Source organism: Marinomonas ostreistagni (genome assembly GCF_016461785.1).
GTDB classification, from domain to species: Bacteria; Pseudomonadota; Gammaproteobacteria; order Pseudomonadales; family Marinomonadaceae; genus Marinomonas; species Marinomonas ostreistagni_A.
This window is the reverse complement of sequence record NZ_JAEMUH010000015.1, coordinates 1-115,343: the sequence shown is the minus strand read 5'-3', so window position 1 is coordinate 115,343 and position 115,343 is coordinate 1. Positions and strand designations below refer to the sequence as shown.

Here is a 115,343-nt window from a genome sequence, read left to right as displayed (position 1 = left end):
ACAAGGTCAATGGCAAGCCTGCCGGAGTTTTGGATGTTTTCGATAAAGTCCATTCTGTTCTTCTTATCAAGGTAGAAACAAACGTTTTGTTTACACCTTATGTATCCAAAATACAACATAGCAAAATAGCCCAACAAACTTAAAGATCTATCGAATTGACCTTGTAAGCTAATATGCCCTCAATAACCTATTGATTTTATTATAGATAAAATAGGTTTATTAAAAATAACATAACCTATTGTTATTAAAACCCACATAAAAGATTTATAACTAAAGTTGCTGTTAAAGGATCATACGATCGGCTTTTACAAGGCAAAGAGAACCTCCTATAAAGATATACACGGGTACTCAAAAGCCGAATGAAATATAAAGAAATTCAAAAATGATGGTTCGCTAATCCGCGGCAAAATTCTGTTTACCAAGTTTTGTTAAATCCTCCCACTGGAAGCGATCCTGCCACGAGGCTTCATAATGCTCTTCAGGGAAGTCATCCGGTGAACGACCGGCTTTGAAAGCCTCAGCACACTGTTTGGCATACTGGAGGTTTTTCTCACACCCAGGTGCCGCCGGAATGTACATCACATTGCCCCATCCTTGTTGATTTTCGACGGGGTCCACACCATGAATCAAATCACAGTGCCACCATACAGAGTCTCCTGCGTTAAGATCTGGAATCAAGGCTTTGGCCCTTAATAATAGACTGTGCCATTGTTCATCAATCGGTAGGACTTTACGAGGTGACACGCCACACAGCGCCTCGTCAGCAACATCATCAAGCAAAGGGCGAATCAATAGGTAGGCCATGGCCGCTGGCAAAGGAATCGTGAACAATACTCCTTGATCACGTTTTATATCGCACAGCGCCGTCCAACCTTGAAAGGTTCTAAACGCCGAGCATTTGGTCGTGCCTCCCACATATTCATCCACATCAGGACGATATGCAGCATCCCAAGGATCATAATGCTGGAAATCGCCACTCAAGATATGACGAAAGACTTTCTGATAGGCGGGTAATAACCATCGCTCCAATGCTCCAGAGTCTGTATGAGGACCTAAGCCATTCGAGCTCGTACCCGGTGGGCGTCGGCGCACTCGATCGGGGTAAATGTAATTGATGTTTGGATCAAACCACTGTTTGCCTTCGGACTCTACTTTCCAAAAGCTGTTGAGAAAGCACTGCACATGATGCATCCGCTCGCTTTGACGCGCTTCCATCTGTGGTTTTGACCAATAGAGAGGAAAAATTTCAGGTCGTGATGCGCTTAACGTGCCAAAGAAATCGTCCCCTGGGCCGCGGTACTGGTTGTCAAAGTCGTTACGTTCCACATATTCCACCAGCTCCCTATCCCATTGCTTTGCTTGCTCTGAAGGAAAGTGTTCCCTGACCACCACACAGCCACGGCGCTTAATCAACGTCATCGTATCAGCTGGGACAACTCCATTAGCGATGTCATGATAAGACACTTCAGGCCAAGCACTTTTGCCCGTCTCTTGTGTGGCTTCGATATCTTGTATGTCTTTTTCTAACGCCGAAACAATCTGCGCCATCAGTGCAGGCACATCACCGATCGATGCACGCCATTGTGCTTTCATCTCAATGACGGAATGAGCGATATCGTCAGGTAAATGAGGCGACAAGGTCTTTTTTATTGTTGTCATATGGCACTCCAAATTAAATAAGTAAAGTTTCCTAACTTGTTAATTCAGATTAATCTCAGAACCTGTTGTTGTAAAGCCATTTGTCAAAAGGAAGTCCTCTGTGCCAAAACACTCAGCCCATAAACCCAGTAGTCTGGCGGTCAATACGGATCGTGCATTTGTGGCATGTTTGCGTGAACACAGGGTTTTATCTAGAGCGGCGATAGCCACACAAACAGGCATCTCGAAACCCACCATTTCTGAATCGGCCCAGCGTCTATTAGCTCGAGAATTGATTACTGAATGTGCTGTGAAAGATACACAGACCTCAAAACGTCCCGCTGTTCTTTATGAGGTCAATAAAGATCAAGGCATTTCCATTGCCATCGTTCTAGAGGAAAACCGCAGCCAAATCTGTGCAAAAGACTTACAAGGCAATATTCGCTTGCTTGAGAGCAAAGCCTTTCCTAAAGGACGGTCCGTGGCACAGTTTTCTGATGACTTAGTCGACTTCATTCACTCCACAATTGAACAAACAGGTTTATCGTTGCTAGCGATCGGGCTGTCCATTGCTGACCCTGTACATCCTCGTTCCGGCCGTGTTGTACCAATGCCCCACTCGCCTTTTCCTACTGCGCAACATATTGATTTTATTGAGCTGCTGACATCAGAATTTCAATGTTCATTAACCATCGATAACGATGTGAATTGGGCGACATTACACGAGCAACAAACGACCGGGTTAAATAACTTTCTCTACGTCTTTTTAGGCCGAGGCATCGGCTGTGGTTTGTATTTTGATCAAACATTGATACGTGGCCACAACGGTATGGCCGGTGAGATCGGCTATCTAACCCTTCACAACGATCAGAATTTGCTCGAAAGTGTCTACACTGAAGCCTTTTACGAATTGACAAAAAACCAGCCCGAGCAAGTTCATCAAAGTGACCTCGCGGACATTGTTAAAGCGCTGCGCTCAACCAGTGAAGTTTGTGCTCCAGAGACGATAATTCTAGGGGGGGAATTGTCGGCACTAGAAGCCTTTATGCAGCCATTAACCATTGAGCTACAAGCCCAGCTTGACCAACTATCGGTGTTACAGAGTGAAGTGCCCGAATATGCCCCCTTGCTGGGGGCCGCTCAAGCCGCCTATGAACTCGCTTTGGTTTCCCTAGATTTAGTTGATGAACAAATGGCAGCTTTACGATTAGGTTTTTATACCCTCAAGCGACCATTAGAAGGGTAACGGTATGTTTATCCTATATAGTCAACTCAAATAATCGCCCTAACTATGCCCTTTAGCAGGCGAGGTTAACTCTCATTACTTATCTAATCACTCATTTCTGCTAGATGAATACACCTGGCTGCATTGTTAGCTATTAATTTTTGAGTATACCGATCCTATCGCTTTTCTATAAGCGACCTCCACTTTCAGTTAAAAATTAATACCTTTATAAATCAATTATTTAGGATTTTAAAAATTCATTTTTGACAGTTTTCTGTCACTATTGAAGCAATGACAGAAAGAAATTAAATTCAAATTAAGCAAAAAGTGAGGCCGTCATGAGTCAGACATTGATACAACGTTTGGAACAAAGTTTAGAAACCGCTTCGGCGTCAGGTCGCGTGATTGCGACGTACATGCTTTCTAATCTTCAAGACCTACCCTTTCAAACAGCAGCCAGTATTGCTCAGAAATTAGACCTCAGTGAATCCAGCGTTGGTCGCTTCTGCCGCTCATTAGGCTATCACCACTTAAAAGACTTGAAGCATGATTTAAAGAAAATTCTTGGGGATGAACCTTGGCTGGTTGGCGACCGCTTACAAGAGTTTCGACAATCCCATGGGGATGGTCCAAATGGCTTATCGCGAAGCTTGGAGTTAGAAGTTTCATCTTTGATGCGGGTATACGAGTACGCGGTGACGAATGATTGGCACCAAGTTGCGCAAAGACTCGCAGATACACCACAAGTATTCATCGCAGGGTTTCAAACGGAGCGCGGTGTGGCGGTCTGTATGACTCACCTTTTGCAATACATTCGCCCAGGCGTTCACCTTGTCGATGGTGCTGCTGGCCACTTCAGCGACGTGTTGCTCAGCCGTCCAGAAGAAACCGCATTGATCGTTTTTGAAGCCCGTCGATATTCAAAACATGCTTTGGCATTGTGCGCCAAAGCTAAAGAGCTCGGCATCCCAACCACCTTAGTGACAGACACTTATTGTGACTGGGCAGCGGGCAATGCCGATGAAGTTTTCCGCATCCCCACAGGGTTTAACTTATTTTGGGAATCCACGGCGTCAATGCTGTCTTGGGTTCACCTAATGGTCAACGAGGTCTGTAAGAAACTGGGGCCTGATGTTGAAAAACGACTTGAAGCGACGGCTTCTCTACATAATGAGTTTGTTGGATATACGTCCAAATCCAATAAAAAATAATCGTAAAACAAAAGGAACAAATCAATGAAAAAAACAATTCTAAGCGCTCTTCTAATGGGTTCAATCAGCATTACCCCATCACTGCATGCTGACACCATTAAAATTGCCACCGAAGGGGCTTATCCTCCATTTAACTATGTGGATTCGAACAATAATCTTCATGGTTTTGATGTAGAGATCACCAATGCTTTATGTGCAAAAATGAACGCCGAATGCACCATCGTCGCACAAGATTGGGATGGCATTATTCCAGGGTTAATTGCCAAGAAATACGATGCGGTCGTCGCATCCATGATCAATACTCCCGAAAGAAGACTGAAGGTTTCTTTTACCAATCACTACTACAACACGCCTCTGTCTCTAGCCGTTAAGAAAGGCAGCAACACCACCATGGATAACTTCGATGCAAGTGGCCTTGTTATTGGTGCTCAATCTGCTTCCACACAAGCGTTTTATGCTGAAGACGTACTGGCCGCAAAAGGCGCTACGGTCAAACTCTACCCAACTCAAGATGAAGCCAATGCGGACTTAGCCAACGGGCGCTTAGACGCAGTGATTGCCGATATGATCCCATTAATGGAGTGGGTTAATAATCATGGTGACGGATGTTGTGAATATGTCGGCGACTTCGAAGGTACAAATGCAGAAGCGGCCATTGCGGTAAGAAAAGAAGACGACCAGCTGAGAGAACGCTTCAATCAGGCCATCGACGCCATCGTTGCTGATGGCACTTATCTAGAGATCTCTAACCGTTATTTCGGTACGAACATCTATTAAGCCTAGTCACAACTTATCCTATGGCACTGTGAGATAGCCTGCCACTGAGAAGGGGCTATCTCTCCTTCATATAAAGAGAGACACCGATGGAATACTTATCGTTACTGTCATTTTCGGATGACGGGTGGGGCAGCGCCTTGCTCAAAGGTGCACTGATCACCCTCTCCCTATCACTTGCTTGTTTACCGATTGGCCTCCCCCTAGGCATGTGGATCGCTATTAACGCTCGTTCTAAGAATAAACTCGCGAAAACGTTTGCGGCCCTTTTTTCAACGGTGTTTAGGGGACTACCAGAGTTATTAACGCTGTTAATTATCTATTATGGTTGCCAAATTCTCATTCAAAACATCATGGAATCCCTCGGTTACAGTGGCGAATTTATCATTCACACTTTTGTCGCCGCGATGATTGCCTTTAGCTTTGTATTTGCTGCGTTTTCTAGCGAAGTGTGGCTGGGTGCCTTTAAGACACTCCCAAAAGGACAATATGAAGCCGCGTTTGCCTTGGGAATCAGTAAACCCACCACGTTTTTTAAAATAATTTTACCTCAGCTGATCCGAATCGCCATTCCGGGGCTCTCTAATAACTGGCTGTCTCTTTTAAAAGACACCTCTCTTGTTTCTACCATCTCGCTGATTGATTTGATGCGACAAACCAGTCTTGCGGTGAGTATTACCAAAGAACCCATGTTCTTTTATACCGTCGCCTGTCTAATTTATTTACTTTTCTCCGCCCTATCCGGTCGAATCTTTACATTTATGGAGACCCATTACAGCAAGCATTTACGGAGTATTAAATAATGAACTACGAATCTATTTTAGGTTTATTTATTAATATCGACCTATTTAATATTTATGGTGAAAAGCTATTTAACGGCCTTATCGTCACTGGAAAGTTAGTGGTTATCTCCTTCAGTTTAGGCGCTGTCTTAGGCTTAATCCTTGCGACGGCTCAACTTTCCCAAAATATGTTTATTCGACGTTTTAGTAAGGGCTACATTTATTTCTTTCGTGGCTCTCCTCTGCTCGCTCAGCTCTTCATGCTCTATTACGGCCTTGGTGCGTTTATGGAGTTTTGGCAAGACGTTGGACTTTGGTGGTTCTTTAGAGATGCATGGTATTGCTCTTTATTAGCCTTCACGTTGAACACGGCCGCTTATCAAGCAGAAATTTTCAGAGGCAGCCTACTTTCCATTCCCAAAGGGCAATATGAAGCAGCTCATGCTCTCTCCCTAAAACGCTCAACGACCTTTTTAAAGATTGTCTTACCGCAGTCACTTGTTGTGGCCATCGGGCCGCTTGGAAATGAGCTGATTCTTATGATTAAAGCCAGCGCCATTTCCTCTCTCGTCACCATTTACGACCTAATGGGAGTATCTAAACAAGCGTTCTCTAGAACCTTCGATTTTGAAATCTACTTATGGGCCGCTGTTTTATACCTAGTGGTTGTGGAGCTGGTACGTCGAAGCATCGTTTATTTTGAAGGCCGACTTGGCCGTCATATGCATTAATACTTTTATAAGGAATACGGCTGCATGCAATTTCAAATCATCGTACTTGGAGCGGGCATCATTGGCGTCAGCAGTGCGCTTCATTTGCAGGCCAAGGGCTACCGAGTGGCGCTAATCGATAAAGCCAGTCCTGGTAAAGGGACCAGTTATGGCAATGCCGGTCTAATCGAGCGTTCTAGCGTCATTCCCTACTCATTTCCAAGGGAGTTCAGGTCTTTGTTACGTTATGGCCTGAATCGACAAGCAGACGTCAGATACAGCTTATCTTTTTTACCCAAAGCGGCCCCATGGTTATTAAGCTACTGGAACCACTCTGCGCCTGCGGCACTCGATAACGCCGCGGCCGCCATGCTACCGCTTATAGAACGTTGTGTGGCAGAACATGATCAGTTTATCGACGCGGCAAAGTTAGAGCGTTTTGTCAAAGACCAAGGCTGGATTGAAATTTTTCGTTCAGATAAAGCCTTTTCTAAAGCCAAAGAAGATGCCTTGGCACTGACCAAATATGGGCTCGCATTCGATCTCTTAGACGGGCCATCACTGCGTGAACGTGAACCCCATCTCAGCTATAAAGTAGTCGGGGGTATTCACTGGCTGGATCCCAAAACCGTCAGCAATCCTGGTGCTTTGGTGGAAGGCTATTGCGCTCTGTTCAAACAACGAGGCGGTCAGGTTCTGCATGGCGATGCCAGAACCCTAAAACAAACCTCAGATCAATGGCAGGTCGACTCTCATAACGGAATCATCACGGCTCCGGAAGTGGTGGTGGCGCTGGGACCTCAGTCGCCCGATGTGTACAACCCACTCGGCTATCGTTTCCCAATGGGTATCAAACGCGGCTATCACCAGCATTATCGCAAGTTGGACAATGTTAATTTGGAACATCCTGTGTGTGATACCAAGGGTGGCTTTGTTTTATCGCAAATGGATATGGGCATTCGTCTCACCACAGGGGTCGAACTGGCGAACTCAGAGGAAGCAGTGAACGCCATTCAGCTAGAGCGCTGCGAGAAAATTGCGCGCTCTTTGTTCCCCCTTGGCGAGCCAGTCGACGTGGAGCCTTGGTTAGGGCTACGCCCCTGCTTTCCGGACATGAAGCCCATCATCGGCCCAGCTCCCAACCACAAAGGTTTGTGGTTCAACTTTGGCCATGCCCATCATGGCTTAACCCTAGGCCCTGTCTGCGGACGTTTATTATCCGAAATGATCGCGGGCGATGTCCCTTTTACCTCTCCAACGCCCTACAGTGCAACTCGATTCAAATATTAGGAAGCCTTATGAATACATCTAATGCCTCAACTCATCAAAGCCAAATATCCATCAACGATTCTCGAAATGTTGCCATTAATATCTCTGGACTTAACAAATCCTATGGCGACTATCAGGTTCTGAAAAACATCGATTTACAAGTTAAGGAAGGTGAGCGCATCGTCTTGTGTGGCCCCTCTGGCTCAGGTAAATCCACCCTAATCCGTTGCATCAACCAACTAGAAGTTGCCCAGGGCGGTCATATTTTTGTTCATGACACAGATTTAGCCCTGTCGTCAAAGGCCGCTGATAATGTCAGAAGAGAAATTGGCATGGTGTTTCAGCACTTCAACTTGTTTCCGCACATGTCCGTATTGGACAACTGCACACTGGCGCCTATGAGTGTCAAAGGCGTAAGTCGAAAGGAAGCGGAAGAGCTCGCCCGCCATTATTTAAAGAAAGTAGGCATTGAAAGTCAGGCCAATAAATACCCGATTCAATTATCTGGTGGACAGCAGCAACGTGTCGCCATTGCTCGTGCGCTGTGCATGAAACCTAAGATTATGCTGTTTGATGAACCAACATCCGCGCTTGACCCAGAAATGGTCGCCGAGGTGCTAGACGTGCTTGTTAAACTGGCTGACACAGGCATGACGATGTTATGTGTCACCCATGAAATGGGCTTTGCTCGTCAAGTCGCTGAAAGAGTGCTGTTCTTAGATGGCGGACAGATCATTGAAGATTGCCCTCCCGAGACTTTCTTTAATTCTCCTAAAAGCGATCGCGCGAAAAACTTCCTCGCGCAGATTCTTCAGCATTAACATCCTAAGCGGCATCGCACGAATGCCTTGAAGGATGACTAATATCAGGAGAAGCGAAGCATGGATGGCTTCCCTTCTCCTTCACTATTCCAATCAAAGGAACCGTTCAGATAAAAAAACGCCCGATTTCTCGGGCGCTTGCTTAACGAAGGAGCGGAATAACTTCGTTAGAAAATCATTAAACCTAGACCGATGATGACACCTGAACCTAGTAGAGCAAGTAGGCAGTAACCCATTACATCTTTTGCTCCAAGCCCTGCGATGGCCAAGGCAGGCAGTGCCCAGAAAGGCTGGATCATGTTGGTCCAAGCATCCCCCCATGCTATTGCCATGGCGGTTTTCGCAGCATCCACACCTAGCTCAGCGCCAGCTGGCATCATGACCGGAGCTTGCACCGCCCATTGACCGCCACCAGATGGTACAAAGAAGTTCACTATGCCAGCACTTAGGAAGGTAAATAGTGGGAAAGTGGTTTCATTGGAAATCGCCACAAAGCCTTGAGAAATAAGACTCGCCAAGCTGTCGCCAGAGCTACCCACTGCCGTCATCATCCCCATAATCCCTGCATAGAATGGGAATTGCAGTAGGATGCCAGAGCAGTTTTTCGCGCCATCGGATACAGCATTCAGTAAGCTTTTTGGTGTGCCATGTAACAAGATGGCGGTGAACAAAAAGGTAAAGTTCACGATATTTAGGTTCAGTGCAAAGCCGTTCTGAACAAAGTAGTAAACGACAAACACGTAGCCCATTAGACCGATTAAACCAGAAAGCACACGACTATTTTCCATGCGTTCTGCAGGTGTCATAGACGCTTTATCGATTGACTTAGAGGCATTCAACTCTAATAGTTCCGAAGTATCGAATTCAATCGTATCCTGCGGCGCTGGATGCATTAAGCGATTTAATAACGGAATGGTCACCAACATCACCAGCAATATAGTGATGTTCATCAGTGAAAAAATCGTCTCAGACGTTGGGATCGCTGCGGTCACTGCACCATTCGTTACTGTCTCAATGTTCGCACCACCTGCGATTGCCAATGGAATCGAGCCAGACAGACCCGCGTGCCAAAACAAGAAACCACTGTAAGCAGAGGCAATTAACAGACGGTAATCCACACCGCGTATTTTAGCGGCCAGCTCACGAGCAAAAATAGCGCCGACAACTAAGCCAAAACCCCAGTTAACCCAGCAAGCAATGGCACTGACTACTGTCACCAATACGATGGCTTGGCCTGGTGTTTTGGCAATACTAGCCATAATCGCCAATTTGCGTTTAAACGCAGGCGCACTGGCCATGGCATGACCTGTCACCACAACCATGGCCATTTGCATGGAGAAACTTAGCAGCTTCCAAAAGCCACCTGCCCAAGCTTCAACCACTTGAACAGGGCCTTGCCCAGTACTGGGCATCACCAATGCGAACACCACCAGTGTTAGGACAATCGCAAAAATGAATGGATCCGGTAAGTAACGTTGTAATAGCGTTACGAAGAAGTAGCTTATCCGTTGTAAAGCGGTTTTCTGAGTCATTGAATGAGACATATGTTTTCCCGATTTTATAGTTATTTTAGGTAGGACTTGTGGCCCTATTTTTACCACTTGCTTTTACTGGACGAACTCAGTGTGTTTGACTGATCAACATGGCAACGCCCATACCGCCGCCAATACACAAAGTGGCTAAGCCTTTTTCAGCTTTTTGTTTTTGCATTTCATGAATAAGTGACACCAACACACGACATCCAGAGGCACCGATCGGGTGACCTAAGGCAATCGAACCGCCATTGACGTTAACTCGTTCAGGATTAAGCCCTAGCTCTTGACCCACGCACAGTGCTTGTACAGCGAAGGCTTCATTAGCTTCAACCAAATCTAAATCAGCAACTTGCCACTGGGCTTTTTGCATCGCTTTTTGGGTGGCAGTAATGGGGCCTGTGCCCATAATTTTCGGATCAACACCAGAGGTGGCAGAGGATTCAATGGTGGCTAGCACAGGCAGACCTAGGCGCTTTGCTTCTTCATCTGTGGTCACCACAACCATGGCAGCGCCATCGTTTAAAGTGGAGGCATTGCCCGCAGTAACACTGCCTTCTTTAGTAAAAGCTGGACGCAATTTCGCGAGAGACTCAGCCGTGGTATAAGGACGAATCTGCTCATCTTCCGCCACGACAAGAGGTGAGCTCTTACGCTGTGGAATGGTGATAGGAATGATTTCATCCTGAAAACGACCTGCTTCTTGTGCCTTGGCCGCTTTTTGCTGTGAACTTGCTGCGAAGTCATCTTGTTGAGCACGGCTGATTTGCCATTGATCCGCAATGTTTTCCGCAGTTTGTCCCATATGGTAATCGTGGAAAGCATCCCATAGTCCATCAGTGATCATGGTGTCCAGCATTGACCAATGGCCCATTTTTTTGCCCGTGCGACTTTGTGGCAATACATGAGGCGCTTGGCTCATGCTTTCTTGTCCACCTGCTACCACTACTTTGGCATCACCATTCAGAACGGCTTGAGCCGCGAGCTGAACGGCTTTCAAGCCTGAACCACAGACCATATTGATGGTCATCGCTGAAACATGATTCCCAAGTCCAGCGTTTAAAGTCGTTTGACGTGCAGGGTTTTGGCCACAACCCGCAGTTAACACTTGACCAAGTATCACCTCATCAATGTGTTCCACTAACAAAGGCTGCTTGTCTAATAAGCCTTGTAACACTTGAGTGCCAATGTCTACCGCACTGAGTGGTGATAGCGCCCCTTGGTATGCCCCGATTGCACTTCGCCCTGCTGCCACGATTACCGCTTTCATAATGTATTCCTCTTGTCTTAAACCATGATCATAAGAAAAATAAAGCCGTGAATGTCTCCCGTACCAAACGAGATTTCAAGCCTTATGCGAACGTCATTTCCGGAACATGATCAGGAATGATCAACTCACCGGCCGTTTTCTCTTTGATCTCTTCAATAGAAACCCCTGGCGCACGTTCTTTTAGAACGAAGCAACCATTTTCGATTTCTAACCAAGCCAGATCGGTTAAGACTTTCTTGATGCAGCCTTTACCCGTCAATGGTAAAGAACAGTTAGATAGCAGCTTTGATTCGCCACTTTTAGAAGCATGTGTCATGGTGACAATGATGTTGTCTGCGCCAGCCACGAGATCCATGGCACCGCCCATTCCTTTTACCAGTTTATTAGGGATCATCCACGAAGCGATGTTTCCATTGACATCCACTTCAAAAGCCCCCAACACGGTTAAGTCCACGTGACCACCGCGAATCATGGCAAAGGATTCTGCGGATGAGAAAATGGATGCGCCAGCGACTGCGGTAACCGTTTGTTTGCCTGCATTGATCATGTCAGCGTCTAAGGTCTCTTCCGTCGGGAACGCCCCCATACCTAGCAAACCATTTTCTGACTGCAACATAACATCCATGCCTTCAGGGACGTAATTCGCCACTAAGGTTGGAATACCGATACCCAAATTTACGTAAAAACCGTCGCGCAGTTCTTGTGCCACGCGCTGTGCCATTTGTTCTCGTGAAAGAGCCATAGCAACCTCTTATTATTGTTGGATTAGGAGAAACCGTTAAGAACGAACGGTGACTTTTTCAATGCGTTTCTCAAATGAGCCTTGGATGACACGATCCACATAAATACCTGGTGTGTGGATTTGAGACGGCTCAAGTTCGCCTACTTCGACGATCTCTTCAACTTCAACCACGGTAATTTTGCCTGCTGTTGCCGCCAGTGGATTAAAGTTTTGAGCTGTATGACGGTAGATCACGTTGCCAAAGCGGTCGGCTTTCCAGCCCTTCACGATGGCAAAGTCTCCGGTAATAGACTCTTCTAAAAGGTATTCTCTATCATGAAAGCTGCGTGTTTCCTTGCCTTCGGCGACGGGGGTACCAACACCAGTTGCCGTGTAGAAAGCAGGGATACCAGCCCCACCTGCACGCATCTTTTCTGCTAAGGTCCCTTGAGGGGTCAGATCAACTTCCAACTCACCGTTCAGCAGTTGCTGCTCGAACAATGCGTTCTCGCCCACATAAGAAGCGATCATTTTCTTGATCTGCTTATCTTCTAATAAAATGCCTAAGCCGAAACCGTCGACACCACAGTTGTTCGACACAACGGTGAGGCCCTTGGTTTGGCGGCGCTTGATTTCTGCGATGAGATTTTCTGGAATGCCACAGAGGCCAAAGCCCCCGGCAATAATGGTCATGCCATCTTCTAGACCTGACATGGCCTCTTCGTAGGATACGACTACTTTGTCAAAACCCGCCATCACGCCACTCCTAATTATTATTGTGTGATTAATGCTGTCTGGGATGTATGGCAAACAGTTTGACTTATTGGTAAAGATTAATTAATTTTATTTTTCATATTTATTAATAAGAAAAACAAATGAATATCAAACAAGTGAAGGCCTTTTTGTCCGTCGCAGAGTCGTTAAGTTTTGCTCAAGCAGCCAATCAACTACACTTATCTCAACCAGCCCTAAGCCTTGCTATCAAAGGGCTTGAGGAAGCATTGGGAGGAAAATTGCTGACCCGTACAACTCGAACCATTGCGCTAACACCCGAAGGAGATGCCCTCGTTCCGATTGCCAAACGCTTATTAGCACAATGGCAAGATGCGGAAGACGAAATGAAGCAACGCTTCGCTCTGCAACTGGGGAAAACCTCCATTGCAGCCATGCCTTCATTCGCCGGATCATTGCTCCCTAAAGCGATTCAGCAATACCATCAGCGCTTTCCAAATATTCAAGTTGCCATAGACGATGTGCTCTCGGATATCGTGGTGGAGCGAGTTGCCAACAACAGTGTTGAACTGGGTGTCACCTTTGAGCCTCAGCATTCGGAAGGCCTGACGTTTTATCCTCTGTATAACGATGAATTTATTGCCATTCTTCCGAATCAACATCCACTAGCATCCCAACAAGAAGTCACTTGGGCGACTTTGTTACAACACAATTTCATTACTCTACAGCGCCCCTCTAGTGTCCGAAAGATGATCGAAAATACGCTCAAGGACGCCAATATTGATTTGACCGTTGCCTTTGATGCTCACCAATTAACCACTGTGATTCGCATGGTCAGTGAAGGCATGGGAGTGGCGGTGGTTCCTGCCACCTGCCGACAACAAATTCGCGAACAGAATGTGATTGAACGAACCATTACCTCCCCTTCAATAGAAAGGACGGTCGGCGTCATTTGTAAGCCACGATCCATGTTATCTATTGCCGCAGCCGCTATGCTCGACACCTTAATGGATGCCTTTGCCCAACCGATTAGTCAAAGTGAGTCAGACTCATGAAAACATCATCAACATCGAAACTACGCCAAGCGGCGGATACCTATCGCACCATTTTAGATGCCCTGGAAGAATGGGTGGTCGTGGTGGATCACAACGCGCGGATCTTCTTCTTGAACCGTCCATACGCACGCTTTTTAGGGGTAAATGCGGATGATGTCAAAGGCAAGAAAGTCACTGATGTCATCGAAAACACACGAATGCATATCACCATTGAAAAAGGTGTAGCAGAGCGCTTATCCATCCAGAAAATTCGCGGTAGTAATATGATCGCCAGCCGCTTTCCGATTACGGACCAAGGCAAAGTCATCGGAGCTGTGGGCACGGTTATTTTCCACGATACCTATGAGTGGAAACGGATTAACAGCCATATTAAAGCCCTACTTGCGGAGTATGAATTCCGTGCACAAGACAAGAGCACCCCAGAATTACCTACCAGCAGTCATTATCGCTTAGCCGATATCGTTGGCGACAGTAAAGCCATTAAAGAGCTGAATCAAACCATTACGCAAGTCGCATCGGGCGATGTCACAGTACTGTTAAGAGGTGAGTCTGGAACAGGAAAAGAGCTTTATGCTCATGCCATTCATCAACTTTCAGAGCGAGCCGATGCACCGTTTATTAAAGTAAACTGCGCTGCTATTCCTGAGAATCTTTTAGAAAGTGAACTGTTCGGCTATGAGGAAGGCGCGTTTACTGGGGCCAAAAAAGGCGGTAAAGCGGGTAAGTTTCAGTTAGCCCATGGTGGCACCTTGTTCTTGGACGAGATTGGCGACTTGCCCTTATCTATGCAAGCGAAGTTACTGCGCGTTCTTCAAGAGCGAGAAGTTGAGGCTGTGGGCAGCACATCACCCAGTCCCGTCAATATCCGCTTGATTACCGCTACGCATCGCCCATTAGAAACGCTGATCAAAGAAGGAACATTTCGCGAAGACCTTTATTATCGCATTAATGTCGTTAATGTTTCACTGCCACCACTTCGTGAAAGACAAGAAGACATTGCTAAGTTGGCTGAGCACTTCTTACAAGCCTTGTCACGTCGAACTGGCCGTCGCGCCCCTAAGCTAACAGCACAGGCCATGACCGCACTTTTGGAATACCATTGGCCTGGTAATATACGTGAGCTAGAAAATATCATGGAAGCAGCATTTTTCACGGCACAAGATCGTAAGATCCCCTTGTCACTGTTACCTTCAAATGTGCGTAATCATGCCCAGTTAGAATCGTCCGTTGAACAAAGTAACGATAGCGCGACAACATCAGTCTACACAGCAACAGGCACTCTCAAAGAACAAATGGATCGTGCTGAAAAAACAGCTATCAAACAAGCACTTAGTCAAGCTTTTGGTAACAGGACACTGGCAGCTAAACAATTAGGCATTAGCAAATCCACCCTCTATGAAAAGCTGAGCAAGCATCAGTTAGCCTAAAATATTAGACATTTTGTCCGAATAATCGAACGCCGTCCGATTATTCGGACACCTCAATCATCATTTTTGATTAACAAACCATCACAAAGCGTTCGATTTCTCGGACTATATCTGTCAAAAAAATCTAAACCAAACACCATAAAATCCATAAGCAATTGTTTTTAAATGTTTTTTACTAATTGGCATCTTTATTGATATAGAAACTTCCGCTAGATAATTGCCTCTGCATTGGAATGCACTTAGGCACTAAAACAACAATAACTATAGGATCTCATTATGAAGAAAACTCTTGTCGCACTGTCATGCGCGTCAGCGCTTGCCCTATCTGCTCCAACTTATGCAGACTTCGATAAGATTCGCTGGCAAGTACCGATGTCCTTCTCTTCTACTCTCACGGCTCTTGGCGACACCATGCCAGAAGTCTCTAAAATGCTAAGTGAAGCCAGTGACGGTCGAGTCAAACTGCAAGTCTTTGAGCCCAATACCGTCATTCCAGCCTTGGGCGTATTTGAAAACGTCAGTAGCGGTACCATTGACGCTGGCTATTCTTGGATGGGCTATGAGTGGGGACAAGTACCAGCCTCAGCTCTATTTGGCGCAACACCATTTGGCTTAGAGTCTAGCGAATTCACCGCATGGATGTATTTCCATGGCGGCAATGAAATGCTTAAAGACCTTTTCAAACCACATAATGTTTACCCTATTCTATGTGGCACTATCAGCCCTGAAGCAGCAGGCTGGTACCGAAATGAAATCAACACACCCGATGACATGAAAGGGCTTAAGTTCCGCGCCGCTGGTGTGGGTGGTGAAATCATGTCAGAGCTAGGTATGTCAGTAACGGTTCTACCTGGCGGTGAACTGTATCAAGCGCTTGAAACAGGCGTCCTAGATGGTACTGAGTTCTCGATCCCTACCGTGGATCAGCAACTTGGATTCTATCAAGTGGCTAAACACTACTACCTGCCAGGCTGGCATCAACCTAGTACGAACCAATTTTTATACATCAACCTAGATAGCTGGAATGGTCTAAACAAGCAGACTCAATCACTGATTGAGAATACCTGTATGGCCGCAAACACTTTGTCTATCGCCAAAGCAGAAGCCATGCAAGGCGCTGTGTTATCTGACTTTGAGGAAAAAGGTGTTCAACTGCACCAATACTCACCAGAAATCCTAATGGCGTTTGAAGAAGCGACGCAAAAGGTAATGGCTCGCCGATCAGCAAGTGATAAAGCTTTTGGTGATATTTACGCTTCCATGAAAGCATTTCAAAAAGAGCACAGCTCATGGAAAAAATTCGGCTACTTACCACGTGATTGGGGCAATAACTAAGCCACACAACACTGTGTAACGTCGTTGTAAGAGGCCAGCCTACGCTGGCCTTGTTCGCTCATTTCTGATTTGGAATTCTAGTATGTCGAATCATGATAACCGCCTTGATCTGGAAGAGATCGAAGCAAAATTATCAGACACTACTTGGTCTGCCCTACCGCACACAACGTTAAGCCGACGCATTGAACAGGTTATCGAAACTATTGGACGTAACATTTCGTTTGTTTGGATTCTATTAATGTTGTTAATCGTGGCTAACGCTCTGATGCGCTATTTTTTCAGCGTCAACTTCATCGCATTAGAAGAATTGCAATGGCACCTATACGCTGTGGGGTTCATGATTGGCCTGTCTTATTGTTTGATCCACGACGGTCATGTGCGTGTAGATGCCTTAGTTGAGCACAGTCAGTTGCGCACACGGGCCATCATCGAACTGATTGGCTTAACTCTACTGCTATTCCCGTTTTGCTTTATCGTCATTGATTACGCTATCCCTTTTATTTCTCGGGCATATCAACTAAATGAAGTGTCCTCTGCCCCCGGTGGATTACCCATGCGCTGGTTGATCAAATCGACCATTGTCGTGGCCTTTGTACTGCTGGCATTAGCGGCATTTTCTCGTTGGCTGCGCTGTCTTGCCTTCCTACGTCAATCTCACTCGCGAACGTCTGCGTAGGAGCCAAACATGTTTGAAACGTATGAAATTCTTGTTATGGCAATGCTAGGAAGCTTCATTGCCCTAATCTTTACCGGTTTTCCTGTTGCTTGGATTTTGGCAGGGTTAGCCGTAGTCTTTAGTTGTGTAGGCATTATTGGCTATGAATACCTTGATTGGGACACTTACTACATGACCAATTGGCGTATATACGGCACCTTTGTTCAACGTATCTACGCACAAATGAGTAATTGGGTGCTAGTGGCACTCCCCATGTTTATCTTTATGGGACTGATGCTGGAACGCTCCGGTGTTGCCGAAAAGTTAATGGTCAACTTTGTTCGACTGTTTGGTCGTTTTCGTGGTGGTTTAGGCGTTTCCGTTATCTTGATTGGCATTCTTTTCGCCGCTTCCACAGGCATCGTAGGTGCATCTGTGGTGCTGCTTGCGATGCTGTCTATGCCGGTCATGCTGCAACAGAACTATTCTAAATCCTTTGCCAGTGGCATTGTCGCCTCTTCTGGCACATTGGGGATTTTGATCCCCCCTAGCATTATGTTGATCATAATGGCGGATCAACTGTCGCTTTCCGTTGGCAACCTTTTTATGGGAGCCTTGATGCCAGGGTTGATGCTGGGCTTTTTGTACATTGCTTACGTCATCTCTAGCGCATTTCTGAACCCTAAATCTTGTGAGTTGCCCACGGATTTACCGCCTGTTACTTGGGGACTTATAAAAGAAACCTTGCTTGCGGTAATACCACCCTTAGGCTTGATCTTAGCGGTGCTTGGCTCTATTTTCCTAGGTATTGTTTCTCCTACTGAAGCGGCTGGCGTTGGTGCTTTGGGAGCCACCCTGCTCGCGATCGTGAATAAGCGCTTTTCGTTTGAGATGCTGGCCGATGTTTGTCGTCGAACCACAGTTACCACGGCGTTTGTATTCGGCATCTTTCTAGGGGCAACTGCCTTCGCAGTGGTGTTGCGTACCCTAGGTGGTGATGAGTTCATCAGTGAAATGCTGCAAAGCATCCCGTTATCAGCGGCGGGCATTGTGATCGTAATTTTACTAATTACGTTCGTGGCAGGCTTCTTCTTAGATTGGTTAGAAATAAGCTTAATTTTACTGCCATTAGTCGGCCCTGTTGTGGTCGAGTTGGGCTTTGACTTGGTGTGGTTTGTAATTTTGTTTGCGCTGGCATTACAAACCTCTTTCTTAACGCCTCCGGTCGGTTTCTCACTGTTTTATCTAAAAGGTGTCGCACCGCCAAATGTCACCACCCTTGATATCTATAAAGGCGTCATCCCATTTATTTTAATCCAGCTTTTAGCGGTCAGTTTGGTGTTTTACTTCCCAGATATTGTGCTGTGGCTGCCTCAATCGATGTATGGGAATTAATTTAAGAGAATCGTTATGAAACATAAAACCGTTTTAATCACTGGCGCAGCCAGCGGAATTGGCCTTGAAATCGCACTAGCGTTTCTTAAACAAGGCGCCAATGTTGCCATTATCGACTTTAACCAAACTGCTTTGGATCAAGTCGCTAAAGACCTGACCCGTTTCTCCACACAGCTTTGTTTATTGCAGAGTGACGTCACGGATGAAGTGCATTTTGAAAATGTGATGGATCGAGCCATTGAGCATTTTGGCAAAGTAGATATTTTGATCAATAACGCAGGCATTCAACATGTGGCACCGATCGAAGAGTTCGCTACTGAGCGCTATCGCCAGTTAATCGATATCATGTTAATCGCGCCTTTTGTGGCCATTAAGAAACTGATGCCATTAATGAAGGAACAAGGCTTTGGCCGCATTATCAATATGGCGTCAATCAATGGTCTAATCGGTTTCGCTGGAAAAGCGGGCTACAACTCGGCAAAACATGGGGTCATTGGTTTGACTAAAGTTGCGGCGTTGGAAGCAGCTCCTTACGGTGTCACCGTCAATGCTCTGTGTCCAGGGTACGTAGACACCCCTTTGGTTCGTAATCAGCTCAAAGACTTAGCCAGTACCCGTGGTGTTGCTCTAGAGGAAGTATTAGAGGAGGTTATCTGGCCTTTAGTACCGCAAAAGCGATTACTGGAAGTGGAAGAAATCTCGGACTACTGCTTGTACTTGACCAGTGCCTCCGCGAAAGGCATCACCGGTCAAGCTGTTGTTATTGATGGTGGCTATACTTGCCAATAATAAACCCTAACAAACGCCTCTTAGCTTTGATTGGCTAAGGGGCGCTACATCATTACTTAATGTAAGAATCCAATACTTTTAGGATGACTTGCATATCCTGTTCGCGTTTTTGAGCGTCTTCTTGCTCAGCGATGTGCTCCACCAAATGTCCTTTGATCAGCTCACGCATCACGCCATTCACCGCTCCTTTTACTGCGGCCACTTGTTGTAATACGGCTTCACATTCGCCGTCTTCCTCTAGCATTTTTTTCAAACCATTCATTTGACCCTGAATCTTACTAACACGTGCAAGCAACTTCTTTTTGTCTTTTATCGTATGCGACATAGCCAAACCTATTGATGAATGAATAGTGCCTATTGTACTGGCAAAGATAGCAGGACAATTATACTCCCCCATAGTATTTTATACTAAGGGGGAGTATAGTTTTCTCAACATTTACTTTAAAAGACTTTTCTATGGACTTTGTTTCACTTCTACAAAATGGCAATGCATGGCTGTATATACCTAGCGCGATCCTGTTGGGGGCTTTGCATGGCTTAGAGCCTGGTCACTCAAAAACTATGATGGCGGCTTTTATTGTGGCGATTCACGGCACTGTCAAACAAGCGATTATGCTGGGATTGGCGGCAACGATTTCACATACACTGGTGGTTTGGTTGATTGCCTTGGGCGGTTTGTATGTCAGCAATCAACTCACCGCCACCCATGTTGAACCATGGATTCAGTTACTCTCAGGAGGAATTGTTTTGATCATGGGTAGCTGGATGGTTTGGCGGACTCAGCGTAGTCATGCAAATCATCACAATCACTCACATCACCATGACCACCACGATCATAGCCATGAGTCAGAGGAAATCTACTTTGATGACCATGAGCGTGCCCATGCAATGGAAATCAAACAGTGCTTTGAGAATAAACCTGCCACTAACTTGCAGATCCTTATTTTTGGCCTAACGGGTGGACTTATTCCATGCCCTGCCGCGGTAACAGTGCTTTTGATCTGTCTTCAATTAAAAGAAGTAGCCCTTGGTTCAACCATGGTTTTGTCCTTCAGTATAGGGCTGGCTCTGACATTAGTATCGGTCGGTGTTATTGCGGCAATTGGCGCTCGTAAAGCCCAACAACGCTGGTCAGGGCTTAATAGCATTGCGACCCGTGCGCCCTATCTATCAGGCGCACTGATCTGTTTTGTCGGCGTTTACATGTGCTGGCATGGTGCCAGCGTACTATTTTTCTAATGCGTCATTGACTTGCTCTGCTGGGGTTTCGATCAAGGCTTTTTTACGCTTTGGTCGAAGCTCGCTAAGCAGCAGTCCAATCACTACCAATACACCGCCTAGTAATGCCATCGCAGGTAATCGCTCCCCCGCTATCCGCCCGATGATACCGGCCCAAACTGGCTCACCAGCATAAATAATGGCAGCAGTAGAAGAATCCACACTGCGTTGTGCCCAGTTCATGGTGAGCTGAATACAAGCACTGGCCAAACTCAACCCACCAATGATGCCCACCAACGCCCAAGAAAACTCAGGAAGCTCTGTTTCTCCAACGATTGGCATGCTGATAAACGCAAACACCGCAGCAAAGAATAATTGTAAAATCGTGACGTTTTTTAGGTTCACGTTCGGTGCAAAGTGACTAATCAAAATAATTTCAATCGCCAGTGCGATGGTGCTTAGAGCGGTAATAATGTGGCCAAAGTTCATGGATTGCGAACTGGAACCACCACCAGAAAGTACTACCAACCCCATAAAGGCGACCAAGGCACCGATACAAGTCATGTAATGGGGCACCTTTTTGAAAACCAAAAACAAGATAAATGGCACCAAAGGAACATAGAGAGCCGTAATGAAAGCGGACTCGCTACTGGTAATGTATTGCATTCCCACGGTTTGAGAACCATAGCCCGCTGTGATGGAAAGCCCAATGGCTATTGCAGCAATTAAGTCGGCTTTTGTCGTACGTCTTAACGATTCAAATGACAGAACCCCAATGACCAACGATGCCATTAAAAAGCGACAAGCAACAAAAAACATGGGAGAACTTAAGGTCAGGCCAAATTTCACCACCACAAAGGTCCCGCCCCAGACCACTGTCACCATAAGCAACGCGGTTTTAGGGCCTATCCAACGTGCGAGCCATGGCAATACTGTGTTTTGAAACATCGCTGTTCACTCTTATTGATTTGTGTAATATAGTGCACAAATTAACACTCACTCGCACATTGTGCAATATACTGCACAAAAGAATTCTGGAGTTTGCTTTGTCCGACCACCCTGCCGAAGCCCCCGCTGTCTTGGAGTTCGTGGCTGAAAATGTAAAGCGCCTACGTAACGAGCGCCAATTGACCCAGCAACAACTGGCCGACCAATCTGAGGTTAGCCGCAGAATGGTGGCTTCCATTGAAAATGGTCAAGCCAACATCAGCCTCGCAAAATTAAACCAACTGGCCATGGTGCTTGGCGTGACATTCTCTGAAATTGTTCGTCCTGCTATCGACAACACAACTCAGTCAGAGCAGATTTTGACTTGGAAAGGTGCGAAAGCTGGCAGTGAAGCCTATTTAGGCTGTTCAGTCATCTCGCAAAATGAAGTGGAATTGTGGTCATGGAAACTCGCTGCAGGCGACTTTTACCAAGCAGAGCCAGACCCACAAGGCTTCTATGAAATGCTCTACATCATCGAAGGTGTTTTACATCTAGAGCTTAGCGATCAAACCCATGTCCTCCAGGTCGGCCAATCCATCAGCTACCCGAGTGATCAACGCTATCGCTATGTTAATCAACAAACCTCCCCTGCTCGCTTTATTCGTAATGCAGTCGTGTTGAGGTCAAATTAAAAAGCCACTAATCAACTAGATCAGTGGCTTTGATGATGAACGCGTGTTCGTCAACGTTACTGTTTCGGCTTTAATGCCTTGTAGATAAAAGGCCCTGTCGCAGCCACAAGTGTCGCCACGGCAAGTGAAATAGAGATCGGCCCATTAAACAGAATACCCCATTCACCGCCACTGATTGATAACGCTCGACGAAGGTTTTCTTCTAACACCCCACCCAGTACCAGACCTAAAATCACGGGAGCTAAAGAAAAACCTAGCTTGCGCAAGATGAATGCAAATACGCCTAACAGAACCATGAAGTACAAATCAAAGCTATCACCGTGGATCGAATAGATACCGATGAACGTCAGCATGACGATAATAGGCACTAGATAAGACTGCTTAATCGAAAGCAATCGCACAAACATACCGATCAAAGGCAAGTTCATGACTAGTAAAGCAATGTTGCCGACAAACATAGACGCTATCAGCCCCCACGCAATTTCTGGTTGCTGTTCAAACAAAAGCGGACCAGGTGTGATGTTAAACATCAGCAACGCACCCAATAAAATCGCAGTAGTGCCGCTACCAGGAATACCCAGAGTTAACATAGGCAACATGGAGCCTGCGGCCGATGCATTGTTGGCCGCTTCAGGAGCCGCTAAACCACGGATATCTCCTTTACCAAATTGATCATCGTTGCCTTCAGCAAAACGCTTTTCCGTACCGTACGCCACCGCACTACCAATTGATGCCCCAGTACCTGGTAAAACACCGATGACGAACCCAATCAAAGTAGAGCGCAGCACAACCCATTTCACCGCAATTAAGTCGCTCATTGAAACAAAGCTTTTGCCAACTGGCGTGAGCTTCATATCATTTTTCAGCCAGTTTTCCAGCAAGATCAGTACTTCACTGATGGCAAACATACCGATAACAACCACCAAGAAATCCACCCCATCGAAGAAGTTTGGAATATCCATGGTGAAGCGCAGTACTCCGGTACCAGAATCCACTCCAACAGTAGCCAGCAAGAGTCCAATGATTACACCCACAGTGGTTTTTAAAGGGCGACTGCCAACCATGGTGGCAAGACAGGTAAAGGCAAAGGCCATCAACCAAACAAACTCACTGGGGCCAAACTTAAGAGCCAGCTCACTTAGCAGGGGAGCAAACAACACAATCAAAATCAATGCGCCTATGCTACCTGCAAAAGAGGCCACGGCAGAGAGTGCCAACGCTCTTCCACCTTCCCCTTTTTGGGACATAGGATAACCATCTAGAGTAGTCATAATCGCCCCGGCATCGCCCGGTACATTGAGCAAGATACTGGAGATACGACCACCATATTCTGCGCCGTAATAGACCCCCGCTAGTAAAATGAGGGCCGATTCTGGCGGAAAGCCCATGGCATAAGCAAGCGGTAATAGAATGGCCACACCATTAATGGGGCCAATACCAGGCAACGAACCAATCAGAGTGCCAACAAAACAGCCGATCAGCACCAGGGCAAGGTTCATGGGAGCGAGAGCCACAGAAAAACCCGTCGCTAAAAAGTCGAGTGTTTCCATACTAACCTCCGAATAACATACCGGTCGGTACGTTCAACTGTAAAACATGCTTCAGAATAAAATAGCTCACAACACTTAACGTCACTGAGTACAACACCGCGCGTTTGGTTTGCTCACCGAACAGCACGCAAAAAACCGTACCCACAATGGCTGTCGAGATAATGAATCCGGCTTTCTCAAACAAAAAGGCGTAACCAGTCATCAACAAAACGCCGCTGATTAACTTGATCAGTACAGCACCTGTTGGTGCCCACTTGTTGGCACTCGGCTTAATGATTAACCAAACAGAACATACCGCTAAGACGGCAGATAAAATGAGAGGGAAGGCCTTTGGCCCAAGGGGTTCATACTGAAACGCTACCTCAAAGTGATAAGCAGTCCAGGCAATAAGCCCGGACAAACCTAACAGAGCGCCAGCAAATAGGCGGTCAAACATAAAAAGCCTCATTACTTGATCAAACCAGCAGCTTTAGCGAGCTCACGCATGTCCTGAACTCGAACTTTTACGTATTCATCTAACGCCGCACCGTGCATGTAAAATGGCATTAGCCCTTTTTCCGCCACGGTTTGTTTGAATGCATCAGTTTTGTAGGCTTCTGCAAACTTGTTTGACCAGTATTGATACGCTTCATCGGACACTTTTGGCCCTAGGTAGTAACCACGCATGATGGTCCATTCCGCATCAAAGCCTTGCTCATGGGCAGTTGGGATCGAGGCAAATTCGCCTTCTAAACGCTTTGGCGACATCACCGCTAGCACACGAACTTTGCCGGCGTCCAATTGACCTTTCATTTCACCGATATCGCCTGGGTAAACCTTGATATGTCCCCCCATCAGCGCGGCTACCGCCTCACCGCCACCTTCGTACGCTACATAGCGCATTTTCTTCGGATCAATAGAAGAGGCTTTCATCAAAATCGCTGCTTTCATCCAATCCTGACTACCAACACCGCCGCCTGCACCCAATACGAAAGCGGATGGGTCTTTGCGCATGTCTTCCACCAACTCACCTAAAGTCTGCCAAGGAGCATCGGATTTGACCATAATGGCGCCGTAATCAACACCAGCTGTGCCCACCCAGCGGGCATCGTTTTCGTCTAGACCTTTGCCAAATTTACCTTGCGCTAGGTTAAGCAGTGAGCCAGAACTAAAAGCAACCAACGCATCGCCATCATCTGGATTAACTTTGTTGATATGGTTGTAGGCAACTGCGCCAACACCACCTGGCATAAATGTTACCGCCATTGGTTTTTGCAACAATTCAGCACGTTCGAACCCCGTCGATACCACACGACAAGTTAAGTCAAAACCGCCGCCCGGTTTCGCTGGGGCAATACACGTTGGTTTGGAAGGTTCGTAGGCGAAAGCCGTTGACGTTAGACCAATGAATGAAATAGCAAGTAAGGATTTTTTGAAAGTCTTCATTAACAAAGCTCCACTTTTGTTGTTATTGTTCTGCGCCCAAAAACGCAGTAGCGTAAAAGTAAGCGTTGAAACTGACATCAAACTGACACCGAATAAAAAAACAAAAAAGAGTAGTGTATATGCGAGTGTTGCTCACAGAAGATAACCAAGGACTAGCACAATCCATCGTCCAGTATTTTTCTGAAATGGGACATGCCATTGATTGGGTAGACAGTGCTGAAAAAGCGGAATCCATCTTGGCTCATGACACCATCGAAGTATTGATTCTTGACGTGAACTTGCCAGGAAAAAGCGGCTTTGAGCTGCTAACGTCGCTTAGATCAAGAAAAAACTCTATTCCTGTGTTAATTCTAACCGCCCGTGCCGAAGTCGATGATCGGGTCAGTGCGCTCGACTTAGGCGCCGATGATTATTTGGTCAAACCGTTTGATTTAAGGGAGCTGGCGGCCCGCTGTCGAGCACTGGTTCGTCGGGAGCGAGGCAAGTCCGATAATGAAATTCATTGCGGTAATTTAAGCTTTAATAGTGCGACCAAAGTCGTCAAGGTCAATCAAGAGACCATTGAACTGCGCCCTAGAGAAGTGCAAATGCTTGAGCTTTTTTTAACCCATCTAGATCGAATGCTGACCAAAGATGACATCGCAAACCGGCTCTACAATTTCGATGAAGCCTACACCCCTAACGCAGTTGAGCAGACACTGACGAGGTTACGAAAACAACTTCAAGGCTCCACATTAATAATTAAGACTGTCCGTGGTTTGGGGTATCTAGCGCATGTCCATGATTGAAAAGCTGCTCGCCTTGTTTTCGTCTTCTGAGGAGTATTCCTTACGTCAGCGAATGTTGACAAGAACGGCACTGTTTATGTGTACCGTGCTGGCCATACTGAGTGTTGGCGTTTGGCATTACGCGAACACCAGCGCCGACTATTCCTATGATCGCCTATTATCCAGCGCAAGTGTCACCATGCTGGACGGCATTAATGTGGCCAAAAATCAGGTACATATCGACTTACCCTATTCCGGATTCGAAATCTTACAGCTAGCCCCAGACGATAAGATCTACTACGCCATCTATGGACCTAACGCTGATTTTCTCAGCGGCTACTCTGATCTACCCGTAAAGCTAACCGACCAAAAAACGGATCTAATGGAGCCTCATTACGTTCTGCACACCTACAAAGGGAAGAAAGTGCGCTTCATTGTTCGCCAAAAACGCCTGAGTGAGCGCTCAGTGGCAGGCAATGTCACCATTATTTTGGGGCAGACAACCCTAGCAAGAGACACACAGATGCGCGACACACTTTATGCGGCTCTCACAACGCTAATGGTGGTGATGGGTACAGCTTTGTTAGTGATGTGGATCGCCATCAATCGCGCATTATCCCCTTTAAATTGGCTGTCTTCCCAGCTCAATACCCAATCAGCAATGGATAAGCAAAACCTGCCAACAACCAAGATGCTAGAAGTCGCGCCCTTAACTCAAGCCATCAACGACTATCGTCAACAATGGCTGAGCGCATTGGCGGCTATGCGTGATTTTATTGCCGATGCCTCTCATCAAATTCGTACAGCACAAGCCACCACGAAAGCACAGCTAGAAATTGCTCTCACCTCAGACAACGAGCAAATTGATAAAAATACCATCAATGAGATATATAAAGACCATACCAAGCTTACCCGATTAACCAATCAGCTGTTGGCCCATGCCACCATCGTTCATCGTGGTGATCGCCAAACATTTTCTGTATTAGCCATGCAAAAGATCCTGCAAGACGTCATAACTCAGGCCGTAAGGGACTACGCCCATATGGACATAGAGTTTGAATACGTCCCACCGCTTCAGGAAGTGGAGATATTAGGTGATGAGTTAGTGTTAAAAGAAGCCTTGCGCAACGTCATTGATAACGCTGTCCAGCATGGCTCCCATACTTTAAACACTTCAGCGATCATCCGCATCAGCCTCCATCATAGGCAGGAAAATCATCAAGTATGGGTGGAAGACAATGGCCCAGGTATACCGGAAAACATGATGAATAAAGCGTTAGAGCGTTTTGTTAAAGTAGGCAGTAACACTCAGGGATCTGGCCTTGGGCTTGCTATCGCACAAAGTGCCGCCTTAACCCATCGAGGTCAGCTCTCGCTATCTAAAAGCGAACTAGGTGGACTAGCCGTGTGTTTTTCATTCCCTCACATAACGGACGCTAACGATGTTTAGAATCGCCTTTGCATGCTATTTAATTTTCTCCACGTTGCCATTGATAGCGCAAGAATCCGTGCTTCGTCTCTACAGTGCCACGGACATCAGTGCGATTCGCCCATTGTTGCATGAGTTTGAAACCTTAAACCCTGAGGTCACCATTCTGTATCGGGAGTTTAATACCCAAGAACTTTATGATGAGTTGCTCGATCCGACCTTGCCGCCCCCTGATGTGGTGATCAGCTCGGCCTCTGACCTGCAAGTAAAATTAGTCAATGATGGCTTTGCACAACCTATTGAAGACGTGCCGGATGTTTCCAGCCACCAACCTTGGGCACAATGGAGCAACGAACTGTTTGGCTTCACCTATGAACCGATTGTATTCGTTTACAATAAAGAAGCGTTTCATAACAGGTCTATTCCCCATACCCATGAAGCATTAGCCGAGCAGCTACGGGAACAGGCGAAATTTTACCAAGGTCGCATTGGTACTTATGACGCCGCCAGTTCAGGACTAGGCTATTTGGTTGCTTCTCAAGATGAGGTCACCTTCAGCCTAACAGGGCGTCTACAAGAAAGCTTAGGTCGAGCACGGGCGGATATTCATTGTTGTACGTCTTTGTTATTAACCCGACTGACAACCGGTGATTTGGTGTTTGGCTACAACTTGCTGGGCTCTTATGCCATGGCAAAAGCCATGAACAATGAACATATTGGCGTAATCGTTCCTGAAGACTACGCATTGGTGATTGTGCGCTCCGCCTTTGTACATCGTGACGCTATGGAAGCAGAACTGGCGGCGGATTTTATTGCTTACTTAAGATCCTCTGCGGGCCAGAAAACCATTGCCAACAACACGGCTTTAATGCCATTAGATCGGACGCTAGGTTCTCATAACGATCCCGAGAATCAGCTCAACAGTAGCACCAACTTTCACCCTATTCGCCTAGGCCCAGAACTTTTGTTGTATTTAGATCAGCATAAGCAAACGCAGTTTTTAAACAGCTGGTCTCAGGCTTTAGGTGATTAGTATTTAATTAAGCATCCGACACTTTTAAAGTTCTTGCAGTCACCGCTGCGATAATCAGCCCGCCGCCAATCAAAACACTCACGGTTGGCACTGTACCTAGTAGCGCCGCGAAAAGAATCGCCCAAACCGGCTCTAGGGTAATCACTACAGCGGCTTTGGAGGATGGCACAGATTGAAGGGCTTTAGTGAGTAATGTGTAAGCAACGCCCGTACAGAGAAAGCCGATAACGATTAGTGAAATCACATCATCAATACTTATTGCTGGCAAGCTGCTGATTCCAAATGGCAGCGCGAATAATCCGCAGCTGACAAATTGTATCCATGATGACTGTATCGCCGACCCCTTTACGGACACGCGTTGGTTGTAAACCAGTATGACCGCATAGGAAGCTCCTGAAGCGATTGCCCAAGCCAATGCCAGCAGGCTGTCGGAATCTAAAAAGCTATCGAGGGATAAAATGGATAAGCCGACAATAATCACGCTGATACAGAGCCATTCGAATTTAGAAATGATGGTCCCGTAGAGTGTTTTATTGATAAGTGCGACAAACACTGGGAAACAAGCAAAGCCCAATGTCCCCACGGCGATCCCTGCTTCAATAACGCCGACGAAAAAACACAGCCAGTGCAAAGCCAAAAGCCCACCGAGTGTAATTAAATGCCCCCACTCCTTTATACTCAGCCTGCGCCACTGATTCTTCTTGAAGAAAGCCAACACCAGACCCAACGCTAACGCCGCCAGCAACGCCCTCATGGCAACAATATTGGTCACAGAGACCTCCATGTTTTTCGCAAACACGGCCGATAACGCAAATAAAGCCGTACTAAAATGAACCAGTAAAACTGCGTGATTTTTCGTTGCTTTCATTTAGTACTCCCTAAAAAAGGGACAATAACAGCGTTTTTTCATCCCGTAAAATGCATAATAAAGCCATGCTCTACCCGAAAATCAAATAGCTAAATGGACCTTAATTGTGAGCGTTGAACGAGACTTAGAAATCCAGTGGTTACGAACCTTTAATTCGGTGGCCCAAACGTGCTCCATGACCAAGTCCAGTACCTTGCTGAATCGGTCCCAGTCTGCCATCAGCATGCACATTAAGAACTTAGAATCCGTTCTAGAAGGTGAGTTATTTCATCGAGAAATCAGACGTCTCACATTGACTACATTGGGACAAGAGTTTCTGATCCATGCTGACAATATTCTAAAAGCCCATCGCTCTGCCATTGTCATGGCGAAAGAACAAGACCTAACTGGGAAAATCAGCTTGGGCATTCCTGACGACTATGCGGTGAGTTTCTTTCCGGCCATATTAAGAGCTATAAATGAGGCCTATCCCCAAGTCGAAATTAGTTTTGTCTGCGAACCCTCCACCACTCTTGTCCCACGGATCGAAAAAGGTGAAATAGACATAGGCATTATCACCCAAGACAGAACTGACAGAGGCGAAAAATAGCGACCGTACCACTTGTCTGGGCTGGCTATATTCCTTACCAATGGGATGAATCCAAGCCCCTTCCTGTCGCTATGTATGAATTTGGCAGCGAAGCGCGCAAGAAAATCACTGGAGTTCTCGATCAATTAAAAGGCGGCTATAAAATCATTTACAGCAGTGCCTACATTGCAGGGCAGATCGCCGTATTCAAAAGCCCTTCAGAAGATAAACGCAATGGCGTTTTTAGTCTAAAACGCCATTTCATTTTCTAGCCTTCTCGGCAATAAGGCTTGCATCCATTCCATCCCGCTATAAAAGCAACCCCAGATCAAGGCAAAATTAAGCCACTTCAGTAGCTTACGAAGGTTTTGACCACAGGCACTTAAGATTACGTTCATCGCATCGCCTATATTCCTTTGAGGTAGCATCGTCTGAGTTTTCCATCTGATTTGAGGTGCCCGATGATGGGTTCCACGCTATTTCGTCTCCCCATCCAGTTCTTCTCTTTCTTAGGGACTCCGCGTTTTTGGCCTGCAATCAAGACTTTAATGTCTTCCACGCCTGATCCTTTATATCCTCGGTCAACAAAACACGTTTCTGGTTTTCGCCCTATCAAGGTTTCCACTTGTTGCAGTTGATCTTTCAGGGTGTGCTCATCATACGGATTACCTGGATAGCTTCTTGCACCCACAATGAAGGATTCTTTAGCGGTCACGGCTATGCTGGCTTTCACTCCAAACTCATAACGTTTATGAGCTTTACCTTTGGAGATGCAGTCCACATTGGGTTCATGCAAGCTGTAAAGTTTGTTTTTGCTCTGGCGAGTTTGTTTCAGCAATCGATAGGCTTGGTTAAGTGTGTCTTCCTGTTTTTGGGTGAGCGCTAACCCTTGACGTTTTACTTGCCGATCAATATCCCGCAGTACTCGCCCTAAAAAGCCTTTGACTTGTTTAATGGCTTTTCTCATGCGCTTGTATTGCTTGGCATGGCCATAGCATTCAATTTTTGGCATGGGCTCATGACAGGCTTTGTCGTAGGTTTGCCTTAACGTGATGTTTTGTTCTTTGGCAATTTGAGTGAGCTGCTGTCGAGCCTTGTTGTAGAGCTTGGCATCCGTTGGGAAGGTAATATTCTTTTCTTGTACCGTGGTGTCGACCACTACACGCTTTAGACTCGCTGGCTTGATAACTTTTAGTTTGAGTCCTGCTTGTATCGTCTGGGTTAGCAGCCATTCACAGCCTTCTTCTCCTAACAGTTTTCGCCATTTTACAAGACTGGTCGGATGACACGGAAAGTCGTGTTGGAAAAAGGTTTCGCCACAAAAGTATTGGTTGTAAGGCGACTCAAGCCATTGCTCTAATACCATTTAGTCAGACAAATTATGCAAGTGTTGCAAATACAGCAATCCCACCATAAGGCGAGTAGGTAACGCGGCTGCGTCCACCGTTGAGAAGTGTCCTGCCAATTCGTTATCCAACTGGTTTCAATCAATGACCTTAGCCAGCCGAACTAAAGGATGGTTGGGGTTAATGATGTCAACGAGCTGTGGTTGGAATAAATCCTTTTGCGGTACGGTCTTTGTCTGACGAGGCTTCATAAAACTCCCCCATTCTGCAACTTTTTGGGCCTTATGGCGTATTTATAGCAAGATTTAGGCATTAACTATCGTATAAAAACACTTTGCATTCAATGGGTTGAGAGTTATTCAGGGACGACGAGATAATTGAGCCTATGAGCAGTACAGATTCTTCAGCCCACGAAATGCAGGAAAAACTGCAGCAACTGACCAATGACTACATCGAAAGTGAAGATCTTGGTGACGGTCATACCTTGCTCGTCGCAGCATGCTTTGACAATGATCTAGAAGCGCTGAAGATCTTTCATAAGAAAGGCGTAGATTTCACGGTACGCAACCACATTGGTGCCAGCACTTTAGACGCTTGCGCCATTAATGGCTCAATTGAGTGCTTAAATTACATCTTGGAAAACCACATCGCCGACGGGCTGATCAATGATGAAGACCCGATGTCAGGCTTTTATCCAGCCTTGTATGCGGCGTCACAGAATTTTGAAGATTGTTACAAATTGCTGGAGCAATATGGCGCTGATGTAAATATGCAAGGTCCATATGAAAAGACAGAACAAGAAATACTGCAATTAATCAAAGCACAAGCCCAATAACCAGCCACTCAAAAAAAGCCGTAAGGCAAGCTTACGGCAAAAAAGGGTGAGCAGAAGAAGTAATATTTATACAGCTTTATCTACCTGAAGATGCGGATGACTCTCCACAAAACGTCGATACTTATGCTCTCCGCAGGTGTATGCCTTGTATTTAGCAGGATTACTGTCTGATACGCAGGTTGGCACCGGCGCTACTACCGCATCAAAGTCCATATCCATAAAAAATGGAAATGAATATCTTTCCTTACCACTTGTATTAATAACACGATGATAAGTAGAGATGTATTTATCATTACTATATGTCTGAACTAGGTCGCCGATATTAACAATAAAGCTCCCTTCAATTGGCGGAGCACTGATCCAATCACCAGAACGATTCTTAACTTGTAGTCCACCAACTTCATCTTGTGAAAGAATCGTCAGAAAACCATAATCCGTATGCTCGCCAATACCAATTTCTTCTCGTGAAATTTTACCTGTTTGTGGTGGGTAATGTAGAAGACGCTGAATAGAAATAGGATGTTGCTGCAACTTATAAAAGTAGTCAAACGGTAAGCCTAGACTTACTGAAATAGCGCCAATAAGCTTATTTGCCAACTTTAGCATCTCGGCATGATATGTTTCCATTACTTCTTTAAAATCGGGAATAAAGTCCGGCATAATATTAGGGCCAAAGAATGGTGATACCTTCTCTTCATGAAGAGCATAATCAAAGCATTCTTTAAAATCTTTGGTGTATTCTGGGTCAACATTTTCACCATACATGGGAATATAGCCACGAAACGACTCGCCACTTTGCTCAAGATTTAATTTTTCTTTCTCTCCCAAAGGCAAATCAAAGAAAAGTTTCGTATAGCTTTTAACCTTATCCATTAGTTCCTTACTAACGCCATGGTTAACAACATATAGGAAACCTAGGTTCTCACATACATAACCTATTTTTTCCGCGACGGATTGAACATTAGTGCCATCAATTAGCGTGCTAACATCAATAACCGGAATGGAGTTCACATCTGTTTCTTTTGCTTGTAGGTAGCTATGAATCTCAATGCTCATGGCCATCTCCTTTTGTGTTTGTGGTTGTGAATTTCAACATGGAAATTATTATGGAGGGTTTAATATCCATGCAGTTATTACAAACACGAACAAAAGTGGTAATTTTTAGAAGAGTGAATAAGCTTAACTTGATAGATATTACTTTCTCAACACTGATGGATAAAAGCCAAACTCCTTTTTGAAACATTTCCCCATGTAACTATGAGAGGAAAAACCACAAGCACTGGCTATGTCCAACATGGGCAAATGAGTTTCCTCAACCAGCTTCAAAGCTTTAGCAAGTCGAACCTTTAAATAATATTTATTCGGCGATATGTCAAAATGCTTTTTAAACAATTGTTCAATATTCCTATTAGACACACCAACAATTTCACTTATATATTCGATAGAATAAGGCTCCTCAATATTTGACTCCATAATTTCAACCACCGTTGCTAGAACAGGAGATTTTAAATTCAACTTCAAATATCTATTGCTTTTGTTAATTTCGTCAAAAGTACGAATTTTAGCCGTCTGAAACCGTTGTGAAATGCGTTCTGTCAGATCTGTACCGTAATCATTACCAATAATATACATCATCATATCTAACGCCGTTGCACCACCACGACAAGTATATATTCTATGATTAACGGTATATAAGCTCTCTACTAGACTTATACTAGGATACAGTTCCCGAAACACATCTTCCTGCTCAGAAGTTACTGTACAAGTTCTATTTTTAAGAATTCCTATTCGAGCGAATGTAAAACTCCCACTAGAAAGAGACGCTAAATACCCACCTTCTGAATAATATTTCTTTAATAGTTTATCAAGGAACTCATTTCTAAATTTTGACGCATTATAATAAGCACACAAACAGATAAAATCCGCACTTTGGAACTCAGAAATATGCTTATCCGCTTTAACTTTTATACCATTAGAACTCGTTACCATTTTTTCAGAGTGATCATCGGATGCACTGTAAACTGTGTATTCGTATAGATCACCGCGCTCAAGCAAATTAGCCACACTAAATGCTTCTACCGTGAGGGAAAATGATGTCAGTGCAAATCCTGGAAGAATGATGATTGCGATTTTCTTCGTCAATTAAAAATACTCTAATACAACCCTTCTAAAAATAATGGCCATTAATATATGGCCATTATACACCTCTCAAAAAAGAGCGCTTTATATCCTTAAGTGTAAAAAACTACATATTCGGATAAACAGGGCCTTCAGCACCTTGTGGTGGCACCCAAGTGATATTCTGATTGGGATCTTTGATATCGCAGGTTTTACAATGAATACAGTTTTGCGCATTCACTACATATTCCGTCCCGCTTTCTCTTTCGACCCACTCATACACGCCAGCCGGACAGAATCTCGTAGAAGGTCCTGCATATAAGCCCAATTCAGAGCTTTTCTGCAGTGACATATCCATGACTTTAAGGTGACATGGCTGTTCTTCCGCGTGGTTGGTGTTAGACATAAACACTGACGACAAGCGGTCGAAAGTCAAAACACCGTCGGGCTTTGGATAGTCAATCACCTGATGCCTAGAAGCAGGCTCCAAAGATTGGGCATCACTTTTACCGTGTTTCAAGGTACCGAAAAGCGAACCGCCAAACAGCTCATTGGTCCACATATCCAAACCGCCTAATGCAACACCTGCTAACGTTCCCAGTTTTGACCAAAGTGGTTTGACGTTGCGTACTTTTTTCAGGTCTTGGCCGATGGCAGATTGACGCCAAGCCTGCTCTAAGGCGGTAAGATCGCCATGGTAGTTTTCCAAAGCAATCGCTTTGGCTACATGCTCAGCACACAACATGCCTGATAAGATGGCGTTATGACTGCCTTTGATACGCGGAACGTTCACCAATCCAGCGGCACAGCCGAGTAACACACCGCCCGGGAAAGACAGCTTTGGCACCGACTGCCACCCCCCCTCACTGATCGCCCGTGCACCATAGCTAATACGTTTGGCACCCGTAAACGTCTCTTTAATCTTTGGATGGGTTTTAAAACGTTGAAACTCTTCGTACGGCGAAAGGTAGGGATTTTTATAGTTCAGGTGAACCACAAAACCTACCGCTACCAAATTATCTTCAAGATGATACAAGAACGAACCACCTCCGGTTGAGCCGTCTAAAGGCCAACCAAAAGAGTGTTGTACCAATCCTGCCTGATGCTTTTCTGGCGCGACTTCCCACAGCTCTTTAATACCCAAACCAAATTTGGCGTGGTCCGCATTGGCACTTAAGTCATAATGCTTAATGACCTGTTTACTCAGCGAACCTCGAGCTCCCTCGCCTAACAAGACATATTTGGCAAACAGAGCCATACCACGTTCAAACTGAGAGGAAGGGGTGCCACTGCGATCCAGTCCCATATCCCCTGTTGCGACGCCACACACCGCACCTTGCTCATTGAACAACAACTCAGTGGCAGCAAACCCTGGATAAATATCAACACCTAGCTCTTCGGCTTTGCTGGCCAACCATCGACAGACATTGGCCAAAGAAACAATGTAGTTGCCATGATTATTCATCAGCTTAGGCATTAAGCTATTCGGCAAACGCAACGCACTGTTTTTGGACAACCAAAGAAAATGGTCTGCTTGCACAGGTGTTTTAAAGGGATGATCAGGCTCTTGCCGCCAGTTGGGCAATAAAGCATCCATGCCAATCGGATCCATCACCGCCCCAGAAACAATATGCGCCCCAACCTCAGAACCTTTCTCCAATACCACCACATTTAATTCAGCATTGAGTTGCTTTAACTTAATTGCAGAAGCCAGCCCCGCAGGGCCAGCGCCAACAATCACAACATCGACTTCAATACTTTCGCGTTCTGGCAAGGTATCCGTAGCAGATGTCACAGCTTTGCCTCCAACTCTGGTAATGCCACAAACAAGTCCGCTACCAGGCCGTAATCCGCAACTTGGAAGATTGGCGCTTCTTCATCATTGTTGATCGCCACAATCACTTTTGAGTCTTTCATACCCGCAAGGTGTTGGATGGCACCAGAAATACCACAGGCAATGTATAAGTCTGGTGAGACAATTTTCCCTGTTTGACCCACTTGCCAGTCGTTCGGTGCATAACCTGAGTCAACCGCGGCGCGTGATGCACCCACTGCCGCTCCCAGTTTATCGGCAACAGGCAGGATGACTTCTTGGAACTTGTCCGCAGAACCCAGTGCTCGCCCACCCGAGATAATAACCTTGGCAGAAGAAAGCTCTGGACGTTCCGATACAGACAGCTGATCAGAAATATGCGCAGATGGCCCCGCTTGCACGTCAAGCGTTAACGACTCAACAGAGCATTCAGAGCCAGAGGGCGTTGCTTCAAAATTGGATGTACGAACCGTTAACACCTTAATAGAATCATTAGACGTCACCGTTTGAATGGCATTACCTGCATAAATCGGGCGCTTGAAAGTGCTCGCATCCAGCACTTCGATCACTTCAGAAATTTGCATCACATCCAATTTAGCGGCCACTCGAGGTAATGTATTTTTCCCTGTGGTAGTCGCTGCGGCCACGATGGCTGTGTAACCGGACGCCATGGCCAGAATGGTCTCAGCACAACTCTCAGCCAATTGATGAGTAAGCTCCGAATGCTCTACTAGTAGCACTTTTTCAACGCCTTGCAGCTGTGCTGCCTGCTGGGCAACAGCTGCGCACTCGTATCCCATAACTAATAAGTCAACTGGCCCCAATTGCTTAGCGGCAGTTAAAGCCTTGGCCGTTTGCGGGGATAAGGCTTTGTTATCGTGCTCTGCAATTAATAATGTTTTCATCACTGTCTCCCCTTACAACACACCAGCTTCATTCTTAAGTTTTTCGATCAACTCAGCAACATTGCCTACTTTAATACCCGCTTGACGCGACGCCGGTTCTTGGGTTGTTTTAACGGTCAACCTTGGGGTCAGCACCTCATCGCCTAGCCCCACATCGGACAAGGTCAATTTCGCCACCGGTTTCTTTTTAGCCTTCATAATATTTGGCAACGAGGCAAAGCGAGGTTCGTTAAGACGAAGATCGGTTGTCACCACCGCTGGCAAACGTAACTGCAAGGTTTGCAGGCCACCATCGACTTCACGGGTAACGTTGACTTTCTCTGGACTCAAAACATCCACCACCGAAGCAAATGTGCCTTGGGGCCAATCCAACAATGCAGACAGCATCTGACCCGTTTGATTGCAGTCATCGTCAATCGCTTGCTTACCCAGAATGACCAAATCCGCTTGCTCGGACTGAGCAACACTTTTAAGAATTTTAGCCACCGCTAACGGTTCCACTGTCTGTTCGTCAGTATCGACCAAGATGCCTCGATCCGCCCCCATAGCCAAACCGGTACGAAGGGTTTCTTCAGATTTAGCGGAACCCACCGACACCAAGACCACTTCCGTCGCTTTACCTGACTCTTTAAGACGAATGGCTTCTTCTACGGCGATTTCATCAAATGGGTTAATCGACATTTTCACGTTCGCAAGATCCACACCGGATCCATCGGATTTGACACGTACCTTAACGTTGTAATCGACGACGCGCTTAACTGCGACAAGTACTTTCATATCTACCTACCAAAATGCAGAGCGTGAGTAGAAGCCTCTACTCACGCGAAATGTGAGTTAGAGATCTTTTACTAGACGTAAAGCGTCATAGATCGCTGCGTGAGTGTTGCGTGTTGCCACGGCATCACCAATGCGGAATAGCTGGTAACGCCCTTCAGCATTACGCACCACACTTTGAGGCTTGCCATCAATCAGCTGATCATGGGAGATTTCCCCGTGATTCGAGGAGTTTGGCTTAAGCTCAAAATACACATCTTCCAGTGGTATGACCCCATGGTTTACGATGATTTGATCAAATTCACGAACTTGATCCACACCACCATAATCACTGCCAATGTGGGCTTTTAACATGGCACCTTCTTTCTCCACCGCATGCAAACGGAAGGTCACGGTAAACCTGGTGTCTAAGGCTTGTAGCGTACGCATATAAGGCACCAAGTTCATCGCCATCACTTCTGGTGCGAAAGATCGATCCGGTGTCATGATTTCGACTTTCGCCCCAGTTTTGGCAATGATCTCCGCCGCCTGTAAACCGGCATGGTCACCGGCATCATCAAAGATCAAAACATTCTTACCGGGTTTCACATCCCCCGAAATAATGTCCCAAGTAGAAATAACATGTTCGTTGCCTTGAGCTAGCACTTCAGTATCTGGCAAACCACCTGTGGCTACGATCACCACATCAGGATTTTCAGCATCGACTTCCGCCGCTTCTGCCCAAGTATTGAACTTGAAGGTCACACCTAGACGCTCACATTCCGCCATGCGCCAATCGATAATCGAGATCATCTCTTTACGGCGTTCACTTTGTGATGTCAGTAACACCTGTCCACCTGGAACATTAGCCGCCTCAAACACCACCACCTCATGACCACGCTCTCCCGCCACGCGAGCGGCTTCCAGTCCACCAGGTCCAGCGCCAATGATGACCACCTTCTTCTTGGTCTCCGCTTTGGCGATGGTATGCGGCATGGTTTGCTCTCGACCGGAGGCCGCGTTATGAATACAGAGCGCCTCACCACCTTGATAGATGCGATCCAAACAATAGTTCGCTCCCACACAAGGGCGAATTTGTTCTTCACGTTTTTCAATGATTTTTCGAACAACATGTGGGTCCGTTAGGTGCGCACGCGTCATCCCAACCAAATCAACTTTGCCCGAAGCGACTGCATAACGAGCCGTTGCTACGTCAGGAATCTTAGCAGCGTGGAATACTGGCATACCGGTTGCCGCGCGCACTTCACCGGCAAAATCCAAGTGTGGGTTATTGGCCATACCTTGAATCGGAATAACATCCGTTAAGCCTGGATCTGTATCAATGTGTCCACGAATCACGTTTAAGAAATCCACCATGCCACTGTCTTTTAGGCGACGTGAGATCTCAAAACCTTCCTCAGTACTGATACCGTTCGCCAGCATTTCATCGCCGGTGTAGCGCATACCGATAATAAAGTCAGGGCCAACACGTTTACGCATTTCAGCTAGCACATCAAAAGTAAACTGCAGACGATTATCGAGAGAACCTCCATATGGGCCGTCTAATGTGTTGGTCAGAGGTGACCAAAACTGATCCATTAAGTGGCCGTAAGCCTGAAGCTCTATACCATCCATGCCCCCTGCTTTCATTCGCTCGGCTGCATCAGCGTAATCTTTGATGATACGTTCGATGTCCCAATCTTCCATTTTCTTTGGAAAGGCGCGATGTGAAGCTTCTCGGTTATGAGATGGCGACACCACAGGCAACCAGTTGCCTTTATCCCAACGAGTACGACGACCAAGATGAGTCAACTGGATCATGATTGCGGTATCATGCTCATGCACAGCATCAGTGAGGTCTTTTAGGTAAGGCACCACTTCATCTTTGTAAACCAGCAAGTTATTGAACACTGGTGGGCTGTCTTTTGACACCGCGGCAGAGCCTGCGGTCATGGTCATGGCTACACCGCCTTTCGCACGCTCCGCGTGGTAGGCAAGGTAACGTCCTTTAGGCATACCATCTTCAGGGTAAGCTGGCTCGTGGGACGTCATGATGATGCGATTTTTAAGGGTTAAATGTTTTAACTGATAGGGTTGTAAAAGAGGATCATTCGACATGACCGCACTCCTTATTTCGTTGTGATATAGACTGGTATGTTTTTATTCGGTTAATTAGTGACCTTTTTTGATCCTAATTAGAAATGTACATAGCTGTCAATTAAATAATTTCGTAATATAAAAAATATTCAATGTTGTACATTTTACTATTGACGCCCTTGTACATTTTGATTACAAATTAAGCACAGGAGCAGTATGAAGAAGCAAACAAACAGTGATTCAGGTTGGCGTGGTTCCCCAGAAGTTTGGTTTGAAGCCGCCATCGAAATCCTATTAGAGTCCGGTGTGGAAGCCGTGAAAATTTCAACGCTCGCCAAGCGTTTGAACATTTCGAGAACCAGCTTTTATTGGTTTTTTACAGACCGAGAGGCCTTACTAAATGAGTTGGTGGCTTACTGGAAAAGAAAAAATACGGGCAGTTTAATCAAACAAGTTGAGGCTTACGCTGAAACATTGCCAGAAGCGGCATTAAATGTATTTGACTGTTGGTACGACCAGACATTGTTTGACTCTAAACTTGAATTTGCCATTCGTAGTTGGTCCCTTCAATCGAGCGATATTCGCCAAGCCGTGCAAGAAGCTGATGATGAGCGGTTACAAGCGCTGATCAAAATGTATCAAGCATTTGGTAAATCGCCTATTGAAGCAGAGGTTAATGCGAGAACCTTGTACTTGGTGCAGATTGGTTACATCACCATGCAAACTAAGGAGCCTCTGGAAGTACGGATAAAGTGGGTACCAGGGTATGTTAATGCATTCACTGGTCAGTACCCTTCGGAAAATGAATTGAGCCGTTTCCAACATCGACACGGCTACCACCCCAAAGAGTAGAGGACAACATGACAGCAGCGAAGAAAGTGACGGTTGGAATCATAGGAGGATTAGGCTGGCTTGGTTCAGCGTTACTTACCTCCGCCCTTGCTAACCCTAAACTCAATCATGTTCACTTCGTTGTGTCATCCCGTCGGTCGCCTAGTAAAGCCCTAGGTGATCGCGTCACTTTTACACATGATAATCAGTACTTAGCAGAACAAAGTACATTAGTTGTGCTGTCTGTACGCCCCCAAGACTGGCCATCATTACCCTTAACCAAGATTGATAGTACTGTCATGTCGTTTATGGCTGGCACGTCTTGCGAAGCGATACAACAACGTCATCATCCCACCCATTTAATACGTGCATTGCCAAACGGTGCGTGTTCCGTCAATCAATCTTACACACCTTGGTTTTGCGCCAGCGATCTTCCTAGCGAAACAGAGACATTGATCGTCAATTTGCTCGATAGCATCGGTTATCAAGATCGATATGAACACGAAGATCAAATCGACGTGCTGACCGCCATTTCAGGTGCAGGCCCAGCTTACCCTGCTCTGCTTGCACAAGGCCTAGAACAATCCGCCATCGCCCTAGGTATTCCTGCTGATAAAGCCCGAAAAGCGGTCAATGCGACCCTACAAGGCAGTGCCGCGTTGTCACCGGATCTCAGCCAATCCCCCGGAGAAACCGTGGCTTTGTTTGAGTCCTATCAAGGTACTACTGCAGCGGGGCTAGCGGCTATGAAAGCATCTGGCTTTAGCGGCGCTATCGAGTCAGGGGTTCGCTCAGCTTATCTAAAAGCACTGCATTTCAATCAGCCTAAAGACTGACCCTTTAGGCACCTTTCACCCAGTTCCCTATTGATGCTCTTTATTGAGTAGGGACCACTTTTGCTCAAAGGAGGCTAAACCGACCGAAAAACAACATCGCACGATAAGAATTCAAAAGGAATCCACGGAGATAATAATGAAACGCACGTTAAAAAAACTGTTTACTACGGCGACCATAGTGGCCGCTGCTACCGCGATCACTGCGCCCATCTCGACATCTGCCATCGCGAGCGATGATAAATTCAAACTGACGCTTGCCGCTGATTCTGGGGATAAAGATTCGCCAATTGGTCGCTCAATGGACATGTGGTCCAAGTTAATCAAAGAACGCTCTGATGGCCGTATTAAAGTTAATGTTTTTTACCAAGGTGAACTGGGGGGACAACAAGAACTGTTCGACCAGCTGGTAAAAGGCAACGTCGATATGATGCTCACTTGGCCACAAACCTCCTACGATGAACGCATTGGCGTAAACGTTTTGCCCTACCTAGTGCTTGGCTGGGATGACGCTATCAAAGCGTATGGTCAAGGTGGTTGGCTGAGCAAGATCGTTGACCCTGTTTATCAAGACATGGGGCTTAAGTACTTTGGACCATACCCTGAAGGGTTTGGCGGCATTGCGACGAAAGGCCGCTATGCGACCAATATGTCACAAGCAGAAGGTTTAAAAGTCCGCTCACAAACCATCTTCCCATTACCTCAAACCATCAACGCGATGGGGTTTCAGGCTGTGCCGATTGACTGGTCTGAGGTGTACACCTCCATTCAAACAGGTGTCGTAGATGGGGACTCTTCCAACGTAATTTACTGGGATTACGAGTACTTCCGCGATCAATTGGACTACTACGTACATTCTAAGCATAACTTCTCTTCTTACGCGCTTATTATGAACGGATCAAAGTGGGAAGAGCTCGATGCTGAGGACCAAGGCATTATCTTTGATGCAGCACAGGAAGTGATTGCGAAGCAGTTCAAAGATGCCAAAGCAGAAGATGAAAAGTGGATCAAAGCCGCGCAAGAGGCTGGTATGGAGTACATCGTACCGAGCACAGAAGAAATGCGCGCTTGGGTAAAAGTGGTACGTGAGCAAGTATGGCCACAAGCCGAAGAAAAGCTCGGAGCAGAGATCATGGCGGAAATTCGCGCCAACGCATCAGTACCTAACTAACTTTCTGTCACAACATTGCCGCTCTATTGAGTGGCAATGTTTATTAGGAGCTTTTCATGACCCCACTACTCGCTTTATTTGATGCGATCGACCGTGTACTGGCCTGCATTATCAAACCAATCGTTGCGCTGTTTGGTTTTTTGATCGCAGTTATGCTCGTTGTCGGTATCGTCTCGCGCTCTCTTTTCAATTCCCCTGTTTTTGGTCTTGAAGAATTGATTCTGGTTTCTGTGATGTGGCTATACATGCTCGGTGCGGTACTTGCGTCCAAAGAGCGTACTCACTTAAGTGCTGACTTTATTCAAACCTTCATCAAGAACCAAACCATCGTCAAAGGCTGTCATCTACTCGCCAGTTTGATCTCGCTGATAATGGCAGTGATGTTTGTCAGCTGGTCTTATGATCTCGCTGAGTGGGCCATTAAAAAAGGGCAAAGTACGCCAGTATTTGGGCTTCCTTGGTACTTGTCCCAGAGTAGCCTATTCGTTGCGGCAGTGTTGTTGGTTTTTTATATCCTTCGAGACATGTTGCAAGACTTATCTAAGCCTCACTCGTAATTCATTTATTAAAATTAATATTCAAGGAACACATCCATGGGAGCTTTATTAGCAATTGCTGCCGTTATTGTACTGATGGCGATCGGCGTCCCTGTCGTTTTTTCATTTGCTGCAATGACTTACATCTTGTCCATCTTTTACGATGTCGACATATCCTCTCTGATGACCACCGGATTTTGGTCGGTTAACTCTATTATTCTAATCGCCTTGCCTTTATTCATTATGACAGGCTACTTGATGCAAGCTGGAGGGATGGCTGCCAAGCTCGTGCAGTTTGTGGAAGCCATTGTTGGCCGCTCTAAAACTGGCATGGGATCATCGATGGTGGTTGCCTGCGGTGTCTTCGGCGCCATTTCAGGAACGGCCTCAGCTGCAGTCGCTTCCATTGGTACCATTATGATTGGCCCGATGGAGCGCCATGGCTACGATCGCTCTTACACCAGTGCTTTGCTTGGTATTTCGTCCTTGCTGGGGTTACTTATTCCTCCTAGCATTACCATGATTTTATTTGCCGTGGTGACCCGCCAATCCGTTGCCGCTTGTTTCCTAGCGACGATCGGACCAGGCATCTTGTTGATTATCACACTCTGCATGATTAACTGGTTAAAAATGCGTGGCACGGAACCTGAGCGAGACATGCCCACTGTCAGTGAGCGTCTGCATGACGTGGCGCAAACTGGCTGGAAAGCCATCCCTGCACTCGTCTTGCCAGTCATTATTTTGGGTGGTATTTACGGTGGTGTATTCACACCAACTGAGGCGGCTGCCATCGCTGTGATTTATTCCATTCCTGTAGGCTTGTTTATTTACAAAGGTCTGGATTTTAAAAAGCTGGTAAAATGCTTTATCGATGCGGCCACCACAACAGGCGTTATCATGGTGATCTTGGTGTTCTCATTTGTCTCAAGCCGTATCTTTACCCTTGAGCGAGTACCCCAGGAACTTACAGAGGTGCTGTTGGATGTGTTTCATGACCCATTATTGATTCTTTTGGTCGTTAACGCTTTCTTGATCTTGCTCGGCATGATCATGGATGACATCAGTGTCGTCGCAATCGTGAGTCCATTACTACTACCCGTCATGCAAAACATCGGCGTAGACCCAATTCAATTCGCTGCCATCGTCGGCACAAGTGTCGTGATCGGTTGTAATAGCCCACCAATGGCTCCGATTTTGTTTATGACTTGCCGTATCGGTAATGTCGGGATGTCTCAGGTGATCCGCCCCGCTTTAGGCTTCATGTTTATGGCTGCTATCCCTGTGATGCTTGTTACCACCTACTGGCCACCATTGTCTTTGTTCTTACCACAGTACTTTGGCTATTAATGCTATGAACGCTCAAACCCGACATGGGTTTGAGCGTTGCCTCGTATTAACCGTCTTCGCGGCTTAACCTCAAATACGCACCAAGCCCTGCTAACAAACCAACTCCTGAAAGCAGCATCCACACGCCAAATTGAATGTTCTGCACATTCGAGCTCAGCACGGACTTAAACATCAACAATAGAGCTTCAATGGTTACCGCGATAATAATCGCCGACATAAATCGCATAATGGTTCTACGTGAGGACTGATAATGGTTAATGTCTTTACTGGAAAGTACTTCTTCTTCGAGAATGGTTTTACCAAGGTCAAATATCGCTAACGACAAGGTCAACATGACGACAATGCCAAAGGAAATATCTGGAGCACTTCGTTGCTCATCAAAAACATTTAGAAAGCTATGAAACGATGCACCCAACAGCCAAATGGAAACGCCAATTAGTGAGGCGCCAATCAAAGCATATATGATCTGAAAGGAAGGATGTAAAGCATTTTGGCGTACATTGCCCAATAAATACGCTACTAATTTTGGCAAGTTAAAGTTAATCACCAAGTAGCCTCGATCATTACCCTCCTCGTCCATTAAATGCTGCACGGAGGATAAGGATAGAGTGTGCGTCGCAGACGATAAATATGGCTCCGTCACCACTGTTGAATTGGAACTCTTTTGCGCTTCCAAAAAATAAGGTCGATGGCTTCGATCTGCCCCTTTACTAAAATGGCGTTTCTTGGCCGCCGTCACGCCTTTACTTAAAGCCGTCTCAAACTGCTGAATCCCATGTTGATCGAGGCTATACATCAGTTCGATAAACGGATAGGAACGACTCAATTCATTGATTGTCGCAATTTGCTGTTGCTCACTTTTAAGCAATGCCATGGAATCTAAACTGGTAGTGATCGAAGCCAACAGGTCTCGTATGGTGCGCTCGTGTTTTCGGTATTTATCGAGTAAAAGGAAGTGATTATGCATTGGAATGTGTTCGCTAACTTAATGATTTTATTTTTCATAATTTTAAGTTATTTTCACAATTCATTAAATAAATGCATTGATTTAATTTAAAAAAAGCGGTGCCACCTAAAGCAGCACCACTGGCATAAACTCTGTTATTTTAGACTTCACTTCTGTTTATGGTTCGGCCATGTGTCGCTTAGACGGTAACCTTCTGGCCAAGGATCTGATGGGTCTAACATGTGTTGGTGAGTACCTGTAATCCATCCTCTTCCTGAGATTTCGGGTACAATGGCGTCAAGTTCACCTACTTTACAGGTACGAAGAATCTTGCCTGTAAACGTTGAACCGATTAATGAGACAGCCTTAAACGTATCCCCTACCGCTATTTGTCCACGCTGGTGAAGGATGGCCATACGTGCACTCACGGACGTACCTGTCGGGGAGCGGTCAATTTTGCCTGGCTTAATCGATACAGCCGACAGCGCTTCGTAACCTGTTTCTGTTTTGGCTAAAGCCCCTGCAAACAAGCAAAAAGAGAAGTGTTTCCAATCTTTTTCGGGATGGTTAAATACCAATTGGTCGTTAGCCGCGTCAGTGATTTTCGCCCCTATTTTGGCCAATTTATCCGCGTTGATGGCATCCAATTCAATGCCTAGTTGTTCTGGGTTAACCACTACAAAGCTGTCACCGCCGTAGGCAATATCGACCGTTAGAGTACCCACTTCTGGCACTTCTAGCTTTTGATCCAATTCGCATGCAAATGACGGTACGTTTTCAACGAAGATTCTTTGCGCTTTGCCGTCATAACACTCCGCACGGACATTCACCAAGCCACCTGGCGCCTCAAGCGTCATTGTCGTGACAGGTTCCACCATTGGCACTAAGCCAGTATCCAACAGCACGGTTGAAACACAGATACTGTTTGAGCCTGACATGGGGGGAGTATCTTCTGGCTCCATAATGATCCAAGCGTAACTGGCTTCAGGGTGCTTAGAAGGCAACAGCAAATTTACATGGCGAAAAACACCGCCACGAGGCTCGTTTAAAACGAAGTTACGCAGTGTCTGATCCTGATGTATCCATTCACGCTGTTCCCATAAGGTATCACCTGGAGGCGGCTGAACACCGCCGACGATCACATCACCGACTTCGCCTTCTGCGTGGCAAGACACAACATGCACGACTTTTGTGGTTCTCATTGAAGTTTCCTTTTGTGAAATAAGCTGATTTGTTGTTGTGACAAACACAATAAAGCGAAACCTATCAATATTGGATCCAATCTACAATAACCAATTTTCAATAATGTACATTGCCGCGTGTGTTCAATAAAATGCTCTCTTTGATTTCACGAGCTAAAGCATTGATTCATGGCTAAATCCGATTCCCTTCACCACTTCCAAGGCATTGATGTCTCTCAAGCAGGCTCAGCCTCGAGTATTGTGTTTGAAACGCTTAAACAAGCAATCATTACTGGAGAACTGAAAGACGGTACGCCATTGAAACAAGAGGAGTTGGCGAAGAAATTCAGTACTAGTCGTATCCCAATACGTGAGTCGATCAACCGGCTCGAGCAAGAAGGCTTAGTTAAAACCATTCGCTATAAAGGCGCTGTGGTTGCCAGCATTTCTCTAAAAGAAGTAGAGGAAATGTTCGATCTGCGAGCGTTAATGGAGCGTGAGGTGATGTTAAAAGCGGTGCCAAACCTCACCGATGATCAGATCGATGAGGCTGAGAAATACTGTCATGAGTTTGCTAGCGCACAAACGTCTGGTGATTGGACGGACACGAACAGAAAGTTACACCATGCCCTATTCCAGGCTTCAGATATGACTTTCCATTTAAGTGTATTGAACACCATCTATGACCGAACAGAGCGTTATTTACGCGCCCAACTGTCTTTTTCCAATGGGGCGGATCGCGCAGTGGAAGAGCACCACACCTTAATCGAACTGTGCCGTGCAAGGGATGCCGCGGGAGCAGCCGAGCTAATGTTCCAACATGTGAAACACGCAAAACGCTCTTTGTTAGAGTTTTTGCCCCAAGATTCCGAGTAAAACCAATAAGCATGTCACACGTGAATCAAGGTCTTTGGTATCGACAATACGGTACACCACAAGAGGTGCTTCAGCTTGAAAAGCATGACTTAACGGAACTGGCTCCGGGGCAGATTCGAGTAAAGATGCTTTGTGCGCCTATCAACGCCTCTGACTTGGTTCCCATCACTGGCGCTTACCGACATCGAGTGCCCGCTTTAAGCGTGGCAGGCTATGAGGGTGTTGGCATTGTCTGTGAAACTTCAGACAATTCTTCACTGTTAAATAAAAGAGTTCTACCACTTAGAAATGAAGGGACGTGGCAAGAATACGTTACCTGTGATGCAACTCTTGCGATTCCAGTTCCCTCTGACATTGACCATAGCCTAGCCTCTCGCGCTTATATTAACCCTGTTGCCACTTGGCTAATGCTCAAGCACTTCAACCCACACGACAAACATGTCATCGTAACGGCAGCGGGCTCTGACTCGGCATTGCTTTTGATGCAATGGGCTAAATGGCTAGGCGCTGGATCCGTCACAGGCATTGTTCGTGCGCCGTACCAAGAAGCCTTGCTCTCCTCCATGGGGATTCACAGTATCCATGAATCTGAAGTGGATCTCCTAAAGAACTGCGCACAGCAATCAGAAGTGGTGTATGACGCAGTCGGTGGGCAGCTAGCGGAAACACTGCTCTCCGCTTTGCCACCTGAAAGCAGTTTTGTCAGTTATGGACTGCTATCGGGGCAACCATTTAAGCAGCACTTCACTCTCGCCAAGACACACTGGTTTCACGTGCGCAATTACTTACCTGACATGAGCATTGAGCAATGGCAAGCGATGTTCCAAGGCATCTGGCCACTACTTAAACAATCTGTTTTGAGCAAACCGGAGGAGATTCCCCTCCAACATTGGAAGGAAGCAATCGACCTTTATTATCAACGTAGCCGCCAGTGTAAGCCAGTGCTTGTTCTTTAGCTGTCTTACTCCTTTAATCGGGCTCGGTACAGTTTATGCCAAGACTATTTTAGGCAACCTCACACGTTTATCTAGAATGAAAAATGCCACATTAATTAATGTGACATTTTTTGTTTACTAACATGAAACAAGTGCATCGTACATCCGCTTAACAGCTTCTTCTAACCGCTCCGGCGTTGCATTGGTAAAGTTTAAACGCAGCGCCGATACGCCTTTCTTAGCAGAATAAAACACGTCACTAGGCACCGTCGCGACACCTTGCTCAATCAAGTATTTTGCTAATGCAAAGCTGTCACAGTCAGGCAAAGTCAGCCAGACAAACATCCCGCCAGCAACAGGTTGTGCCTGACACCCAAACGGTTCTAGTCTTTCCAAAGCCTTCAACAAGACTTGATAACGGCCATGGTATAAGTCACACACTTTTGCGATGTGCTGCTCAAATTCTAAATGCTCCAACACCCCTAACAACATGGCTTGTGCTGGAACATTTGAATGTAGATCCGCGCCTTGTTTTACTTTGATCAAAGATTCAATCCATTGAACTGGGCCTGACACAACGCCAATGCGAAGGCCTGGCGAGGCAATTTTTGAAAACGAGCGCAACACCAACGCTTGATCAGGGCAAAAGCTCGAAACCATCGGCAGTGACTCACCAGAAAAGCGCAGCGGTCGATAAGGCGCATCTTCCAAAAGCGTGACGCCATATTCAACACAAAGCTTGGCAACTGCCTGTCGTGTCGCTAAAGACCAGCACACCCCTGTTGGGTTATGGAAATCTGGCACGGCATAAAACAGCTTTGGCTTGTCGTTGGCAAAGCATTGCTCTAATGCCTCTAAGTCAGGGCCATCCGCTAACTGCACAACAGGTAGAATCGAGGCTTGCACAAAATCAAATACCTGCATCGCGCCCAAATAGCTGGGTGCTTCCATTGCTACCCCATCACCTGGGTTAATGTAAGCCCGTGCAATTAAGTCCAATCCTTGTTGAGAGCCTGTGGTCACCAGTAGTTTGTGGTGCTCAGGCAACTGGTACAACTGATTCAGATGCTTAACCAGCGGCGCATACCCTTGAGTGGGACCATATTGAAACAGCGATACGTCATTGTGTAACTGTGCAATCGTTGGTTTTAGCAATTCAATAGGGAAAGTCTTCTCATCGGGCAGACCACCAGCCAACGAGATCATATCTGGGTCACTGGCAGCGGCAAGGATTTCACGGATAAAAGAAGACTTCATACGATCAAGAGAAGCAGCGGTTTGCATGGTTAGGCATCCATTTGTATTGTTTTTGGAAACACTATCCTACAAATTCAAAGACAATATTAATTGTCCATTTATGCGGTAGCTTTTGTCCATATATGCTATTTTAAGCCTTTCAAACTTGGTGAATTGACTATGTCTTCGCACTCTATGCAGCAACATCAGAACCGTATTAATGAAGTCTTGTTCTACATTCACCAAGACATCAGTCGGCCTTTGGGAGCGAAAGAGCTAGCAGAGGTTGCGGCCTACTCTGAACAGCATTTCCATCGCTTATTCAAAAGTGTTGTGGGAGAGTCCATTCATCAATACATTCGTCGTGTGCGCATGGAATACGCCGCCAACCAGCTTATGTTCGATAACCACTCCTCTATTATCGATATCGCCAATCGCTGTGGTTTTAGCTCGGCTTCTTCTTTTAACAAAGCGTTTAAAAGCACGTTCCACTGTGCGCCGTCTGCTTGGCGACAACAAGAAAGCCCAACGTTGGAAAAACCCTACCTAAAAGACCCTGATGTGGCTCGCGGCTATGAGTCCGTCACAGACAGTCCTCTTCCCATACCTCGCATTCAAGAGTGTCCTGCTCGATTGGTCGCCTACAAGCGCCATCAAGGCTATAACCGTTCAATTAAAGAAGCGTGGATGACATTGATGGCTTGGGCCAATTCAGAACAGCGCGATACGAATAAACAATTTGGTTTGCATCATTCTAATCCGGCGTGGGTAGAGCTGGATCGGTGTCGCTATGTGGCGTGTTTAGAAATCGATAGGCCTGTGGCGAGACATTCTGTGGTCAGCCAACTGGTGATACCTGCAGGTTTGCATGCGGTGTTTCACTTACAGGGAAAATACGGGGAACTGCTACCTAAAATCAGCCAAGTACTGGAAACTTGGTTACCCAGATCGAAGTTTAAACTGCGCTCTACTCCAGGCTACGTGCAGTATTATCAAAACCAATTCTTAACCGAAGACGAAAGCTTCGATTTGGAGTTTTACCTACCTATTAGCTTCTTTTAGGAAGGTTTATTAACTGAACGCAATTCCCTTTGCGCTCGGATAAAAGCTTACTTAGACGCCTCAGCGTGCTTCTTTGCACGGTATGCGTGGAGCTTTTTATAGCTATCGATCAGTTTCAAGTGACGATCTAGCCCTTCAAGTTTCATATTCGTTGGTGCTAGGCCGTAGAACTTGACCGTACCATTCACGGAACCCACTACGTTTTCCATGACTTCTTTGCCAAACATACGGGATAGGTTGGGTAAGAAATCCTCTAGCTCAAGCTCGTCGTCTAGTTCGATTTCCAACACCGCACTGACAGCTTGGTAGAACAAACCACGCTCCACAGTATTATTGTTGTAGCTTAGGAATTCCTGTACTTGATCTTTAGCTTCTTCGTGCATTTGCAGCGCCAAGAACAGCAATAGCTTCAGCTCGCCCACATCCAGCTGTCCCCATGGGGTGTTTTCATCGAACTCCACACCGATCAAAGTACGAATGTCGTTGTAGTTATCTAGCTCGCTTTCTTCTAAACGCTCTAACAATGCTTCCAGCGCTTCGTCGTCCAGTGTGTGAATGTTGAGAATGTCTTCACGGAACAGCAAAGCTTTGTTGGTGTTGTCCCAAATCAAATCGTCCGCAGGATACACTTCAGAGTAATCTGGCACTAAGATTCGACAAGCGTTGGCACCTAGCTCATCGAATACCGCCATGTAGACTTCTTTGCCCATGTCTTCGAGGATGCCCATTAGGCCATCACGCTCCTCTTCTGTGGTGCCTGAGAAATCCCATTCGCAGAATTCGTAATCTGCTTTGGCGCTAAAGAACTTCCAAGAAATCACACCGGTCGAGTCGATAAAGTGCTCAACAAAGTTATTCGGCTCTTGTACTGCGAATGAGTTAAACGTTGGCAGCGGCACATCGTTTAAACCTTCGAAGCTACGACCTTGCAGCAGTTCAGTTAGGCTTCGCTCTAACGCCACTTCAAAACTTGGATGCGCGCCAAAGGAGGCAAACACACCACCGGTACGCGGGTTCATCAGCGTCACGTTCATGACAGGGAATTGACCGCCCAAAGACGCGTCTTTCACTACGACTGGGAAACCGTTTTCTTCTAGGCTTTTAATGCCTTCCAAAATACTTGGGTATTTTTCCAAGACCGACATAGGCACATCAGGCAGGACAATTTCTTGCTCTATGATTTGTTTCTTCACAGCACGCTCAAAGATCTCAGACAAACACTGCACCATGGCTTCTGGTAGCGTGTTGCCCGCGCTCATACCGTTGCTTAAAAACAAGTTTTCGATCAGATTTGATGGGAAGTAGACCGTTTCTTGGTCAGATTGACGCACGTAAGGGATCGCACAAATACCGCGCTCGATATTGCCAGAGTTGGTATCAATCAGGTGTGAGCCTTGAAGCTCTTGCTCAGGATCGAAGATATCCAAGCAGTAATCGTCAAGCAGACCTTGTGGAATAGAGTCGTCTTCGGTTAGAGGGAACCATTTTTCTGTTGGGTAATGCACGAACTCCGCGTTCGCTAATTCTTCACCAAAGTATTGATCGTTGTAGAAGAAGTTACAGCTAGCGCGCTCAATGAACTCACCTAGAGCAGAACACAACGCACTTTCTTTCGTTGCCCCTTTACCGTTGGTGAAACACATGTGTGACGCGGCATCACGCAGGTGAAGGGACCAAACACCTGGCACGATGTTACGCCAAGACGCCACTTCGATCTTCATACCGAGATCTGCCAACAGACCAGACATATTGGCAATGGTATCTTCTAACGGAAGATCTTTACCCAAAATCACCGTTTTCTCAGCGCCGTCAGGTCGCGCCATCGCCATTAGCGACGCACCCGCGTCTAAATCCTCAACCGTTTCGATCTTAAATTCTGGGCCTTCTTGCACCACTTTTTTAACGGTACAACGTTCAATAGAACGTAAAATGCCTTGGCGATCTTTATCACTGATGTACTCAGGCAACTCGACTTGGATTTGGAAAATCTGGTTGTAACGGTTTTCAGGATCGACAATGTTATTTTGTGATAGGCGAATATCCTCTGTAGGGATATCACGAGCCTTACAGTAAACCTTTACGAAATAGGCAGCACAGAGCGCAGACGAAGCCAAGAAGTAGTCAAATGGGCTGGGCGCAGAACCATCCCCTTTGTAACGAATGGGTTGATCCGCTACGACCGTAAAGTCGTCGAACTTGGCTTCTAAGCGAAGATTGTCTAAAAAATTTACCTTGATTTCCATGCTGGACCTCTAACTCAATATGGCGCGAAGTCTAACATTATTTACTGCGTGTATCGTCCAACTTACACTGCAAAACCAAGATATTTTTGCGGATCTCGCTAAACCATTATTTCAAACAGTAGCGCGCGCCGCGAAGCTCAACCAACCCTCGATACAACAGGTAATCAAGTGCTTTGATCACCTCCTGAGGCGATCGAGCAAGCTTCTGCGCTAAGGCGCCAGATGTTTGTTCCTCTTCTAACGCTAATAGCAACAACAGCTTTTGTTGTAATGCATCATCCGATGAATGGTTTATTTTGAAAGCGATGACTGACATGACGTTTCTCCCTGAATGTCTCTCGACGGCGTATGCCGACTTTGCAATAGCTCAGTTGCCCAGAGCAATAACAAAGCAAGTGCCAGTAAGATAAAAGGCAACGTGGCAAACGAGCTGTATTTCAGAACCACACCCAAAGTCGGCGGCACCAATGTATTGCCCACATAGGCGGTAGCCATCGATAAACCAATAATGGCTTGAGAGGCTTTCTTACCAAATCGTACCGGTGTCAAATGCAGGGTATTAGGGAACACTGGCGCACAGCCAAAGCCGATTAACAACAAACCTAGGTTGGCCAACCAATTCTGAACCGGCAGTGCTAACAAAATCGCACCGGACACCATTAAGAAAGCCCCCATTCGAATCATGCTGGACTCACGAAATCGCTGGGCAATGGCTCCACAAACAAAACGCCCGATGGTAATGCCACCGTAATAGATCGCTACCCAAAACGCTGCTTCTGACGCCAATGTGCCCTTTTCAGAGATCAAAAAGCTCGCCGCCCAAAGCCCCGTTCCTAGCTCAATGGAGCAATAGCAGAAGAACACCAGTAACTGCGATGACACGCCATGAATCTTTAGTGCTGCACGATTTGTCACTAAGGTATCGTGATCTTCTTCTACTTGGTTGTTCGACTGCGCGGCTTTGCGCCACAGGGGAATAGCACACAGAAGTAGAACGACTAACGCTAATTGAGCAAGACCAATAACCCAATAACCGTCTCGCCAGCCTTCACTCAGCGTAATGTAGTTGGCCATGATCAAAGGGCCCGCGGTCGCACCCACACCCCAGAATGAATGGAGATAATTCATATGCTTGGCTTTATAGTGCAATGCAACGAAATTATTTAACGCCGAGTCTACCGCCCCCGCTCCCAGTCCAAGGGGGATCGCTAGACACAAAAGCATCCATGCGATTTGACTCATAGCAAAGCCAACTAAGGCCAAAGCCGTCAAAAGCACACTGACAGACACCACAATACCAATGCCAAAGCGTCGTATCAGTCGAACGGAGAGTAAGCTAGACATCACTGTGCCAGAGCTAATGATCAGCGCAATTAATCCGGCATATTCAACCGATGCCTCTAAGTCACGATGCATAACAGGCCAAGACGATCCCAATACCGCGTCAGGCAAACCTAAACTTATAAATGCCACATAAATAATGACTAATAACAGCAACATCACTACACTCATATCCAAACGTAAGAACGCAAACGATACTGCCATTTATATCTTTTAGATAACGCAATACTGCCAAAAACTATAACAATCCTACTTTTAGCCCATGCAACATATTAAAATCGAAACCGATGCTCAGGGACGAGAGCTGGCTCAACATGGCAGCCTAGACTTTCCTTGTGGTACCTACGATGAATACTTTTCACAGTTTTTTAATGAGGAGGTGCCTTGGCATTGGCATGAAGAGATAGAAGTCGTACTCGTTGCTGAAGGTGCAACGTTAGTACAATGCGTCAATCAAGAGCGTGTGATCAGCCAAGGTGAAATGGTGTTTATCAATGCCAATGCATTGCATCGCTTAACTCGCCACAGCGAGGAAGAGTGCCATATTTTAAATGTGGTATTCAGCCCTAAGCTTCTCACCGGCCACCTCTTAGGCACCATCTATCAGAAGCACATTTTACCGATCTTACAAAGCAGCGAACTGCAAATGGTGACATTCGTGCCTGAAATATCCTGGCAACACCAATGCATTCAGACCATGCAAGAGGCGTTTGAGCATTGGCATCTGGAGCATTCGGACAAAGAGTTTGTCTTACAAATGGCTCTAATGAAGCTCTGGCACTTGCTAGCCAGCAACATTAAACTGCCCCATTCCAAAAGCAAAAACACCACACAACAAGAAAGGCGCATTCAAGTCGCGCTTGAGTTCATCCAGCAGCATTACCGCAATGCCATTTCAGTTTATGACATCTGTAACGCCGCAAACATCAGTGAAAGCGAGGGATATAGGCTGTTTCGAAACCTACTGAACAGTACACCTACTGCTTATCTGACAGAATATCGACTACGCATGGCAGCTCAAACGCTGGTTCAAACCAAACAGCCTATTTCTCAAATAGCTTATGACACTGGCTTCAACTGCCCTGCTTACTTTGCCAAAAAATTCCGCCAACAATATGGCTCAACGCCGAAAGCGTTTAGGCTGCAGCCGCTTAAGCCGCAGCTGTAAGAATAGACATCCCCATCCGACCTATTAGGAACACTAGCAGCACTAGAAACAGTTTGCGTATTAGACCACTGCCATATTTCAATGCAACGAAGGTGCCGACGATGGCGCCCATAACGTTACACACCGCAATATAAAACCCTAGCTGCCACAACATATGGCCAGATGGCACGAAGAACGACAATGCGGCGATAAAGGTGCCAATATTTAATAGCTTGGAAGAAGCCGCGGCATTGAGAAAATCGAAACCAAACAGTCGTACAAACATGAAAATGAAAAAGCTGCCGCTACCTGGGCCAAATGCACCGTCATAAAAACCAATCATGCCCCCTAAAAAACAGCCTTGCAGAATTTGAAACGTCCCTAACGTTTTTTCATGTTGGACTTGCCCAAGTTCCTTGCGCATAAAGGTATAGATGGCCATTGCTACAAGTAGCACAAACACAAGATATTTCATGATGTGCGTTGGAATACTGGCAACGGAATAAGCGCCAATGTAGGCACAAGCAAAAGCACTGAGTAAACAAGGAATGATCAAACGCCACTGAATTTTGATCCGTTTTAAAAAAGTCATCGCAGAGGAGCCAGTTCCCAAGAGCACTGCCAGTTTGTTGGTACCCAATACCGTTGCTACCGCATGTTGAGGCAAGGCGTGCAATAAAGCTGGAATCAATATGAGTCCGCCACCTCCCACCGCAGCATCGATTAACCCACCTAAAAACGAAAAGACTCCCAACATCAATAAATCCACTGTCACGACCGGCTACTCCTCTGATCAACGCAAGATTTACGTTGCAAAGTACGCCACAGAAAAGATAAGTTAAAGTGACTTATAAAGACTCAATGAATCATTTAAAGTGAGCATTTAATGGAACTGTCACAGCTAAGAATGTTTAAGACCATTGCCGATTTAGGTAGCATTGCTCGGGCTGCAGAAGAACTGCATTGTGTGCCTTCAAACATCACAACACGCATTCGTAAATTAGAAGAAGAGCTGGGGCAAGACTTGTTCGTAAGGCAAGGGCGAGGATTACGGCTTAGTCAGAATGGTCAGGTATTTCTGGAACATGTTAATAAAATATTGATTCAGTGCGATGCAGCCAAACAAAGCATGCAACAAGACATCCACCCTACAGGTCTATTCAAACTCGGCGCCATTGAATCCTCTGCCATGAGTCGCTTGCCAAGTTTGCTGGCCGCTTTTCATCAAGAATACCCCGATGTTCAAATCCAATTTCAGACTGACCGTTGGCCTGTGCTGCAACATGAAGTACTGAATTTTCGATTAGATGCTGCAGTCATTGCCGCAAAGCCTACTCATCCCAATATAGGCTTTGCAGCACTGTACCAAGAGCCACTCATACTCATTGCACCCGCGACTCATCCCATTATTCAATCACCGCAGGATTTAGCTGGACTCGGCTTTTTTATGTGGCCAGCGGGGTGTCCTTATCGACAAATATTGGAATCTTGGACTAAGTCATTAGATATTCCTATCCACATCACTGATATGGCCAGTAATGGCGCTATTTTAGGTTGTGTCAGTGCTGGCGCGGGCCTTGCCATGGTGCCAAAAAGCATTTTTGACCGCTTTATTCAAAAATCAGAAATCCATCACTATCAGTTTGACGCGCTTACACCAGTGACGAATTACTTTATTTGGAATAAAAACGTCACCAAACACCCTGCAAAAGAAGCGTTTCTATCGCTGGCGAACCGCTTGAATATCTAATTTAGAAGGCTTTGTGTTGATAGTTATTAAGTGCTACGTTGGCAATTTTCGCATCAATCTGCGATGTCGATCCAGATACGCCTATAGCGCCTACTACTTGTTCCTCTATGATTATAGGAAAACCACCTTCCATAATGCCTTCCAGCGGCATCCCGAGAAAAGATAAACGCCCTTTTAATACCAAGTCTTCGTAAAATCCCGTTTCCCGTTTTGTCAGGGCCGCTGTTTTTGCTTTCGCGGTTGCCATGTCAACGGTAAAAGGCGCCGTGTCCTCCAAGCGGTTTAAGTGTAATAGGTGACCACCTGAATCAACAATTGCAATGGTCACTTTATGATTATGTTCTATCGCATAGCAGGCAGAGGCTTCAGCTATGGCTTTAACATCATCGTTTAAAAGTACAGGAACAAGTTTCATATAAACATCCTTATAAGTGGAGCAGACCCTCATCGATCGCACCTAATTCAAAAACCAGATCAAAGTGATCCTTATCTTTTATTTCACGACTTTCATACAACATGGAATGTTGTTCGAGGTATTTAGCATATTCTTCACTCTGCTGTTTAAAAGCCTCCGTATCAAACTCCCCCCAGTACACAGCCACTGGGATATTGTTTTCTATTGGTTGATGCAAAGGACTTAATTCGCGAGCTTGCTGGAGGTCTAGCTTTAAAGCGTCGTTAATATAGGTCCCTACCAAAGGGCGAAGGTCATAGATACCCGAGAGCAAAACAGCTCCTTTTATAAAAGGAAAATGCTCAGCACATGTATTTGGAATGCTAGTTAAAAAAGTCGCAGCCAAATGAGCACCAGCCGAGCTACCGCCAATGATGAGTTTAACGTTTTTTCGTTGTAAAGATGCATAGCCATGTAACATTGAGATGGCTTTTCTTACCTCAATAACAATTTCAAAAACACTTTTCCCAGGTGCCAGAGGGTAACCAATCGCGGCATAACTTATGTTTTTCCCAAGATATCTAGGTGCCGCAAAAAGAGAATCCTCTATGCCCAACTCCTGCCAATACCCACCATGAATGAAGACAAAGATCGTCTCGTTCTGATTCGCCCCTGCCGAAAAGTAAGCAATTTTTTGTTCTGGATGGGAGCCATATTCAAGATAAACAGGTTCCCCTCTCTCTGTTTTTATCTTTTGGCTACGTTCATGATATTGTAAAATCGTTTGTAGATAGTTAGGAGCATTAGAGCTAGGCGAATAAGCACGCGCTCTATCCTCATCCGATAGGCTATCATATAACGCGGAAAGATCTTGTAATTGGCTATTCATGACCTAATACACATCCCTACTAAATTCACAGAGTTCTTCATTCACTGCTTTAGCCACGGCACTAAGGTCTATTTCATCAAACGTATGGCAGTCTTTTGTAAAGCGTTTCAGTAACTCGCGCTGAGATTGACCTTGTTTATAAGCAAACTCATAGGAAACTCGAGAAAAAGTTACTAGGCTGTATCTAGGAATAAACTTTTCTGGGTAGCGCTCAGCGATCCAGTTAGAAAGATCTCTCTCCAATAAATAGCTTTTAGTACTCACGCAATGGCGCATTTCTCGGTAGTTTTCCAAGGCCATTTCCTGAATGGCGTAGGCGTTCGGTTTTCGCTTGCGCTCATACTCCTGTAAGGCCTCACTTTGCTGTGAAGGATGCAATGTCAGCGATTCTACTAACGTCACTACGTCTTCTAGTGCGCAATTCATCCCTTGACCATGAAAAGGCACCATAGGATGGGCCGCATCTCCCACCAATACGACACTATCAAACGCCTGCCAGCGCTCCACTCTTAGTGTTTTAAGTTTACCTGTTGGGTTATGATCAAAGTCTTTTTCTAGGTTTTCGATCAATTCGGACGCATCACTAAAATTTGTATTGAAAAAGTTTCTGGCTTTTTCTCCATCCTGTAGCATAGAAAACGCGCACAGATCCTCTGAATCTTCGGTTTCGTGAGGTAAAAATAGCGTGACAGTGAAGCTGCCATTTGCATTGGGTAGAGCAATACACATAAAGCCACCTTTCGGCCAAATATGTAGCGCATTAGGGTAAAGTTGAAAAGAACCGTCTTTTGCTGCTGGAATTTCCAGTTCTTTATAACCATGGGCCAGTGGAAAAGTTTGGACTCCTAAATCTATCTGCGAGGTAAGGTGTTTTCGAACCACTGAATCTGCGCCATCTGCGCCCACTAACAGCTCATAGGTAAGCTGTTCGCCACTGGAAATAAGTACCATCTTTGCCTGAAAGTCCATCTGTTCAATCTGGCTTCCAAAGCGAATGTTTGCCCCGGCGCTCTCTGCGGCATCCAATAAGCAACACGCCAATTCTCCACGATTGATCGACCATATTTTTTCTTTGTTCAGTCCATAACGATGCAGCTCAGCTACGGTATGACTATGGTGAACCATACGTCCATACATGGGAACGGCACGCTTTAAAACCTCATCAGAAAGCCCTGCTAGCTCTAATGCATGAACGCCTCGATCCGCAAGGGCAAGGTTAATAGAACGACCGGAATTAAAACCATATTTTCTTGGGTCCTGACGCTTTTCTATCAACTCAACCCTAAAGCCTGATTGACATAATAAACAAGCTAAAAGCGCACCCGACAAACCAGCCCCATTAATAACAACACGTTTCTTAGACAATCCTCTGTGCTCACTCATATACCATCCTTCAAAGCTTTGTTCTTAGCTGCCATAGCTCTGGGAACAAAATGGTATCCAGTGTTTTATTAAGATATCTGGCACCACTTGAACCCGCCGTTCCTGTTTTTGCTCCAATTACTTTTTCAACCATGGATATATGGCGAAAACGCCATAATCGAAAGGAGTCTTCGAAGGCCACCAGTTTTTCTGCCAACGAATAAAGCTGAAAATAGTCATGAATATTGTGATAAACGATGAGCCATGATTGCTCGACAGTTTCATCTTGTTCAGTAGGAGAAGATACATCGATCTGAACCCGGTCTTGGCTAACTGGCAAACCTTGACGTGCAAGTTCTCGCACCACTTCTTCATAGAGAGAAGGGCTGAATAATTTCTCGCGCAGGTTTTCATTACCTTCTAGTTGGCCATGTAAAAACTGCATGCGCTTATTGCCCAACATAAACTCAATCTCTCTGAATTGAGTCGATTGGTGTCCCGATGCACTACCAAGAGAGGAGCGCATTTTCAAAAATTCAGCGGGTGATAGCGTACCCAATACATCCCAGGCATCGACTAGATGCTCCAATATGCGTTGAGCTCTATCCATAACGCGCATGGCAAAGGGCAATTGAGAGCAGGCAATAGATTGTGCAGCACGAGTCAGTTCATGAATTAATAACTTCATCCACAATTCGGAGGTTTGATGCTGGATAATAAACAACATTTCGTCTGGCGATTCTGACAGAGGTTTCTGACCGCCAAGAATTTTATCAAGCGCCAGATAATCACCATATTGCATCTCGCCATAGTGAGTGCCAGGACTGGCTATATCTGTCGTGATCTGATTCTGGCCATGTAGAAAAGGACACCGAGACATAACCACTTCCCCCGTTTAGTAACTTCCGCCAGCTACCGCCGGAAGAATCGTAATAACATCTCCACTTTTTACGGGCATTTCCAGACCACCAGAAAAGCGAACATCATCATCATTCAAGAAGACATTAAGATAACTGTGTAGCTGCTCACCGTTTAATAGACGGCCTGATAAGCCTGGATATTTTTTATCCAAATCGCTCACAACATCTCGCACAGAGTTCCCTTGAACCTCAACTGTTTTCTGAGCATTGGTAAGTGTTTGCATTACCGTAGGAATAATTACTTTTATAGACATGACAACTCCTTTGATTTGATGATTTTATTCAGTATTGCGCCCTATAAGGTAAGTTGAGTAGAACTTCCTCTACACCCTCTCCACTTATCTGATAGCAACGCATAGAGGGAACAAATCGCTTATCTGTTGCCACAATCAGCTGATACACTCCGGGGTAAGCCTGAGCGTATTCTTTATCGGTGCGGCTGGGATAAGGCTTTGAGTGTGTGTGCGAGTGGTAGATGAGGATCAACTCCTCATCCTGTAAAATCATGTCTCGCCATACACCTAACTGCTCTTTCGGGTCAAACTCGAAAAACGTTTCCGAATTAGCCTTATTGCACATTTCAATGTGTCTTAGATCTCCTTCTACATTCCTGCTCACTAGGCCACAGCATTCAACGGGATGTAGACGCTGCGCATGACGTTCGATGGCGTTTAGCACGGATTCAGGTAAAGCAAGCATATTTGCCACCTAATACTTGGGAAGGGAGGTATCGATTTTATCGATCCATTCCAGAATACCGCCTTCCAGACTGAAAACCTGGCGATACCCGTGTTTTAACATTTCCTTTACAACGTCATCTGAACGTTTCCCGGCTTTGCAGTACACAATAATTTCCTCATCCTTATTCAAGGTTTTCATAGAAGGAAGGGATTGCAGAAAGTTCGCTTTGGGCTTCAAACTTGCCTGAGGAATTTTGACTAAATCCCATTCGTTCTGCTCTCGCACATCAATCAATGTTATGTTTGCACCTTGCTCAAGCCTTTTTTGTAGTTCATGTACATTGATGGACGGCACCACATCCTGAATGTCATCGACAATACTGCCACGACAGAAATATTGGTAATCTTCCAGTTCGGTTATGTGCTTTCGTTCCTGTGCTTTACGTATTGATAAAAACCGATACGTCATATCTAGAGCGTCATAAACCGCCAAACGTCCCAGTAGACTATTCCCTACTCCCAAGATAAGTTTGAGAACTTCAGTACTCATGATCGATGCGATAGATGCACATAAAACACCAAACACACCGCCTTCAGAGCAAGACGGAGCCATTTCTGGCGGAGGTGGAACAGGGTACAAGTCTCGGTAGTTCAAACCACAACCTTCTGGTGCTTGTTCCCAAAAAACAGAACTTTGGCCTTCAAAACGGTAAATGGCTCCCCAAACATAGGGTTTATTCGCCAACACACAGGCATCGTTAACCAAATAACGGGTGGCAAAATTGTCCGTCCCATCCAGAATAATGTCGTATTCATTAAAAAGAGCGATGGCATTGTCATTGGTTAACGCTTCTTCATGCACTCTGACGTTAACATGGGGGTTCAGATCTTGAATTGCCAGCTGAGCGCTGGCCGTTTTAGGCGTATCAACCGTAGACATGCGGTGAATAATCTGACGTTGAAGATTCGACATATCCACCTTATCAAAATCAATAACGCCCAAAGTTCCAATCCCTGCTGCTGCCAAATAAAGCAAGGTGGGAGAACCTAACCCTCCTGCACCAATCACTAACACTCTGGCAGCTTTTAGACGGCGCTGCCCTTCCATGCCAACATTAGGCAATAAAATATGACGACTGTAACGGGTATACTCTTCTGCGCTAAGTTCAGGTAAATCGGATGAAATGAGAGGGATCTGCATAACTTTCTCCTGTCGAAATTTCCTTTTTTATTGACATCAAATACGTTTAAAGCCGAGAATACAAAACAGCTTCTAACGCCAGACGAAACGCCTTCATTTCTTCCTTAGTGCCAATCGTGACACGAACCCAGTCCGGCATATCCGACCATGTTCGTCCAACAATTACTCCCAAAGCTGCCAAACCTTTTACGGCTTCTGCTCCTTCATTGATACGAAACATTAGGCAGTTAGCTTCAGAGGAAAAACATTCTATATCGTGATTATTAAGCCACTGCACCAGAGTCTCACGCTCACTAGCCACCATGGCTTTGCGTTCACGCACCTGGTCAGCGTGTTGCATCCCAGCCATTGCTGCCACAACAGCAGGTACAGAAACATCGTTCGCAGGCATGGTATGTATGGCTTGCAGGGTATCTGGTTGAGCAATCGCATACCCTAAGCGAAGCCCCGCCATAGCAAATATTTTAGAGAAAGTACGCGTAACAATCATCGCAGGGTAATGTCTAACCTGGTCAATCAAAGAGGGTTGATCGCTGTACTCTATATAGGCTTCATCCAACAGTACCTTGGTTTTTTCAGGCAAAGTATCAAGCAGCGTTAAAATATCGTCGGCCGGAGTCACCGAACCGGTTGGATTATTGGGATTGGCGATATAGATAAGCCCACCTTCGCGCTCGGCGAGCTCACGCATGGTCTGTAAATCATGGCGACCGTCGGCACCAAGAGGCACTTTGTAAATAGACCGCTTCTCCTGAATGGCTACCTGCTCGCAGATCGGGTAACCCGGTGATGCCATGATTAAGGGAGCAGATGCACTGGTAAAAGCCTGAGTGGCATAATGCAAAGCTCGGTTGGAACCTGGATGTAACGCAAGCCAATCAACAGGAACATCATATTCCTGACTGAGCATTTGTCTGAATGTTTCAATTAAATCAAATTGATAACGTTCAAGATTATTAACGGTATCAAGAATAGATTGCTCAACCTGAGGAAGCATCCCATAGGCCGATTCATTTAGATTTAACAAGACTTTGCGATCTTGTTCACAATTGGGGGTGCCGCCGATTTGGTTCATCATCTCTTGATCCCTTATTCTGGACTGTCACGGCAGTGGCAGTCGTTTTTCCTTTCATATCCTAACCAGACTCAGGACAAACAATACCTGACCGATTTAGGTGGACAGTTAAAGAAGCGCGTAAAAGCAGAACTAAAATTACTGGGATGCATATACCCGACTCGATAAGCGGCTTCTGCAACCTGATAACCCGATTCCAACAACTCCCAAGCCTTTCTCATGCGCATTTCTAAAAGATGCTGTGCCGGGCTGGTGTTATAAATTTGTCTAAAACAAGCCTTTAACTTGTACTCACTGATACCCAACACACTGCATAGGTAGGCATTGTTTATGGGGCGATCCAGATTGGCTCTCATATAAGCATCAATGCGCGAGACACTTTCCAGATCACGCTCAGTAATCCGATCACTTCGCCTTTCTTGCGGCACATAGTGTGTTAACTGCTCAGAAAGCAGGCTTAACGCATGAATTCGTTGATTTAAACCACTTTGCTTATCGCCTAGTGTGGATGAGCGAAAGAAATGAAGATGCGGGCTACTGCGACTAGGTTCGTACCCAAGCATTCTGAAACTTTCTCCAGTACGTAGTGGTTCTCCTAGGATGCATTCGCTCCTTTGCTCACCAACCAAATTTATTAATGCACTTTCAGCAACCACCAAACGCAGTTGCTCGACCTTTGGCCCTGCTGAGTAGCGTCTTTCACCATGGCCGCTTTGAAAAACGGAAACTGTGGTAAAGTTTTCATTAAAAGGAAGCGTCTCCCCTCTAGCATCAGTAAAATCTGATTCTCCTGAAAGACCGAATGTAATAATCAGCTGACGCTCGCTACCTTCATGATCTGAATATTCTGTCAAAATATCGTTCGATTTAGAGCAGGATTTCACAATGGCAAAACCCGGCTCGCAATCTAAGCGCTCTATCTTAATGGGTTCCGCACCTCGCCCAATGGCCCAACTTGCAGTCTGCACCTTTTGAGTTTCTTCCCGGCGGATTGGAAAAGAGTTCATGTTATCTCCTTTAAACATAATGGAATTCTTCATTACCCATTCATATCCAAAACATTCTGCTCCATGGTATTCAGTGGCCGCAGATTACCTCTAAAAAACCACCTCGAAAACAGAATCACCCAATTGCATATGATTATCAACGATCTGAATAGATAATAATAACCATTCTCAATAAGTCAAAAGGTATGATTACTTTCATTAGTTTTTTCTCACTTCTGAGACCTTTCGCAATGCCACAGGCATGGTCGTTATACATAGGTCTCTTATGAAAAAGATAAAAGCGCTTTTCAATGAAAAAAGACCTACATTCGAAAGCCGATTTTTCTACATGACGAAAATCAGTCTCGAACAAGGTCCCGAAATATGAAATAGACTCTATGACAGCAAGTAGCTTTAGAACAATCGACCTGACAACTCAAAAGACACAAAGCCTCTTGGAAGGTTTAAAAATTCAATTGTCAGATTACGAATCAGAATCCGACATACTGATGTGTCGTATCAAAAAGAGAGCGTCTTTATTAGGCGCGGTTTTACAAGATAGAACCTCATCAAAAGCCACAAGCCAATCTCTTTTACTCAGTGATAACCTTGGCTTAAGTGTTGCTCTTTGCATTAACAACCCACTGTCCCATACAGAAGCTTCTTTACAAGCTATGAGTGGATTAATGGCTTGGCATAAACACAACAGTCAACAATTTGTGCCATTAGGTCTGCCTTATTTAACAGAATTAACCGCATCTCTGGCACTGACTTCGAGCATCGCGAATCTAATAGGGCAGATAAAAGGCAACTCTCTGAAACGTATCGACATTTTTCCTGAGCGCGTAGCTTTGGTTGCCATGGCGCAGTATCTGGCAATGGAGCTTGCAGGTTTAAAAGCGCCAACAAAGAAGGACAATACGGATTCCCCCCCTTTTAAAAGTCAAGACCATATACTTTTTGAAATCGAGGTATTGGACCCCTACAAGTGGGGCGCATTCTGGCAAGCATTTAATCTGCCCTCTTCTGATATCTCTACCAGTTGGCAACCTTACATGCAGCGTTACGTTTCTGCTTCCGCTTGGCTGCCAACATCACTGTTTAACCTTTTACAACAGCATGACTTTCAGCATATTCAAATCATTGCTGAACGCGTCGGGATCAGCATCTGCGCGCTCAATTCAAGCGATATTCAAAACCATAAAAATGACATTGCGCCCTTGGCTGAATCTGGCCCTTGGCGTTATCAGACACTCAACACTCTTAATGAAAGTAAACCTTTAAACCGTCTTCTTGATACCGCTACACAACAGCCATTAACCGGTATTACCGTGGTGGAATCAACACGACTTATACAAGGGCCAATGGCAACGCATATTCTACGAATGTTAGGCGCCAGAGTGATCAAAATAGAGCCTGTTGGAGGCGACCCCATGAGAGGAATGCCGCCTCTTATTGGTGATTTATCTGCCCATTTTCACACCATAAACCAAGGCAAAGAAGTGGTTGAGCTGGACCTCCACTCTCCCGAGGGAAAAGCAGACTTTCGGGCGTTAATACAATCGGCGGATGTGTTTTTCCATAACTGGGGACCAGGACGTGCAGAACGTCTTGGACTAACGCAAGAAAAGGTCAATCAAATCGCTCCTCACCTGATTTATGCCTCTGCTTCCGGTAGCGGTAATCCACCGACGCCCAGCGCCCCAATAGGCACAGATTTTATGATGCAAGCCTTCTCAGGTGTTGCCGCTAACGTCTCGAATCCTAACAAAATGGGCGGCGCATTAATCACCATGATCGATACCCTTGGGGCCGCCGCCGCCGCAGAGGGCATCGTATCGGCGTTATTTCGACGCTTTAAAGATGGCAGCGTAAACGCTATCGACTCGTCGATGCTTGGGGCAGCCTCCCTACTGATAGACGCTAAACGCACGGCGGATGCAATGCATCCACCTGCTAACCAGAAAGTCATTCTCGATATTAACCAAACCTTAAACTTACCCAATACCTTTACAACAAGGGATGGAACACTGTTTATCGAGACGATTCGCACACCGCATCAGGCAGAGGTGTTACAAGGAATGTTAGACAGGGTTAAAAAAACATCCCCTTCACCCTTTTTTCTGCACACCCTGTTTATCTCTCACAATACGGCGTTTTGGGAAGAGCAATTTACCCAGCAGCAAATCCCCAGTAGCCAGGTAAATCAAAACGCACAGGACATACTTCACCACCCTGTGATGAAGCAGCATGTTTCGGTTAACCACGACACACTCAATTTCTTATCCCCTTGGACTTACTCAAAAGGAGAACAATAACGATGGACACAATGAACCCAACTGTCGCGCGCCTACTAAACACAAATCAACCTATTCGGATAACGGATCAAGTCCCCGCTCATTTGCGTCAAAAATGGGGAAGCGAAGGCCCCTACGAAAATCTTGACCTTTTTCAATCTTTTGCCAAGTTTGTTAAACAGGATCCAACAGCGCGTGCCATTGTCGATGAAACCACTTCCTATAGTTATCAGGATCTATACGATAAAAGCTTGAGTCTGGCGGGTTTTCTGAATGATTTAGGGATCAAAAAGGGCGATGTCATCGCCATTAATTTGGCCAATAGCTGGCAAGCCTGCGCTGCCGACCTCGCGGTAGCGGCACTGGGGGCAATAGCACTCCCATACCCAGTTGGTAGGAAACACAGGGAAACCCTACTGTTATTAAAACAAGCTCAAGCCAAAGCCATTATCTGCGAACCCTTTGTTGGCGAAACAGATTATGAAGCTTTGCTTGAAGGCATACGTAGCGACTTGCCAAGCCTAAAGCACATTCTAATCAAGGGAATACCTCAGCACAGTAATATCAATCTGGCAGATACCTGGACACACACCGCCTATGACTTTCAACCTCAGAACTTACATGCGAATGAACCTGTGCGCATTATCGCTTCTTCTGGTACGGAGTCTGCCCCCAAACTTGTACTTTACTCCCACAATAGTTTAGTCGGCGGGCAGGCTTCTTATCTGAAATCCCTGGGAGCAGAAGTCCGCTCCATGCGAGCACTATTCTGTGTCTCGCTTGCTTCCCCCTTTGGTTCTTTGGGCACTTCCTGCATTTTGGCTGCCTTTGGCGGTACCTTGGTCACCCAAAACCGCTTTTCACCAGAAACTACACTCACTCAGATATCCAACAACCATGTAACGCACGTGTTTTGTGGTCCCAACATGGTGGATATGTTATTGGCCGCTCAACAAGCCAGTTCAACAACACCTGAATGTGAAGCCTTGTGTGGGTTTATCAGCGGCGGAGCCCCCCTTAGTACTCAAACCGCTTACAGTGTAAAGCAGATATTTGGTTGCAGCCTGATTCAATCCTACGGATCTGCAGACGGTATCGCCTGTCATACCGGGCTAAACGATGATATCGACACCACAGTAGAAACGGTGGGACTACCTGATCCAGACGTTATCGATATCAAAATTGTTGACGAAAACGAGCAACCTTTACCCCACAATACAGAAGGTGAAATTCTGGCATTGGGCCCCATGACCCCCATGTGTTATTACAACGCACCAGAGCTGGATGCCAAATATCGTACTCAGAACGGCTGGGTGAGAACAGGCGACAAAGCAATGTTGGATGAACAAGGTCGCTTAAAAATCATGGGAAGAAGAAACGATACACTGCTACGCAACGGCATTAAAATTAACCGTGTTGAGCTAGAAATGTTAATTCGGGAGTACCCAAACGTTTCGGAAGTGGCCGTTGTCGAATATCAAAAGTCAAACGGCAGCAGTCTCTTGTCTGCCTGTGTTGTGCCTTCTCCTGGCTACGCCGCTCCCAATAAAGATCAAATCAACCACTTCCTGTTGAAGGATCTAGGCGTCGAACGATACAAGCTTATCGACAATGCCCTCTCCTTTGCTAACTTGCCTTTGGCGCCCTCAGGAAAAGTAGACTTAAAACGGCTGACATCACAAGCGCAATTAATCCCAGACGAGCAACAGGAAATCTCCGCGAAAGAAATACTGGATTTATTAATGGGTGTGGAACGCGCAGGTGTCCTTAGAGCCGCCATTGAGTTGAAGGTCTTTGATCTTCTAGAAGCAGGAGAAACGCAAACCTCCGGCCTGGCACAAGCCGCTCAAACCGATTTGCGTGGCATGAGAATACTGCTGGCAGCATTAGCTGGCCTTGGATTAATCGAAGAATCCAACGCGCAAGTTTACAGACTCACCAAAACCGCAAAACGACACCTTGTTTCAACCTCACCTTACTACGTGGGTGGTCTGTCCCAGGTCTACACTGCCGATCTGATGTGGGAGGCTTTCAAACACTTTAAAGACTGCGTTATTTCAGGAAAAAGCCTCTTATCACAAGGCCTAGAAGCCGACGATCATATCTACTGGCAAGAGTTCGCCCAAGGCATCGCCAACACCAGTCGTGTCACTGCCAAACGTATGGCGGAAATGATCGTTCCATTGGTACGCCATCAGCCCAAAATAAGCATTTTAGACATGGCTTGTGGTAATGGCATCTACGGTTTTACGCTGACTTCACAACTGGAAAACGCCTCTTTAACCAGCATCGATTGGCCGACAACACAGCCGGTATGGCAGAAAACCGCGGCACAGTTTGGGCTTTCACAACGGGCAGAATTTATTGGCGAAAACCTTTTTAAAACCACTCCGGGCGCTAAAAAATACGACGTCATTATCCTGAGCCAGATTCTTCACCATTTTGATCTGAAATCCTGTCAGCAGTTAATCAAACTGGCATCGGACCAACTGAACGCAGAAGGCCAGATTATCGTGCTGGACTTTATGTTAAGTGACCAATTATCGGCAACTGAAGAAGCCGTGCCCCGTTTATTTGGCAGCCAAATGCTGGCGCTCACAGAAGACGGCGAGTGTTATCCGGTTAATACCATTAAAAAGCTGTTGTCTGAACAAGGTTTACAACTTCGCAGTGCGCAGCAGTTTAAAGGGTTACCCGTACATTATGTTTTGGCTCAAAACACACAATCTGTGCTTGATAAGTACTAACTGGGGGTAAGAAAATGAATGCCTTTATTTGGAAATTGGCCATCCCTATCTGGAAGGAGGTCCTACTCAGTACCTTGCTCAATGTTGCTATTACCGTTTGCTACCTTGCTCAGGCAATGTGCCTAGCCAATCTGGTGATCGGTTTGTTTTTTGATACCCAGGCTACAAGTAACACTTCTTGGGCTGTACTGTTTCTGGGCGCTACCTTTATTCGTATTATCGTGATGGCGCTGTACGAATTATCGGCCCTACGAACCGGGCGTATCACCAAAACGCGCCTACATACGCAACTGATCCCCAAGGCCTTAAGCCTGCACAACCATGCCACAGGGGAATTAGTCAGCACTATTGTTCCGGGTGTCAACGCGCTGGAAAGTTACTACAGCCGGTATATTCCGGCGGTAGGTGGCGCGCTCTTTGGCACGGCGTTGGTGCTTGGAGTAATCGTTTCATTCGACTGGCTTTCCGCCCTTATTCTGGCTCTTTGCGGTATCGCCATTCCCATTGTGGATCGCGTATGGCTTAAAGTCTGTAGGCCAGAGGCTTCTCAACTAATCAAAGCCATGGGGAGCTTTGCCTCCGCCATGTTGGACAGCCTTCAAGGCATTACCACCCTAAAATCACTCAATGCCAGTGACCAACGCAGATCACTACTTGCCGAAAAGGCCGCGATTCTAAGACAGCAAGCCATGATTATTTTATATGGTACGCTAATGCGTAACTTTGCCACTTCCTTTATCGGTCTGGGCGCAATGGCGTTTGTTATCATTCTTGGTTGCTTTCGGTTCCAGAATGGTGAGATAAATGTTGGTGCTCTGATTAGTCTGCTTTTTTTGGTTCGGGAAGTCTTTCGCCCTATCGATAAGCTGGATAAAACCTTCCATACAGCGTGGGCCGCCAATAGCGCCGCCAAGCCTATTTATGAGTTGCTTAGTCAATCGGATAAAAACCAGCCAGATAATACACCAACCAAAAACAGTGCGGGCAGCTTATCGCCACTGCATCATGATATTGTGTTTTCCGATGTGTCTTTTACTTGGGATCAAACCCAAAATGGAGAACCCGTATTAAAAGACCTGAACCTTTCGATCAAGGAAAACGAATTCGTTGCGATTGTTGGTCCCTCTGGCGCAGGTAAATCCACTTTGTCATCGCTTCTCATGCGATTTAATACTCCTCAGGAAGGGAAAATCACCATAGGCGATATAGACCTTCAATCCCTCACTGAGCCGGATACAAGAGCCTTAATGAGTTGCGTTTTTCAGGATACCTGGCTCTTCCATGGTAGCATTGAAGATAACCTACGCATTGCCGCCCCAAATGTATCGCTGGCAGCCATTCATCATGCCGCCAAACAGGCCAATATTCATGAATTTATTATGATTCTACCGGACGGCTACCAAACCCAAATTGGAGAGCGCGGCTCCACACTCTCCGGAGGACAAAAACAACGTTTGGCGTTTGCGCGAGCCTGCCTGAAAAATGCCCCCATATTCATATTGGATGAAGCAACTGCCAGCCTTGATGCCGAAAACGAATCCGTGATTCAAGCGTCTTTAAAAACCTTTGCGGGCAAGAAAACGCTTATTGTCATTGCTCATCGTCTCTCCACCATTCAACAGGCTGATCGAATTCTGGTTTTAGATAAAGGAAGGCTAGTCGAAAGCGGCTCGCACAACACTCTTATTTCAAAAGGTGGCCTCTATTCCAGCCTATTTCAGCAACAGTCTCAAGCAAACAGGGATGACGCCCAATTAACACAAAGGACTTCTCAATATGCCTCAACCAACCCATAACACAGTAGAGTACGAAAATACCCTATCCGGAGGTTGGAACAGTATTCTAGCCCTCACCAAAGGCCAAAAGCGACTAATGGTACTCACTATTATTTCAACCATTATCGCCCAAGGCGGGTTGGTGTTTTGCCTATACTTTGGTGCCCTTGCCATTAGCACCACCCTCTTCTCCAGCGAGCAGCAATTGGCCATGCCAATTATTGTGATGCTGGCAATTAGTGCCGTTATCGGAGCCGCCGGTAAATGGTGGAATGCCGATATTTCCCATAAATTTGCCTTCGCCTTAATCGAAAGTATTCAGCTACGCCTATACGACAGCCTAGAGCGTTCTGCGCCAAGCTACATACTGGGCAAAAGAACGGGGACGCTGGCCAGCGTCGCGACCCAGGACTCACAAAAAATGGAGCATTTCTTCGCCCACACCCTGGGGGATATGTTCGCTGCGGTCATCGTACCCACTTTGTGTTTGATCATTTTGGCTTTCATACACCCTTGGCTGGCGGTCACCTTAATTCCCTTTGCCATACTGCTTTCAACCGTCCCTTTCTGGCTTGGTAGGCAGGCTCATGCTCAAGCCCAATCTATGGGGCAAGCGGCCAACGAATTAAATGGCATCGTAACCGAAGGGTTACAGGGGCGAAAAGAATTACTGTTGTTTCATCAGGAAACACACTGGCTTCAGAAATTCACAGAATCCGCTAGGCGCTTGGGACACGCTCAAACCCAATACGCCAATCGGGCCGGAATGGAAAATGCAGCCATCGAGATATTACAAGCGGGGGCCGTTATTATTACCACCCTTGTCGGACTTTGGCTAATTCAACATCACACTATCGAACTCAGCCAACTGCCCATTATTATTGTGCTATCGGGTGCCTGCTTGATACCCATTCACGATGTCACTCAAGCCGCACGGCAACTGGGCCAACTTAAAAGCAGCGCCAAGCGCATTCAGACCATTCTTATGCAACAGGCTTCTGTTAGCGACCATGGAACACAGGATCCCAAACACTTTAACGTAACCTTCAAGGACGTTTCTTTTGGTTATCATGACCAAAACGATGAAGTGTTGGATCACGCCAATTGCGCTTTTGAATTCGGTAAAATAACCGCCTTGGTTGGCCTATCTGGTAATGGAAAAAGCACCTGCGCCAACCTAATAACTCGATTCTGGGACGTGAAACACGGAGCCATTGAAATCGGCGATATTAATATAAAATCGATCCCACTATCGACACTACGAGATAGCGTTGCACTGGTTTCCCAAGAAACCTATTTATTCAACGACACCATTGAAAACAACTTAAAAATGGCAAGACCCAACGCAACCCAGTATGAAATTCATCGAGCTTGCCGAATGGCGTTTGCCCATGAGTTTATTATGGAACTACCTGCGGGTTACCAATCCTTATGTGGTGAACGGGGAAGTGCCCTCTCGGGAGGACAAAAACAACGCCTAGCCATCGCCAGAGCAATACTAAAAGGCTCGCCTATTATGATTTTCGATGAAGCCTCATCCAACCTGGATAGCGACAGCGAAAACAAAATAATGGCGTGTCTTAAAGCTTTAAAACAAGACCACACCATTATTCTCATTGCCCACAGAGCCTCGACCATAAACATCGCCGACCAAGTTCTGGAGCTAAACCAAAAAACCATCCAACTAAGGCAAGCTTAACTGCCCTCAATACAGACGCCCCCTAGCCATGCAGTGCTTTTAATACTGTTTGGCTAGGGAGAAAGTAGCTAAACCAAAGCGCCCCCAACTACATAATTTCTACTCCCCATTACTTAACTCCGTCACAACTGCGAAGGCAGAAACTCATATCTATAATAATCGGCGACAGCAAGAATACTGACCAAAAACCGATAATTAGAAAGTTCTCATAAAAATTGGCAAATAAGAGTAATTAATGCAGTTACGGGTAGTAATGGACTTGAAGATATAAAGAAAGCAACAAATATTTTTCTATATCAGTATCCAAAATTTTCTGAAGAAAACTATTGGATTCTTGAATGCAGTGTCTGAATCGATTAGAAATTTAGAAAATGAAGAAAGTGTAGATCAAAATCACAGCTCAAAAGCTGAAATTAAGCGGCGATTAGAGGTAACCTCCCCCTCCCAACCTTCCCCCTTTTAAGAGGAGTCTTGGGAGAGGTTTACAAACTCTACATATTTTATCGTCTTAACCAATGAAAAAGGTGTCCTTGCAGTTTGCCCATGATGGTAGACATAATTGGTACAATGACGATGGTCATAATCAATAAGCGAATCGGTAAAGTAAGGCTTTCAACATTCAAGGCCTCTGAAATATAAGGAAAGATCACATCGAATATTGGGAAAAAAATGTTAAGTAAAGGGTAAATAGACAACCATACTATTAGCATGATTTTCCATTTTTTGGGTGGTGTGGGCTGAGTATTCGTTTGGTTCATGACTCGATCTCCTTAAAAGTTTATAAGTCGACGAATACGAAAGACAGGCATTTCCGTATTCATATAGGATAAAAAAGCGGTTTAAAACCGCTTCATAAATCAGGCGATTACCGCTTCTGTATAGGATCTCATGGCAATATAGGTCACTAAGGTGACAGATAAAGCTCCCAATAAAAGCGCAGTAAACATGCCTTGATAACCAATGTAGTCCAGTAAGACACCCGCTACAGCGGGAACCAGCATTCGGGACAGTGAAAACAGGCTTGATTGAATTCCATAATCAATCGCTTCGTGATGTTTTCGGCTTTGCGCCATGATTAGCCCAAGAACCAGCCCAGAAGACAAGCCTAAAGAAAGAGCAAGCACAGAGACTGTTGCGACCAGTTGCCACCCATGTGGGAAAGAGTGACTGAGGTGCAGCATAAGGTACAAGGCAATAAGATTAAGGCCACTCACCCAGAATAAAGCCCTGAAACCAGGTACTTTTTTTAGCAGTAAGGCATATAAAAAGCCGGCTAATGCCGCGACGATACCACCAATAGTTGCCAACCAAGCGATTTCATCTACTTTTAATCCATGATCTAACAGTGTTGGTTTTAAAAATAACCAGGCGCAGCCAACAAAAGGAAAATAAGAGACAAGAATGATATTCCACCAGACTTTATCCGGCTGTAAGAAATACCCCTTCCAAGTGCTAATGCTCGTTTCAACTCGGTTGGATAGATAAGAGGCTGTATTCTCTTGACTCGATGCTGTTGCCGTCTCTGCGGTTTCTTTCTCTACAGGAAATAGCATCAACAAAGACAGCGCAATGCCAATCATAAACAGATAGATGGGAGCCTCCCAACCGAATCTGCCATAAACAAAAATCATGATGCCACCGCCGATAATAGAAGCCAGAGCGCTCACGCTAGAACGAAAGGCACCACTGCGCACTTGCTCTTTTTGAGGCAACGTTCGTATAGCAATAGCATTTACTGGAATGTCTACCCAGGTAGCAAAGATAGACGTCACCAGAGTGCATAAGAAGACCTGAATAAAAGGCACTTCTTCAATATTTGATTGGCTTAAGCACACTAACCCTACAATGGTTCCCGCCCCTAAAAAACAGGCCCATTTAAAGTAGTTTGACTTTTTGAAGACAAAGCGTTCAATTGGTGCTGCCATTAAGAACTTAAGTAATACTGGGATTCCTGCCAGCTGAAAAGCACCAATTTCTGCCCCACTCCACCCATTCTGCCGCATGGCTAACGGCATGCCCAAGTACAAGTAAATGGTCATGGCTGTCAGCATGAAGTTGCATAAGCTCACCGAAAAGTGCGTATAGAGAAGCGCTTTGATTTTCATAGTTTCTCCTGTTAATACTGGATCAGAGCCACTTAAACGCATTGTTATAGTCTCATAGTGAATTTCAGGCCTATTTCTCTAGGAGGGCTGTAAACAGTCACATAACCATTTTGATATCCGACTGCGTTATATTCCTTATCTGCTAAGTTATTGATATAACCTGATAGGGAAGCACGTTCGGATAGAGGATAACTAGCAGATAAGTTTATTAAGTTGTAACCATCTTGTTGATAGTTATTACCTGCATCGAGATAAACTTTACTGTTGTAAACGGTGCTGACCATGACATTCCAATCCTCATCATCGTCATAACGTAACGTGACATGGCCATTCCATTCCGGAGCAAAAGGATTTGTGTTACCACTGTAGTCAGATGAGCCATAGGTGTAATCATCGAAGCGTGTTCTATTCCATGCGATTCCAGTTTGCAGTTGCCAATTACTGGATAGCAAATAGTTAAGAGATAATTCCACGCCATCAGATGTGGCTTCTGCCGCATTAGTTAGGTATATGACACCCACACTTGGCATCTGCATTACTTGCATGTCATCGATTTCCATGTGATATGCCGCTACAGCATATTGCACGCTGCGTGTGAGGTTCTCCCCTTTTAGACCCATTTCGATACTGTGAACGGTTTCTGGATCATACTCTCTATAATTGGCACTGGCTGTTGTAGAGTTAAAACCACCGGTTCGGACCCCTTCGCTATAACTCAAGTAGAATTGGTGATTCTTCCGATACTGATCCTTGATGGTAATTTGAGGTGTGAAGTTGGTCCAACCGTCTTCTCTGCTATAGCTGCTTTCTGGGGTAATTTTTACCTTATCTCGCGCAATGCGTGCTCCACCACTTAAACTCCATGTAGATATTAAAGGCTTGCTAATGTTACCGAAAAGTGCGTAAGTGCTACCCTCTTGCTTGGTTCTAAGATCAGAAAGGCCATAATAATAGCTTTGCGAAATGGCTCGAAGGTCATAATCTTGCTGTTCAAAATAACCACCAAAAAGCCAGCTATTTCCTTGATTCTCACCATCCATTTTGAATTCTTGAGAGAAGGTTTTAAAACGGTTATCCCTTGCGATATAGCCAACTTCCGAAGTCTGAAAATCCGTATCCTGTTGAACATCATCTGAGTAATCGTTGTAGGCAGTGATACTGCTAAAGTGAATACCAGAATCATTGGTATGATTCACTTTAAATGACAATGATTGCCCTGAAGATCGGTTCCAGCTGTCAGTCCCCGAAGAGACACCGATATTTTCTGTTGTTGCACTACCCCATAGAGCTGCGCCATCATCATAGTCCACCGAACGGAAACGAATTGTCATATCCGTTTGATCAGAAGCGACCCATTTTAGACCAGTGTTTAAATTGTAATGTTCGCGGTCATCGGCTTTACCACCTGTTGTGTCTTGATCAATAAACCCATCCTGTTCAACATATTCTCCAGAAACCGAAGCGTAAAGAGTATTTGGGCTCAGTTCTTGGCTGGTTAAAAAGCCTACCGTATGCTTATTGCGACTTCCGACCCCAAATGAAAGCTCGGTTCTCTCGGTTTCATCAAGATCATTACTGACTATAGAAATAACACCAGTTTCCGCATTATGACCGTACACAGCGGTCTGTGGCCCCCTCGCTACTTCAACGCTTTTTACATCAACAAATGAACTATCAAAGCCCTGAGCCATTAGAGTAGGAACACCATCAACCAACAATAAAACTGAGCTGGAAAAAGCATTCATATTCGACGTCACGCCACGTATAACTGGAGAATTGACACCTGACTGTCCAAATGGCTGAAAATTTAGCCCCGATACGATTCCTTCCAATTGATCAAGGCTATCGACACCGGATTGTTGCAGATCTTCACCGTATACTTTCGTGACATTTCGAGATGTCTCAGTTTGCGGCTGCTCTACTTTATCTGCTGTTACCATCATAATGGGAAGAGAAGAATTAGCTGAGTCATCAGCTGCCATGACATTAAAAGAAATAACGCACATCACTAAAGCGCGAGACTTTAATGTAGGGTTTAGAGTTTCTATCTTCATTGATCATTCCATATATATTCAGAATGAAACAATTTTACAGGATAATGATATTTATTCTCATATTAGAGGCATATTAATTTCGATAGAAAATTTATGCTAATCGGCGACATAAGTAGTCTCCCACCATTGATTAATACAAACACATGAAAAAAAGCCTACAAAACCAAGCTTTGATAAAGAAGTATTTAGATCATTTCTAAAAATACTAAACAACTAAGTCTAAGGAATTGTAGGCTCTAGTCTCTGCGTATAGTTCAGGTCTTACTTATAATTGACGCTGGACCGTCGGCGTCAGCTTCATATAGCCTTCAGCATATTGAATGTTTCGCTTGGCCGTGATTCCTATATTGCGCTTCGCTTGCACACCTCGCTGAAGCGCAACTCGCGTGTAGTATTCCCACAGGTGTTCTTGACCAGCCATGCATTGAATAGCGCGCAGTTTATTGTCCCAAACATCTGTGATGTCTAAAAAGGTATTCGGCTCCCAGCCACATTGTTCTGTTTGGTGCGGCTCAAATGAATACACAGGGGGCGCTCCAACTATATTCTGGCCTGGGTTATGGCCTTCTGCTTGGGCAATAATGCGTGCTTCTTGCGCTGCATGCATGGCTAACGGGTGATCAAAGTTATAAGGGTCGCGCTCTGAGTGACTCAGTACAAATTCAGGCTGTAATTCGCGATATACATCCACTAGTTTGAATAAGATCTCATCTGAAATTCGCATGGGATAGTCGCCAATATCCCAAAACTCGATGTCTGCCCCAAGAATTTCCACGGCGGCACGTGCCTCTTGCTCTCGAACAGACTTCACTTTTTCCAACGTCATATTCGGCTGACGCCACAGCTTTGCCGATTCGCCACGCTCCCCATAGGACAGACAAATCACTTTGACTTTCCACCCCTGTTTCACATGGCTCGCAATTGCGCCGCCTGCTCGCCAAACAAAATCAGCTGAATGTGCGCTAACAACTAAGGCTGTTTTTTGACTAGACATAAATATATCGATCCTTTGTGTTTTGGTTAATTTTAAAATGTTATAACATAACATCTCAATCCCTCATCATTAGAAATGATGTAAACCTCATCGCTTTTTGTGTAAGGCATGTTTTACAAAGGATGGCTAGTTACAGCATGAACCCAACTTCCCTACTGCCCGATGTCGCCAGTTTAAACGTCTCAGATATCGCCATTGATCAAGTCGGTATGTCACATATCTCGCTCCCGATACTATTCGAAATCGATCAACAAACCATCACGGTAGCCACCAAAGTCAGCATTCGAGCAAATGTTAAAAACCATCAAAAAGGTCTGCATATGTCTCGAATGTACCAATCTTTGCAGGCATTAACGCAATATTCTCTGACACCAGTCACACTCAAAGAGAGTCTTCAATCGGCATTAGAACAACAAAGAGAAGTCAACTCGGACTGTATTTTTTGTGACATAGAAACGGAGGTATTGCGTAAGCGTTCTGCGCTACATACTCAACAGTATGGTTGGAATCACTATCCAGTAAAAGTATTCGCACGTTTTGATCAGCAGACCGGGATATCTGTCTCACTTCGAGTGACCGTCACTTACTCATCAAGTTGTCCAGCATCCGCTGCGCTGTCTAGGCAAGCATTAAAAGAAGTGTTTTTGGATCAATTCCATTACGAACCAAGCAAAGTTGATAAACAACAAATCGCGCAGTGGTTGGAGCAACAAGGGACTTACGCCATCCCTCACAGCCAGCGCAGTGAAGCTGACATTACTGTCGACATAAAGGGTACGGAGTTCCCAATAGAAAATCTCATTGACCTTTGTGAGGGAGCCTTAGGAACGCCTGTTCAAACCTTCGTAAAGCGTCAGGACGAGCAACAATTCGCCATCAATAATGGTCAAAACCCAATGTTCGTTGAAGATGCGAGCAGGCGCCTAATGCAGGCATTAACAGACAACGGTTACTCAGGACACTTAGCCATTTCACACTATGAAAGCCTGCATGGGCATAACGCTGTAGCGCAGTCTAGTTTCGGTCATTAGGATGCTTAAAAATGATAGACGTTGATTTAGTAATACATAATATAGATGTGTGGCTCCCTTCTACAAACGAAATGACCAATGTTGTGTGTCACAAAGGGAAAATCGTTGCGATCCAAAAAGACATAAGCGGCTTTCGTGCCCGATCAACTCTGGACGGCCATGGCAAAACCCTTCTACCAGGTATCATTGACTCCCAGGTACACTTTAGAGAGCCTGGACTTGAGCACAAGGAAACCATCGCCACGGGCACCAAAGGCGCCATTCTTGGCGGTGTAACCAGCATTATTGAGATGCCAAATACCTCTCCCCCAACTACCAATAGCGCAGCATTAAAGAGAAAGTTAGACATCGCGAGAGAGAGCGCTTGGTGTCACTACGCCTTTTATGCCGGAGCAAGCGCCGATAACATCGCGGAGCTTCCCACATTAGAAAAGCTTCCAGGTTGCTCTGGTATTAAGGTATTTATGGGCAGTTCGTTTGGCTCACTTCTCGTCGATGATGATCAAGTACTACGAGATATTTTGTCGTCCTGCCAACGTCGGATTGCAATTCACGCCGAAGACGAACAGCGCTTAAAAGAGCGAAAAGTAATCGCAGATAAATCAGGCAAAGTAGTGTCGCACCCGGAGTGGCGCGATGTCACCAGTGCGCTGACGGCGACGAAAAAAGTGCTAAGCTGCGCACAGCAAACTGGCGCAAAATTACACCTTTTGCATATCTCCAGTGCCGATGAAATGGCCTATTTAAGAGAGCAAAAACAAGTACTTTCACCCAATCAAATCACGGTTGAAACTCTGCCTCAGTATCTACATTTTCACGCGCCAAACTGCTATATCCAAAAAGGTAATCGAGTACAAATGAATCCACCGATCCGAGAGCGATACCATCAACACGCTATTTGGGACGCGATTCATGATGGCACCGTTGACGTCATGGCAACCGACCACGCGCCGCACACATTAGAAGAGAAAAAACAAACCTATCCCGCTTCCCCAAGTGGCATGCCAGGGGTACAGACATTACTACCGATCCTGCTCAACCAAGTCCATCTTGGCAAGCTCACGTTACGAAAAGTCATTGAGCTAGTATGCGAAGGTCCTTGTCGAGTACTGGGCATTCAAAACAAAGGCCGTATCGAAGTGGGTTATGATGCCGACTTTGCTTTGGTCGACTTAAATCTTAAGCATACCTTTGAAGATTCTGAAATGGCCACTCAGTCCGGTTGGACGCCCTATCACGGCGATACCGTCACTGGATTCCCCATTGCCACCGTGTTGGCGGGTGAAGTCGTAATGAAAGACGGAAAGCTGCTGACCCGTTCCCATGGCGCACCACTTACTTTTGCATAATACCCGATATAAAAAATAGGAGGCATTAACTGCCTCTTATAGAAGTTTCGTACAAAATAATTTGCACTAGATTGAAATAATAAAATTAATTTTACTCATCTAAAACTGAAATCAACAAATTTTACTCATAATACATTTCCAACTACTGTATTCCTACACATCACAGCAACTGACTTCTGGAGAATTTAACAGATCAAAGAAGGCAGGAAGTCCAACTGGGTGCGATCCCATAAGATAGGAAGAGTTGAGCATGAGCCAAGCATTTGAATTTTCAGTAAGCACTATTCGGTTTGATGAGCACTATCAGCCGTCAGAAAACACACGTATCACAACAAATTTCGCCAATCTTGCGCGCGGCAAGCGTCGCGAGGCCAATCTTCGTGATACGTTACGAATGATCAATAATCGCTTTAATGCTCTGGCCAACTGGGACAACCCAACGGGCGACCGCTACTCTGTTGAACTTGATATTGTGTCGGTGGATATTGATGTGACTGGAAATGGCCAGACCTTTCCCACCATTGAGATTCTTAAAACGGAAATCGTTGATCAAAGAACAAACGAGCGCATTCCAGGTTTAGTGGGCAATAATTTCTCATCTTATGTGCGAGACTACGATTTCAGCGTATTGCTACAAGAACACAATAAAGATAAACAGGGTTTTAGCATTCCCAATGATTTTGGTGCGCTGCACGGCAAGATTTTTCAGAGCTTTGTTCAGTCTTCAACTTTTAAAGAACATTTCAGCAAGCTGCCGGTGATTTGTTTAAGCGTTTCCGAAACCAAAATCTATCAGCGAACCGAAAATAAACACCCTATTCTTGGCTTTGAATACGTTCCAAATGAGTCCTCGCTCACAGAAACCTATTTCAAACAAATGGGGCTACAGGTGCGCTATTTCATGCCTGCCAACAGTTCCGCGCCGCTGGCGTTCTACTTCTTTGGTGATCTTCTTAACGATTACACCAACTTAGAACTTATTGGCACGATCAGCACGATGGAAACCTTCCAAAAGATCTATCGTCCGGAGATTTACAATGCCAACGCTGCCGCTGGCGAGCGATTCAAGCCCAGCCTAAAACATCTTGATCATTCGCTCACTCAGATCGAATACGACCGAGAAGAACGAAGCCAATTGGCAGTCAAACAAGGAAAGTTTACTGAGGAGCATTTTATTAAGCCTTATCAAACGATTCTGAACCAATGGTCGGCCAACTTTGGCCTGTAACTGACAACTAAGAAATTCACACTGATAAGAGCAACGGAATATGAAAACACTACTGCCAACATCTACCGCAGGTAGCCTGCCAAAACCAGAATGGTTAGCGGAGCCTGAAACGCTTTGGTCCCCTTGGAAACTTGAAGGCGAGCAACTGATTGCTGGGAAACAAGATGCTCTACGTGTCGCACTTCAAGAGCAGCTTTTAGCGGGCATAGACATCGTAAGTGACGGCGAACAGACACGTCAGCATTTTGTGACAACCTTTATTGAGCACTTAAATGGAGTGGACTTTGAAAACCGCAAAACGGTCAAAATTCGCGACCGTTACGATGCCAGTGTTCCTGTAGTTGTTGGCCCAGTGTCTCGACAAAAACCTGTGTTTGTCGATGATGCAACGTTTCTACGTCAACAAACCAAACAACCTATCAAGTGGGCTTTACCTGGTCCGATGACCATGGTTGATACCCTTTATGATGATCACTACCACAGTCGTGAAAAGCTGGCTTGGGAATTTGCCAAAATACTTAATCAAGAGGCAAAAGAACTGGAAGCCGCGGGTGTCGACATTATCCAATTTGACGAGCCTGCGTTTAATGTCTTTTTTGATGAGGTGAACGCTTGGGGCATTGCCTGCCTTGAACGGGCAATTGAAGGGCTTAAGTGCGAAACTGCTGTTCATATCTGTTATGGCTATGGCATCAAAGCCAATACAGATTGGAAAAAAACATTAGGTACCGAATGGCGTCAGTACGAAAAGATATTTCCGAAATTACAAACCTCAAACATCGACATCATTTCGCTGGAATGTCATAACTCGCATGTTCCTATGGAGCTTATGGAGCTGGTTCGAGGCAAAAAAGTCATGGTGGGGGCAATTGACGTGGCTAACCACACAATAGAAACACCAGAAGATGTCGCCGCCACACTTCGTGAAGCGTTGAAGTATGTTGATGCAGATAAGCTTTATCCGTGCACCAACTGCGGCATGGCTCCGCTTCCACGCGAAGTAGCACGAGGTAAACTGCAAGCCTTGGCGGCTGGTGCAGACATTATTCGTAAGGAAATCGCTTAACATTAACCAAGGCTCTTACTTCTATTGAAAGAGCCTCTCTTTTCTAACTCCCTAAACCATATCTTTCAATTTTTTTAATTAGGCCTTGTCTGGATAACCCAAGAAGCTTGGCAGATTGGGTTTTGTTGTGACCTGTTGTGTCTAATGCTTTTCGGATGAGCTTGATTTCTAGCTCCTGAACTTGCTCATCAAGCGAATGAGTAAACGCTACTGGCTTTTCTTCAGAGGTTAAGATTGGCGAGCGACTTTGAGGCGTTACATCGTAGTTAAGTACTTGAATTTCCGTTAAGGAAATTTGGCCTGCCACGGCGATCGCTGCTACGCTCTCAAGAGTATTTTTCAGCTCTCTTACGTTTCCTTGCCATGGACGTTGCCGAAACCATTGAAGCGCTTCATTTGAAAGATAAAACTTTCTACTTTGATGTGTTTCTAATGCAGCAATAAAGTGTTTCAATAAAACGGGGATGTCCTCTTGACGCATATGAAGTGCTTGCGTTTCGATGTTAACGCCTTTGATCCGATAATACAGATCTTCACGAAAGTCACCACTTGCTATGAGCTGAGCCAAATCAGCATTCGTAGCTGAAATAATCCGCACGTCGATAGACTCTAGCTCTCGTGCCCCCACACGAAAATAGCTACCCTCCTGTAAAACCCTCAGCATTTTGACTTGCATTGGCACTGGCATTTCACCAATTTCATCGAGAAATAAAGTACCACCATCCGCAAGCTTTAGGAGGCCAACTTTATCTTTATCTGCCCCGGTAAAAGCGCCTTTTACATGGCCAAATAGCTCACTTTCTAACAGTTCTGCTGGGATAGCACCGCAGTGTACAGAAACAAATGGCTTTTTTGCCCGAGGACTCATATCGTGTAGTGCCCTCGAAATAACCTCTTTACCTGTTCCAGAAGGTCCCGTCACTAGCACTCTAACGTCTGTCGGAGCAATACGTTCTATCAAAGAACGCACACGCTGCGCACTGTCAGAAATACCAATGTACTTTTCTGAACCTAACTTCGGAGAAGTCTCTTGTAAACGCTCTACTTCGCGCTCTAGTCGTGTCTTTGCCAATGCCCTCTTCACCACAACGGCTAACATTTCGGGGTCTATAGGCTTGGCGATAAAGTCCCAAGCACCTTGAGAAATCGCTTGCAATGACAGCTCACGTTCGGCGTGTCCGGTAATAATAATCACTGGGCAACCACCAAATTCTGGCATGGTCTGCAGCGTTTTCTGAGGATCAAAGTAAGGGGGTAAGGAAAGGTCTAGCAATACTAAATCTGGCTGTCCTTGGCTTTTTTTCGCTTCTAAGGCTTCATCCGTCGAGCCAACCGTCTTAACTCTAAACCCTTGTTGACGCAACCAACCTCCTGCCAACTCACGAAAAGCAGGTTCATCATCGACCAATAAGATGTAGCCATGATCAGACATCTTTGGATTCTCCTTTGGTTTGTACTGTGGGATTGAGAGGTAATCGGATTTCAAAGGTAACGGGCCAATTTAGATCATTACGATGACCAATTTGCCCATGATGAGCATCAAGGATGCGCCTTACAATGGCCAGTCCCAGTCCGCTACCTCCTTGTCTTTTGCTGACAAATGGGCGGAATAATTCTTCTTGTCCAATACTGGGATCTAGGGACGGACCATTATTATGGATACGACAAGCTAACTCTGAATTTTCTTTATGTGCTTCGATACAGATCGAGCCATCACCCTGATTGCGCACGAAGGCCAAAGCGTTATCAATGAGATTAATAAATACTTGCTGTAAGCGGTGCGGATCAGCATTCACTTCGAGCTGCTCTTCAATTTGTAAGGTGATCAAAACGTTATCTGTGTTCAAAGAGCTCAAGACACTCCCTAACAAAGGTTTTATAAACACAGGCTGATATTGGAGTGTAAGCTTGCCTGAATACACCAGCATATCACTTACTAAACGATCGGCACGGGTTAACTGCTCTTGGATATGACGGCGTGTATCAGCAGGTGAATTGTACGACGCCATTGAGATAATATTTAAAGGGTTACGTAACTCATGAGCCATCGCAGCTGAAAGACTACCTAACTCGACTAGATGTTGTTCATCTAAACGTTTTCGTTCTGTTTCTGCTAACGCGAGAGATCGTTCAAGTGCAGCACATTGTGTCGCAAATAAAGAACTAAAGACGTCCAAAGTCAGTCGCATACCAGGGCTAATATCGTTGGTGTGTACGGGTTGTGCGAACCAACCATTCAATTCTTTCTGTACGACAATATGAAGCTCTTCTGGCACATCCGCAGGCTCAAGGCAAATTGGTACAGGCTGTCTAAGGTGTTGTGCCAGTTGCTGTTCACCCAGTAATGTTAATGCTTGCCATGATCCTGCATGATTCAACTCCCTATTCCAATTATCTAAGATGCGCTCATTCAGCACAGCGCCAGGGAATACTAAACGTTCACTGAAACGTTTTAACCATGGGTACACCATCGCTGCTGTTAATAAAACCACCAATGAATATAGCCATAACTGCCATATTGGCACCGTCGCCAAAGCCTGTAAGCCAATGGGGCCTGAAAAAGCCCCCAGTACCGCAATCACACACAGCACAACAAGCATCATCGCTAATGCTAATAAAGCCCGATTCGCGAAACGGTTTACATCCAAAATCTGATAGCGCACCACACCATACACCAGCAGTAATAAATAACTGGGGAGTAACAACATTGGGTAAGGGAAAACATTAATACCAAACGATGGAAACACGAAGCTCGTTGCCAGTAGCAACCCCCATGCCGCGACACCAAACATGGCTAAGATGGAACGTTTTTTATTGCCAGAATGCTGCTGCCAACCAAGCAACAACACCCCATGACCAAGGACACCTATTAATACGGTATATGCTAGATTCACTGCGCCGTGGGCATTAAACACAAAGAATGGCCGTCCATCCATTAATGGCACCGTGTCGCCAGCTTCGGCCCAAATACTGCAAATCACAATAAAGATACTGGTTGCATAGATCCAAGGCATGATGTGTATCAATCTCGTCAACCACGGTTGTTTCTCAGTACCTTCATTGACAAACAATAATGCAAAATGCAGAAAAAAAGTTGGCATTAACGGGTTAGCAAGAACCAAGACCATACCCAGTGTTTCTTGGTTATGCAGCAACGCCAAATGACCTGAACACCATAATGCCATCATCACTGCAAAGCCCGCTAAAGCTCGCAAGTCTGGTTGATGACGAGCACGCCACAACAGCCATGCGGCAACCAAAACGCCACAAACACTGGTTATCCAAATAGATATCTCAAACGCAATCGATAAGGCCAAAACGTAAACCTCGTTGACAGTGTAAACTTTGGATAAATCGTAAACTTTGTTTACGATCAGTTCAAATAAATAATTTTATTTAATAATTTCAACAACTTAAATTAAACATTTTATTGGCACAATCAATGCTAAAGATCAATCAACATGATTTAACTCAATACAGCCCTCGAGGTAACACCTATGCACTACAGCCAGCTTTTAATTGACGCCTTTGTTTTAGTTAGCATCATCAGTCTTGCCATCACCCCACTTGCATTGCGCCGCTTTGCTTCTAAAGCGTAGGATTTTCTTATGGAACTCGATACCGCTTTACTCTCTCGCTTACAGTTCGCGTTTACTGTTAGCTTTCATATCATCTTCCCTAGCATCACCATCGGCTTAGCCACCTTGATTGCCATTTGGGAAGGTCTATGGCTAAAAACCCATGATCCTCGTTATCTACAATTGGCCAAGTTCTGGATCAAACCCTTTGCCATCACCTTTGGTATGGGTGTGGTTTCAGGGATTGTCCTATCCTATGAATTTGGCACTAATTTCTCTAAGTTCTCAGACATTGTTGGTCCTGTGCTAGGTCCATTAATGGCTTATGAGGTGTTAACTGCCTTTTTCTTAGAAGCTGGCTTCTTAGGCGTCATGCTATTTGGTTGGCAGCGTGTAGGGCGCAAACTACATTTTTTTTCAACGGTAGTCGTTGCGATAGGTACATGGATTTCAGCCTTTTGGATCATCGTCGCAAACTCTTGGATGCAAACACCCCAAGGCCATATCATCGTTGACGGTCAATTTCATGTTGAAGATTGGTTCGAAGTGATTTTTAACCCTTCTATGCCGTATCGTCTTTCCCATATGTTATTGGCATCTTTCATCACTGCAACGTTTGTAGTGGCTGGTGTCTGTGCGTATTACTTACTTAAAAAACAACACACTGAGTTTGCCAAAAAAGGCTTATCCATGACCATGTGGATTGCGCTCGTTCTTACGCCACTGCAAGCGTTGGTGGGAGACCATCACGGTTTAAACGTCAAAGAGCATCAACCAACTAAACTTGCCGCAATGGAAGGTATTTGGCCTGCAAAAGAAGAACATGTTCCGCTATTACTGTTTGCGATGCCTAATATGGAAACCGAATCCAATGACTATGAACTGGGTATCCCAAGCTTAGGCAGCCTGATCTTGACCCATACTTTCGATGGCGCTGTACAAGGCTTAAAAGCTGTTCCGCCTGAAGATCGCCCTAACGTACCACTGGTTTTCTGGTCATTCCGAGTGATGGTGGGATTGGGATTTGGCATGATTGGCTTAGCTGTACTTGCACTGTGGCTCCGTAAGCGCGGTAGTTTGTTCAGTAATAAACCATTCCTAACCGCGTTGGCCTTATTTACCCCTTCAGGTGTCATTTCCGTACTAGCGGGTTGGTATGTGGTCGAGGTTGGCCGCCAACCTTGGTTAGTGTACAACCTGGTTCGTACCAGTGAAGTCGTCTCGCCACTGCCTGCTGAGCGAGTACTGTTTACTTTGATCGGCTTTGTGGTGATCTATACCTTGCTGTTGGGCGTCTACCTTTACTTCATGCGTAAGCTGATCAAAAAAGGCCCGCCGTCAATGGCACATCTTGAAGAACAATTAATTGGTATGAAAGCACCGGGTTATGCATTAGCTTGGGTGAAAAACCTCAAACATGAAGAGGGAGTAAAATAATGGATTTAGTTCTTTTCTATTTCTTGATCCTTGGCTTTGCTGTCTTGATGTATGTGTTATTGGATGGCTTTGATTTAGGCGTGGGTATTCTCTACCCATGGTTTGACCAAACAGGTGAGCGTGACCACCTGATGCGTTCCATCTCACATGTTTGGGATGGTAACGAGACATGGCTGGTATTTGGCGGTGTCGTTCTATTCGCTGCCTTTCCAGCCGCCTATGCGGGTATTTTATCAACATTCTACTTACCAATTATATTAATGTTGTTTGCCCTTATATTTCGTGGCGTCGCATTTGAATACCGTTTTAAAGCTGACCGCTCTCGCCCCTATTGGGACTTTGCATTTAGCGCGGGCTCTGCCACCGCAGCTTTTTGCCAAGGCTTAATCTTAGGATCAATCGTTCAAGGTGTTAATGTTAATCATATTCAACTCGACAGTTGGTATTGGTTATCGCCATTCGCCATTTTGACTGGATTCAGCGTCATGGCAGGCTATGCCTTACTTGGTGCAAGCTATCTGTATATGAAAAGTCGTGGTCGTATTCAGCAGCATGCAGCGCACTTAGCAAAACGGCTTCTTCTAGGCGTCATGGTGGCCATGTTAATTGTTAGTTTATGGACTGTACTCTCTTCAGATGATATTCGTGAGCGCTGGTTTGCAGACGGTAACTTTTTATACTTAAGTCCATTGCCATTACTGTCCGCACTGTTTGCCGTGTTAGCTTGGAAAGGTCTCAGCGATACGATCCATGAAATCCGCCCATTTTGGTATGTTGCCGGTATATTTACCCTAGGTTTTGCTGGTTTGGTTGTTAGTCTATTTCCCTACCTGATACCGAACCAATTGACGATCTGGGACGCCGCGGCCCCGGACTCAAGCCTTAAATTCCTTGTTGTCGGCATCGCGATTTTTATCCCACTAATCCTTGCTTATACCTTGTGGGGATACCGTGTTTTTGCCGGAAAGGTTGAGGATTATCAGGAGGGCTACTAATGAAAGCCACTATGAAAAATTTGAAGTCTTGGCAGTGGTTCACACTCCTCTATGTCTCAGGTCTGATTAGCCTTAGCATAATTGCTTACGGCTTACGATTTCTGATACATAGTGTTGGATAATTTGGATGCCAAACCAAGCCTCATAGACAAAGGCTTGGTTTGGCGATCAAATCATTAAAAGGCATCCGAGATGATAAAAACACTCGCACTCTATTCAAGTGTTGATGGTCAGACTAAAAGAATTTGCCAGCGTATTGGCGAACATATCAAGACCGATCACGATGTGACCTTAATCGATATTTATAACGCGACAGCGGTTGATTTAGCGAACTATGAAAAGGTTATTTTGGGCGGGAGCGTTCGTTATGGTAAACATCGGCCAGAATTTGAACACTTTTTAATCGAACAGGAGACCTTACTCAGTACAAAAAAGACGTTGTTATTTAGCGTTAATGCCACCGCCAGAAAAACCAACAAATGCTTACCTTCAAACAACCCATATTTTATAAAACTCAAGCATAAAACGGGTATTCATGCAGACATTGAAGCCGTTTTTGCAGGCAAACTGCACTTGGCTAACAATAGCATCTTCGATCGTTTTATGATCAAACTGATCTTTAAAATGAGTGGTGAACAGATCGGTAATGGTGAAATTCAATTCACTGATTGGGGCCAAGTTGACCGTATCGCGACTGAATTCCAGCAACTCTAATCGTAAAGCCCTGCTAGCATTGTCATAGCCCAGCTCCGGCTGTCCAAGTAATAACCATTTAGTTTGTCGACCGTCGTTCCATTAGCGGAATGCAAATCGGCTTTTTCAAATGTTTTCACTAAGTTGAGTATGCTGCCTAGCTTACCTTTGTGGCTGATAAGAGCCTCCACGCTATCTTGATTAATCGGTAATTGCTCGCAAACTTTATTAATTGGCTGGCCTAACATTAAGTCAGCCATCGATAACATCCCTACTAAGAATGCTTCATCTGAATTGGATTTAAATTCATTTTCAGCCAAAGCCCTACACATAGCAGCACGGGTTAAAACTTTTGGCAGTAATAACATCCTACATGGGTCATCGTTGGCTAGGACAAGCGTGCTCACTAAGGTTCGTAGCTTTTCTAACCCCAGTAGAGTTAATGCCTGATGTAAGTTACTGATCACATTCGCTCGTTTATACTGAGCTGAATTCATCATTTTTAACAAGCGAACCACTAACTGAGGCTCTAAAACCAACAACTTCTCTACTTTCTCTAAATCAACATCACATACATAAAGCTCGTTGAGAATTTCAAGCCTGACGTTTGCATTGCCGCTGCGGTCGACCGATGTCGCACTTTTGATCTCTGGCTTAGCGTAGAAATAGCCTTGAAAAAGTGTAAACCCTACCTCTTTGCAACGTTCAAACATCGCAACGTCTTCAACTTTTTCCGCAAGCAATGTAATGCCCTGATCTAGGTATAGCTCAATATTGCTCTTTTGCTGAGCATCTAGCATATCAAGTTTGATGATATCAGCTACCTCAAGTAATGGCCGTGTTTGTTCATTAAGAACAAAATCATCTAAAGCGATTTGATAACCAAGTGCCTTTACATGCCGAAGAGCTGTGAGAATATCCTCGTCACCCTCAACTGTTTCTAGTACTTCAATGACAACTTGTTCTGGATACGGAGGCAGTAGCTCAGGTTTTAGCAACCATTCTCTTGGGGCGTTAAAAAATAACTTACCACTGCCGCAGAGGTTTTCAATACCGGTTTCATAGAAAGCCGCATTACAAGCCCTTGCCGTGGCTTCTAACTCGTTATTAATAATTGCCTTAGTAGTCGATGATGCAGATCGATAAAGAAGTTCATCCGCTACATGGACCATATTTAGGTCGCATATGGGTTGTAATGCAACACAGTAGGACTGAGATAAAGGCATAAAAAGTCACTTCAAAAAAACATCTATGAAAATTTATAAAAACAAAGTCTCTTGTTATTTATAGCTTAATCATCAAATTTTTCCTCCTTCAAAAATACTGATGTCACGACAGAGATACCAAACAATTAATGATATCGATTATCATTTACATAATAGATGTTATGATATAACATAATTAAATCATTCAAGGAGGCACCCTATGCGTTCAAACATTCACCCGGAATACCGTACAGTCGTATTTCATGACACCAGCGTAGACACCTATTTCCTAATCAAAACTACGCTACAAACTTCACAGACAATTGAGTGGAAGGACGGGAACACCTACCCCTACCACACCATTGATATTTCCTCGGCCTCTCATCCGGTCTACACTGGTGAGCAACGTGCCACACAGTTGGAAGGACGTGTTCAAAACTTCAAACGTCGCTTTGGTTCTCGTCAGTTAAAAGGAGCACGTTAATGCAAGTTTTGTCATCACTGAAAACGGCTAAAAAGCGCCACCCAGACTGTCAAGTGGTAAAACGCCGTGGTCGACTATTCGTAATTTGTAAATCAAATCCACGATTTAAAGCCGTACAAGGCAAAGGTGGGAAGAAACGATAGTTTCTAGAATAGAAAAAGGGGCTAACCGATTTGGTAGCCCCATATGAAGGCTGCTTAAATAACCATTAGTGCTGCGTTCTCAAGACGCAGTTCACGGGTAGATAGCTGATCAACAAAATCCGCATCATGGGACACTATGACCATGGCTTGAGGCAAGCTAAGAAGCGTATCGATCAAACGTTGACGGGCTTTAACATCCAGGGCATTACTTGGCTCGTCTAGCAATAACACATCCGGCTCCATTGCTAAGACGGCGGCCAGAGTTATCATGCGCTTTTCACCGCCTGAAAGTTGGTGAGTGATCCTTTCTTCAAACCCAGCCATACCAAGTGAGGTCAATGTATCTTTAGCAATCTGCAAAGCTTCTGTCCGTGACTTGCCCAAGTTCAACGGGCCAAATGCCACATCTTCTAACACCGTCGGACAAAACAATTGGTCATCTGGATCTTGAAACAAAAACCCAGCCCTTGCTCGCACCTCCACAAACTCTTTTTCGTCATTTCGCGTTTTACCAAACGCCCAAATCTGGCCTGTTTTGGGCTTCTTTAAGCCTACTAACAAGTGTAAAAAAGTCGTCTTACCCGCACCATTTGGCCCAGTGAGCGCTACTCGCTCTCCTCTTTTCAATTCAAAATCCACCTGATCTAACACCACACCCCGTCTCGGGTAGCGATAGCTTAAACCAGTTACTTTGAAAAAAGATTCGTCGCTGCTCATAGAAAATTTAATCCGATCAATAGACACAAAACAGGTGTAAAAATAAGGCTGAAAGTCAGGTCTTTCTGGCTCAAGCGCATATCGTCAAATAAATAGAACTTGCCTTGATATCCGCGGCACTTCATAGCATCCATGATACGTTCTGAGCGTTCCAATGAGTGGACCAATAGCATGCCGATTAAGTAGCCTATCGAGCGCCATGTATGTCGATCTGTACGTAATACGAAGGCTCTAGCTTTCATAGCGCGTCGCATACGTTTGTACTCTTGCCCAATGACTTCTAAATAGCGCACTGTGAAAAGCATCAAGTGCACCAGTTTATCCGGAATGCGTAAGCGTGCTAGAGCATGTCCGAGCACCGTGGCGCTGAGTGTACCAATAAGCGCTAACAGCGTTAGTACCACAGCATGCGCTTTCAATAGAATCACGACAGCATGGAGAAAACCTTCCTTGCTGGCTGAAAGACCTAAGATGCTGAACCAAGTCTCTCCAGGTGTTGTAAAAGGCAACAATATGATCAGAAAAATCATAAACATATCCATCGCCAACACTCGACGTAAGGTGCGTTTTAGGTTCAATCTAGCGAGAAGTGCTAACAGCAAACCTACGCCGACCGCGACACATAGGCTTAAAAAGCTCTGTGATAACACGGTGATCAGGGCAAACAAGGAAGCCATCACCACCCGCAAGCGAGGATCTATATGATCCACGATTGAACGGTGATGTTTAACTTTTTGACCTTGCCAAGAGGTGCCGCTGTGCTCCAGAAACTCAGGCATTTGCCTTTTCCTGTTTCTCTTTTTGACGCTGGCGCCACCAAATCCCTAAGCCACATAGGCCAAAGATGTAACCAATGCCGCCTAATATATCTTGCATCCCAGCTTTCGCTTGATACTGCATCAATTCTTGGCGTAACGGCTTCACTTGTTTCGCCACGGCTTTTTCAATCATGGCCTCAAGCTCAGCTTGATCCATCCCTGAGGTAGACATTGAAGTCGCCTTGGATGCCTGCTTCGTATCGCTATTCTCAGCGCTAATAACGTCTCCCGACAAAGACTCCGGCAGTTGGTCTGCGGGTAGCATTTCTTCCATCACATGCCCTGAACTCATGTTGGCATAGAAAAAGTGATCAATACGCTTCTTCGCCTCAAAGGCAAACAATCCTTCAGCATCGGTTTTCACACGCCCTAACTCATTCCCCAAGGAATCGAACACAATCACTTCTGTGCCCTCAGCCGCCATGTCACCATTTGAAAAGCCGATCTCGCCTTCAATGGTTGAGCCTATCGCATACACACCGCTGATCACATTGTGTGCTTGAACCATAAAAGACGAGCACATGCACAAGACCGTCAGAATGAATCGCCATCTAGCCATAGACACGCTCCTCATCCAATCCAAGGAAAGTAGGCTTCACTTTTCGGATCAACAGCACCGCTGATGCCGTCACAAAACCTTCGATGATCATCACTGGTATATGTGCGATAAACGTCGCTTTGGCAGCCAACGCAAACCCTTCTCCCGATAGCATTAAAGACACGGCGACCATTAAGGTCGTCAGGATAATGCTTCCAGCACCGCCGATTGCCCCCCATATGGCAGCCACTTTCGGGGAACTGGATTGAATACCATAGCGGCAACCGTAGTAAACCAGCACGGCAGGTAACGCGATATTCAACGTGTTGACACCCAACACGACAAAACCGCCAAAGCCAAAGAAAACGGCTTGCAGGAATAACGCAATCAATAACGCAGGGAACGCAGCCCACCCAAGTGCCAATCCGATTAAACCGTTAAGAATCAAATGCACACTCGAAAAACCAATCGGTAAATGGATGTAAGAGGCAATAAAAAATGCAGCTGACAATACGCCCACCTGCGGAAGGTGGTCATAATCCATCTTCTTTAAGCCTAAAGCCACACCGGCCGCCGTTAACACGGCGCCGATGGCTAAGACGGGAACGGATAACGCTCCGTCTACAATATGCATACCTTAATCCTATTATTTGATAGCATGAGCTTGCACCCAGATGACGGCATCTTGGGACAGCTCTTTGCCTTTGTATTCGGTTTCAGAACCCACACCTAAGGCCGCAAATCCCCACTGACCCGCTTTAGGAATCCCAAAGGTAAACGTACCATTGGCATCCGCGAAAATGGTCATTGTAATGAAGGCATCAGCGGGTGGCTCGATATTCCCCTCGCTGGCAAAGGCATTTGTGTCAGAATTAGGTTCATAGTTGACGTATTCCACCTCAATTTCAGCGAATGGCACAGGCTGCCCTTCACTGCGCACAACGCCAGTGAACGTGCCACCTTCATAAATCGCATAAGGTTTGGTCAGTGGTACGATCTCCGCTTTTAGGCCAAAGTCCTCATTCCAGTCGGTTGGCAAGCTACCAACGTTCACAATTGATTTGCTAATCTGCTGAATATAGATGTCTTCTGATGCTTCGTAGTAAGGCGCCATCTCATAGATAAAGACATAATCCCCTAAGCCACGTAATGAATACTGTGCTTCATAAGACGAGCCTGTGTTGCTTGCACTGGTCCATTGACTGGGTTTAACCGTATCGAGAAGGTCTGTTTTTTTGCCCTTTTTAACCACGTAAAACGCTTCCGGCTCATCGGCCGCCATCACATGGCCACTTTCAGAAGGATGAGTAAAAGGCAATTTCAATGAAATGGGGCCGCCAGCTTCTCGCAGCAATTCTGGTGTGTACACCATTTGAAAGTGTGCCGAAGCAACAGAAGAATAAAGCGCAGCGCTTGCTACAGCCGTTAGCGCGATGTTTTTAAACACAAAAATTTCTCCAACAAAAATAAATAGTCGGAGTTGGGAGGAAAAGTATTGTCAGCTAATGCATCATTACTCGGTGAAGCCCTCCGCAACACCATGGTAAACCACTACTAGGCTGGTATCCGGACTCATCAGCGTGATCTTTGTATCACAGTCGATTTACCTTCCCATGTGAAATACACACAGTGGCATTTAAAATCGACGTTACCAATTTACCGTTGCGGGGGCAGTGTTGGGATTGCACAGCGGCTCACCAACTTCCCAAGTCAAAAAAACGACTTGTACCTAAGTACGACCTAATAGAGCGAACAACTTACGTAGGATGAGCAAGAAAAGCAACTGCGTAATGTTCTTATTAGTATGAGTAAAACGAGGGAAGGCTCCTTAGTGAGGCGCAAAGAACGTCGTTGGTTTACTTAAAGTGACTGCTTCAGCTGTAAACAGCATTGTAATATCGGATTTACCTGGTGTAGGTTGGTCGGTGCAAAGTCTGACCGCTCGCCAATAGGCATCCCCTGATGTAAGCTCAATATCCGTTTTACCGTACACTTTGTAATGTGACGGCTGTACCGCGACATGTAGACTTGATGCATCTAAGTTAAACACTTCCGCCTTCACTTTATAGAAGTTACAGATTTCACCGTTCCCTTGAACTGTGTACATAACATCCCGTTCTCGGTTGAACTCCACCAGTAAATCAGTGGTTTGTGTAAAGCCATAGGCCACCACGGATAAAGCAATTAGCATTACAGTCAAGTAACCGACGAGTCGTGGACGAACAAGCTGGTAAGGCTTCCCCGCCAGTTCTGATTCGCTGGCGAAGCGAATTAAGCCCAATGGTTTCGCCTGTTTTTTCATGACCGAATCGCAGGCGTCAATGCAGGCACCGCAGTTGATGCAAGGGGCTTGTAAGCCTTGGCGAATATCAATACCCACTGGGCAAACTTGAATGCAGAGCGTGCAATCCACGCAATCTCCTTTTTGAGATTGATTAACGCTCTGTTTTATTGATCGCGGTTCACCTCGATGGGTGTCATAAGAAACCACTTTACTGTGTTGGTCCAACATCACCGATTGGAACCGGGAATAAGGACAGGCATGGAGACAAATTTGCTCTCGCATCAATCCTGCATTGAGGTAGGTAAAACCGATGACAGTTAACAACCACACCACCACATAGATCGGCAATTCAAACTGCATAGCCTCATCAAGCAGTTCGTAAACGTCGATAAAGTAGCCCGTAAACGAAACCGCCGTCAGCACAGAGACCAATAGCCATAGTCCGTGTTTAACTAAGCGTCTTAAGAGTACGTTGGTTTGTAAGGGCTGCTTATCTTGCTTGGCCCGTCGATTGGCTTTGCCTTCTACCCTGTCCTCGATGCGAATAAAGATCCAAGCCCAGACACTTTGTGGACAAGCAAACCCACACCATACCCGCCCTGCCAGCATGGAGAGAAAAAATAAAAAGGTCGCCCCAGCAATCAAGAGCCCGCCTAATAGCTGTAAGTCGTACCAAGATAGCTCCAAGCCAAAAATCAAAATGCGGTGGTTAGAAAAGGAAAACATCAACAATGGCTCGCCATCTATGCGTAACCAAGCCAAAAGAAAAAAAGCCGTCAACATGGGCCAACTAATGATGCGACGCAGAGTTTGAAAACGACCACTCATCAATCGTACATAAATCTTGCCTTCGTTATAAGTAGTATCTTTTAAGGGGATCTTTTGCATAAACAGGACCTCAACGAAATATTGAGGCCACTCTAAAGGGATAAAATTTGAGAATTAGACACAGATAGAGCGCAAATAAATGGGCACAGTGATTGTTCAGTCTTAGCTTGATTTAACTCATGCTTTCAAGACAGTTTTTCTATGTAAGCCCTGCATAAAAAGGGCGACACAGATTAGTAAAATGCAAAAAAAATACGCTAAACTAGACCCAGATAAAAAATTAAGAAGGTATCGCAGTGGGCACATTTCGTTATGAAGCTCTAGAAGTGTTGTTACGCCAACAGATTCAAACTGGCCGTTACAAGATAGGGGAAAAACTGCCTTCCGTTCGAACTCTGTGTAAGCAGCACGAGCTATCCAAAGCAACGGTCATTCACGCTCTGCATAAGCTCGAAGCGGATCAACTGGTCTATGCCGTCCCTAAGAGTGGCTATTTTGTGGCAGAAAGCGGTGCGGATTTCAACACTCCGCAAAAAGTGTCAACGCCCTCAATCCCCGCACAAGTAAACGTACCGGACATTTTCCGTGACATTATGTCCCGCAGCGCTGCATTTGATATCTTGCCCAGTGACGGCTCGACTCCGGCGGCGCAGCATTTGATTAACTTGAATCGAATGATCGGCAAAGCGTCTCGCTCTCATCCAGAACAAAAAGCTCACTATTATGACGAGCCAAAGGGGCATGTGGGTCTGCGTAGCGCTATCGTTGACCTATACCGTCAACGTGAAACAAGTCTAAGCGTTGATGATTTATGCATCACTTCAGGATGTCAGCATGCCCTATTTCTTGCTTTGATGGCGACTTGTCAGAAAGGCGACACTGTAGCCATTGAATCCCCAGCATTTTACGGCGCACTGCAACAACTTGAGCAGCTCGGGCTGCACGTAATCGAAATCTCATCCGACACCAATAAAGGATTAGATCTACAGGAGCTTGCCGAGAAAATTCAAGACTGGCCGATCAAAGCCTGTATTGTCACACCAAACTTCCATACGCCAACCGGTTCCAAAATGCCGCTTGCGAATATGAAAGCCTTGGTAAAACTCGCCAATCAGCATGATTTCTATATTATCGAAGACGATATTTACGGCGAATTACGCTTTCGTAGTGAGTTATGTCCACCGATTAAAAGCGTCTGTGATGAAGGTCGTGTGATTCTGTGCGGATCCTTCTCGAAATGCCTATCGAGAGAATTACGTATTGGCTGGATTGCTGGCGGATTACTGCATCACAAAATCGTTCAACTTAAGCTAATCACGCAACTGGCCAGCCCCCAAGCCGTGCAAGAGGGGCTCGCAGAATTCATCAGCCAAGGGCACTTCAAGCGATATGTGAACCAACATCGTCAACAGCTAAAAGAGCAACGGGATCAATTGTTAGCGGAGCTTAAGAGGAACTGGGGCACTCAAATCAAATTCACCAAGCCTAATGGTGGATTGAGCTGTTGGGTCGAACTACCCGACCATATCGATACTCAGCAAAGCTATAAGGTCCTTCTGGAAAAAGGCATCGTACTGACTCCAGGAGTATTATTCTCAGCCCATGGTTTGTACAAAAACCACATGCGCCTTAGCTTCTCGCAACCGATAACGGAGCGCCGACGAGCAGCGCTTCACTTATTGTTTCAGACGTTACTCACAGATCAGTAACGCCTCACTCGTTTAAACAGTGGCGCAGGATTACTGACACTTCCTGAGTAGGTCACCGACAGCCCTTTGATGCCTTTTAAGGCGTCAAAGGGTTCTTTGCCTTCTTTGATCGCAAAACTCGTAAAGCCGCATTGGCGCATGAGGCTTAGCTGGTCTCGCATCACGTCCCCAACTGCACGTAAGTCGCCTTTAAAGTGAAAGCGAGTTCTCAGCAAATAAGCCAAGCTGTAAGCACGACCATCCTTAAAGTCTTTAAACGTTAAGGCAATCATGGTGATGTTGGCTAAATGTGGTGCGATCAGTTCAAGCTCTTCTTCTTTCTGAATCAACACACCCTGACTACGACCAGATGCTGAATGTTCAAGCCATGTAGAGATCTCATCAACCCGAACGGAGCGATCTATCTGCTCGTCTTCTTGCCCGAACTGCCACGAATCATTAAGGTCTACCCTTGCTTCTCCATCACTAATGATAATGACATTTTTCATCCTTTAGCCTCCGGATAAAGTGCTTCTTTGAAAGGTTCTAGACCCATACGGTCAACCGTTTGGATAAAGGTTTCATCCACTTCTCGATATTTGCGATACACGTCCATTATGGTACGGATTGCTTCGGGCAAGTCTGACTCAGCAATAGCTGGCCCCAACACTTTACCTAAGCGACTGTCTGTTCCTTGGCATCCTCCCAAAGTAATTTGGTAATGATCCGTTTTGCTTTTGTTCAACCCCAGCATTCCTATGTTGGCGATATGGTGATGAGCACATGAGTTGATGCAGCCAGACAAGTTCATGCTAACCGGGCCAATGTCCTGTTGCTCTTCAAGGGTAAATGCGTTGACCACCTGCTCGGCTACTGGGAAGGAATGAGCCGTCGCTAAGTTACAGTAACTGGCCCCCGGACAAACGATCATGTCTGATAATAGAGCATGATTCGCCAGCCCTAAACCAATATGATTAAGCGCTCCCCATACTTGAAAGAGGGATGACTTTGGAATGTCGGGTAATACCAAATTTTGTTCATGGGTCACGCGAATTTCGCCAAAACCAAACCGCTCAGCAATGTCAGCAATACCACGTATTTGTACGCTGGTTACATCCCCTGGGATGTTGTTAGGAAACTTGGTGGAGATAACGACAGAGCGATAGCCGGACACTTTATGGGAGCGTACATTCAAATCGTACCAATCTGAAAATGCCTCATTATTTTGCAAATGCGTGGCAAACTCTAAATCCGTTTCACCTAGAGTTTCATAGACTGCAGGTAAAAATTGCGAAGCGATTCGACTTAACTCATTATCTGTCAGTCCATTGATGTCTTTAGGAATTTGCTGAAACTCTTGCTCAACTTCAGACTTGAACGTATCTATACCCAACGTATTCACCAGAATTTTAATACGCGCTTTATATTTGCTGTCGCGACGACCGTAGCGATTAAATACCCGTAAAACGGCTTCAAGGTAGGTCAGCAGATCGCGCCATGGAAGCTTCTCATTCAGGGTTTGGCTGATAAACGGTGTTCGGCCTAAACCGCCGCCAACCATGACTTTAAAGTAAAGTTCACCGTCGCTATCGCGAAATAAATACAGCCCCACATCGTGAATACGAACCGCAGCACGGTCTTCCTCCGATGCGCTTACGGCAATTTTGAATTTGCGCGGCAAAAACAAAAATTCTGGATTAATCGTCGACCACTGACGAATAATCTCGGCAAAAATTCGAGGGTCATACACTTCGTCCTCCGCCACGCCAGCAAAGGCTTCTGTGGTGACATTGCGAACCACATTGCCCGAAGTCTGAATGGCATGCATGTCATGCTCGGCTAGGAAGGCAAGTAAGTCAGGGACTTCAGGTAACTTCACCCAGTTAAATTGAATATTTTGACGTGTCGTAAAATGGCCATAGCCTTTATCAAAGGTATCACTGACTTGCGCCAATGCACGTAGCTGCTTCGCGGATAACACGCCATAAGGAATGGCAACACGCAACATATAAGCGTGTTTTTGCAAATATAAGCCATTTTGCAAACGCAATGGTAAAAATTCGTCTTCGCTTAGCTGACCATTTTGATAGCGAGTAACTTGGTCACGAAATTGTTCGACGCGCTCAGCCACTAGAGCACGGTCATAATCATCATATTGGTACATATTGTTCCTACGAAACCGGAAAGAGCCTAACTTAAGGTTTGTAAAATCAGCATTCTAATGACTTTGCATGCCTTTCAGATCGTGACAAGACCATTAGTACAGCTGAATTAGCCATTCTGAATATTGCTAAGTAATCATTAGTTACTGACCTATTTATCAAGTAACTTGGCTAGAAATTCACGATAGACCCAACCGGTATATCCCAAAATAATTGGCACAAATACAACAACTCCCCATAACGCTAAACGCAAAACCGGCACAGACGCAGCTGTTTCATGAGTAGTAATACTTGGTGGAATAATATGTGGCCATAAACTAGTAATCAGAATGAAGTAAGCATGCGCGAGCAACAGTAGAACAATGGCAAATGGCCACCTTCTCCATGGAGAGAAGCGGATAACATAGTAAACCCACGTGTACACCATTAACGCTAACATTGGCACAAAGCCCATATAGAAAAAGTTCGGTAATGTTAACCAACGCTCTCTTAATGCATCGGTTAAGAACGGTGTGATTAAGACAATGATAGTCATGGCATAGCCTAGCCAAACCAATAGATGATGAGAGTAGTAACGCATCTTTTCATAAAGCTCACCTTCTGATTTGATCAATAGCCAAGTAGACCCGAGTAACGCATAAGCGGGAAGTAAGCTGAGGCCGGTTAAAATACTGAACCAACTCAGCCAATCCCATGCACCACCAACGTATTGATTATTTTCAACAGCGAACCCTTGGACCACAGCCCCTATCACCGCACCTTGGAAAAAGGTTGCTAATAGTGAGCCAATACAAATCAATATATCCCAAGCTCCATAATTCGTCGGCGCGGATCTTAAGCGTAACGCTAACGCCACACCGCGAAGAACGAGACCGAATGTCATAGCCAGCAATGGAATATAAAGCGCTTCAAGAATAACTGAGAATGCCAAAGGAAACGCAACCATCAAACTCGCCCCCCCTGCTATCAGCCACACTTCATTACCATCCCAAAAAGGCGTGCCTGAGTTCACCATTGAGCTGCGCTCACGCTTATTCCTGACACCCAAGAACAAAAGACCAATACCTAAGTCAAAACCATCTACTAAGACATATATTATTAGGCAGAAGCTAATAATTAGAGTCCAAACAGTGACTAAATCTAATCCCATTCTTTATTTCCTCTTCATTTATAAAGTCGGATGACGGTTTAAAAATACGAGAGGAAATCGTGGGTCCAGACTGATTCGCTTAAGATCTTTAGTGGATCTTTGGATCATTTGATGACCTCATCGTCTTATGATGAGGACCATATTAGTTAAGCTTAGAAAACCGACACAGGCACAAAAAACTAAATAATTAGTAGGGACAGATTTAATAATTATGCTAAATCTATGGCCAATCCGAAAAGTCGGCCAGTTTGGAGACAGGGGAAAGTTGATGACTTTCTTTTTGCTGTCGGCGATATTGCTTAGGAGAGCACCCCACCATTTTCTTAAAGAAGTGACTGAACTGGCTGGAATCGGAAAAGCCAAGGTCGTTTGAAATGGTCTGTATCGAATCCGGTAATTTTTTAAGTCGGTAAATGGCATCCATGAGGGTCCGTTCACTCACTAATTCTTTCGGTGTTTTGCCGAGTGCGCGTCGACATACATCATGCAACCTATCGTAGGTGATATTCATCTGCTCACAGTAATAAGTTAGCGGCGCTCTTTGTTTAAAACATACTTCGATCAACTGCTGAAACTGTTGTACCAGTATTTCATCATTGGATTCAAAAGTTACACTCGAATGATCTTGTAAAACCCTATGACTTTGTAGCAATAGAACCCTCAACAAAGAGGATAAGATCACCAAAGAACGTTTCTTGTCTTCTTTAATCTCGCTTTCAAACAACTGAATAAGCGGAATAAAAGTCCTCTCAAGCTCGTTCGCACTTAACGACAAGAGACTTGGTTGCTGCAGTAATTGTTTGATTTTAGGCCCGTCGACTTCATTGCCGATGATCATAGAGCGCAATGCCTCATCAAACCCAATCAGCCACAGTTGACTTCCACCGCGAATGTCTAACTTAGCTGAGCCATTCAGTGAAATGATTGCCACACTAGCACTCTGTAGTGTGTAGGATTGTTCATCATAGCGAATCACAGAATGCCCATCATGCTGCACCGCAAAATAGTAAAGCATTCTTTTATCTGCGCTATTCAGAGAGTGGCTACGGGGCTGTAACCCTGCAACGAAACTTTCAAAGTGAATTCTGGTACCGACAATCTCTTGTATCAATTCAATCTCCAAAATACCCATTAAAAATCATAATTAACCCATAATTTAACAATTTTTAAAGAGTATTAGTTGTTAATCTGATCATTAATCATCATCCAATAAAAAAATTAATAAGGTAAAGGTGGTTCCATGGCGCATTCAGTGACGGCTAACAAGCAGCAAAACAAAATAGTGAATCTGTTCATTGATGGCGAATTTAGACCCTCCCTGGACGGTCATTTTTTTGAGCGATTAAACCCCTCAACTCAGTTACCGGCTTGTTGTGTTGCAGATGGCAATAAACGGGATGCGCAACAAATGATCTTTGCCGCAACGCGCAGTTTTGAATCTTGGGCGGGCCTGTCATTAGATAAACGTATCCAAATTTTCCAACAAGCGAAACAGCTCCTACCAAGCTTTCGTGAACGGTTCGCCAACGCCATGCGTAATGAAATTGGCGCCACCCATGACTGGATCCATTTCAATCTTAAAGTCTGCATCGACGTTATCGATGCCGCCATAGAGCTAGCTCAGAAACACCCTATTAACACGCCTTCACAGATGTCCGAAGACGGCTATCACTTACGTCAACCTGCTGGCATTTGTTTAGCCATTGCACCGTGGAATGCACCGATTGCACTGGGCATGAGAGCGATTATTTTCCCGCTGATCTTTGGTAACACCGTGATATTTAAAGCCTCGAACATGTCTCCAGAGGCGCACCTTCTGATCGCCGAGCTGCTTCATGCCGTGGGCCTTCCAGCAGGGGTTCTGAATGTGATCAATAATGCCCCCGAGCACTCGGAAGATGTGATTCGCTTTCTGATTTCCAGTCCGGCAATTCGACGTATTAACTTTACTGGATCCACGCGTGTCGGACGAATTATTGCAGGTATGGCGGCGCAAAACCTTAAGCGCTGCTTGTTGGAGCTAGGAGGAAAGTCCCCCGTGATCATTTTGCAAGACGCAGATATGGAGCAAGCCTGCAACGCCGTTATTCACGGCGCCTTTTTAAATCAGGGCCAGATTTGCATGGCCACTGACCGTATCATTGTTGAACAAGCGATTGCGGATGATTTCACCACCCTCTTAGTTGAGAAAGCGCAACGACTACAAGCACAGTCCCCTAATCACAAGGACTGTAAGCTTGGCCCCGTTGCTAGCCCATCCATCGCCCAACGACTTTCTGAACTGATTGAAGATGCCATAAATCAAGGTGCTCGTCTGCTAACTGGAAGCGCCATACAAGGTCAGTTTATCGATGCGACATTAATCGACCGCATCACTCCTATGATGCGGATTTACTCCGAAGAATGCTTTGGCCCTATTGCTGGCATCTATCCAGTTGATTCCGTTGACGAAGCCATTAGTTTGGCCAACGACTGCGAATATGGCTTAGCTGCCGCCATATTTAGTCAAGATCAAGCCTTAGCTCAAAGCATTGCCCAGCGTCTTGAATCAGGTGTTTGCCACATTAATTCATCCACCGTAAGAGACAATCCCAAACAACCCTTTGGTGGTCTAAAGGCCAGCGGCTATGGACGCTTTGGTGGCGATGCAAGCATCGATGAATTCACTGAACTACGTTGGATAACCCTCTAATAAACATCCCATCGTGGAATTAGTTAGCACAATAAATATAAGTAAGGAGATAAATATGTTATTTGGAAAAAACATCGTGATTACAGGCGTTGCCAGTGGTATTGGTGCACGAACCGCTGAGCTTGCGAGTCAATTAGGGGCTAATGTTTATGGCATCGACATTAATCAGCCCAAATACCCTATTGGCACATTCATTGAGGGAAATCTGGCAACTGTAGATGGCGTACAGAGCATCATTGATGCTCTGCCCAATGAAATTGACGCTCTCTGTAATGTGGCTGGAGTATCTGGTGATTCGGGCGCCGATATCACCCTAAGGATTAACTTTTTCGGACTTAAACTGCTTTCCGAAGGACTAACGGCGAAGATGCATACCGGAGCAAGTATCGTAAACGTTGCCTCAATTGCGGGATATGGTTGGCGAGCCAATACTCAACGTGCTTCTGCGATCGCCACTACTTCAGGTTTCCCAGAAGACATGTCATCGTTTCTTGCCAAGAATGATGTTCCTAATGATCTTGGCTACCCTATTTCAAAAGAAGCACTATTGGTTTGGACTCAACTTGCCTCACAAGAAAGCCTTTTCAAAAACAAAGGGATACGTGTTAACGCCGTTTCTCCTGGTCCCGTCCAAACCCCAATTATGAACGAGTTTCGAGCCGTATTAGGCAATGCTCGGGTGGACGCAGATATTGCAAAAGTGGGGCGTGCAGCCACGCCTTCTGATATTGCGCCCACTATTTGCTTTTTATGCTCCGACGGCTCTCGCTGGATCAATGGCCACAATTTAGCAACCGATGGTGGACTCGAAGCCGTTGTTAACAAAGAACTATTAGAGCTTTAAGGAGATATTAGATGGCTGTGTTATTACATATTGGCGGTAAAGACCAAGCCGCAAGCCAGAATAAAACGTTTAATCGTCTTGATCCTGTGACTGGTGAGATTGCTTCTCAAGCTGCAGCCACATCGAAAGAAAATGCCCTCGAAGCAGTTGCTGCGGCACACACTGCATTCGCGTCTTGGAGCAACACAACTCCTGCCGAACGACGTGCATTACTTAATAAAGCTGCCGATATCATGGACAGCAAAAGCGAAGAATTTGTTGCCGCCATGATTACCGAAACCGGGGCGACAGGCCCTTGGGCAGGGTTCAACGTTTCGCTTGCCGCAGGCCATATTCGAGAAGCCGCGGCACTGACCACTCAGATCAATGGCGAAGTAATCCCGTCTAACAAGCCAGGCACCCTAGCCATGTCTGTCTATAAGCCGAAGGGTGTTTGTTTAGCGATGGCTCCTTGGAATGCTCCTGTTATTCTGGGTGCTCGCGCTATTGCAACGCCATTGGCCTGCGGTAATACCGTGATTTTAAAAAGCTCTGAGTTTTGCCCGTTAACTCACCGATTGATCGTGGACTGCTTTATCGAAGCAGGTTTCCCAGCAGGCACCGTGAATATACTTTCAAACGCCCCAGAAGATGCAGCTGAAGTGGTTAAAACCCTGATCGAAGCACCGCAAGTGCGCCATGTGAACTTTACTGGGTCTAGTCCAGTGGGTCGAATTATTGGCCGATTAGCGGGAGAAAACTTGAAGCCAGCCTTGCTGGAACTGGGTGGTAAAGCGCCGCTACTTGTCCTCTCCGATGCGGACATCGATGGCGCCGTAAATGCCGCCATTTTTGGTGCTTTTATGAACCAAGGACAAATATGTATGTCCACTGAGCGTCTGATCGTAGACGAAGCCATTGCTGATGTTTTCGTTGAAAAGCTAACCGCTAAAGCATCACAATTGCCATGGGGCAACCCTCGTGATCATGTCGTCTTAGGCTCTTTGGTAAATCCGAATGTGTCTGAAAAAATGCATGAACTCATTGCCGATGCCACAGGCAAAGGCGCGTCTGTGATTTGTGGTGGAGAGTCTAATGGTTCTATGTTCTCCGCTACCCTGTTGGATCATGTTAACCCAGAAATGCGTATCTTCTCAGAAGAGAGCTTTGGTCCAGTGAAATCCATTATTCGAGTTAACGGTGATCAAGAGGCCATCCAAGTCGCCAATCAATCCGAATACGGTCTATCCGCGGCGGTATTTTCGCAAGATATTAATCGCGCACTGGCATGCGCAAATGCTATTCAAAGTGGCATTTGCCACATCAATGGCCCAACCGTCGCAGATGAACCGCACATGCCTTTTGGCGGCGTCGGAGATTCGGGATACGGCCGATTTGGTGGCAAAGCAGCGATAGCAGAGTTCACCGACCTGCGTTGGATTACGATTGAAGACCCGAACCAGCACTACCCGTTCTAAACACTACTGTTTATTTCAGCATCCGCTGTTATTAACAAAGGCTTCTTTTCAGTTAAAAGCTGAGAAGAAGCCTTCGCAACGCGAATAAGTAATATTACCGATAAATCTCTTACATCCTAGATATGCGTTTATTTTAAATCTGATAACAAAAACCAATTATTACCTATACCAAAGAATGAACTACAGTAAAGGCATCGAGGCAATCAGAACAATAAAGGAGTCTTACGATGCAGTATCACGTCAATGGTTTTCACCCTGGAGACCCTCGCTTTAGTGACCCACAAGATGCAGTGGTTGCGCCACCGATCAAGCGCCCAATGCCTGCTGAGGTGGATGTCTTAATCATTGGCTGTGGGCCAGCGGGTTTAAACCTGGCGGCTCAGTTATCCCAGTTTGGTCAAATCAAAACCGCAATCGTTGATATTAAAGATGATCGTTTGCTCGTTGGGCAAGCAGATGGCATTGCTTGTCGAACGGTAGAAATGTTCCAAGCTTATGGTTTCGCCGATCAAATCATTCAGGAAGGTTATCAGGTCAATGAAGCAGCCTTTTGGAAGCCTGATGCTGAGAACCCTGAGCATATTTCCCGTACAGGTAAAGTTGAAGACGTTGAGGAAGACTTATCAGAAATGCCTCACATGATCATCAACCAAGCACGAGTTCACGATGAGTTCCTTCGGGTTATGCGTCAAGCTCCAGGAAAAATAGAGCCTCACTATCAGCGAAAATTTTTAGGGTTAGAGGTCAATGAAGACGATAGCGAGTACCCTGTTACAGTAAAACTTGAACGCATGGTGAATTACTCCCAGTTCAATCAAGAAATTGAAACCGTAAAAGCCAAATACGTCGTTGGCTGTGATGGTGCGCGCTCTGGAGTCAGAACCGCTATTGGCCATAAGTTGGTTGGTGACGCGTTGAACCAAGCTTGGGGTGTCATGGACGTCCTCTTGAATACAGACTTCCCTGATATTCGTTTGAAGTCTCTGATTCAGTCGAACAAAGAAGGCAATATGTTGATCATTCCACGCGAAGGGGGCTACATGGCCCGTATCTATGTGGAATTGGACAAATTAAAAGAGAACGAGCGCGTTGCACGAGATCAGATGACGTCAGATATTCTTGTTGCGGCTGCCAATCGAATCATAGCTCCTTATACCATGGATGTGAAAGACGTAGCTTGGTGGAGCGTCTACGAGATCGGTCAGCGTATCACCACAGCCTTTGACGATGCTACCGCTGAGCGCTCCGCTCGTGTTTTCTTGGCTGGAGATGCTTGTCATACCCATAGTCCCAAAGCTGGCCAAGGCCTTAACACATCGGTGATGGACACCTGGAACTTAGGTTGGAAACTGGCTCACGTATTGACAGGCTTAGCGCCGGAGAGATTACTTTCAAGCTATTCCCAAGAACGTCATGAATATGGGCAAGCATTAATCGACTTTGACCGTGAGTGGTCAGCTATGTTTAGCGCAAAGCCTAAATCTGCTGAACACCCTGATGGCGTTGATCCAGCAGAGTTTCAGCGCTACTTTAAGTTATTTGGTCGCTATACTGCTGGGGTTTCGATCCAATACCGCCCTTCTGACGTGATTGGATCAGGCACCCATGACAATCTGGCAACAGGGCTCAAAGTAGGACTGCGCTTCCATTCTGCGAATGTCATTCGTCATGGGGACGCCAAACCAGTGCAATTAGGTCATTGTCATACTGTAAATGGCGCTTATCGCATGTACTTGTTTGCAGGCCAGCAAGCGCCTATGTCAGATGATTGTGGTGTGAGAAAACTTGCAGACTATCTGGTCAACGACCCATCGTCGCCAGTCAATCGCTTTACACCAAATGGTGCAGACATTGATTCCGTGATCGATATCAGAGCCATTTTCCAATGCCATCACCATGAATTAGAACGATCACAACTCGATCCATTACTCACCCCACAAAAAGGTAAGTTTGGGCTAAAGGACTACGAGAAAGTGTACTGCGCTCCATTGAAAGAAGGTAAGGACATCTACGATATGCGTGGTATTGATCGCAATCAGGGCTGTGTAGTGGTGGTTCGACCTGATCAATATGTCGCCGAAGTACTACCACTGGATGATGTTCAAGGTATCAACGCTTTCTTCGATAACGTACTGATTCAGCAGAATTAACGACGAGCCAGCACTTATTCGCTAAATTCACGTGTGAGTGCTGGCCAATTCTCATCTGCAATTTGAATGTGTTTCAGTGGGTTTTCACTCCAACGTTGCTTTACCTTTTCGTTATAATTTAGGTAAAGCTTATCCTTGATGATAGCCCACTGAGTTGCATCAGACGGCGCGAAATCACTTTTCGTCGAAACGCCCCAAGCGCAATAGCCGCCATACTGCGGAGCGTATTTTTCTGGTTCTTTCAAAAACATCTGCAAATGTTCTACTTTAGAAAAATGCCACTCAGCGCCCTTGTAGTTTGTCGACCATTCAGGGTTTCCTTTTATAGCCTGTCCTTGTGTAAAGTAGGCCACTGTGTCGTAACCATCTAATGCTTTATTACTAAAAAAACTGGTCGAAATGGGCGCTTGCGCCAGCGCTATCATGCTAAAACATGTCAAACAAATACTGATTAGCCATTTCATATATCTGCCCTCTTTTTTATCTTTTCTCTCGACTCATGTTTGCCGCCCAAGCTAAGGCGAGCTTTAGCGATCCACACCATTTAGCCCCCAGTCATAGCGCAGAAATGACAGTTTCAAATCCCCACGCATAAGGCTTTGCACACTGCTTTCTGGTAATGACAGGACCTCTTTGTAATGGACTAAAAAGGATTCAAGGGAGTCATAGCCTTGCCAACCTTTTTCAAAGTCTTCTTTGTACCATTTGAAAATCGACGAAAGCTTCAACGTCTTGCCGTCCAGTCGATTTCGCGAACGATCGGCTAAAAACAATCGAGTTTGCAGTTCTAAGAGCTGTTCAAGGCTGTCTCCTTGATAAGCAACATTTGCCAACGCAGGACAACCGATACTGGCGCAGTTCACAGCAAAGTGAATACGAGGGTCTTGGTAACGGTCTGAGCCTCGAATCAACTCATGCTCAATCTCATCAAGTGAACGAACCTGCCCCAAAAGAGGAATAAACGCTTTGCGCCATGGTGAGCGAAACAGTCCACCAAGGTCTTTAATGGATTCTAAATCAGGCCACTTGGTTAAAATTAATTGTACTGTCCAAGCGTTGTAGGCATTGATCAAGAAAGCCAGTTGATCGTTCTTAGGCCAACTCTCGAATGTTTGCTGATCCACATTTTCTAGCTGCTTTAAGTACTGCACTAGAGCGTCTTTACTCTCTATAAAGCCCTGATAGTCCACTTGGCTGGCTTTACCCTTATCGATCAGTCGCACATGTTTTTGCAGTAGTTGATCCCAACCACCGTGATCAAAAGCATTGCTTGCCAACACATTGCTGGAAAAGCCAAGACTGAACAAGAGTGCAATAAGCCATGCTTTCATTTGCCTAACCTCGACGCCACGCGTGATATTTTTCCAGCCAGCTCAATACTTTTTCTGGAGCGTGAGCACGTTTCCACTCACCAGCAGCGTATTTATTGGACTCTGCCCAAGTTGGATAAGTATGAATGGTCCCTAATATTTTGTTCAGACCTAAACCGTGTTTCATGGCTAAAACGAATTCAGGTAGGATCTCGCCCGCATGTTGTCCAACAATGGTGACACCTAGTATTTTGTCCTTACCTGGGACGGTTAGCACTTTTACAAAGCCAACTTCAGCACTCTCAGCAATGGCACGATCTAAATCATCAATACCATAGCGCACGACCTCGTAGTCAATGCCTTGGGCTTTGGCGTCTTGCTCATTTAACCCCACACGCGCCACTTCTGGGTCCACAAAGGTTGCCCATGGAATCACTCGATAATCCGCACGAAATTTTTTGAAAGAGCCAAATAAAGCATTTACCGATGCGTACCACGCTTGGTGCGCTGCTACATGAGTAAATTGATAAGGCCCTGCCACATCACCAGCCGCAAAGATATTTGGATACAATGTTTCTAAGTAGTCATTCGTGACAATGGTTCTTCGGGTCTCGATGCCTAGATTTTCCAGTCCATACCCTTCTAATCGTGCCTCACGGCCGACGGCACAAATCAGTGCGTCGAATTCGATACGGCTTTCCTGCCCGCCCTGTTCAACGATCAAGTATTTACTATCCCCCTCTTTCTCACAGCGTACAGCTTGGTGCGAGGTTAAGATGTTGACGCCATCTTCGCGTAAACTTTGCTGAACCAGTTCAGAAACATCTTGATCTTCACGAATCATGATGCGCTCTGAACGCTCAACTTGCGTAACACTTGAACCTAAACGAGCAAAGGTCTGTGACAACTCAGTGCCAATTGGACCGCCTCCTAGCACCACTAAACGCTTTGGCGGCTCATTAAATTTGGCAAATTCAGACCACAAGGTATCGCTGGTGTAATAGCCAACCTCTTCTAAACCAGTGATGGCAGGCACTACTGGACGTGCCCCTGTCGCCAATACAATACTTTGTGCCGTTAAGCGTTGGCTACCACCTTCATTTAGTTGGATCTCAACGGTCCAAGGGTCAATGATCTTGGCGTAGCCCTGCACCACGTCGACGCCTAATTTTGTGTAACGCTCAACGCTGTCATGGGGCTCTACTTTCGCAATAACCTCATGCACTCGTGCCATAACTTGTTTGAATGAAAAGCGAGGTGTGCCTGCTTCCAACCCATACTGATCAGCATGACGAATCTGCTTGGCGATTTTGGCACTCTTGATAATGGCTTTGCTGGGTACACAACCGTAATTTAGGCAGTCACCTCCCATTTTATGGGCTTCCACTAGTGTCACTTTCGCCTTCACCGCTGCCGCAATGTAGGCACTGACCAAACCACCAGCACCTGCACCAATGACAATCATATTGCGGTCAAACTTTTTAGGCTTTTGATAGCCGCTGTAGACATGCTTTGCCTTAACAACCGCCAGTACTTTTTTGGCGATCAAAGGAAACACACCCAATAGCACAAAGGAGAATAGCAACGAAGGCGACAAAATACCTGAAAGGCTATCCAGCTGAGCCAACTGTGTACCTGCGTTGACATAAACCAACGTGCCAACGAACATACCCACTTGGCTCACCCAATAGAAGGTGATCGCACGGATATTGGTTAAGCCCATCAGTAGGTTAATCAAAAAGAATGGAAAGACTGGTACTAAGCGAAGGGTGAAAAGATAAAACGCCCCATCTTTCTCTATCCCTTCGTTAAAGGCTTTTAAGCGGTCACCAAAACGCTTTTGTACCGTTTCTTGAAGAAGGTAACGAGACACTAAAAAAGCCAGCGTTGCACCAATACTGCTTGCAAAAGACACCAGTAATGTACCGACACCTAACCCAAACAGCGCTCCCGCCGCCAACGTCATAATCGCCGCTCCAGGAAGCGACAACGCAGTGACCAGTACATACGACACAAAGAAAACACCCGCAACCAGCATAGGGGAGTCAGAACGCAAAGATTCAAACTGGTTCAAACCTGCTTTCAGGCCTTCGAGCGTTAGTAAATGGTGTACATCAAAATAGAAAAACAGCGCCACCAGAGCTGCGATTAACACCAATAAGATTGCCTTCTTCATCAACATCTCCACACAAGCTCGATTTAGTGAGCAAAACAACAAGGACTTTAGAGTAGACGTTTGAACAATAAAAATCTTACAGATTCTGAAATTAAAGTTTGAACATTGTTGTAGCGACTTTTTACTTTGTTGGTGTGTTTTTATGCCGATTATTATTTTGGGTGAATTCAGAGTCATCACTACATCATATAAATAGCCACATTAGTTGCACGACATTTACTGGATAAGGGCTTCATTACTCGTTAGCCTCTATCACTTTCGTAAATTCACACATACACGTTTTTCACGAAATCACTGATAACTCTTTAGTGATCTCAGGGCTTAATCTTTATGTCGGCAATGCTACTTTCTTTATTGGCTTTATTCGTCAGCGGCTTTTTCATTTATATCAGCCATGGCCTAATCAATGTTCTTCTTCCGTTACGTTTGAATTACGAGCAGGTGAATACTGGTAACATTGGTTTGATTATGTCGATGTTTTCTGTTGGGCTGCTCTTAGGCGGAATATTCACTCGACGCATCATGTCGCGAGTCGGGCACATTCGCATGTACACAGCCTCTGCCGCCCTTGCTGCGATCAGCATTCTTGTGTGTTTTCTTTGGTTCAACGAATGGGTATGGGCAATCATGCGCATTTTAATGGGCTTTTGTATTGCTGCGACCAACATTGTCTCCGATGGATGGCTGAGTGAACGTTCTACTTCAGAGACGCGTTCAAGAATCTTGGCGACCAACCAAATTGTTGTTTTGCTATCCATGTTTTTAGGCTCATTTGTCGTCAACCTTTCCGATGTAACGCATGCAACGCTTTACATTATTGCCGGCTTACTGCTATGCGGTGGTGTAGTTCCTATTGCGATTAGTAAGGCAACAGCGCCACAGGTAGAAGATACCGTTCCGATGCCTCTTCTTCAGCTTGTTCGTACGTCTCCAGTCGGTGCAACGTCCGTATTAGTCTGTGGTTTTATTTTAAGCTCCCTATTTAGCATGTTATCGGTATACGCGGACTCCAAAGGCATTTCAGGTATTAACCTATCGCTACTGGTAGGTGCCGCCATCATCGGTGGGGTTGCACTGCAATTTCCGATTGGCTACTTTGCTGACCGGTTTGAGCGCCGCAAAGTTATTCTATACACGGTAATATTTTCAATCGTTTGCACTTTGGCCATACCAGCCATTCTGGAGTTGGACTTCTTTATCCCCGCGTTGGTTTTGATCAGTATCAGCAGTGGCATTGTCTCGAGCCTCTACCCTCTTGGTATTTCTGAAACCTTCGACCGACTGCAACAAAATCAAATGAGTGGTGCCATCGGAGCGATCATTATTATCTATGCTGCGGGCGGGATTATTGGGCCCTATATCATTGGTCTGATCATGGAATACATCGGCATCGACTTTTTCTTTATTGCTTTAGGCGTCATTCAATTAGCGTTTGCACTGTTTGTTATTTACCGCAGTAAAATGCGCGAGTCGATCCCTGTTGAAGAGCAAGAAGCCTTCGTTGCTCAAGGTGCTGCCATGGGGTGGGTCAGTAGCGAATTGGACCCTCGTACTGAGTACGTTGACCACTCAACACTGAGTCACGAAGTGGAAATTGCCGTCGATATTGCGCAGTTACAACCGCAATTAGCGTTGAAAATGGTCAGTATCTTAGCTCGCTCGTACCCAGAACAAATATTAGATTTTGCCAAAGCGTTGGCCAATATAGATGGCATTGATATTTCAGAACTCTACCAACGACTGCTCAAATTCCACCCAAATCATAAACATGAATTGATCGAGACGATCATCACAAACGCCTCGGGGTCGACCACTGAATTTGTCGCACAGGTATTTGATGAAGCAGATTACGAAGACCTACCAGAACTAACAGCTATGATTACTAACGCCGATCCTGAGCACAGTTTAGAAATTTTCGAAGCGGCTGCCGAGACGGTTGTTGAAGAGCACCCTGAAACCGTCATGGACATCGCTGAGGCCTATGTCACCACAGCTGCCACAAACCTTGAAGAGATGCGTTACGCGGATCGCCTGGCAGAAGAAGGTGAATTAGAACAAACCATCCATAGCGTAGTGGATTACATTTCTGAAAAAACACCAGAGCACGCTGAAGACATTGAATCCGTCATTCCTGATACATTATGGAATAAGGATGATGAAGCTGGGGAAAACGACGCTGACGAAGAGCATAAGGGTGAGAAGTCAGCTTAAAAAGTAAAATAAGATTAAGTCGGCAAAATATTCCCATTTTGCCGACTTAAATGCACCCACTATCTGGCCATAGACAGCAGCCGTAGTATCAGCTTTATCCCTTAAATCAGCAGCTAGCAGAATCGCATCTTCAAAAGACGCCGAATGACAAAAGCACCATAGCGTAGCTAAAGAGTACAAAGAGCAGCATCTACAGCCAAGCGAAGCGCTTGATCAAGCAGTGATTGGTAGGTTGTTTGGGTCTGTAAAGACGTTTAATCTAGAGCATCCGATTCTATTAAATTGAATTGGACACATAAAACGTTAGAAATCTCTATTACCTATAGCGTTAGAGCTTTTAAGCTTTGTGCCAAATGATGCGGTTAAAGTAGCCTTTCGGCGCTAAAAATAGGTGGGACGTTTTCACTCGCCTAAAATGCAAAAAAGTCAGAGTACATGCCCTAGCCTTCTGTTCATCGGTATTTCAGCGTTTCTTTCCCGCTATATACAACTTAGTAGCATCTAATCACTCTTTAGTGGATCTTTTACATATCTTTCGGGAGATCACAATAGCCGCGAAGGCTTGTTTCCCTCGCGCAGCGAGGTCCTACAATAGCCGTAGGCATCTCAGCTGTTGAGGCTGTTTTTTGCATGACGCAATTTTAGTGCTCTATGGCATATCTTTCGGGACATCACAGACATCATATCCGCGAGAAAGCCTTAATGAGAGGGTGGATAAATTAATAAAAACAGGAATTTAAAATAGAATTTCATGGAAGGAATAAGATGGTGGGTGTGGAGAGGTTCGAACTCCCGACATTCGCCTTGT

General features: G+C 45.5%; 104 protein-coding genes, 1 pseudogene and 1 riboswitch (1 of these 106 running past the window's edge). Of the genes and pseudogenes, 49 read left to right on the top strand and 56 right to left on the bottom strand.

Annotated elements, in window-relative coordinates; genetic code table 11:
• Both JHD44_RS15460 and JHD44_RS15455 read right to left on the bottom strand, forming a co-directional pair.
• A protein-coding gene (locus tag JHD44_RS15460) for a nucleoside recognition domain-containing protein (protein WP_199463664.1) crosses the window boundary here: on the bottom strand, positions 1–53 show its start. It extends 880 nt beyond the left edge of the window; 53 of the gene's 933 nt are visible here — the first part of the coding sequence; it begins with the start codon at positions 51–53; its stop codon lies beyond the left edge, outside the window.
• Between the two features lie 340 nt (positions 54–393).
• Positions 394–1,659, bottom strand: a complete 1,266-nt coding sequence (locus tag JHD44_RS15455; RefSeq protein WP_199463663.1) for a YbiU family protein — start codon at positions 1,657–1,659, stop codon at positions 394–396.
• Between the two features lie 100 nt (positions 1,660–1,759).
• Between JHD44_RS15455 and JHD44_RS15450 the strand changes: the two genes are divergently transcribed.
• The 7 genes from JHD44_RS15450 (at position 1,760) to JHD44_RS15420 (ending at position 8,430) form a co-directional block, all read left to right on the top strand.
• On the top strand, positions 1,760–2,884 hold the full coding sequence (locus JHD44_RS15450; protein ID WP_199463662.1) for an ROK family transcriptional regulator: 1,125 nt from the start codon (positions 1,760–1,762) through the stop codon (positions 2,882–2,884).
• Between the two features lie 317 nt (positions 2,885–3,201).
• Positions 3,202–4,074 carry a MurR/RpiR family transcriptional regulator gene (locus JHD44_RS15445; RefSeq protein ID WP_199463661.1) on the top strand — a complete coding sequence of 291 codons (873 nt, stop codon included), beginning with the start codon at positions 3,202–3,204 and terminating at the stop codon, positions 4,072–4,074.
• Between the two features lie 24 nt (positions 4,075–4,098).
• On the top strand, positions 4,099–4,851 hold the full coding sequence (locus JHD44_RS15440) for a transporter substrate-binding domain-containing protein (RefSeq protein WP_199463660.1): 753 nt from the start codon (positions 4,099–4,101) through the stop codon (positions 4,849–4,851).
• 86 nt (positions 4,852–4,937) lie between these two features.
• Entirely contained in the window at positions 4,938–5,651 is a 714-nt protein-coding gene (locus tag JHD44_RS15435) for an ABC transporter permease (protein ID WP_199463659.1), read from the top strand.
• Positions 5,651–6,361 carry an ABC transporter permease gene (locus tag JHD44_RS15430; protein ID WP_199463658.1) on the top strand — a complete coding sequence of 237 codons (711 nt, stop codon included), beginning with the start codon at positions 5,651–5,653 and terminating at the stop codon, positions 6,359–6,361. The genes JHD44_RS15435 and JHD44_RS15430 overlap by 1 nt, the downstream gene beginning before the upstream one ends.
• Positions 6,362–6,385: 24 nt before the next feature.
• Complete coding sequence (locus JHD44_RS15425; protein ID WP_199463657.1) at positions 6,386–7,630, top strand: NAD(P)/FAD-dependent oxidoreductase; 1,245 nt, start codon at positions 6,386–6,388, stop codon at positions 7,628–7,630.
• An 8-nt stretch (positions 7,631–7,638) separates the two neighbouring features.
• Positions 7,639–8,430, top strand: a complete 792-nt coding sequence (locus JHD44_RS15420; RefSeq protein WP_199463656.1) for an amino acid ABC transporter ATP-binding protein — start codon at positions 7,639–7,641, stop codon at positions 8,428–8,430.
• A gap of 167 nt (positions 8,431–8,597) precedes the next feature.
• On the opposite strand, the gene JHD44_RS15415 is transcribed toward JHD44_RS15420, so the two are convergent.
• The 4 genes from JHD44_RS15415 to JHD44_RS15400 form a co-directional block, all read right to left on the bottom strand.
• Positions 8,598–9,974, bottom strand: a complete 1,377-nt coding sequence (locus JHD44_RS15415) for a short-chain fatty acid transporter (RefSeq protein ID WP_199463655.1) — start codon at positions 9,972–9,974, stop codon at positions 8,598–8,600.
• A gap of 76 nt (positions 9,975–10,050) precedes the next feature.
• Positions 10,051–11,232, bottom strand: coding sequence for an acetyl-CoA C-acetyltransferase (locus tag JHD44_RS15410; RefSeq protein WP_233402200.1), 1,182 nt, complete (start codon positions 11,230–11,232; stop codon positions 10,051–10,053).
• 82 nt (positions 11,233–11,314) lie between these two features.
• Positions 11,315–11,974, bottom strand: coding sequence for a CoA transferase subunit B (locus JHD44_RS15405; RefSeq protein WP_199463654.1), 660 nt, complete (start codon positions 11,972–11,974; stop codon positions 11,315–11,317).
• Between the two features lie 36 nt (positions 11,975–12,010).
• On the bottom strand, positions 12,011–12,709 hold the full coding sequence (locus JHD44_RS15400) for a CoA transferase subunit A (RefSeq protein ID WP_133559498.1): 699 nt from the start codon (positions 12,707–12,709) through the stop codon (positions 12,011–12,013).
• Positions 12,710–12,828: 119 nt separating this feature from the next.
• Between JHD44_RS15400 and JHD44_RS15395 the strand changes: the two genes are divergently transcribed.
• The 6 genes from JHD44_RS15395 (at position 12,829) to JHD44_RS15370 (ending at position 19,341) form a co-directional block, all read left to right on the top strand.
• Positions 12,829–13,740: a LysR family transcriptional regulator gene (locus tag JHD44_RS15395; protein WP_199463653.1), complete on the top strand. Its 912-nt coding sequence runs from the start codon at positions 12,829–12,831 to the stop codon at positions 13,738–13,740.
• Complete coding sequence (locus JHD44_RS15390; RefSeq protein WP_199463652.1) at positions 13,737–15,167, top strand: sigma-54 interaction domain-containing protein; 1,431 nt, start codon at positions 13,737–13,739, stop codon at positions 15,165–15,167. The genes JHD44_RS15395 and JHD44_RS15390 overlap by 4 nt, the downstream gene beginning before the upstream one ends.
• A gap of 276 nt (positions 15,168–15,443) precedes the next feature.
• The gene (locus JHD44_RS15385; protein ID WP_199463651.1) at positions 15,444–16,502 is read left to right on the top strand and encodes a TRAP transporter substrate-binding protein; all 1,059 of its coding nucleotides are present in this window, start codon (positions 15,444–15,446) and stop codon (positions 16,500–16,502) included.
• A gap of 82 nt (positions 16,503–16,584) precedes the next feature.
• Positions 16,585–17,178, top strand: a complete 594-nt coding sequence (locus tag JHD44_RS15380; protein ID WP_133559494.1) for a TRAP transporter small permease subunit — start codon at positions 16,585–16,587, stop codon at positions 17,176–17,178.
• A 9-nt stretch (positions 17,179–17,187) separates the two neighbouring features.
• Entirely contained in the window at positions 17,188–18,552 is a 1,365-nt protein-coding gene (locus tag JHD44_RS15375; RefSeq protein ID WP_199463650.1) for a TRAP transporter large permease, read from the top strand.
• A gap of 15 nt (positions 18,553–18,567) precedes the next feature.
• Positions 18,568–19,341 carry a 3-hydroxybutyrate dehydrogenase gene (locus JHD44_RS15370; protein WP_199463649.1) on the top strand — a complete coding sequence of 258 codons (774 nt, stop codon included), beginning with the start codon at positions 18,568–18,570 and terminating at the stop codon, positions 19,339–19,341.
• A gap of 52 nt (positions 19,342–19,393) precedes the next feature.
• Here JHD44_RS15370 and rcnR read toward each other — a convergent pair whose 3' ends face one another.
• Positions 19,394–19,666, bottom strand: coding sequence for a Ni(II)/Co(II)-binding transcriptional repressor RcnR (rcnR, locus tag JHD44_RS15365; protein WP_133559491.1), 273 nt, complete (start codon positions 19,664–19,666; stop codon positions 19,394–19,396).
• 131 nt (positions 19,667–19,797) lie between these two features.
• On the opposite strand from rcnR, the gene JHD44_RS15360 reads away from it, so the two are divergent.
• Entirely contained in the window at positions 19,798–20,580 is a 783-nt protein-coding gene (locus JHD44_RS15360; protein ID WP_199463648.1) for a nickel/cobalt efflux transporter, read from the top strand.
• Here the strand turns inward: JHD44_RS15360 and JHD44_RS15355 are convergent.
• Complete coding sequence (locus JHD44_RS15355; RefSeq protein ID WP_199463647.1) at positions 20,569–21,507, bottom strand: DMT family transporter; 939 nt, start codon at positions 21,505–21,507, stop codon at positions 20,569–20,571. The genes JHD44_RS15360 and JHD44_RS15355 overlap by 12 nt on opposite strands.
• 98 nt (positions 21,508–21,605) lie before the next feature.
• On the opposite strand from JHD44_RS15355, the gene JHD44_RS15350 reads away from it, so the two are divergent.
• Positions 21,606–22,181: a helix-turn-helix domain-containing protein gene (locus JHD44_RS15350; protein WP_199463646.1), complete on the top strand. Its 576-nt coding sequence runs from the start codon at positions 21,606–21,608 to the stop codon at positions 22,179–22,181.
• Between the two features lie 56 nt (positions 22,182–22,237).
• On the opposite strand, the gene JHD44_RS15345 is transcribed toward JHD44_RS15350, so the two are convergent.
• From JHD44_RS15345 to JHD44_RS15335, 3 genes are read right to left on the bottom strand one after another with little or no spacing between them, the layout of a single operon-like run.
• Complete coding sequence (locus JHD44_RS15345; RefSeq protein WP_199463645.1) at positions 22,238–23,731, bottom strand: tripartite tricarboxylate transporter permease; 1,494 nt, start codon at positions 23,729–23,731, stop codon at positions 22,238–22,240.
• Between the two features lies 1 nt (position 23,732).
• Positions 23,733–24,167, bottom strand: a complete 435-nt coding sequence (locus JHD44_RS15340) for a tripartite tricarboxylate transporter TctB family protein (protein WP_199463644.1) — start codon at positions 24,165–24,167, stop codon at positions 23,733–23,735.
• A gap of 11 nt (positions 24,168–24,178) precedes the next feature.
• Entirely contained in the window at positions 24,179–25,156 is a 978-nt protein-coding gene (locus JHD44_RS15335; protein WP_199463643.1) for a Bug family tripartite tricarboxylate transporter substrate binding protein, read from the bottom strand.
• Positions 25,157–25,275: 119 nt separating this feature from the next.
• On the opposite strand from JHD44_RS15335, the gene JHD44_RS15330 reads away from it, so the two are divergent.
• From JHD44_RS15330 to JHD44_RS15320, 3 genes are read left to right on the top strand one after another with little or no spacing between them, the layout of a single operon-like run.
• A complete protein-coding gene (locus JHD44_RS15330) occupies positions 25,276–25,944 on the top strand; it encodes a response regulator transcription factor (RefSeq protein ID WP_199463642.1) in 669 nt (222 codons plus the stop codon).
• Positions 25,931–27,373, top strand: coding sequence for a sensor histidine kinase (locus tag JHD44_RS15325; protein ID WP_199463641.1), 1,443 nt, complete (start codon positions 25,931–25,933; stop codon positions 27,371–27,373). Before JHD44_RS15330 ends, JHD44_RS15325 begins: the two co-directional genes overlap by 14 nt.
• A complete protein-coding gene (locus JHD44_RS15320) occupies positions 27,366–28,385 on the top strand; it encodes an ABC transporter substrate-binding protein (RefSeq protein ID WP_199463640.1) in 1,020 nt (339 codons plus the stop codon). The genes JHD44_RS15325 and JHD44_RS15320 overlap by 8 nt, the downstream gene beginning before the upstream one ends.
• 7 nt (positions 28,386–28,392) lie before the next feature.
• On the opposite strand, the gene JHD44_RS15315 is transcribed toward JHD44_RS15320, so the two are convergent.
• Positions 28,393–29,253, bottom strand: coding sequence for a DMT family transporter (locus JHD44_RS15315; protein WP_199463639.1), 861 nt, complete (start codon positions 29,251–29,253; stop codon positions 28,393–28,395).
• 106 nt (positions 29,254–29,359) lie between these two features.
• On the opposite strand from JHD44_RS15315, the gene JHD44_RS19160 reads away from it, so the two are divergent.
• On the top strand, positions 29,360–29,842 hold the full coding sequence (locus JHD44_RS19160) for a LysR family transcriptional regulator (RefSeq protein ID WP_199463638.1): 483 nt from the start codon (positions 29,360–29,362) through the stop codon (positions 29,840–29,842).
• 310 nt (positions 29,843–30,152) lie between these two features.
• On the opposite strand, the pseudogene JHD44_RS15305 reads toward JHD44_RS19160, so the two are convergent.
• Positions 30,153–31,418 (bottom strand): annotated as a pseudogene (locus tag JHD44_RS15305) (IS5 family transposase); the annotation flags it as partial.
• A 134-nt stretch (positions 31,419–31,552) separates the two neighbouring features.
• Here JHD44_RS15305 and JHD44_RS15300 point away from each other — a divergent pair.
• On the top strand, positions 31,553–32,002 hold the full coding sequence (locus tag JHD44_RS15300) for an ankyrin repeat domain-containing protein (protein WP_199463637.1): 450 nt from the start codon (positions 31,553–31,555) through the stop codon (positions 32,000–32,002).
• Between the two features lie 66 nt (positions 32,003–32,068).
• Here JHD44_RS15300 and JHD44_RS15295 read toward each other — a convergent pair whose 3' ends face one another.
• From JHD44_RS15295 to JHD44_RS15270, 6 genes are all read right to left on the bottom strand, one after another.
• The gene (locus tag JHD44_RS15295; protein WP_233402198.1) at positions 32,069–33,058 is read right to left on the bottom strand and encodes an isopenicillin N synthase family dioxygenase; all 990 of its coding nucleotides are present in this window, start codon (positions 33,056–33,058) and stop codon (positions 32,069–32,071) included.
• A 138-nt stretch (positions 33,059–33,196) separates the two neighbouring features.
• Positions 33,197–34,144, bottom strand: a complete 948-nt coding sequence (locus JHD44_RS15290) for a GlxA family transcriptional regulator (protein ID WP_199463635.1) — start codon at positions 34,142–34,144, stop codon at positions 33,197–33,199.
• Positions 34,145–34,247: 103 nt separating this feature from the next.
• Complete coding sequence (locus tag JHD44_RS15285; RefSeq protein ID WP_325097109.1) at positions 34,248–35,915, bottom strand: electron transfer flavoprotein-ubiquinone oxidoreductase; 1,668 nt, start codon at positions 35,913–35,915, stop codon at positions 34,248–34,250.
• Complete coding sequence (locus JHD44_RS15280) at positions 35,912–36,838, bottom strand: electron transfer flavoprotein subunit alpha/FixB family protein (protein WP_199463634.1); 927 nt, start codon at positions 36,836–36,838, stop codon at positions 35,912–35,914. The genes JHD44_RS15285 and JHD44_RS15280 overlap by 4 nt, the downstream gene beginning before the upstream one ends.
• A gap of 12 nt (positions 36,839–36,850) precedes the next feature.
• Positions 36,851–37,615, bottom strand: coding sequence for an electron transfer flavoprotein subunit beta/FixA family protein (locus JHD44_RS15275; RefSeq protein ID WP_199463633.1), 765 nt, complete (start codon positions 37,613–37,615; stop codon positions 36,851–36,853).
• A gap of 57 nt (positions 37,616–37,672) precedes the next feature.
• Positions 37,673–39,709: an NADH:flavin oxidoreductase gene (locus JHD44_RS15270; RefSeq protein WP_199463632.1), complete on the bottom strand. Its 2,037-nt coding sequence runs from the start codon at positions 39,707–39,709 to the stop codon at positions 37,673–37,675.
• Positions 39,710–39,904: 195 nt separating this feature from the next.
• Here JHD44_RS15270 and JHD44_RS15265 point away from each other — a divergent pair, with 195 nt between their 5' ends.
• The 5 genes from JHD44_RS15265 to JHD44_RS15245 all read left to right on the top strand — a co-directional run bounded on the left by JHD44_RS15265 (position 39,905) and on the right by JHD44_RS15245 (position 44,406).
• The gene (locus JHD44_RS15265; protein WP_199463631.1) at positions 39,905–40,540 is read left to right on the top strand and encodes a TetR/AcrR family transcriptional regulator; all 636 of its coding nucleotides are present in this window, start codon (positions 39,905–39,907) and stop codon (positions 40,538–40,540) included.
• Positions 40,541–40,548: 8 nt separating this feature from the next.
• Positions 40,549–41,355 (top strand): pyrroline-5-carboxylate reductase family protein, encoded by an 807-nt coding sequence (locus JHD44_RS15260; RefSeq protein WP_199463630.1) that lies wholly within the window; start codon positions 40,549–40,551, stop codon positions 41,353–41,355.
• Between the two features lie 136 nt (positions 41,356–41,491).
• On the top strand, positions 41,492–42,523 hold the full coding sequence (gene dctP / locus JHD44_RS15255; protein WP_199463629.1) for a TRAP transporter substrate-binding protein DctP: 1,032 nt from the start codon (positions 41,492–41,494) through the stop codon (positions 42,521–42,523).
• 56 nt (positions 42,524–42,579) lie between these two features.
• Entirely contained in the window at positions 42,580–43,080 is a 501-nt protein-coding gene (locus JHD44_RS15250) for a TRAP transporter small permease (protein WP_199463628.1), read from the top strand.
• A gap of 36 nt (positions 43,081–43,116) precedes the next feature.
• A complete protein-coding gene (locus JHD44_RS15245) occupies positions 43,117–44,406 on the top strand; it encodes a TRAP transporter large permease (protein WP_199463627.1) in 1,290 nt (429 codons plus the stop codon).
• Between the two features lie 46 nt (positions 44,407–44,452).
• Here the strand turns inward: JHD44_RS15245 and JHD44_RS15240 are convergent, their stop codons facing one another.
• Together JHD44_RS15240 and JHD44_RS15235 are read right to left on the bottom strand one after the other, a co-directional pair.
• Positions 44,453–45,373, bottom strand: coding sequence for a hypothetical protein (locus tag JHD44_RS15240; protein WP_233402196.1), 921 nt, complete (start codon positions 45,371–45,373; stop codon positions 44,453–44,455).
• 146 nt (positions 45,374–45,519) lie between these two features.
• Positions 45,520–46,554 carry a trans-3-hydroxy-L-proline dehydratase gene (locus JHD44_RS15235; RefSeq protein WP_199463626.1) on the bottom strand — a complete coding sequence of 345 codons (1,035 nt, stop codon included), beginning with the start codon at positions 46,552–46,554 and terminating at the stop codon, positions 45,520–45,522.
• A gap of 168 nt (positions 46,555–46,722) precedes the next feature.
• On the opposite strand from JHD44_RS15235, the gene JHD44_RS15230 reads away from it, so the two are divergent.
• The gene (locus JHD44_RS15230) at positions 46,723–47,409 is read left to right on the top strand and encodes a GntR family transcriptional regulator (RefSeq protein ID WP_199463625.1); all 687 of its coding nucleotides are present in this window, start codon (positions 46,723–46,725) and stop codon (positions 47,407–47,409) included.
• Between the two features lie 11 nt (positions 47,410–47,420).
• Positions 47,421–48,365 (top strand): zinc-dependent alcohol dehydrogenase family protein, encoded by a 945-nt coding sequence (locus JHD44_RS15225; protein WP_199463624.1) that lies wholly within the window; start codon positions 47,421–47,423, stop codon positions 48,363–48,365.
• A gap of 117 nt (positions 48,366–48,482) precedes the next feature.
• Here JHD44_RS15225 and JHD44_RS15220 read toward each other — a convergent pair whose 3' ends face one another.
• Positions 48,483–49,628 (bottom strand): PLP-dependent aminotransferase family protein, encoded by a 1,146-nt coding sequence (locus JHD44_RS15220; protein WP_199463623.1) that lies wholly within the window; start codon positions 49,626–49,628, stop codon positions 48,483–48,485.
• A 132-nt stretch (positions 49,629–49,760) separates the two neighbouring features.
• Here JHD44_RS15220 and JHD44_RS15215 point away from each other — a divergent pair, with 132 nt between their 5' ends.
• Positions 49,761–50,642: an AraC family transcriptional regulator gene (locus tag JHD44_RS15215; RefSeq protein ID WP_233402194.1), complete on the top strand. Its 882-nt coding sequence runs from the start codon at positions 49,761–49,763 to the stop codon at positions 50,640–50,642.
• A 47-nt stretch (positions 50,643–50,689) separates the two neighbouring features.
• Here the strand turns inward: JHD44_RS15215 and JHD44_RS15210 are convergent, their stop codons facing one another.
• From JHD44_RS15210 to JHD44_RS15200, 3 genes are all read right to left on the bottom strand, one after another.
• On the bottom strand, positions 50,690–52,885 hold the full coding sequence (locus tag JHD44_RS15210; protein WP_199463622.1) for an OsmC domain/YcaO domain-containing protein: 2,196 nt from the start codon (positions 52,883–52,885) through the stop codon (positions 50,690–50,692).
• Between the two features lie 106 nt (positions 52,886–52,991).
• Entirely contained in the window at positions 52,992–53,201 is a 210-nt protein-coding gene (locus JHD44_RS15205) for a hypothetical protein (protein WP_199463621.1), read from the bottom strand.
• Positions 53,177–54,430 (bottom strand): MFS transporter, encoded by a 1,254-nt coding sequence (locus JHD44_RS15200; protein WP_233402193.1) that lies wholly within the window; start codon positions 54,428–54,430, stop codon positions 53,177–53,179. The genes JHD44_RS15205 and JHD44_RS15200 overlap by 25 nt, the downstream gene beginning before the upstream one ends.
• A gap of 58 nt (positions 54,431–54,488) precedes the next feature.
• On the opposite strand from JHD44_RS15200, the gene JHD44_RS15195 reads away from it, so the two are divergent.
• The gene (locus JHD44_RS15195) at positions 54,489–55,394 is read left to right on the top strand and encodes an AraC family transcriptional regulator (protein WP_199463620.1); all 906 of its coding nucleotides are present in this window, start codon (positions 54,489–54,491) and stop codon (positions 55,392–55,394) included.
• Here the strand turns inward: JHD44_RS15195 and JHD44_RS15190 are convergent.
• Positions 55,378–56,148, bottom strand: coding sequence for a sulfite exporter TauE/SafE family protein (locus JHD44_RS15190; protein WP_199463619.1), 771 nt, complete (start codon positions 56,146–56,148; stop codon positions 55,378–55,380). The two genes, JHD44_RS15195 and JHD44_RS15190, sit on opposite strands and share 17 nt — an antisense overlap.
• Positions 56,149–56,259: 111 nt before the next feature.
• Between JHD44_RS15190 and JHD44_RS15185 the strand changes: the two genes are divergently transcribed.
• Positions 56,260–57,123 (top strand): LysR family transcriptional regulator, encoded by an 864-nt coding sequence (locus JHD44_RS15185; protein WP_199463618.1) that lies wholly within the window; start codon positions 56,260–56,262, stop codon positions 57,121–57,123.
• A 1-nt stretch (position 57,124) separates the two neighbouring features.
• Here JHD44_RS15185 and JHD44_RS15180 read toward each other — a convergent pair whose 3' ends face one another.
• The 9 genes from JHD44_RS15180 to JHD44_RS15140 form a co-directional block, all read right to left on the bottom strand.
• On the bottom strand, positions 57,125–57,538 hold the full coding sequence (locus JHD44_RS15180; protein ID WP_199463617.1) for a heme-binding protein: 414 nt from the start codon (positions 57,536–57,538) through the stop codon (positions 57,125–57,127).
• Positions 57,539–57,548: 10 nt separating this feature from the next.
• Positions 57,549–58,406, bottom strand: a complete 858-nt coding sequence (locus tag JHD44_RS15175) for an alpha/beta hydrolase (RefSeq protein ID WP_199463616.1) — start codon at positions 58,404–58,406, stop codon at positions 57,549–57,551.
• A gap of 3 nt (positions 58,407–58,409) precedes the next feature.
• Entirely contained in the window at positions 58,410–59,789 is a 1,380-nt protein-coding gene (locus JHD44_RS15170) for an FAD-dependent oxidoreductase (RefSeq protein ID WP_199463615.1), read from the bottom strand.
• Between the two features lie 10 nt (positions 59,790–59,799).
• Positions 59,800–60,648: a tryptophan 2,3-dioxygenase gene (locus JHD44_RS15165; RefSeq protein ID WP_199463614.1), complete on the bottom strand. Its 849-nt coding sequence runs from the start codon at positions 60,646–60,648 to the stop codon at positions 59,800–59,802.
• A 15-nt stretch (positions 60,649–60,663) separates the two neighbouring features.
• Positions 60,664–60,942, bottom strand: coding sequence for a MoaD family protein (locus tag JHD44_RS15160; RefSeq protein WP_199463613.1), 279 nt, complete (start codon positions 60,940–60,942; stop codon positions 60,664–60,666).
• Positions 60,943–60,970: 28 nt separating this feature from the next.
• Positions 60,971–61,387 carry a Mov34/MPN/PAD-1 family protein gene (locus JHD44_RS15155; protein WP_199463612.1) on the bottom strand — a complete coding sequence of 139 codons (417 nt, stop codon included), beginning with the start codon at positions 61,385–61,387 and terminating at the stop codon, positions 60,971–60,973.
• 9 nt (positions 61,388–61,396) lie between these two features.
• Positions 61,397–62,569, bottom strand: a complete 1,173-nt coding sequence (gene moeB, locus JHD44_RS15150) for a molybdopterin-synthase adenylyltransferase MoeB (protein ID WP_199463611.1) — start codon at positions 62,567–62,569, stop codon at positions 61,397–61,399.
• 46 nt (positions 62,570–62,615) lie between these two features.
• The gene (locus JHD44_RS15145; protein ID WP_199463610.1) at positions 62,616–63,647 is read right to left on the bottom strand and encodes an aminotransferase class I/II-fold pyridoxal phosphate-dependent enzyme; all 1,032 of its coding nucleotides are present in this window, start codon (positions 63,645–63,647) and stop codon (positions 62,616–62,618) included.
• Between the two features lie 68 nt (positions 63,648–63,715).
• Positions 63,716–64,651: a helix-turn-helix transcriptional regulator gene (locus tag JHD44_RS15140; RefSeq protein ID WP_199463609.1), complete on the bottom strand. Its 936-nt coding sequence runs from the start codon at positions 64,649–64,651 to the stop codon at positions 63,716–63,718.
• A 377-nt stretch (positions 64,652–65,028) separates the two neighbouring features.
• On the opposite strand from JHD44_RS15140, the gene JHD44_RS15135 reads away from it, so the two are divergent.
• From JHD44_RS15135 to JHD44_RS15120, 4 genes are read left to right on the top strand one after another with little or no spacing between them, the layout of a single operon-like run.
• On the top strand, positions 65,029–66,948 hold the full coding sequence (locus JHD44_RS15135; RefSeq protein WP_199463608.1) for a CoA transferase: 1,920 nt from the start codon (positions 65,029–65,031) through the stop codon (positions 66,946–66,948).
• Between the two features lie 2 nt (positions 66,949–66,950).
• Positions 66,951–69,674, top strand: a complete 2,724-nt coding sequence (locus JHD44_RS15130) for an AMP-binding protein (protein ID WP_199463607.1) — start codon at positions 66,951–66,953, stop codon at positions 69,672–69,674.
• A gap of 14 nt (positions 69,675–69,688) precedes the next feature.
• Positions 69,689–71,470 (top strand): ABC transporter ATP-binding protein/permease, encoded by a 1,782-nt coding sequence (locus JHD44_RS15125; RefSeq protein ID WP_199463606.1) that lies wholly within the window; start codon positions 69,689–69,691, stop codon positions 71,468–71,470.
• Positions 71,451–73,148 (top strand): ABC transporter ATP-binding protein, encoded by a 1,698-nt coding sequence (locus JHD44_RS15120; protein ID WP_199463605.1) that lies wholly within the window; start codon positions 71,451–71,453, stop codon positions 73,146–73,148. Before JHD44_RS15125 ends, JHD44_RS15120 begins: the two co-directional genes overlap by 20 nt.
• 500 nt (positions 73,149–73,648) lie before the next feature.
• Here the strand turns inward: JHD44_RS15120 and JHD44_RS15115 are convergent, their stop codons facing one another.
• From JHD44_RS15115 to JHD44_RS15100, 4 genes are all read right to left on the bottom strand, one after another.
• Positions 73,649–73,906: a hypothetical protein gene (locus JHD44_RS15115; RefSeq protein ID WP_199463604.1), complete on the bottom strand. Its 258-nt coding sequence runs from the start codon at positions 73,904–73,906 to the stop codon at positions 73,649–73,651.
• Positions 73,907–74,005: 99 nt separating this feature from the next.
• On the bottom strand, positions 74,006–75,253 hold the full coding sequence (locus JHD44_RS15110; protein ID WP_199463603.1) for an MFS transporter: 1,248 nt from the start codon (positions 75,251–75,253) through the stop codon (positions 74,006–74,008).
• A 44-nt stretch (positions 75,254–75,297) separates the two neighbouring features.
• Positions 75,298–77,307, bottom strand: a complete 2,010-nt coding sequence (locus tag JHD44_RS15105) for a TonB-dependent receptor (RefSeq protein ID WP_199463602.1) — start codon at positions 77,305–77,307, stop codon at positions 75,298–75,300.
• 265 nt (positions 77,308–77,572) lie between these two features.
• Complete coding sequence (locus tag JHD44_RS15100; protein ID WP_199463601.1) at positions 77,573–78,301, bottom strand: PIG-L deacetylase family protein; 729 nt, start codon at positions 78,299–78,301, stop codon at positions 77,573–77,575.
• A gap of 137 nt (positions 78,302–78,438) precedes the next feature.
• Here JHD44_RS15100 and folE2 point away from each other — a divergent pair, with 137 nt between their 5' ends.
• The 4 genes from folE2 to JHD44_RS15080 all read left to right on the top strand — a co-directional run bounded on the left by folE2 (position 78,439) and on the right by JHD44_RS15080 (position 82,975).
• Positions 78,439–79,332, top strand: coding sequence for a GTP cyclohydrolase FolE2 (gene folE2 / locus JHD44_RS15095; protein WP_199463600.1), 894 nt, complete (start codon positions 78,439–78,441; stop codon positions 79,330–79,332).
• Positions 79,333–79,343: 11 nt separating this feature from the next.
• The gene (locus JHD44_RS15090) at positions 79,344–80,681 is read left to right on the top strand and encodes a dihydroorotase (protein ID WP_199463599.1); all 1,338 of its coding nucleotides are present in this window, start codon (positions 79,344–79,346) and stop codon (positions 80,679–80,681) included.
• Positions 80,682–80,931: 250 nt separating this feature from the next.
• Positions 80,932–81,909: a DUF1852 domain-containing protein gene (locus JHD44_RS15085; RefSeq protein ID WP_199463598.1), complete on the top strand. Its 978-nt coding sequence runs from the start codon at positions 80,932–80,934 to the stop codon at positions 81,907–81,909.
• Between the two features lie 40 nt (positions 81,910–81,949).
• On the top strand, positions 81,950–82,975 hold the full coding sequence (locus JHD44_RS15080) for a methionine synthase (protein WP_199463597.1): 1,026 nt from the start codon (positions 81,950–81,952) through the stop codon (positions 82,973–82,975).
• Between the two features lie 43 nt (positions 82,976–83,018).
• Here the strand turns inward: JHD44_RS15080 and JHD44_RS15075 are convergent, their stop codons facing one another.
• Positions 83,019–84,407 (bottom strand): sigma-54-dependent transcriptional regulator, encoded by a 1,389-nt coding sequence (locus JHD44_RS15075; RefSeq protein ID WP_199463596.1) that lies wholly within the window; start codon positions 84,405–84,407, stop codon positions 83,019–83,021.
• Complete coding sequence (locus JHD44_RS15070; RefSeq protein WP_199463595.1) at positions 84,400–86,292, bottom strand: sensor histidine kinase; 1,893 nt, start codon at positions 86,290–86,292, stop codon at positions 84,400–84,402. Before JHD44_RS15070 ends, JHD44_RS15075 begins: the two co-directional genes overlap by 8 nt.
• A gap of 291 nt (positions 86,293–86,583) precedes the next feature.
• Between JHD44_RS15070 and JHD44_RS15065 the strand changes: the two genes are divergently transcribed.
• From JHD44_RS15065 to hemG, 3 genes are all read left to right on the top strand, one after another.
• Positions 86,584–87,990, top strand: a complete 1,407-nt coding sequence (locus JHD44_RS15065) for a cytochrome ubiquinol oxidase subunit I (RefSeq protein ID WP_199463594.1) — start codon at positions 86,584–86,586, stop codon at positions 87,988–87,990.
• Positions 87,990–88,985: a cytochrome d ubiquinol oxidase subunit II gene (cydB, locus tag JHD44_RS15060; RefSeq protein ID WP_199463593.1), complete on the top strand. Its 996-nt coding sequence runs from the start codon at positions 87,990–87,992 to the stop codon at positions 88,983–88,985. The genes JHD44_RS15065 and cydB overlap by 1 nt, the downstream gene beginning before the upstream one ends.
• A gap of 192 nt (positions 88,986–89,177) precedes the next feature.
• Positions 89,178–89,699 carry a menaquinone-dependent protoporphyrinogen IX dehydrogenase gene (gene hemG / locus JHD44_RS15055; protein ID WP_199463592.1) on the top strand — a complete coding sequence of 174 codons (522 nt, stop codon included), beginning with the start codon at positions 89,178–89,180 and terminating at the stop codon, positions 89,697–89,699.
• Here the strand turns inward: hemG and JHD44_RS15050 are convergent.
• Positions 89,696–90,904, bottom strand: coding sequence for an EAL and HDOD domain-containing protein (locus JHD44_RS15050; protein ID WP_199463591.1), 1,209 nt, complete (start codon positions 90,902–90,904; stop codon positions 89,696–89,698). The genes hemG and JHD44_RS15050 overlap by 4 nt on opposite strands.
• A 199-nt stretch (positions 90,905–91,103) precedes the next feature.
• Between JHD44_RS15050 and JHD44_RS15045 the strand changes: the two genes are divergently transcribed.
• A complete protein-coding gene (locus JHD44_RS15045; protein ID WP_199463590.1) occupies positions 91,104–91,367 on the top strand; it encodes a type B 50S ribosomal protein L31 in 264 nt (87 codons plus the stop codon).
• Positions 91,367–91,510 (top strand): type B 50S ribosomal protein L36, encoded by a 144-nt coding sequence (gene ykgO / locus JHD44_RS15040; protein WP_133559425.1) that lies wholly within the window; start codon positions 91,367–91,369, stop codon positions 91,508–91,510. Before JHD44_RS15045 ends, ykgO begins: the two co-directional genes overlap by 1 nt.
• A gap of 54 nt (positions 91,511–91,564) precedes the next feature.
• Here the strand turns inward: ykgO and JHD44_RS15035 are convergent, their stop codons facing one another.
• The 6 genes from JHD44_RS15035 to ccoG all read right to left on the bottom strand — a co-directional run bounded on the left by JHD44_RS15035 (position 91,565) and on the right by ccoG (position 96,755).
• Complete coding sequence (locus JHD44_RS15035; RefSeq protein ID WP_199463589.1) at positions 91,565–92,227, bottom strand: energy-coupling factor ABC transporter ATP-binding protein; 663 nt, start codon at positions 92,225–92,227, stop codon at positions 91,565–91,567.
• Positions 92,224–93,006, bottom strand: a complete 783-nt coding sequence (cbiQ, locus tag JHD44_RS15030) for a cobalt ECF transporter T component CbiQ (protein ID WP_199463588.1) — start codon at positions 93,004–93,006, stop codon at positions 92,224–92,226. The genes JHD44_RS15035 and cbiQ overlap by 4 nt, the downstream gene beginning before the upstream one ends.
• On the bottom strand, positions 92,999–93,604 hold the full coding sequence (locus tag JHD44_RS15025; protein ID WP_199463587.1) for a hypothetical protein: 606 nt from the start codon (positions 93,602–93,604) through the stop codon (positions 92,999–93,001). Before JHD44_RS15025 ends, cbiQ begins: the two co-directional genes overlap by 8 nt.
• Positions 93,597–94,217 (bottom strand): cobalt transporter CbiM, encoded by a 621-nt coding sequence (cbiM, locus tag JHD44_RS15020; RefSeq protein ID WP_199463586.1) that lies wholly within the window; start codon positions 94,215–94,217, stop codon positions 93,597–93,599. Before cbiM ends, JHD44_RS15025 begins: the two co-directional genes overlap by 8 nt.
• A 12-nt stretch (positions 94,218–94,229) precedes the next feature.
• The gene (locus JHD44_RS15015) at positions 94,230–95,030 is read right to left on the bottom strand and encodes a DUF4198 domain-containing protein (protein ID WP_325097108.1); all 801 of its coding nucleotides are present in this window, start codon (positions 95,028–95,030) and stop codon (positions 94,230–94,232) included.
• 92 nt (positions 95,031–95,122) lie between these two features.
• A riboswitch (cobalamin riboswitch) is annotated at positions 95,123–95,331 on the bottom strand.
• An 80-nt stretch (positions 95,332–95,411) separates the two neighbouring features.
• The gene (gene ccoG / locus JHD44_RS15010) at positions 95,412–96,755 is read right to left on the bottom strand and encodes a cytochrome c oxidase accessory protein CcoG (RefSeq protein ID WP_199463585.1); all 1,344 of its coding nucleotides are present in this window, start codon (positions 96,753–96,755) and stop codon (positions 95,412–95,414) included.
• Between the two features lie 236 nt (positions 96,756–96,991).
• Here ccoG and JHD44_RS15005 point away from each other — a divergent pair, with 236 nt between their 5' ends.
• Positions 96,992–98,404, top strand: a complete 1,413-nt coding sequence (locus JHD44_RS15005; RefSeq protein ID WP_199463584.1) for a PLP-dependent aminotransferase family protein — start codon at positions 96,992–96,994, stop codon at positions 98,402–98,404.
• Here the strand turns inward: JHD44_RS15005 and JHD44_RS15000 are convergent.
• The 4 genes from JHD44_RS15000 to JHD44_RS14985 form a co-directional block, all read right to left on the bottom strand.
• The gene (locus JHD44_RS15000) at positions 98,398–98,892 is read right to left on the bottom strand and encodes a DUF934 domain-containing protein (protein ID WP_199463583.1); all 495 of its coding nucleotides are present in this window, start codon (positions 98,890–98,892) and stop codon (positions 98,398–98,400) included. The genes JHD44_RS15005 and JHD44_RS15000 overlap by 7 nt on opposite strands.
• Positions 98,889–100,547 (bottom strand): nitrite/sulfite reductase, encoded by a 1,659-nt coding sequence (locus JHD44_RS14995; protein ID WP_199463582.1) that lies wholly within the window; start codon positions 100,545–100,547, stop codon positions 98,889–98,891. Before JHD44_RS14995 ends, JHD44_RS15000 begins: the two co-directional genes overlap by 4 nt.
• A 149-nt stretch (positions 100,548–100,696) precedes the next feature.
• On the bottom strand, positions 100,697–101,695 hold the full coding sequence (locus tag JHD44_RS14990; RefSeq protein ID WP_199463581.1) for a cytochrome d ubiquinol oxidase subunit II: 999 nt from the start codon (positions 101,693–101,695) through the stop codon (positions 100,697–100,699).
• 220 nt (positions 101,696–101,915) lie between these two features.
• Positions 101,916–102,806, bottom strand: a complete 891-nt coding sequence (locus tag JHD44_RS14985; protein ID WP_199463580.1) for an AraC family transcriptional regulator — start codon at positions 102,804–102,806, stop codon at positions 101,916–101,918.
• Between the two features lie 129 nt (positions 102,807–102,935).
• Between JHD44_RS14985 and JHD44_RS14980 the strand changes: the two genes are divergently transcribed.
• The 4 genes from JHD44_RS14980 (at position 102,936) to JHD44_RS14965 (ending at position 108,838) form a co-directional block, all read left to right on the top strand.
• Positions 102,936–104,387, top strand: coding sequence for an aldehyde dehydrogenase family protein (locus JHD44_RS14980; RefSeq protein WP_199463579.1), 1,452 nt, complete (start codon positions 102,936–102,938; stop codon positions 104,385–104,387).
• A 55-nt stretch (positions 104,388–104,442) separates the two neighbouring features.
• Complete coding sequence (locus tag JHD44_RS14975; RefSeq protein WP_199463578.1) at positions 104,443–105,231, top strand: coniferyl-alcohol dehydrogenase; 789 nt, start codon at positions 104,443–104,445, stop codon at positions 105,229–105,231.
• Positions 105,232–105,242: 11 nt separating this feature from the next.
• Positions 105,243–106,688, top strand: coding sequence for an aldehyde dehydrogenase (locus JHD44_RS14970; protein ID WP_199463577.1), 1,446 nt, complete (start codon positions 105,243–105,245; stop codon positions 106,686–106,688).
• 227 nt (positions 106,689–106,915) lie between these two features.
• Positions 106,916–108,838 carry an FAD-dependent monooxygenase gene (locus JHD44_RS14965; RefSeq protein WP_199463576.1) on the top strand — a complete coding sequence of 641 codons (1,923 nt, stop codon included), beginning with the start codon at positions 106,916–106,918 and terminating at the stop codon, positions 108,836–108,838.
• A gap of 14 nt (positions 108,839–108,852) precedes the next feature.
• Here JHD44_RS14965 and JHD44_RS14960 read toward each other — a convergent pair whose 3' ends face one another.
• The 3 genes from JHD44_RS14960 to JHD44_RS14950 all read right to left on the bottom strand — a co-directional run bounded on the left by JHD44_RS14960 (position 108,853) and on the right by JHD44_RS14950 (position 112,324).
• A complete protein-coding gene (locus JHD44_RS14960; RefSeq protein ID WP_199463575.1) occupies positions 108,853–109,302 on the bottom strand; it encodes a YHS domain-containing (seleno)protein in 450 nt (149 codons plus the stop codon).
• 63 nt (positions 109,303–109,365) lie between these two features.
• Positions 109,366–110,169 carry a DUF547 domain-containing protein gene (locus tag JHD44_RS14955; protein WP_199463574.1) on the bottom strand — a complete coding sequence of 268 codons (804 nt, stop codon included), beginning with the start codon at positions 110,167–110,169 and terminating at the stop codon, positions 109,366–109,368.
• A 4-nt stretch (positions 110,170–110,173) separates the two neighbouring features.
• Complete coding sequence (locus JHD44_RS14950; RefSeq protein ID WP_199463573.1) at positions 110,174–112,324, bottom strand: FAD-dependent oxidoreductase; 2,151 nt, start codon at positions 112,322–112,324, stop codon at positions 110,174–110,176.
• Positions 112,325–112,654: 330 nt separating this feature from the next.
• On the opposite strand from JHD44_RS14950, the gene JHD44_RS14945 reads away from it, so the two are divergent.
• Positions 112,655–114,535, top strand: a complete 1,881-nt coding sequence (locus tag JHD44_RS14945; RefSeq protein ID WP_199463572.1) for an MFS transporter — start codon at positions 112,655–112,657, stop codon at positions 114,533–114,535.
• Here the strand turns inward: JHD44_RS14945 and JHD44_RS14940 are convergent.
• Complete coding sequence (locus JHD44_RS14940; RefSeq protein WP_199463571.1) at positions 114,527–114,715, bottom strand: ADP-ribosylglycohydrolase family protein; 189 nt, start codon at positions 114,713–114,715, stop codon at positions 114,527–114,529. The two genes, JHD44_RS14945 and JHD44_RS14940, sit on opposite strands and share 9 nt — an antisense overlap.
• Between the last annotated feature and the right edge of the window lie 628 nt (positions 114,716–115,343).

Excerpts from the sequence above, each read along its gene's own strand:
- JHD44_RS15455 (WP_199463663.1), bottom strand. The coding sequence starts at position 1,659 with ATGACAACAATAAAAAAGACCTTGTCGCCTCATTTACCTGACGATATC.
- JHD44_RS15445 (WP_199463661.1), top strand. The coding sequence starts at position 3,202 with ATGAGTCAGACATTGATACAACGTTTGGAACAAAGTTTAGAAACCGCT.
- JHD44_RS15440 (WP_199463660.1), top strand. The coding sequence starts at position 4,099 with ATGAAAAAAACAATTCTAAGCGCTCTTCTAATGGGTTCAATCAGCATT.
- JHD44_RS15435 (WP_199463659.1), top strand. The coding sequence starts at position 4,938 with ATGGAATACTTATCGTTACTGTCATTTTCGGATGACGGGTGGGGCAGC.
- JHD44_RS15430 (WP_199463658.1), top strand. The coding sequence starts at position 5,651 with ATGAACTACGAATCTATTTTAGGTTTATTTATTAATATCGACCTATTT.
- JHD44_RS15425 (WP_199463657.1), top strand. The coding sequence starts at position 6,386 with ATGCAATTTCAAATCATCGTACTTGGAGCGGGCATCATTGGCGTCAGC.
- JHD44_RS15420 (WP_199463656.1), top strand. The coding sequence starts at position 7,639 with ATGAATACATCTAATGCCTCAACTCATCAAAGCCAAATATCCATCAAC.
- JHD44_RS15415 (WP_199463655.1), bottom strand. The coding sequence starts at position 9,974 with ATGTCTCATTCAATGACTCAGAAAACCGCTTTACAACGGATAAGCTAC.
- JHD44_RS15410 (WP_233402200.1), bottom strand. The coding sequence starts at position 11,232 with ATGAAAGCGGTAATCGTGGCAGCAGGGCGAAGTGCAATCGGGGCATAC.
- JHD44_RS15405 (WP_199463654.1), bottom strand. The coding sequence starts at position 11,974 with ATGGCTCTTTCACGAGAACAAATGGCACAGCGCGTGGCACAAGAACTG.
- JHD44_RS15400 (WP_133559498.1), bottom strand. The coding sequence starts at position 12,709 with ATGGCGGGTTTTGACAAAGTAGTCGTATCCTACGAAGAGGCCATGTCA.
- JHD44_RS15395 (WP_199463653.1), top strand. The coding sequence starts at position 12,829 with ATGAATATCAAACAAGTGAAGGCCTTTTTGTCCGTCGCAGAGTCGTTA.
- JHD44_RS15390 (WP_199463652.1), top strand. The coding sequence starts at position 13,737 with ATGAAAACATCATCAACATCGAAACTACGCCAAGCGGCGGATACCTAT.
- JHD44_RS15385 (WP_199463651.1), top strand. The coding sequence starts at position 15,444 with ATGAAGAAAACTCTTGTCGCACTGTCATGCGCGTCAGCGCTTGCCCTA.
- JHD44_RS15380 (WP_133559494.1), top strand. The coding sequence starts at position 16,585 with ATGTCGAATCATGATAACCGCCTTGATCTGGAAGAGATCGAAGCAAAA.
- JHD44_RS15375 (WP_199463650.1), top strand. The coding sequence starts at position 17,188 with ATGTTTGAAACGTATGAAATTCTTGTTATGGCAATGCTAGGAAGCTTC.
- JHD44_RS15370 (WP_199463649.1), top strand. The coding sequence starts at position 18,568 with ATGAAACATAAAACCGTTTTAATCACTGGCGCAGCCAGCGGAATTGGC.
- rcnR (WP_133559491.1), bottom strand. The coding sequence starts at position 19,666 with ATGTCGCATACGATAAAAGACAAAAAGAAGTTGCTTGCACGTGTTAGT.
- JHD44_RS15360 (WP_199463648.1), top strand. The coding sequence starts at position 19,798 with ATGGACTTTGTTTCACTTCTACAAAATGGCAATGCATGGCTGTATATA.
- JHD44_RS15355 (WP_199463647.1), bottom strand. The coding sequence starts at position 21,507 with ATGTTTCAAAACACAGTATTGCCATGGCTCGCACGTTGGATAGGCCCT.
- JHD44_RS15345 (WP_199463645.1), bottom strand. The coding sequence starts at position 23,731 with ATGGAAACACTCGACTTTTTAGCGACGGGTTTTTCTGTGGCTCTCGCT.
- JHD44_RS15340 (WP_199463644.1), bottom strand. The coding sequence starts at position 24,167 with ATGTTTGACCGCCTATTTGCTGGCGCTCTGTTAGGTTTGTCCGGGCTT.
- JHD44_RS15335 (WP_199463643.1), bottom strand. The coding sequence starts at position 25,156 with ATGAAGACTTTCAAAAAATCCTTACTTGCTATTTCATTCATTGGTCTA.
- JHD44_RS15330 (WP_199463642.1), top strand. The coding sequence starts at position 25,276 with ATGCGAGTGTTGCTCACAGAAGATAACCAAGGACTAGCACAATCCATC.
- JHD44_RS15325 (WP_199463641.1), top strand. The coding sequence starts at position 25,931 with ATGTCCATGATTGAAAAGCTGCTCGCCTTGTTTTCGTCTTCTGAGGAG.
- JHD44_RS15320 (WP_199463640.1), top strand. The coding sequence starts at position 27,366 with ATGTTTAGAATCGCCTTTGCATGCTATTTAATTTTCTCCACGTTGCCA.
- JHD44_RS15315 (WP_199463639.1), bottom strand. The coding sequence starts at position 29,253 with ATGAAAGCAACGAAAAATCACGCAGTTTTACTGGTTCATTTTAGTACG.
- JHD44_RS15300 (WP_199463637.1), top strand. The coding sequence starts at position 31,553 with ATGAGCAGTACAGATTCTTCAGCCCACGAAATGCAGGAAAAACTGCAG.
- JHD44_RS15295 (WP_233402198.1), bottom strand. The coding sequence starts at position 33,058 with ATGAGCATTGAGATTCATAGCTACCTACAAGCAAAAGAAACAGATGTG.
- JHD44_RS15280 (WP_199463634.1), bottom strand. The coding sequence starts at position 36,838 with ATGAAAACATTATTAATTGCAGAGCACGATAACAAAGCCTTATCCCCG.
- JHD44_RS15275 (WP_199463633.1), bottom strand. The coding sequence starts at position 37,615 with ATGAAAGTACTTGTCGCAGTTAAGCGCGTCGTCGATTACAACGTTAAG.
- JHD44_RS15270 (WP_199463632.1), bottom strand. The coding sequence starts at position 39,709 with ATGTCGAATGATCCTCTTTTACAACCCTATCAGTTAAAACATTTAACC.
- JHD44_RS15265 (WP_199463631.1), top strand. The coding sequence starts at position 39,905 with ATGAAGAAGCAAACAAACAGTGATTCAGGTTGGCGTGGTTCCCCAGAA.
- JHD44_RS15260 (WP_199463630.1), top strand. The coding sequence starts at position 40,549 with ATGACAGCAGCGAAGAAAGTGACGGTTGGAATCATAGGAGGATTAGGC.
- dctP (WP_199463629.1), top strand. The coding sequence starts at position 41,492 with ATGAAACGCACGTTAAAAAAACTGTTTACTACGGCGACCATAGTGGCC.
- JHD44_RS15250 (WP_199463628.1), top strand. The coding sequence starts at position 42,580 with ATGACCCCACTACTCGCTTTATTTGATGCGATCGACCGTGTACTGGCC.
- JHD44_RS15245 (WP_199463627.1), top strand. The coding sequence starts at position 43,117 with ATGGGAGCTTTATTAGCAATTGCTGCCGTTATTGTACTGATGGCGATC.
- JHD44_RS15240 (WP_233402196.1), bottom strand. The coding sequence starts at position 45,373 with ATGCATAATCACTTCCTTTTACTCGATAAATACCGAAAACACGAGCGC.
- JHD44_RS15235 (WP_199463626.1), bottom strand. The coding sequence starts at position 46,554 with ATGAGAACCACAAAAGTCGTGCATGTTGTGTCTTGCCACGCAGAAGGC.
- JHD44_RS15230 (WP_199463625.1), top strand. The coding sequence starts at position 46,723 with ATGGCTAAATCCGATTCCCTTCACCACTTCCAAGGCATTGATGTCTCT.
- JHD44_RS15225 (WP_199463624.1), top strand. The coding sequence starts at position 47,421 with ATGTCACACGTGAATCAAGGTCTTTGGTATCGACAATACGGTACACCA.
- JHD44_RS15220 (WP_199463623.1), bottom strand. The coding sequence starts at position 49,628 with ATGCAAACCGCTGCTTCTCTTGATCGTATGAAGTCTTCTTTTATCCGT.
- JHD44_RS15215 (WP_233402194.1), top strand. The coding sequence starts at position 49,761 with ATGTCTTCGCACTCTATGCAGCAACATCAGAACCGTATTAATGAAGTC.
- JHD44_RS15210 (WP_199463622.1), bottom strand. The coding sequence starts at position 52,885 with ATGGAAATCAAGGTAAATTTTTTAGACAATCTTCGCTTAGAAGCCAAG.
- JHD44_RS15205 (WP_199463621.1), bottom strand. The coding sequence starts at position 53,201 with ATGTCAGTCATCGCTTTCAAAATAAACCATTCATCGGATGATGCATTA.
- JHD44_RS15200 (WP_233402193.1), bottom strand. The coding sequence starts at position 54,430 with ATGGCAGTATCGTTTGCGTTCTTACGTTTGGATATGAGTGTAGTGATG.
- JHD44_RS15195 (WP_199463620.1), top strand. The coding sequence starts at position 54,489 with ATGCAACATATTAAAATCGAAACCGATGCTCAGGGACGAGAGCTGGCT.
- JHD44_RS15185 (WP_199463618.1), top strand. The coding sequence starts at position 56,260 with ATGGAACTGTCACAGCTAAGAATGTTTAAGACCATTGCCGATTTAGGT.
- JHD44_RS15180 (WP_199463617.1), bottom strand. The coding sequence starts at position 57,538 with ATGAAACTTGTTCCTGTACTTTTAAACGATGATGTTAAAGCCATAGCT.
- JHD44_RS15175 (WP_199463616.1), bottom strand. The coding sequence starts at position 58,406 with ATGAATAGCCAATTACAAGATCTTTCCGCGTTATATGATAGCCTATCG.
- JHD44_RS15170 (WP_199463615.1), bottom strand. The coding sequence starts at position 59,789 with ATGAGTGAGCACAGAGGATTGTCTAAGAAACGTGTTGTTATTAATGGG.
- JHD44_RS15165 (WP_199463614.1), bottom strand. The coding sequence starts at position 60,648 with ATGTCTCGGTGTCCTTTTCTACATGGCCAGAATCAGATCACGACAGAT.
- JHD44_RS15160 (WP_199463613.1), bottom strand. The coding sequence starts at position 60,942 with ATGTCTATAAAAGTAATTATTCCTACGGTAATGCAAACACTTACCAAT.
- JHD44_RS15155 (WP_199463612.1), bottom strand. The coding sequence starts at position 61,387 with ATGCTTGCTTTACCTGAATCCGTGCTAAACGCCATCGAACGTCATGCG.
- moeB (WP_199463611.1), bottom strand. The coding sequence starts at position 62,569 with ATGCAGATCCCTCTCATTTCATCCGATTTACCTGAACTTAGCGCAGAA.
- JHD44_RS15145 (WP_199463610.1), bottom strand. The coding sequence starts at position 63,647 with ATGATGAACCAAATCGGCGGCACCCCCAATTGTGAACAAGATCGCAAA.
- JHD44_RS15140 (WP_199463609.1), bottom strand. The coding sequence starts at position 64,651 with ATGAACTCTTTTCCAATCCGCCGGGAAGAAACTCAAAAGGTGCAGACT.
- JHD44_RS15135 (WP_199463608.1), top strand. The coding sequence starts at position 65,029 with ATGACAGCAAGTAGCTTTAGAACAATCGACCTGACAACTCAAAAGACA.
- JHD44_RS15130 (WP_199463607.1), top strand. The coding sequence starts at position 66,951 with ATGGACACAATGAACCCAACTGTCGCGCGCCTACTAAACACAAATCAA.
- JHD44_RS15125 (WP_199463606.1), top strand. The coding sequence starts at position 69,689 with ATGAATGCCTTTATTTGGAAATTGGCCATCCCTATCTGGAAGGAGGTC.
- JHD44_RS15120 (WP_199463605.1), top strand. The coding sequence starts at position 71,451 with ATGCCTCAACCAACCCATAACACAGTAGAGTACGAAAATACCCTATCC.
- JHD44_RS15115 (WP_199463604.1), bottom strand. The coding sequence starts at position 73,906 with ATGAACCAAACGAATACTCAGCCCACACCACCCAAAAAATGGAAAATC.
- JHD44_RS15110 (WP_199463603.1), bottom strand. The coding sequence starts at position 75,253 with ATGAAAATCAAAGCGCTTCTCTATACGCACTTTTCGGTGAGCTTATGC.
- JHD44_RS15105 (WP_199463602.1), bottom strand. The coding sequence starts at position 77,307 with ATGAAGATAGAAACTCTAAACCCTACATTAAAGTCTCGCGCTTTAGTG.
- JHD44_RS15100 (WP_199463601.1), bottom strand. The coding sequence starts at position 78,301 with ATGTCTAGTCAAAAAACAGCCTTAGTTGTTAGCGCACATTCAGCTGAT.
- folE2 (WP_199463600.1), top strand. The coding sequence starts at position 78,439 with ATGAACCCAACTTCCCTACTGCCCGATGTCGCCAGTTTAAACGTCTCA.
- JHD44_RS15090 (WP_199463599.1), top strand. The coding sequence starts at position 79,344 with ATGATAGACGTTGATTTAGTAATACATAATATAGATGTGTGGCTCCCT.
- JHD44_RS15085 (WP_199463598.1), top strand. The coding sequence starts at position 80,932 with ATGAGCCAAGCATTTGAATTTTCAGTAAGCACTATTCGGTTTGATGAG.
- JHD44_RS15080 (WP_199463597.1), top strand. The coding sequence starts at position 81,950 with ATGAAAACACTACTGCCAACATCTACCGCAGGTAGCCTGCCAAAACCA.
- JHD44_RS15075 (WP_199463596.1), bottom strand. The coding sequence starts at position 84,407 with ATGTCTGATCATGGCTACATCTTATTGGTCGATGATGAACCTGCTTTT.
- JHD44_RS15065 (WP_199463594.1), top strand. The coding sequence starts at position 86,584 with ATGGAACTCGATACCGCTTTACTCTCTCGCTTACAGTTCGCGTTTACT.
- cydB (WP_199463593.1), top strand. The coding sequence starts at position 87,990 with ATGGATTTAGTTCTTTTCTATTTCTTGATCCTTGGCTTTGCTGTCTTG.
- hemG (WP_199463592.1), top strand. The coding sequence starts at position 89,178 with ATGATAAAAACACTCGCACTCTATTCAAGTGTTGATGGTCAGACTAAA.
- JHD44_RS15050 (WP_199463591.1), bottom strand. The coding sequence starts at position 90,904 with ATGCCTTTATCTCAGTCCTACTGTGTTGCATTACAACCCATATGCGAC.
- JHD44_RS15045 (WP_199463590.1), top strand. The coding sequence starts at position 91,104 with ATGCGTTCAAACATTCACCCGGAATACCGTACAGTCGTATTTCATGAC.
- ykgO (WP_133559425.1), top strand. The coding sequence starts at position 91,367 with ATGCAAGTTTTGTCATCACTGAAAACGGCTAAAAAGCGCCACCCAGAC.
- JHD44_RS15035 (WP_199463589.1), bottom strand. The coding sequence starts at position 92,227 with ATGAGCAGCGACGAATCTTTTTTCAAAGTAACTGGTTTAAGCTATCGC.
- cbiQ (WP_199463588.1), bottom strand. The coding sequence starts at position 93,006 with ATGCCTGAGTTTCTGGAGCACAGCGGCACCTCTTGGCAAGGTCAAAAA.
- JHD44_RS15025 (WP_199463587.1), bottom strand. The coding sequence starts at position 93,604 with ATGGCTAGATGGCGATTCATTCTGACGGTCTTGTGCATGTGCTCGTCT.
- cbiM (WP_199463586.1), bottom strand. The coding sequence starts at position 94,217 with ATGCATATTGTAGACGGAGCGTTATCCGTTCCCGTCTTAGCCATCGGC.
- ccoG (WP_199463585.1), bottom strand. The coding sequence starts at position 96,755 with ATGCAAAAGATCCCCTTAAAAGATACTACTTATAACGAAGGCAAGATT.
- JHD44_RS15000 (WP_199463583.1), bottom strand. The coding sequence starts at position 98,892 with ATGAAAAATGTCATTATCATTAGTGATGGAGAAGCAAGGGTAGACCTT.
- JHD44_RS14995 (WP_199463582.1), bottom strand. The coding sequence starts at position 100,547 with ATGTACCAATATGATGATTATGACCGTGCTCTAGTGGCTGAGCGCGTC.
- JHD44_RS14990 (WP_199463581.1), bottom strand. The coding sequence starts at position 101,695 with ATGGGATTAGATTTAGTCACTGTTTGGACTCTAATTATTAGCTTCTGC.
- JHD44_RS14980 (WP_199463579.1), top strand. The coding sequence starts at position 102,936 with ATGGCGCATTCAGTGACGGCTAACAAGCAGCAAAACAAAATAGTGAAT.
- JHD44_RS14975 (WP_199463578.1), top strand. The coding sequence starts at position 104,443 with ATGTTATTTGGAAAAAACATCGTGATTACAGGCGTTGCCAGTGGTATT.
- JHD44_RS14970 (WP_199463577.1), top strand. The coding sequence starts at position 105,243 with ATGGCTGTGTTATTACATATTGGCGGTAAAGACCAAGCCGCAAGCCAG.
- JHD44_RS14965 (WP_199463576.1), top strand. The coding sequence starts at position 106,916 with ATGCAGTATCACGTCAATGGTTTTCACCCTGGAGACCCTCGCTTTAGT.
- JHD44_RS14960 (WP_199463575.1), bottom strand. The coding sequence starts at position 109,302 with ATGAAATGGCTAATCAGTATTTGTTTGACATGTTTTAGCATGATAGCG.
- JHD44_RS14955 (WP_199463574.1), bottom strand. The coding sequence starts at position 110,169 with ATGAAAGCATGGCTTATTGCACTCTTGTTCAGTCTTGGCTTTTCCAGC.
- JHD44_RS14950 (WP_199463573.1), bottom strand. The coding sequence starts at position 112,324 with ATGAAGAAGGCAATCTTATTGGTGTTAATCGCAGCTCTGGTGGCGCTG.
- JHD44_RS14945 (WP_199463572.1), top strand. The coding sequence starts at position 112,655 with ATGTCGGCAATGCTACTTTCTTTATTGGCTTTATTCGTCAGCGGCTTT.